Consider the following 115,343-nt stretch of genomic DNA (forward strand, 5'->3'; position numbering starts at 1 on the left):
CTCCATGTCGGTGACCTTCTTCCGGCGGAGCGGACCCTCTCGGAACAGCTACAGGTCAGCAGGGCGGCCGTCCGTGAGGCAATCAGGGTTCTCGAAGGGCAGGGGGTGCTGGAGTCCAACGTCGGTTCCGGCCACAAGGCGGGGACATTCATCGCGGCGATGCCTTCAGAGGCGCTGTCCAGGTTCCTTCGACTGCATGTCGCACTGTCCAACTTCGGACTGGCGGAGGTGGTGCAGACGCGCACCATCCTGGAGGTCGAGAGTGCACGTCTTGCTGCCACGGAGCAGGATGCTGATGCTCTGGACGGCATGCGGACGGCGATCGGTGACATGGACCGACACGGGGTCTCGCGTGAGGAGTTCAATGACGCTGACACCCGGTTCCACATTGCGCTCGCACACGGGGCAGGCAACCGGCTGTTCGCCGATATGACCCAGGCGATCCGGGAGTCCCTGCGGTTGCCGATCCTGAAGGGATTCCGGGACCAGGAGAACTGGGAGTCGGTGGCGGACACCTTGCGCGAACAACATAAAGCGATCCTTACGGCTGTGGAGCGTGGTGACGCTGAGGGTGCTGGAGCGCTGATGGCCGAGCACATCTCGACGGCGTACCACTCACTGTTGGAGTAACTGCGCGGTGATGTCGGGGAGGTTCGGTGGGGTGGGGAACCTTTCCGGCGCCCGGTGAGTCTCTCTACGGTGACGTCTCCGGCATAGGCCCCGGGGAGCGGCATACAGAGTCAAGAGACTACGACAGGGGAGGGACCCATGAGCTTCAGAACAACAACCGAGGTCATGCAGGCCACGGCAGGCAAAGTCGACACGGTCAATGACCAGGTGCAGTCCGAGCTGACCCGACTACAGGGCACCGTCGACGGTGTGGCAGGGGCGTGGAAAGGGGACGCCCAGGTCGCATTCGCCAATCTCATGATCCGGTGGCACGAGTCTGCGCGTGAGCTACGACAGGCACTCGACGGGATCTCGGAGAATATCCGCAGTAACGCCCGGGCTTTCCAACAGGTCGAGGACGACAACATCGCGGCATTCCGCTGACCACCCCACCACCGTCGACACACTTCTGAAGGAATGACACCGTGATCCAGTACGACTTCGGCCACATCGCCCAGGCGTCCGCCGACATCCACGCCACCAACCGCAACATCAACGGCATGCTCGACCAACTCAAGGGAGACATCGCCCCGATGGTGGCGGAATGGGAGGGGGAGAGCGCCTCGGCATACCAGACGGCACAGAAGCGGTGGGACGCTGCTGCCGAGGAACTCAACCAGGTGTTGCAGACCATCGCCAGAGCCGTGGACAACGCCAATTCCCGTATGAGCCAGATCAACACCAGCGCAGCGAACAGCTGGGCCTGACACGGGGCCGTCCGGCCTGCGTCGTGCGTGTGCCGTCGCCGTTCCCTCCGGGGGAGGGCGGCGGCATCGTTGTCGGTTGACTTGGTTCAGGAGATGCACATCCGGTAATCTCCATCAGGTTGCGATTATCCATGCCCGTGTCACGGCGCATCGATGGTCGGCCCGCAGGTCCCCACCGGCCGCTGCGGGCACCTCTCCCGGGGTTTCCCGGGATCGAGGGGTCTTCCGGCTGGCAGTTCCATGAAGACCAAGGAGTCATACATGACTACTTTCCACCCGAAGAGCGGTGACCTGACCCGTAAGTGGTACGTCATCGACGCCAATGACGTGGTCCTGGGTCGTCTCGCCACCCACGCGGCAGACCTGCTGCGCGGCAAGGGCAAGCCGATCTACGCCCCCAACGTCGACTGTGGTGACAACGTCATCATCATCAACGCGGACAAGGTTCACATCTCGTCCAACAAGCGGGACCGTGAGTTCCGTTACCGCCACTCCGGTTACCCGGGCGGCCTCAAGACGATGTCCCTGGGTCGCTCCATGGAGCTGCACCCGGAGCGCGTCGTCGCCGACGCCATCGTCGGCATGATGCCGCACAACAGGCTCAACCGCGAGTCCGCCAAGAAGCTCCGCGTCTTCGCCGGCTCCGAGCACCCCTTTGCGGCTCAGAAGCCCGAGTCCTACGAGATCAAGAAGGTGGAACAGTGACCGATAACGAGAACTACGAGGCCGAGTCCGTGGACGAAGAGGTCTTGGCTGCCACCGACGCCGTGAACGAGGAGTTCGTGGCCAGCATCGGTGACTCCATCGCCGAGGTGTCCGAGGAAGCGGAGGGTGACGACTTCGTCGCCGCCCCCACCGTCTTCGACGGCCCGATCCAGACCGTCGGTCGCCGTAAGGAAGCCGTCGTCCGTATCCGCATGGTGCAGGGCTCCGGCCAGTTCACCTGCAACGGTCGCACCCTGGAGGAGTACTTCCCCAACAAGCTGCACCAGCAGCTGATCAAGGCTCCGCTCGTCCTGCTCGAGCGCGAGAACCAGTTCGACTTCCAGGTCAACCTCAAGGGCGGTGGCCCGTCCGGTCAGGCCGGTGCGATGCGTCTCGCCATCTCCCGGGCCCTGAACAAGTACAACCCGGAGGAGCGTTCCGAGCTGAAGAAGGCTGGCTTCCTCACCCGTGACGCCCGTGCCGTGGAGCGCAAGAAGGCTGGTCTGCACAAGGCCCGTCGCGCACCGCAGTACTCCAAGCGCTGACTCATACGAGCCTTCGCTCGACTGCCGTGCGGCCTCGCAGCCGCACACGACAACGCCGCCCCGTCCCGCACTCTGTGTGGGCGGGGCGGCGTTGCCTGTCGTTTGGGGGAGTTGGGGGCATGACGGTCTAGACTGGCACTCCATGAGCAGACTTTTCGGTACGGACGGGGTTAGGGGCCTCGCCAACAGGTCGCTGACGGCACCACTGGCACTGCGGCTGGGGGCGGCTGCCGCGCGTGTCCTCACGACGACGGGCCAGGGATCGCAGCGTCGACCCACGGCGGTCATCGGTCGTGACCCGCGGGTGTCGGGTGAGATGCTGGCAGGCGCTCTGTCCGCTGGAATGGCGTCTCAGGGCGTGGACGTGCTGAATGTCGGTGTTCTTCCGACACCGGCGGTCGCGTTCCTCACCGATGACTACGGGGCGGACATGGGCGTGATGATCTCCGCATCACACAATCCGATGCCCGACAACGGCATCAAATTCTTCGCTGCGGGTGGGCGAAAACTCGATGACTCCGTGGAAGACGAGATCGAGTCGGCGATGCTCGAACTGGAGGAACGTGGTCCCACCGGAGCTGCGATCGGCCGGGTCATCGAGGAGTCCGGGGACGCTCTGGAACGGTACCTGTTCCATCTGCAGGATGCCGCGCCACGGCCGTTGGACGGCATCCGGGTGGTTGTCGACTGCGCCAATGGCGCCGCAAGCCTCGCTGCTCCCATGGCCTACGAGGCCGCTGGCGCGGAGGTGGTGGCGATCCACAACTCTCCGAACTCCTTCAACATCAACGACAACTGCGGATCGACCCATATCGAGGTCATTCAGCAGGCCGTCCTCGACCATCATGCGGACCTGGGACTGTCCCATGACGGCGACGCGGACCGGTGCCTCGCGGTGGACTCCGAAGGCCGGGTGATTGACGGTGACCAGATCATGGCCATCCTCGCGGTGGACATGAAGGAGTCGGGGGAGTTGCGGAAGAACACTCTCGTGGCAACGGTGATGTCCAACCTCGGTTTGACCCTGGCGATGAAAGAGCACGACATCACACTGCGCCGCACCAAGGTCGGTGACCGGTATGTGCTGGCGGACCTCATGGCCAATGATTTTTCGCTGGGAGGGGAACAGTCCGGCCATATCGTGATTCCGTCGCATGCGACGACAGGCGACGGTACGCTCACCGGACTGAGGCTGATGGCGAGGATGGCGGACACCGGACAGTCGCTGCGTGAACTGGCCGACGTGATGACGGTGCTCCCCCAGACCCTCGTCAATGTGCCGGTCGAAGAGAAGGAGCGTATTCACACCTCCGAGGTTGTCCGTCAGGCTATCGAGGAGGCTGAGGCCGAACTCGGTGACACCGGTCGTGTGCTGCTGCGCCCCAGCGGTACTGAGCAGGTCTACCGGGTGATGGTGGAGGCTCCAACGTCCGCGGAGGCCAAACGGGTCGCAGGACGGCTCGCGGCGATCGTCGTCGCCGAAGGGTAGGGGCAGCCGCGCCTGGTTCCCCGGGGGAGGGAACCTTTCGGCACTCCAGTGAGTCTCTCTTGTCACGGGCCAACGAATGGGTCGTTGGCTGGTGGCCCACGTGACGGCTACGGCTGTGCTGTGTCACCGGAGAGATGAAGGGGGTGTGCCCGTGGCACCGGATAACAGCAGCCTCGGGGTGGACGTCGCCGCTGCACAGTCGGCATTGTCAGAGGCGTTCACCGCCGTGGAGGGGCGGCAGGAGAAGATCCAGGCCGATGCCCCGCGACGGGTGGCAGAGAGTTACGGGCGTGGTCTCGGCGAACAGGCAGCTCGGCTGGTGGAGCTGCGTCGGCGCGCACATGAGGTGCGGCTGGCACACATCGACCGGTTGCGCCGCGGGCTGGAGAATGCGGCCGGTACGTTGACCGCGGTCTCGGACACGGAGGAAGAGTCGCAGCGCGCACTGAGCGCGGGGGAGGGGCGGTGATGTCGGTACAAGGTGATCAAGCGAGGCTCATTGCCTCAGTGAGCAAGCTCGACCAGGCGGGCAGCACGGTGACCAGGGCTCTTCCCGCCGCCGTGCCCTGGATCATCACCGGAGTCACTACGCTGGTGGAGTTTGCCGACGGCATGTCGCTTGGGGGTGGTGACGACAGCAACGGGGACGGCAAGGAATCGAAAGAGTCATCCGGTGGAGAACCCGGGAAGGGAGGCGGGAAGAAAGGCTTTGTCGGTGAGGTGTTGTCGACATTGAGGGACTACGTGGTCGGAATCAGCGGAGGCGTGCTGGCCAACAAATTGGGAGTCGGCAGCGATGACCACGAAGAGCATGAGGAGACCGTGGATCATGCGGATGCGGCGCTGCTGAGCTGTGACCGCGTCTTGGAATCCATCCAGTCCCTGTGCACCGGGGAAGTCGAATCATGCGTGGACGGTGCCGTTGCTACGGCAATGGGGCTGTACCGAGCGTCGAAGGCTCTGCAACCCACCGACCCGGTCGCGGCGCAGACCATGCTCGAGACGGCTGCGCAGCTTCTCTGCTCTGCCGCAGACGGCGTCGGAAGCATAGTGGAGGGACGAAACACGCAGATGGGTGAATGTATGGAACTCACTATCGCCGAGTGTCTCCCGGCGGCCGAGGAGGGGCAGTGCCGTACCCCGTTGGCCGCGGATCCGGCACCGGGAGCTGTGGCGTCCGACTGTGACGTCGCACCCGTACCACAGGACGTGGCTGCGGTTGGGGCCTCGTCCGTGGCGTCGGTGGAATCCTGTCCTCCACTGTCCGGACAACTGCCCACGACGGGGACTACGTCAGGTGTTGCCGCGACTGCCGCGACCGCCGTCGCATCCGCAGGACTGGGCTCCTCGGTGACACCATCGCTGTCCTTGCCCTGTCCCCCTGTGGTGAATACGCCTGATCTCGTCGGGGAAATCAGTGGCTGGGTCAAAGGGGCAGTCGAGGGTGCAGTGAACGTCGCTGTAGAGAACTCCGGGTCGCTGATCGACGTAGGCGATATCGCCGTGAACCTGTGCCCGCCCGAGACGCCTGTGGAGGAAGGTGGCAGCGACTGCGCCGACCAGCGCGTCGAGCCGGAACCATGTCTGCCGGAACCCGCTGAGCCGGAGCCGTGCGAGCCGGAGCCATGTGAACCGGAGGAACAGGATGAGCCCGATGCCCCGGCTCCGTCGACCGTTGACCCCGAGAAAGGGTTCGACAAGAGTACGTACGTGCCGGAAACAGCCACCGCGGGAGGCGGGGCGGACCAACCTGCATCCCCTGTCGAGGCAGATTTTCCGCCGGCGGTGGATCCTGCTGCCGTGGATGACTCGTTGGAATCTCCACACGCCCCCGATGGTCCCGACACCCCGGATCCTCCGGAGAACGCCTCTGCCTACGACGGGTGGACACCGGACGTATGGCTGACAGGTGAAAAATCCGGCGATGCACCGTCGGTGGCAAGGAGCGGACAGTGGTGAACACCAGAAGTCCCATAGAGGCTGCGTTGGACACCTACGTCCAGGTTGTCGGCACTGCGACGGAGAAGTTCCAGAGACAGATGGATGAAGCGACCCGCCTGCTGAAGGAGGCCGGGGTGGCGGAACCCACCGAGCCCGGTGAGCCCCGTCCGGAGACAGGCCGCGGCGGCACCGAACGCACGCCGGGGCGCCGAAGCCCCGGTATCTTCGACTGACCGGCAGCGATCAGGCCCGGAGTGCCTCATTCACGGCGTCGAGCGGATCAGCGAATTCCGGCAGATTCTCGAACAGGTCGCCCCGGTTCTTGACCTCGGAATTCTTGATCTTCGCCTCGGGGTCCCGGAAGCCTGCATAGTGCTTGTCGTCCTCTGCAAGGATAAACCCGGTCGACAGAGAACGGATGAAATCCTGCGCAGCGAACTCGAACCCGCTGTTCGTCGTCAGGAACTTACGGGTCAACTTCTCGTGGAACCCGGAGGCCGATGCCTTGGTGATCCTGCGGAACACCACGGGGCCTCCCCACAGCGCAGCGACGCGCTCCGGCTCACCGGCCTCGATACCCAACGTGCGTCCCGGAGCAAGAACCAGGCCGGGGGCCTGGACATGCCGAGCAGCCTGGTAGCAACTCGGCGAGGTGTCTGACGGGTGGATAGCGATCACGCCGGCGACCGTCGGCCGGTCACGGTAGTGCTTCTTGGCAGGTTCGGCAGGAGCCCGTCCCGTCGCGGCCAGAACGGCGGCTCCGGCGCCCATGCCGTGCCCGGCGAAGAACAGCTTGTTCGGGTCCACCGTAATGTTTCCGACTCCCAGCCGGACCCCGGAGAGGATCTGCATGCAGGACTCCAGGTCCGAGGCGAAACCACGGTGATTCGGCAAGATGCCCCGCTCCGTGTCCGGTGCAGCCACGGCGATACCCCAACTGGCCAGGTGGCGCAGAGTGGCATGATAGCCGTCCACGCCGACCCGCCAGTCGTGGCCGAATGCCACGCCGGCGATCGCCTTGCCTTCAGCAGGCGTGTAGATACGGCCGGGGATTCCGGCGAAGTCGAGTTCGCCGACCAGGACCCTGTGCGGGCCCCGCTTCTCCAACCGGGGGACCAGGTTCTTCACGTTGTCTGCCACGGATCTCAGCCTAGTAGATAGAACCGTGCCGCGGGGCGGGGGTCTTCGCAGCACGTGCCGCGCGGTGACCCGGGGGCCGCGCCGCAGCCATCTCACGACGGGGAACACACACAGGGAAGTCATTGCGCGGATCATGGTCAGGGGTGCCTAGCGGGACGCGCTTCACGGGCGGAAAAGCAGACCAGTATTGTTGTCGAGTATGTGTGGCATCGTTGGATACATCGGAAGCGCCCGGAGCTCCGCCAAGGCACTTGACATCGGCCTGGAGGCCCTGGCCAGGATGGAGTACCGGGGGTACGACTCCGCCGGCATCGCTGTCATCTCGGACGGTGACATCGAGGTCGAGAAAAAGGCAGGGAAGCTGGCGAACCTGCAGCAGCAGATCGCGGAAACAGGTCGCGACAGATTCAACGGGAAAGCCTGTATCGGCCACACCCGGTGGGCCACGCACGGGCGTCCCAATGACGTCAATGCGCACCCGCACGTCTCCTTCGACGGCAAAGCCGTGATCGTGCACAACGGCATCATCGAGAACTTCGCCCCCCTGCGCGCCGAGATCGAGGCGGCAGGCGTCGAACTGACCAGCGAGACCGACTCCGAGGTCGCCGCCCACCTGCTCGCCCTGGCATACGCCGCTGGGCCGACGGCGGGTGACCTGGAGGCGTCCGCGCTGTCGGTGCTGCGTCGCCTGGAAGGTGCGTTCACCGTCCTGTTCGCCCATGCGGACGAGCCCGGGAAGATCGTCGCCGGACGCCGCTCCACCCCGCTGATTGTGGGTGTCGGCGAGGACGGCATGTTCCTCGGCTCCGATGTCGCAGGATTCATCGCACACACCCGCGAAGCGGTCGAACTCGACGAGAACAACGCTGTCGTCATCACCGCGGACGGGTACCGCGTCATGGACTTCGACGGAACCCCGACCGAAGGGCGCCCCTTCACCATTGACTGGGATCTCGCGGCCGCAGAGAAGGGGGGCTTCGATTCCTTCATGATGAAGGAGATCTTCGAGCAGCCCGCCGCAGTGCGGGATACGCTGGCAGGTCACTACGTCGACGGACGGGTCGTACTCGACGAACAGCGACTGTCCGATGATGATCTGCGGCAGGTCGAGAAGGTCTTCGTGGTGGCTTGTGGTTCTGCCTACCACTCCGGCCTGTTGGCGAAGTACGCCATCGAGCACTGGGTGCGACTGCCTGTGGAGATCGAGGTCGCCAGCGAATTCCGTTACCGTGATCCGGTCCTTGACCGACAGACGCTCGTGGTGGCAGTCTCGCAGTCCGGTGAGACCGCAGACACCCTGGAAGCGGTCCGGCACGCCAAGAAACAGGGTGCCCGGGTACTGGCGGTCTGCAACACCAACGGTTCGCAGATTCCGCGCGAGGCCGATGCTGTGCTCTACACCCATGCAGGCCCCGAGATCGGTGTCGCCTCCACCAAGGCATTCCTGGCACAGGTCGCGGCAAACTACATCGTGGGCCTGGCGCTGGCCCAGGCCCGGGGGACAAAGTTCTCCGACGAGATCGAGACGACCTACCGCCAGCTCGAGGAGATCCCGGGCAAGATCGAGAAGGTCCTGGAACTCAAAGACACGGTTCTGGAACTGGCGGCGGAGCTCGGCCCGATCCCGACCATGCTGTTCCTCGGCCGTCATGTCGGCTACCCGGTGGCTCTCGAAGGAGCCCTGAAGCTTAAGGAACTGGCCTACATCCATGCTGAGGGGTTCCCCGCCGGTGAGCTCAAGCACGGTCCGATCGCCCTGATCGAGGACGATCTGCCGGTGGTTGTGGTCGTGCCGTCCCCGCAGGGCAGGGAGATCCTGCACTCGAAGATTGTCACCAACATCCAGGAGATCCGCGCCCGCGGTGCCCGGACCATCGTCATCGCCGAGGAGGGCGATGAGGCGGTGCGACCGTTCGCCAATGATCTGCTGGAGATCCCGCAGTGCCCGACCCTGCTGCAGCCGCTTCTCTCCACCGTGCCGTTGCAGTTCCTGTCGGCCGAGATCGCCCGCCAGTGCGGTAACACCGACATCGACAAGCCGCGGAACCTGGCCAAGTCCGTGACTGTGGAGTAGGCACGGGGAGCAGCGGTGATGAGTGAACGATCCGGCCGCGACCTCTGCGACCACCACGACCCTCGCGACCACGCCCTCGCCGAGCTCGTCGTTGATCTCGGCGCCATCGACCACAATGTGCGGACCCTGGTCCGTATCGCCGCACCCGCAGGTGTGATGGCGATCGTCAAGGCTGACGGGTACAACCATGGCATGGTCGACGTCGCCCGGACGGCACTCGACGCAGGGGCCGTCGCCCTCGGGGTTGCGACGCTCGGCGAGGCGCTGGCGTTGCGGGACGCCGGGGTGACGGCACCTGTGACCGCGTGGATGTGGCTGCCGGATCCTGACCAGGAGGACATCGCCGCGGCGTGCACTGCCGGCGTCACCCTGGGTGTGCCGTCGGTCGAGCATCTGCATGCTGCCGTCGCGGCGTCACGGTCAGCGGTGGCCGGGGGTTCGTCGCCGCTGACGGTCGGACTGATGGCAGACACCGGCCTGTCCCGGTCCGGCATTGAGGCGGCACGGTGGGACGAGGCGGTGTCCCTGGCAGTGGCGGCGGTCCGCGACGGTGTCCTCACGGTCTCCGGCGTACTGTCACATCTCGCGAGCGCGGATGACCCCGCCTCGCCGGTGACCGACCTGCAGGCGCGACGGTTTGTCGCGGCCGTCGAGACCTGCCGTGCGATGGGCCTCGACGTACCGGTGAATCACATCGCCAATACTCCGGCAACGTTGTCACGTCCTGATCTACGCCACGAGATGGTGCGGCCCGGGGTCAGCGTGTACGGCGTGTACGCCGTCGACCCGACCGTGATTCCGGTGGGGGAGAGTGGGCCGGTCCGGTTACGTGAGGCGATGACGGTCAGGGCACGCGTTGTGACCACCCGGGTCGTTCCTGCTGGGGAAGGTGTCAGTTACGGACACCTCTGGCGTGCCGAGCGGGACACCCGTACCGCCGTCGTGGCGATCGGTTATGCCGACGGCGTGCCGAGGAACATGTCGGGACGGTTCGGGGTGACCGTCAACGGTGTGTGGTTCCCGCAGATCGGACGGGTGTGCATGGATCAGATCGTCATCGACCTGGGAGCAGCCGGCGAGGACGGCCCCGGGGCATCGGTGCGGCCCGGTGACTGGGCCGTGATCTTCGGTACCGGGGGACGCTCCGTCGAGGAGATCGCCACCGCTGCCGGCACCATCGCCTACGAGGTACTTACCCTGCCCCGTGGGAGGGTGCGCCGCCGCGTCCTGCCCACCACTCCTGCTGCCGACGAGGGCCCTTTCACCGGGGTATTCGACGCAGCATCGGGCACCGTGGAGGTCAGCTCCGCCGAGTCGATGCGCGCGCTCGGGCGGGAGCTCGGCAGGCAGCTCCGGGCCGGGGACGTCGTGGTGCTCACCGGTGCGCTCGGGGCGGGGAAGACAACCGTCACACAGGGCATCGCCACCGGCCTGGGGGTGAAGGGTCGGGTCCAGTCGCCGACGTTCACGATCATCCGGGAACACCGGCCCGGGACCGACGGGACGGGACGCCCCGGGATGTTGCACATGGATGCCTACCGGTTGCTCGGCGAGGGTGCCCATGGCAGCGGGCCTGACAGCGGCCCGACGCGCGGTGCGGTGCTCGACGCCCTGGAGTCCCTGGACATCGATGCCGACCTGGAGGACCGTGTACTCGTCGCAGAATGGGGTCGCGGGGTGGTGGAGTCGCTGGCGCCGGCGCGGTGGATCGACATCGAGATCGACCGGTCCGGAGGCGACGGTTCTGACGGTGACTCTGACGGTGACTCTGATGTCGGCTACGAGGACGAGTCACCTCGCCAATTTCATTGGCGCTGGTCACAGGGGTAGCACTTCTGAATCCCCCCGATAATATCCCCCATAAGCAGGATTGATTGGCGAGAATCTGCATGTGGTGCCAAAATGGATGTCGGATCACCGTGAGGGGTGTATCCAGAGGCCCCGTCGCAATTGGAGAGTGCGACGGGGCTTCGCCTATTCCGTACCGGACCACCGGGGTAGGATCGCATCCCATGCATGTTCTCTCGGTCGACACCTCCACCTCGTACGTCGTCGCAGGAGTGGTGGACTGTCCCGTCGACTCCACGGTCGGTTCTGAATCACGGCCACGCCTGCTTGCCGAGCGGGTGGAGCTCAATCCCCGGGGGCATATGGAGGTGCTCACGCCGAACATCCTCGCATCACTCGAGGAAGCCGGAATCACGCCCGAGGACCTGGATGCGGTCGTCGTGGGTGTCGGTCCCGGGCCGTTCACCGGACTGCGCGTCGGGATGGCGACCGCTGCGGCCTTCGGTGACGCCCTCGGCATTCCGGTTCACGGCGTCCCGGGCCATCTTGCGACCGCCACCACAGTCGGCTCGCGTCGTCTGGTTGTCAGTGACGCGCGACGGCGTGAGTGGTACTGGAGCCTTGTCGACGGTGCCACCGGGTCGGTGCTCGACGGCCCGTCGGTCGCCGCGCCGGACGACGTCATCGCGGCGGTTCCGGAGGCAGAGGTTCTGGCCTCCCGGGAGGTCGCCGAGCGTGCCGACGCAGTGGCGGGGTGGACGGTGACGGACGCTGACGCACGTCCCACGCCGGTCGGTCTCGTTACCGCGGCGGTGCAGATCCTCGGGGGGGCCGAGGGACTGCGGCATCCTGCAGCGCCGCTGCGGGCGTTGTACCTGCGCCGTCCCGATGCAGTGGAACCGAAGGCGGTACAGGTTTCCGCGGCCCTCGACTTCAGCAGTGTGGAGGAGGTCGATGACGTCGACGGGGCAGGTAAGGCGGCGTCGCCGGACGATGTGACGGGTGCGGAGCGACCGAGCGTGGGGCCTCTCTCCCCTCAGGCCGCGGCCCGGTGCGCCGAGATCGAGGCGGAGCTCTTCCGCGGGGACTCGCCGTGGCCGGAGGCGGGGTTCGCCAGTGAGATCACCGCGCCGAACACGGTCTATCTGGGCATGGTCACCGGGCAAGGAACATCGCAGGAGCGGTTGGTCGGCTATGCCGGTCTGGCGAAGAACGGTCCGGCTGACGATCCGGAGTTCGAGATCCATACGATCGGCCTGGAGCCTGCCGTGCAGGGGCGCGGGTGGTCGCGCACGCTGATGGATCCGTTGATGGACCTCGCAGACAGGGACGATGGTCCGGTCTACCTGGAGGTCCGGACCGACAACGATCCGGCGATCCGTCTGTACCGCAGCTACGGTTTCGACATTACCGGCACCCGCCGGAACTACTACCGGCCTTCCGGTGCGGACGCCTACACGATGTGCCGCCCGGCGCGGTCACAGCGCATCTCGGAGGCGCCCCGCCTGATCATGGGAATCGAGAGCTCCTGTGACGAGACCGGCGTGGGAGTCGTCGAACTGCATTCCGACGGGCGGGTCCGGCAGGTGTCGAACCGGGTGGCCTCATCGATGGAGCAGCATGCCCGTTTCGGTGGGGTGGTCCCGGAGATCGCCTCCCGTGCACACCTGGAATCGATGGGCCCGACGATGACGGCGGCCCTCGACGATCTTGAACGGGCCACGGCGGCCACCGGGAGGCGTCGCCGTCCGGACGCGGTTGCGGCGACGGTGGGACCCGGTCTCGCCGGGGCACTGTTGGTCGGGGCGGCGGCAGCCAAGGCGTACGCGGCAGCGTGGGGTGTGCCGTTCTACGGTGTCAATCACCTCGGGGGCCACGTTGCCGTCGGCACGCTCGAGGCGGGCGGTGACTCTGGCGCGGTCGGCGATCTCGATCGCGCGGTCGCACTGCTGGTCAGCGGTGGGCACACGCAGATCCTCCGGGTCAACGGGGTCGGCAGTCCGATGGCGGAGTTGGGTTCCACGCTGGACGACGCCGCCGGTGAGGCCTACGACAAGGTTGCCCGGTTGCTCGGCCTCGGGTACCCGGGAGGGCCCGTGATCGACCGGCTCGCTGCGCGGGGGGACTCCGCGGCGATCGCCTTCCCCCGGGGGATGAGCCGCCCCGGGGACGCCGCCTACGACTTCTCCTTCTCCGGGCTCAAGACGGCGGTCGCCCGATTCGTAGAGAAGGCCACTACGGAGGGCCGCAGCATCCCGGTTGAAGACGTCTGTGCCTCCTTCCAGGAGGCGGTCGTGGACGTGTTGACCGCGAAAGCGGTCCGGGCCTGTGTGGACACCGGCGCCACGGTGATGCTGCTGGGTGGGGGAGTGTCGGCCAACCGCCGTCTGCGGGCGCTCGCCGCCGAGCGGTGTGCGGAGGCAGGTGTGCGTCTGGTCGTCCCGGCCCTGCCCCTGTGCACGGACAACGGTGTGATGATCGCGACGCTGGCGGCACGGTTGATCGAGGCCGGTGCCCCGGCCAGTTCACTGGATGCCGCGACGGATCCGTCGATGGATGTCGAGGTGCCGGTCTTAGCACCCACCCTTGTTGAGGGCTAGCACTTGGCAGGGTAGAGTGCCAAGTGGTTGTGTGACACACAGTTGTTCACCCGCGACGACGGCTGTGCAGGATATACCAACCGGAACACAAGACAATTCCGATCACTGCATGTACGCAAACACGGAGGTATTCAACGTGGCTAACGTCAACATCAAGCCGCTCGAGGACCGCGTCCTCGTCCAGATCGTCGAGGCCGAGACCACCACCGCATCCGGTCTGGTCATCCCGGACTCTGCCAAGGAGAAGCCGCAGGAGGCCACCGTCGTGGCCGTCGGCCCGGGCCGCTGGCACGACGATGACGACCGCATCCCGATGGACGTCGAGGTCGGCGACACGGTCGTGTTCTCCCGCTACGGCGGCACCGAGCTCAAGTACGACGGGGAAGAGTACCTGCTGCTCAACCAGCGCGACATCCTCGCCGTCGTCAACTCCGCGAAGTAGGTCATGACGCATGGCTAAACTCATCGCATTCGACGAGGAGGCCCGCAAGGGGCTCCAGCGCGGTGTGGACACGCTGGCTGACACGGTGCGCGTCACCCTCGGCCCCAAGGGCCGTAACGTGGTTCTCGACAAGGCTTTCGGCGGTCCGACCGTGACCAACGACGGCGTGACCATCGCCCGCGACATCGATCTCGAGGATCCCTTCGAGAATCTCGGTGCGCAGCTGGTCAAGTCCGTCGCCGTGAAGACCAACGACATTGCCGGTGACGGCACCACGACCGCCACCCTGCTCGCACAGGCTCTGATCAACGAGGGCATGCGCATCGTCGCTGCCGGCGGAAACCCGATCGCCGTCAACGAGGGCATCTCCGTGGCCGCCGACAAGGTCATCGAGGCGCTGCAGGAGCGTGCGGAGCCGGTCGCCGACTCCGCCGCGATCGCTAACGTCGCCACGGTGTCCTCGCGTGACGAAGGCATCGGCGCCAAGGTCGCCGAGGCCATGGACAAGGTCGGTAAGGACGGCGTTCTCACTGTCGAGGAGTCCCAGTCCCTGGTGGACGAGCTCGTCGTCACCGAGGGCGTCTCCTTCGACAAGGGCTACCTGTCGCCGTACTTCGTCACCGAGGAGGAGTCGGCCCAGGCGATCCTGGAGAATCCGGCCATCCTGCTGGTGCGCGACAAGATCAGTTCCCTGCCCGACTTCCTTCCCGTGCTGGAACAGATCGCCAAGGCAGGCAAGGAACTGTTCATCGTCGCCGAGGACGTCGACGGTGAGCCGCTGCAGATGCTCGTGGTCAACTCCATCCGCAAGTCCATCAAGGCCGTCGCCGTGAAGTCCCCGTACTTCGGTGACCGCCGCAAGGCGTTCATGGACGACCTCGCTGTCGTCACCGGCGCTACGGTCGTGGACAAGGAGGTCGGCCAGTCGCTCTCCGAGACGACCTTGGAGCAGCTGGGTACCGCCCGCCGGATCACCGTAACCAAGGACGAGACCGTCATCGTTGACGGTGCCGGTACCGCCGAGGACCTGGAGGCACGACGCACCCAGATCCGCTCCGACATCGAGCGTACCGACTCCACCTGGGACCGCGAGAAGCTCGAGGAACGTCTGGCGAAGTTGTCTGGTGGTGTCGCTGTCATCCGTGCCGGTGGCGCTACCGAGACCGAAGTCAACGAGCGCAAGCTGCGTGTCGAGGACGCCATCAACGCCGCCCGTGCCGCCGCGCAGGAAGGCGTGATCGCCGGTGGCGGATCCGTCCTTGTGCAGATCGCCGCTGAACTCGACGAGTTCGCCTCCGGGTTCGAGGGCGACAAGGCTGTCGGCGTAAAGGCGCTGGCGCGCGCCCTGCGTCGCCCGGCCTACTGGATCGCCGACAATGCCGGCCTCGACGGTGCCGTCGTCGTCTCCAAGATCGCCGAGCTGGGTAACGGTGAGGGCTACAACGCCGCCACCGGTGTCTACGGCAACCTGCTGGAGCAGGGGATCATCGACCCGGTCAAGGTCACCCACTCCGCCGTCGTCAACGCAACCTCCGTGGCACGCATGGTGCTCACCACGGAAACCGCCATCGTCGACAAGCCCGCCGAAGCGGCAGCAGCCGCCGGCCACGGACACCACCACTAGGAGTTCCGGGCACGTCTGAGGCCCCCACACCGGTCATTTCCAGACCGGGTGGGGGCCTTGTCGTCGTCGTGTCGTCGTCGTGTCGTCGCGGTCTGTCTCGCCGGTTGCCGGTGGCACGGAGGCTCCAGGGTGGCTGTGCGGGGTTATTCCACCCCTGGGTCTTCGTCCGGGGTTTGGCCCTGGGATTAGTCCTGTGGTTGCCCCTTCGGCTGTCCCAGGGCCTGGGGGTCAGGACGCCAGGCGGCGGCTTTCCCGGGCGGGCCGGAGACGCCGGGCGCGTCCGTTCTGGGCGGCGGCCCGTTCGGATTCGCCCATCCCGCCCCAGATCCCGTAGACCTCCCCGACGCTGAGGGCATGCTCCTTGCACTGGGCCAGTACCGGGCATTCGTTGCAGATGGCCTTGGCGCGGTGTTCCCGCAATGAGCGTGCCCGCCCTCGTTCTCCGTCAGGGTGGAAAAAGACGGCGGACTCTGCTCCACGGCAGGAACCGTGGAGTTGCCAGTCCCAGAAGGTGGTGGCGGGGCCGGGGAGGTCGCTCGTCTGTGGCATGGCTGTTCTCCTGTACGTCAGTATTTCTGAGTTCTGAGTTCGGCGGATCTGCGTTTTTCCACCGGCCCCCAGGGTCGTCCCCGTGTGTGAACAACAGGTGTCCGGCAGCTGTTCAGGATGTGACATTTTCCGTGCCCGGCATCCTGCGGTTCCCGCCGGGTATTACCGGGTGAGTCCCGGGCGCGCGGTTTGCTGTGGTAATTTCACCCCACAGGCAGGCGAGCTTGACCGGCGAACCGACAGCCTGCCCTGACCGTGGTTTCACGAGGACTATGACAGCGACTGACGACATCGACGAGGCTCTGCCCCGTCTCGTGCCCTCCGCAGTGGAGGGGGACGGGCGGGCGCTCCAGCGCATCATCGATCTCATCCATCCGCCGGTCGTGCGGTACTGCCGGGCCCGTGTCCCGTCCACGAAGTACCCCACCCCGGAGGATCTGGCACAGGAGATCTGTCTTGCCGTCGCACGCGCGATACCCGGGTATGAGGACCAGGGCAAACCGTTTATGGCGTTCGTCTACCGGATCGCCGCAAACAAGATCGTGGACGCCCGTCGTTCGCAGTCGCGTGACCTGTCTGTTCCTACCGACGAGGTACCGGATCAGGAGGTGGTCACGAGCACCCCTGAATCGGTGGCTGTCGACCTGAGTTCCTGTAACGAAGTCGCGCAGTTGCTCGATACGCTCAGTGACAAGGCACGACAGATCGTGACTCTCAGGGTCTTCGGTGGTTACTCCGCCGAGGAGACGGCGGAGATCGTCGGGTCGACTGCCGGCGCGGTGCGGGTTGCACAGTTCAGGGCGTTGGCCAAGATGCGGGAGACCCTGGAATCCCGTGAGACTTCGAGGACGGAATGATGGACGAGCACAGGTGGGGCCCGCAGGGTTTCGACGACGACGCCATGAATGGTGTCGACGTCGATGCCGTGCGCGCAGCCGACCAGATGCTGGACGCCATTGCCGCCGGTGAGAAGGTCGACGGCGCTGACCCGCTCTTCCGTCTTCTCGCGGATGCCCGTGCCGAGAGCGCACGGGACATTCCGGCCGCCCCCGTCGTCGGCCCTACTGAAGCGCCGGACGGCGCGGGCTCTGTGACACCTCTGGCCGGTCGCCGACGGCGCCGTGCGATGCGCCGTGCCGGTGGGGTCGCGGCCCTGGGCGGGGTCTCGTTGACGTCCCTGGTGGTGGGCAGCGGTGTCGCAGCTGCTCTTGTCGTCGGTGGATTCACTGTCGGAGCCTTGACGACGGGTAACTCCGGGAACTCCGGACAGTCTGACTCCGTCGTCGCCGGATCGGGCCAGCAGGGTGGAGGGGACGACACAGACACGGATACGCCGCGGCGTTCCGGCGACACACAACCGGATTCGTCTGCTCCTGCCTCGGAGGGTCATGACGACCCCTCCGCGCCTACCACAGACGACGGTGCGGTTGACCGGGGTGCCGATGCGGGCGGCATGGTGCTGGCGGAGCCGGAACCGGGTGCGGAGGCTCAGCCCGTCGATCCGACCGATACCACCGGTGACGGTGGTGCGGGCACTGACGGGGGAGAGTCGGCCGGTGATGCCGACGCGTCCGAGGTTCCTGCCGAGACCCCCGGACCAGGCGGCCCGATGGTCATGGCGGAGCCGCAGCGTGGTGCCGCGGCGGCCCCGTCGAAGACGACGTCCTCGACGACGTCATCCACCCCGAGCAGCGCACCGAAGTCTCAGCGCGAGCCGAATGAGCCGGAGCCCGGGGCAGAGCCCTCCTCCTGACGAGGACGGTCCCTTCCTGGGACGAGGCGTGGTCTCTAGCGGCCCCACTTACGGAATGTCCGCGGTCCACGGCTCAGCCAGTCGGCGGCGTCGGCGTACCCGGCGCAGTAGTCCCAGGGCACGTAGAAGTCGGGGTCGGGGTCGGCGCCGGGCTCGTGAACCGGCACCGGCCCGTCATTGAGCATGGTCGACAGGTTGGACACCAGGATCGGCCAGTCGTAGTAGTGCAGCTCCTGGCAGTCGTCACAGGTCATTGCCACACCCAGAACCCCACGGGGTTCCAGCAGCTCGCGAAAGCGGCGGACGTTGGCCAGGTCCTCACGCAGGGCGTTGCGCTCGTCGTCGGACAGCGGCTCGTCCACCTCGTCATCGAACAGGGCCGCCGGATCCTCCGGATCATCGGCGAAGGGGTCCGGGGGCATCAGAGAGTCGTCGAAGTCCACGGACACGAGACTACCTGCTGTGTACGGCAAGGGGAACAGCGCCGTACGTCCTGTATGCGTCCTGTCCGCGGATGCCGGGTGCTGATGGCGGATAACCGTGCCCGACGGGTTATCCTGTCTGGTAAACACCCGACGACAGTTCCGGCTGATTCCGGTACGGACGTGTAAAGGATGCAGGAGGCCTGACCGGCATGACCGATGCCCAGCTTGTGACCACTGGTGGCGACGACCCGAGGAAGGTGGAGCTGGTCGGTCTGACGTTCGACGATGTCCTTCTGCTGCCTGCGGCGTCAGACATCATCCCCAACGAAGTGGTGACGACGACCCAGCTCACCCGCAACATCACGTTGAATGTCCCGGTGATCTCCGCGGCGATGGACACCGTTACCGAGGCGCGGATGGCGATCGGTATGGCTCGCCAGGGCGGTATGGGTGTGCTGCACCGTAACCTGTCGATCGAGGAGCAGGCCGAGCAGGTCGAGATCGTCAAGCGCAGCGAAGCCGGTATGGTCACGGACCCGGTGACCTGTTCGCCGGAGATGACCATCGGTGAGGTCGACGAGATGTGTGCACGCTACCGCATCTCCGGCCTTCCGGTTGTGGACGCTTCCGGCCGACTGGTAGGAATCTGCACCAACCGCGACATGCGTTTCGAGGAGGACTTCTCGGCGAAGGTCGCCGACGTCATGACGCCGATGCCACTGGTCGTCGCGGAGAAGGGCGTCTCAGCCGATGCTGCACTGCGGTTGCTGCGTGAGAACAAGGTCGAGAAGCTCCCCATCGTCGACGGTGAGGGCGTGCTCACCGGTCTGATCACGGTCAAGGACTTCGCCAAGCGGGAGAAGTTCCCGAATGCTGCGAAGGACGCGTCCGGACGCCTGCTCGCCGGTGCCTCCATCGGCACCGGGGAGGACTCCTGGCGTCGTGCCGGGGCATTGGTCGACGCGGGGGTGGACGCTCTGGTCGTCGACACCGCGCACGCCCACAACACCGGGGTGCTGGAGATGGTCTCACGGGTCAAGAAGGAGTTCGGCGACCGTGTCGACGTCATCGGCGGTAACCTCGCCACCCGTGGTGCTGCCGAAGCCATGATCGACGCCGGAGCGGACGCCATCAAGGTCGGTATCGGCCCCGGCTCGATCTGCACGACCCGCGTTGTCGCGGGCGTCGGTGCCCCGCAGATCACCGCAATCCTCGAGGCGGCCGTCCCCGCACGCAAGGCCGGTGTGCCGATTATCGCCGACGGCGGCATGCAGTACTCCGGCGACATCGCCAAGGCCCTGGCCGCCGGTGCGTCGTCGGTGATGCTCGGCTCCCTGCTCGCAGGCACCAGTGAGGCCCCCGGCGAGATCACCGTGATCAACGGCAAGCAGTACAAGATGTACCGCGGCATGGGCTCGCTCGGCGCCATGAAGGGCCGTGGGCTGCATGGTGAACAGCGTTCCTACTCCAAGGACCGTTACTTCCAGGCCGACGTCACCAGCGAGGAGAAGCTGGTCCCCGAAGGTATCGAGGGCCGGATCCCGTTCCGTGGCAACGTGGAGACCATCATCTACCAGATGGTCGGAGGGCTTCGTGCAGCCATGGGCTACACCGGTTCACGGACGGTCGCGGACCTCAACGACGCACACTTCGTCCGGATCACCGGTGCGGGCCTGCGTGAGTCGCACCCGCACGACATCCAGATGACCGTCGAAGCCCCGAACTACTACCAGCGTTAGGAACCAGGTACCCATGCAGGAACAGGTGAACATCGGGATGGGGCGGTCGGCGCGCCGCGTCGTCGGATTCGACCAGATCAACATCGTGCCGTCACGGCGTACCCGGTCGTCCCACGATGTCGACACGACCTGGCGCATCGACGCCTACCGTTTCGACATTCCTTTCATGGCGCATCCGTCGGATGCCGTGGTGACCCCGGAGTTCGCCGTGGAGTTCGGCCGTCTCGGCGGCCTGCCGGTCATCAACGCGGAAGGCCTGTGGGGACGCCACCGTGACCTCGAGGGTGCCCTCGGGAAGGTCCGCGCGGCTGCCGGTGACTCCGATCCTCTGGGGCTTCCGGCACCGGACAACGCCGCACAACGCGTGCTCCAGGAGCTGCACGCTGCACCGGTGGACCACGGTCTGCTGGCGGAACGACTTGCTGAGGTCCGGGACTCCGGCGTGACGTTCGGTGTGCGGGTCTCCCCGCAGAATGCCCGTGACTTCGCCCCGGCGTTGATCAAGGCGGGTATCGACCTGCTGGTGATTCAGGGCACGCTGGTCTCCGCAGAGCACGTGTACTCCAACGGCGAACCGCTGAACCTCAAGGAGTTCATCGGATCTGTGGACGTCCCCGTCATCGCCGGCGGGGTGGTGGACTACACCACCGCGATGCACCTCATGCGGACCGGGGCGGCCGGGGTCATCGTAGGCTCGGGCACGACGACGAACAGTCAAGCGTTGGGGATCGACGTCCCTATGGCCTCCGCGGTCGCCGACGCCGCCGCTGCCCGACTGGACTACCTGGACGAGACGGGGGGCCGGTACGTCCACGTCATCGCCGACTCGCATATGGAGGTCGCCGGTGACATCGCCAAGGCGATCGCCTGTGGTGCGGATGCCGTTTCTCTCGGGGCACCGTTGGCCATGGCGGACACCTCCGGCGGGCGTGGCCATTTCTGGCCCTCGGTGGCCGCACACCCCAGCCTCCCTCGTGGCGAGGCGGAAGCAGTGTACGGCACCTTCGGTTCCCGTGAGACTCTGCCACTGGAGAAGCTGCTGTTCGGTCCCACAGACAACCCCTACGGCGAGGAGAACCTCGTCGGTGGGCTGCGACGGTCGATGGCCAAGTGCGGTTACACCGACCTGAAGAGCTTCCAGAAGGTCCCGTTGGCGGTCCGCTGACGCCGCTCCCTTCGCTCGCGCGGCAGAGGTAACGGTCTCTGCCGGTCAGCCGGCGTCTCTGCCGTCCCCGTCCGAGGCAGTGTCTTCGGCCTGACGGTTCGCGCGGAGTTCCTCCCGCAGTTCGTCGAAGAACAGTCGGGCGTTGCTCCACTTCTCCGATGATGCGTTGAGCAGGTGGGGGAGTTGTTCGACGGCGTCATGCTGTTCCCGTAGCCGACGGTGTTCGGCAAGTTCCTCACGTAGAGCCTGCAGGGCGTCTTCAGCGTCGATGAGAATGCGTTCGAGCTGGTTTTCGGCGGGGTCGGGGGTTGTCACAGAAGCACCGTCAGCAGAATGAGGGTGGCGGGCAGGACGAGGAAGACCCCGATGACCCAGACGGCCACGTACATCTTGTTCCTGGAGCCGAGACGGGCGAGGGTCGAGGCGCCGGCCGGGGGAAGACACCGCAGGAAGGGCAGTCCGTAGATCACCAGCAGTGCGAAGACGTTGTACAGGACGTGCACCAGCGCCGCCTGTAATGCGAACTGTGCTTCCGGGCCGCTGAAGGCGAAGGCGGCGATCAGCGCGGTAAGAGTGGTGCCGACGTTCGCGACGAGGGTGAACGGATAGACCTGGCGGAGGGAGAAGGTGCCGGAACCGGCGAGGGGGACGATCAACGATGTGGTGGTGGAGGAGGACTGGACCATCACGGTGATCAGGGTGCCTGAGGCGATTCCGGAGACCGGTCCACGTCCGATGGCAGTGTGCAGGATCTGCTTGGCGCGTCCGACCATCACCACCTTCAACAGCGTGCCGATGATGCTGATGACCGCCAGGATCATGGCGATTCCCAGGAGGATCAGGATGATTCCGTCCCAGGGGCCGGGGACGGGGGCGAAGGCCGCGGCGATGACGTTGCCCAGGGGATCGGTGACACCGGTCACCGCGTTGCCCAGGCTGCCGAAGACTGCGGCGAGGATGCCACCGTCACTGCCTGCCATCTGCGTGGACAGCCAGTGTGAGCTTTTCTCGAGGATGCCGAAGGCCAGCTCCAGCGGGAGAAAGATCACCACGGCGAGCAGATTGTAGAAGTCGTGGATGGAGGCGGCGGCGAATGCCCGGCGGAAGGACTCGCGGTCGCGGACCATGCCGAGGCTCACCAGTGTGCTGGTGAGCGTGGTCCCGACATTGGCGCCCATGAGCATGGGGATTGCGGTGGCCATGGGAAGACCACCTGCGCAGAGACCGACGATGATCGCGGTCACGGTGGTGGAGGACTGGATCAGCGCAGTGGCCAGCAGTCCGATCATGAGTGCGACCAGGGGGTTGGAGGCGAAGGAGAAGAGTTCCTCGGCCTGGCCGCCGGTAGCGGCTTTGAACCCGCCACCCACCACGGAGACTGCGGTGATCAGGAGGTAGATTCCCAGGGCCACGCAGAACCAGTTTGCCCAGGCGAGGGGACGTCCGCGGAGTCCAAGGCGGGTGAGTGGGCTGCGCACCGGTTCGGGTGGGGCGGTGCTGGTGACCTCGCCTGCCTCCGTGTCGTTGGTAACGGTGGAGGCGGGTGAGCGGTCGGTGACCTCTGCCGGCACGTGGGGCTCCATTCATGGTCGACGACGTGTCGTGGGGTACTCCCCTGAGAGTGTATGGGGTTCACCCCGGTTCGTGAAGTCCTGAAGTGAACGGCGGATGAACTCTGGACGACAGGGGTTGTCAGCCACCGACGCTAACGGCAGGTGGGGCGTTCGGTAGAGTAAGCGTCGTGACACATCAGCAGCAGTCCGGCACATCCGCCGGCAGTCCCCGTCCTGAACCCCGGCCCGTTCCACGTCCTGTGTTGGTCGTCGACTTCGGTGCCCAGTACGCGCAGCTCATCGCACGTCGTGTGCGTGAGGCACGGCTGTACTCCGAGGTCATTCCCCACTCCATGCCTGTCGAGGAGGTGGCCGCGAAGAACCCGGCGGCCCTGATCCTCTCCGGCGGGCCGTCGTCCGTCTACGCCGATGGCGCCCCGGCGCTGCAGAAGGAACTGCTGGAGCTCGGTGTTCCGGTTCTCGGCATCTGCTACGGCTTCCAGGCGATGACACATGCCCTCGGTGGCACCGTCTCGCACACCGGCGACCGTGAGTACGGCCGTACCGAGATCTCGGTCGACGGTGGTTCGCTGCACACCGGTTTCGAATCCACGCACCAGGCGTGGATGAGCCACGGTGACGCGGTGAGTGAGGCTCCTGAGGGATTCACCGTCACTGCGCACTCCGACGGTGCACCGGTGGCGGCTTTCGAATGCCTGGACAAGCGCATGGCAGGCGTCCAGTACCACCCGGAGGTCCAGCATTCACCGCACGGCCAGGAGGTGCTGACCCGCTTCCTCTACGACGTCGCGGGTCTGGAGCCTACCTGGACCGCAGGTAACATCGCCGAGCAGCTCGTCGAGGCCGTCCGAGAGCAGGTCGGCCCCGACGGGCGCGCCATCTGTGGATTGTCCGGCGGGGTGGACTCCGCGGTGGCTGCGGCGATCGTGCAGGAGGCCATCGGTGATCGACTGACCTGTGTCTTCGTCGACCACGGTCTGCTGCGCGCGGGCGAGCGTGAGCAGGTCGAGCATGATTTCGTTGCCGCTACGGGTGCGAAGCTGGTTACCCTGGATGAGCGGGCGGCGTTCCTGGACAAGCTCTCCGGGCTCACCGACCCGGAGGCGAAGCGTAAGGCGATCGGTGCGGAGTTCATTCGTTCCTTTGAGCGCGCTGTCGCCGGGGTGCTGGAGGATGCGCCGGAGGGGTCATCGGTGGACTTCCTCGTCCAGGGGACCCTGTACCCCGATGTGGTGGAGTCCGGTGGAGGATCGGGTACCGCCAACATCAAGAGCCACCACAATGTCGGTGGCCTGCCGGACGACGTGGAATTCACCCTTGTCGAGCCGCTGCGACTGCTGTTCAAGGACGAGGTCCGTGCCGTGGGACGTGAGCTGGGGCTGCCCGAGGTCATTGTCGGACGTCAGCCGTTCCCCGGACCGGGGCTGGGTATCCGCATCATCGGTGAAGTCACCGAGGACCGCCTGGAGACCCTGCGTGCCGCGGACGCCATTGCGCGTGCCGAGCTGACTGCCGCCGGTCTGGACAATACGATCTGGCAGTGCCCGGTCGTTCTACTCGCCGACGTGCGTTCGGTGGGTGTGCAGGGAGACGGCCGCACCTACGGTCATCCTGTCGTCCTGCGCCCGGTGACCAGTGAGGACGCCATGACGGCGGACTGGACGCGGGTGCCCTACGAGACGCTGGAGCGGATCTCGACCCGGATCACCAACGAGGTGGCAGAGGTCAACCGTGTGGTGCTCGACGTCACGAGCAAGCCGCCGGGAACCATCGAGTGGGAGTGACCTGACACAGGTGACCCCCTTTCCCTGGACGGTGTGTCCGGGGAAAGGGGGTTCTGTGTTTGTCCGTCGGGCTGCGGCTCAGCTGGCTCAGGCGTCGCGGGCGTCGACGGCGGCGAGGTCCTCGAGTTCCCGGGTGCCGTCGATCCGGGGGACGACCTGCCAGGCGTATACGCCGGCGACCGCCCAGGCGATGACGGCGATGGCCCAGTTGCCGAATTCGAAGGCGGGGACGAGCATCAGTGCGAGCCAGATCGGGAACAGTGGGACGACCTGCTTGATGCGGGTGGTGTAACGGTCCCCACGTGCTTCGACGGCAGCGCGGACGTCGCGACGGTAAGGGTGGCTGAAGAGCCAGAGAAGGCCGGCAGCGAGGAAGGCCAGCATCAGGACCACGCGGAACCCCGTGGACAGTGGAGTTGCCAGTGCCCCCACACCGGCACCGATGAGGATCGCGACGCCGGCACGCAGGGGGCGTGGGGTGACGGGGGTGGGGTTGACGGGGTGCTTGCCGGAGGGCTTCGTGCTGCGTGCCATGGCTGTCCATCGTAGTCGGAGGGTGGCGTTTGACGGTCACCCGAGGGAGGAATAGTCTGACACCACTAGAACGGGTGTTCTAATAGTTCCAGTCGTCGGACGGTGCGTGTCGGAACGTCCTCGTATCGTGGCCGTGGCTGGAATGGTCGTGGATCACTGGCAGGACAAGGAGGTGAGGTTCGTGGAGCAGGTCGTGGAGGATGCCCAGGGAACGGGTGTGCGAGACCGTGGAGCGATCGTCGCTGAGCTCCGGAGCCGGATCGCGACGATCGGCGACGGCGGCGGGGACACCACTGCCGACCTGCAGGAGGCTGAACATGTCTCGCGTGTCCCGGTGCCAGGGTGGCTGTCGGGCGTGCTGGTGGCAGGAGGTCTCCCACGGGGCGCGGTGACTGCCGTGGACGACTGCCCTGCAGCACTCGTGGATCTGTTGACCACCCTGACTGCGGACGGTGGGTGTGCGGCGGTCGTCGGGTATCCGCGTCTGGCGTTGGCGGCGGTGGCCGCCGGTGGCGGGGATCTGGAGCGGTTGATTCTCGTCCCGGATCCGACGCCGCATGCGACAGCTGTCGTGGGCACCCTGGTCGAGGGGGTGGACATGGTCGTGTACGCGGCGCCGTCGGCAGTGGCCCCGTCTGTGGCCCGTCCGGTGGAGGCGCGTCTGCGCAGGAGTCGGTGTGCTCTGGTCGTCTGTGCCGGTGTCAGGTCGTGGCCGGGGGCACGTCTCCATCTGTCCTGGAGTACCGAGGGGGTCACCGGGCTCGGTGTGGGGTCAGGCCGGGTGCGCGGCATATCGGTGGTCGGCAAGGCGTGGGGGCAGGGCCAGCCCCCGCAGACGTTCCGTGGCTCTGTGGGGGCGGATGATGCGGCAGTCGACCTGCGGCAGACCCAGCTTCTGAAGGAGAAGGTGTTGTGAGTACGCATCGTGTCGTGGTCCTGTGGTTCCCCGACTGGCCGGTGTACACCGTGGCTCTGCGCCGGGGGTGGGACCTGCTTGCGCCTGCTGCGGTGGTGGACAATCACCGGGTGCATGCGGCGAATGCCGCGGCGCGCCGGGCCGGGGTGCGTCAGGGCATGAAAGAGAGACATGCGGTGGGCACGTGCCCGGCTCTGCAGGTCGGTGAGGTGGAGGAGTCGTCGGAGGCTGAGGCACACGAGGAGGTTCTCCTCGCTCTGGAAGCCGTTGCCGCCGGGGTGGAGACGCTACGGCCGGGGTTGCTGGCGTTCTCCGCCTCCTCCCTGGTGCGCTACTACGGCGACGAGGCAACGGCCGTGGAGTTGCTGGTGGACGCCGCGGCCCGGGTCGGGGCGGACTGTCTGGCCGGCGCGGCCGACGAGGTTGTCACCGCGGTGTGGGCTGCCAGGGAGGGACGGCAGGTGTCCACGGGGGGCTCCCGGGACTATCTGGCGGGCCTCCCGTTGCAGGTGCTGGTCGCCGAAAGATCATTGGGTGCCCCACGGGAGATGGTGTCGGTCCTGGCACAGTTGGGTATCCGCACGCTGGGTGATTTCACGGCGTTGCCGGTCTCCGATGTCGCCGGACGGTTCGGTGAGGAAGGGGTGCGTTGGCACCGGATCGCCTCCGGTGAGCCGGAACGTCCGGTCTCCCCGGAACGCACCGCTGTCCCGGTGGAGGTGCGGATTGAGCCAGAGGAGCCGGTTGCAGACACCGGGACGGCAGCGTTCCTTGCACGCCAGGCGGCCGTCCGTCTGCATGAGCGTCTGGCGGAGACGGGGCAGGTCTGCCTACGCCTGGCGGTCCGCGCTCATCTGGACCCGCCTGCGGGATACGACGGACCAGTGGTGGTCGAACGGTTGTGGAGGTGCCGGGAACCTTTGGCGGAAGAGGATACCGCCCAACGGGTGCGCTGGCAGTTGGACGGGTGGCTCACCAGGGTGCGCGCCCACCTCCCGGACACACCGGACGGCGTCGGAGGGATCAGTGCGATCGACCTGGTTCCGGTGGAGTGCGTGCCCGCCGGTGAGGTGGCTGAGGCTCTCTGGGGAGGTCCGGATGTGGGCATCCGTGCAGCGCGGGCCGCCGCAGCGCGTGCCCAGGCGTTGATCGGTACCCGTGGGGTGCTGCGCCCGGTCCACCGTGGTGGCCGGGCCGTGGCGGGACGTGTGGTGTCGGTGCCGTACGGTGAGCAGGACCCTGAGGAGGTCACCGCCGTGCGCGACCGGGCCTGGGACGGGGAGCTCCCTGCACCATTGCCTGCCCTCGTAGGGGCACCGGTGGGGTTGCCGGTATCGCAGGAGTCGTCGACCACAGACCGACTCCGGGCGCCCGGGCCACGGCATCCCGCCTCTTCTGTCCAGCTTCTGGACGACACTGGTGAACCGGTGTGGGTCACCGGCCGCGGGGTGATGAGCAGCCCGCCGGTGGCGTTGCGGTGGGGCGGCACGGTCCACCGCCTGACGGGATGGGCCGGCCCCTGGCCGGTCGACGAGATGTGGTGGTCGGAGAGTGGTGCGGCACGCAGGTACGCCAGGCTTCAGGTCGCCACCGATGAACCGTCGGCGTTCCTGCTGGTGTGCCGGGGCAGGGCGTGGCGGATCGAAGCCACGTATTAGTGGCGACGTACTAGAATCAGTGCCATGCCCACCACACGGAACCCCCGGTCGGGACTGTGTTCCGACATCACCCGGGAGCCCCTACCCGGAACAGTGAAGACGGGGCGGTTGATCGTTGCTGTCGAGTACCCGCACGGGTGGGGGAGGGACATTCTCGACGGAGATGCGCTGGGGAAAGACCTTGCCGGCCAGGTGAAACGCTGGCTCAAGAAGTACCGTGCGCAACTGCAGTTCATCCGACGCCCCGGTCGGGCAGGACAAGTCAGTGCCGGTGAGGACAGCGCGGCAGTGGCCTTCATCGCCGATGCTGGAGCTACCCCGCCGACACTCGAACGTCTCGAACTCCCCGGCGGGGTGCGTGACCTGTTGGAGGTGGACCTCTCGGCGCCCGGGGCTGTTCCCGGTGCCATGCGGGTGGACCATCCCCTCCTGCTGGTCTGTACCCATGGAAAACGTGACCAGTGCTGTGCGGTGAAAGGGCGTCCCATGGCAGCGGCTCTGGCTGAGCGGTACGGCGGGGACACCGGTGAGAATGTCTGGGAGTCGTCACACACCAAGGGTCACCGGTTTGCTCCGTCGATGATTCTCCTGCCACACAACTATTCTTTCGGAGACCTCGACGTCCCCGGTGCCTCGGCGATGATGGAAGCCGTCGCCGACGGTCGGCTGCCTGTTACGGGAAACCGGGGGAGAGGAACCTTCGACTCGCCGGGCCAGGTCGCCGAGCTGGCCGTGGCCGCGCTACTTGAATCACAGGGGGAGCCTCCTGCGTTGGGTGAGCTGACCGTGGAGAAGTACACGGCTCCGGAGGAGACCGCCGCGCTCTCCCGGAATGCAGGGGGAGCCGGAGTCTCCTCGGCTGAGGCCTATGCTGCATTCTCTGACGCGGTGGATCCTGCGCTCCGCCGTCGTGCCGGTGAGCTGATGACCCAACGGATCGAGATGAAGGCGACCGGGCGGTACTCCGAACTCAAGGAGCTGCACCGCAGCGGGCATTTCGATGCGGTACGTGACTATGAACGCGCGGTGAAGGACGCGGCGACGGCTCACGGACTCGGCCGCCGGAAAGACAAGAAAGACAAGCATGCGCGACGCAATCCCATGGTCCGGGTTTGGCGGGCCGGGGAATCCTGGATCGTCACGTTGGAGTCGCAGACCTGTCATCCCGTCGTCTCGTCCTGCGGCGACCGTCCCAAGGACGGAAGGTCATGGGTTGCGGTCGACGTCCGTGCGGAGGTCAGTTCCGCCGCGTGACATCCACCACGATGCGGGTCGGAGAGTCCAACAGGGTGACATTGTAGGTGGGGTTGTCATCAGCGAGGCCGATGACGATACGCTGCATCCCCTCGAAAACACCCTGGACATCCGCTGAACGGACGACGCCTTCGGCGACGTTGTGGACCGGGGCAGGATCACCCGTGGCGTTGCTGGGCATCTGCACGCCGCGGACGTCGATCACCAGTGCGGTATCGCCCTCGTAACTGATCGGGAGGCCGGAGCCGTCAGCGGTGGGAGCCTTGTCGGTGGAGACGTACCAGCCCGGGGCCCCCTTACCGTCGAGCTCGATGACGATCCGGTCGAAGCTCTCGTGACTCCCCGTACGGACCTCCGAGACAGTTACCTCGGTGTCTTCCTCAGGGAGGACATCCAGTGGTTGTGATCCGGTCAGTGGGCCGGATTCATTCGACGCGCGGGGGACCGGGGAGCTGAGCTCTGCCCCGGGGGCATCGAGCTCTGCCGTGTGCTGGGCAGTTCCGGTGGCGGCGCTGACCGCCGTGACCTCCTCGTCCCGAGGAGACTGGTCGGTGCCGGAGCACGAGACCAGCGATACGCAGAGGCACCCGCCGACCAGTGCGGCGCCGACGGTGGCGACGCGACGTCTGGTGGGACGGGTGTCTGCGGTTGTACTCACGAGGTCAGAGAATACCCGGCAGTACAGTGAAAAACACTGCTAATGACCGGGAGATCCCATATTGTGACCGGATTGTTACCGGCGCATGATCCGGCGGGCCAGCCAGTTACCGAGCAGCTGTGCGGCCTGCACGATCACGATGATCGTGATCAGTGCAACGTAGGTGACGTTGTTGTCGAAGGCGCGGTAACCGTACTGGATCGCGAAGTCACCCAGACCACCGGCACCGATGTAACCCGCCATGGCGGACATGTCGATGATCGCGATGAACATGAATGTCGCACCCAGGATCAACGGTCCGAGAGCTTCGGGGATGATGACGGTGAAGATGATCCGGAACGGACCAGCTCCCATCGACCGGGCGGCCTCGATGACACCAGGGTCGATCGACACGAGGTTCTGTTCCACGATGCGGGCGGCACCGAAGGAAGCGGCGATGATGATCGCGAAGGTCGCGGCGTTGATGCCCAGAATCGACCCGGTCACGATCTTCGTCAGTGGCCCCAGAGCGGTCAGCAGGATGATGAACGGGATCGGTCGGACGATGTTGACCAGGATGTTCAGGACCCAGAACACCGGACGGTTGGCCAGCACTCCACCACCTCGGGTGGTGTACAGCAGGATGCCGAGGACCAGTCCGACGACGCCACCGATGACCAGTCCCCAGATCGCCATGTAGAGCGTCTCGACAATGGCGTCCTGGTAGATGGGTGTCAGGAAGTCCCAGTTGGTGTCCTTGGCGAGAAGGAGGGTGTCAGTGCTGGTGGAGCTCATCGGATCTCCTCAATCTCGGTCGTGGCGGACAGCGTGCGGTAGAACGTCTCGACGGCTTCTTCGCCCTCAGGGGTGGTGGCGGTCATACGCACCGTGAGTCGGCCGAAGGAATGGCTCTGCAATGTGGTCACACCGCCGTGGACGATATTCACGCTCACACCGGCCCGTTCCACCTCGGAGATCGCGTGGAAGAACCCCGCACCCTCCTTCATGGTGACGGTGAAGAGCCGTCCGCTCTGGTGCTGCAGCGCTTCGGATTCCACCATGTCAGGAGTGTTACGCAGGGAGGTGGCCACGAAGTTCGCCGCGGTCTCGGTCTGGGGCTGAGAGAAGACCTCGTACACGGAGCCTTGTTCGACGACGTGTCCGTTCTCCATGACGACCACCCGGTCACCGATGGTGCGCACGACTTCCATCTCGTGTGTGATCACCACGATGGTGATGCCGAGGTCCTCGTTGACCTTACGCAGCAGTTCCAGGACCTCGCGGGTGGTGGTGGGGTCCAGCGCGGACGTCGCTTCGTCGGCCAGTAGCAGGGAGGGGTTGGTCGCCAGTGCGCGGGCGATGCCCACGCGCTGCTTCTGACCTCCCGAAAGCTGCTCAGGATAGGACCGGCCCTTATCGGAGAGTCCGACGAAGTCCAGCAGTTCCTTCACCCGTGCCTCACGCTCGGCTTTGCCCATACCCTGCAGTTTCAATGGGTAGGCGATGTTGCCGGCGACGGTGCGGGAGCTCAACAGGTTGAACTGCTGGAAGATCATGCCGATGTTGCGGCGGATTCCCCGCAGTTCCCGTTCGTTGAGCGGGACGATGTCCTGCCCGTCGAGCAGGACCTGGCCACTGGTGGGTTTGTCCAGTCCATTGATCTGCCGGACCAGTGTGGACTTGCCGGCACCGGAGTAGCCGATGATGCCCACGATAGAGCCGGACGGAACGGTGATCGACACGTCCTCCAGCGCGGTGACGGACTTCTTCCCCTGGGAGAAGACCTTCCCGACGTTGCGGAACTCGACGGCGGTGCCGCTGGTCCCACTACTCATCCGAGCTCTCCTGCTCGCGGATCTTCTGCTCGGTGTCGGCGAGGATGTCCTCGAGTTCTTCAGGGGTGTTCTCAGCCTTGACGGCCGTTCCTGCGGTGTCGTTGGCAACAGCCTCCTGGACCTCGTCAGAGTGCCAGATCTCGACGAGCTTCTGGTAGTCCTCGTTGTCCTTGTTTTCCTCGGTGGTCACCCAGACATTGATGTACGGCTGGGAGGCGGGATCGTCCGGATTGTCCTTGAACACTGCATCGTTGGCGCTGACGCCAGCTGATTCCAGGAAGTTATTGTTGATTACTGCAGCCTGCCCGTCGTTGTAGGCGACGGCGGTCTGTGAGGCGTCGACCGGGGTGACCGTGACATCAGAGTCCTCGGTGACGATGTCGGCCGGGGTCGGAGTGAGCAGCTCGTCGTCACGCAACGTCACCAGTCCGGCGGAGGCGAGTACCTTGATGGCGCGACCCTGGTTGGTGGAATCGTTCGGGATGACGACGTCTCCGGCGTCGGCGATTTCTTCCACGCTCGAGAAGTCTTTCGCGTAAACGCCCATGGGGAAGGTCTGAGAGGCGCCGAAGGGCACGAGATTGTTGCCGGAGGCGACGTTGGACTCTGCAAGGAACTGGATGTGCTGGAACTGGTTGACGTCCAGATCACCTTCAGTGAGAGCCTGGTTCGGCACGTTGTAGTCGGTGAAGGAGACGACCTCGACGTCTACACCTTCCTCTTCTGCCTTCTGCTCGAAGACCTGCCACTGGCTCTTGTCAGCCTCGGTGGAGCCGATACGGATGGTGTCGCTGTTCTCGTCGTTGCCGTCGCTCATGCAGGCGGTCAGGCCGGCCGCAGAGAGAGTGGCGACGGCGCCAACGACGGCGGCCTTCTTCAGACGCGTGATCAAGGGGTCCTCCTGGGGACGTCATGGGGGTAGCGGGGTTTCGCGCAATGGTAGTAGTACTACAGGAGGATGGACCGCTCTGTCTAGTTGGTTTTCGGTGTCAGGTGCACTTTTTCTCCGCCGGGGCTGCTGAGCCCGAGATACTCGACGGCGGTGTCGCCACCGGCACCGAACCAGTGGGGGACCGTGCACTCGAACTCCGCGACCTCACCGGGGTTGATCAGGTACTCCTGGCCATCGAGGACCAGTCGCAGGGTTCCAGCCAGGACGAATACCCATTCTCTGCCGGGGTGGCTGTGCTGACGGGGTGCTTTTTCGGGCCGTCGGTCGGCGGCGACGCCTGGGATCACGTGTTTGAATGCGATCACCCCTTGCTCCCCGTCTCCGCCGAGACGCAGGTGTACCGCGCCGCCGCGGTACAACGGGCGGATGTCGATCCGGGGATCCCCGGTCTGTGGGGCGCCGACCAGGTCGTCGAGTGCCACGCGGTACAGCCGGGCGAGGGGCATGAGTAGCTCCAGGGTGGGGCGCCGGCCGCCGTTCTCCAGCCGCGACAGGGTGCTGCGGGAGATGCCTGTGGCCTCGGCGGCGTCGGCGATGGTCATTGCGAGCTGCTGTCTCGTGGCGCGCAGGCGTGCGCCGACCTGGTCGAGATCGTCCACGTTGCTGTCCATGTCTACAGAGTGTGCCATGTCCGGCACGTGCGCTAGTATCGAACATATGTTCAGTAACGGTCGAGCGCTTAGCTGGTCGCGCCTGGAACGCATCCTCTCTGGTATCGACGTCGGGCCACTGCGGATCGTCGGGGAAAGCTCCGGTACATCCGTCGGTGCCGCTGTTCCGGGTGTCCGGTCCGCCACCGCTTTCGCCGAATTGCATGCTGCCGGGTCCTACAACTTCCTCCACGGTGCCAGCGATCCCGAGGACTACGTGGCGGCAGCGGTGGACCTGGGACTCACAGCTCTCGCCGTGGTCGACCGGGATGGTCTCTACGGGGCGGCCCGGCTGGCCACTGCCGCTGCAGAGGCCGCTTTGCCCACGGTCTTCGGCGCGGAGCTCTCCGTCTTCGGCACTGATTCGGCGCCCTTGACCGTTCTCTGCCGTGGTCAGGAGGGGTACAGGCGACTCTCACGCACGATCACCGATGCCCGTATGGCCCGTCGAGACAAGGACGCAGCGGACTATCCGTCGCTGCGGGAGCTCGCAGACTCCGCTGACGGACGCTGGTACGTCCTTATCGATCACCAGCATCTGCCCCGGGCAACGGAGATCATCAAGGCGTTTGGCGTGCATGCCTGCCTGGTGGAACTGGGGCAGACCATGAGGCCGGCGGATGTCGACCGGAACCAGGCACTACACGACCTTGCCCTGGCTCACGGGGTGACCGAGATCATCTCCACTGCCGCGACCTGTGCCACCCCACCTCAGGCACGCCTCGCCGGAGCGAAAGCCGCCCTGTACGCACGGGAGGACGTCTACGCCGCCACACCCCGGACCCACCCCCTCGGCGGAACCTGGCTGCGCTCTGGCGATGAGATGGTCTCCCTGGCCGGGGACTGTGACTGGATTGTCGCAGCTGTCGACGCCAGTGTGCGTGTCGCCGAGGAATGCGCCTTCACTCTCAACCTCATCGCACCTCAGCTGCCGCATTTCCCGGTGGGGGGCGGGCACACCGAAATGAGCTGGCTGCGTACGTTGACGACCAAGGGCGCGGAGAAACGCTACGGCACCAGGGATGAAAACCCGAAAGCCTGGACGACCATTGACCATGAACTGGGAATCATCGAGTCGCTGGGGTTCCCCGGTTATTTCCTCATCGTCCATGAGATCGTCAGCTTCTGCCATAAGAGCAACATCTTCTGCCAGGGGCGGGGCTCGGCGGCGAACTCCGCAGTCTGTTTCGCTCTGGGTATCACCAATGTCGATGCCGTCGGGCAGGACCTGCTCTTCGAACGCTTCCTGTCGCCGGAACGGGACGGACCACCGGACATCGACCTCGACATCGAGTCCGGCCGCCGCGAGGAGGCGATCCAGCATGTCTACGCCCGGTACGGTCGTGACAATGCGGCCCAGGTCGCCAATGTCATCAGTTACCGGCGGAAAGGAGCACTGCGCGACGCCGCCCGGGCCCTCGGATACGATCCGGGCCGTGTCGACGCGTGGTCCCGTCGGTTGGAGGAACCACCGGAGCCGGTGACGTCCCTGGCGGATTCATTGAAAGGCCAGCCCCGTCACCTGGGGATCCACTCCGGCGGGATGGTTATCTGTGACCGGGCCATTGCCGACGTTGTCCCCACCGAATGGGCACGCATGGCGGACCGTTCCGTCCTGCAGTGGGACAAGGACGACTGTGAGGCCGTCGGACTGGTGAAGTTCGACCTTCTCGGCCTCGGCATGCTCGAGGCGCTGCATCACATCGTTGACCTCATCAAGGAGACCACGGGCGAATATATCGAGCTGTGGAAACTCCAGCCCACCGACCCGGACGTTTTTGCCATGCTCGCCCGTGCCGACGCCGTGGGGGTCTTCCAGGTGGAGTCCCGCGCGCAGCTCACCACCCTGCCGCGGCTGAAGCCTGAGGAGTTCTATGACCTGGTCGTCGAGGTCGCGTTGATCCGGCCGGGACCGATCCAGGGTGGTTCGGTGCACCCCTACATCCGCCGACGCAACAAGGTGGAGGAGGTCGTCTACGACCCGCCGGAACTCGAAGACGTCCTGAAGCCGGTTCTGGGGCGCACCTACGGCATTCCGCTGTTCCAGGAGCAGCTGATGCAGATGGCTGTCGCCGTCGCAGGGTTCACCCCCGCCGAGGCCGACAATCTGCGCCGCTCCATGGGATCAAAACGGTCCCCGGAGAAGATGGAGCAGATGCGTGGCCGTTTCATCGGTGGTGCCTGCGACCTGCACGGTATTGACCTGAAGGAGGCAGAGAAGCTCTGGCACAAGATCATCGCCTTCGCGTCCTACGGATTCCCGGAGTCACATGCACAGTCCTTCGCCTCCCTGGTGTACTTCTCCGCCTGGTTCAAGTACCACTATCCCGCCGAGTTCTGTGTGGGCCTGCTGCGTTCCCAGCCGATGGGATTCTATTCGCCGCAGTCACTGGTCGCCGATGCCCGGCGACACGGTGTCGGCGTACGACCGGTGGACATCAACGCCTCGCTGGTCGAGGCCACCGTGGAAGACGGTGACATTCGCCTCGGTCTGGGCTCGGTGAAAGGGATCGGGAAGGAGGCCGCGGATCGGCTGGTGAATGCACGCTTGGACCGCGGATCCGACTTCACCGAGATCGCCGACCTGTCACGCGAAGCCGGCCTCACCGTGGACGAGGTGTCTGCTCTGGCGCGGGCAGGAGCCTGCGACAGTCTGGGGCTCACCCGTCGGCAGGCGCTGTGGGCTGCCGGGATCGCAGCCACTGAGCGCGCCGGGATGCTGCCTGGAACCTCCACGGTCTCCACCCCCGCGTTGCCCGGGATGAGTGCCTTCGAACTGGCCGCGGCGGACGTCTCCGCCACCGGGGTTACCGCTGACGGTCACCCGGTCCGACTGCTGCGGGCTCGTCTGGACGCCTGGCCGGGAAACTTCCCGGTGGTGCCGGCGTCCTCATTGCTGTCGGTGGAGAACGGACGACGCATCCTCGTCGCGGGGGTGGTGACCCACCGTCAACGTCCGATGACCGCCGGTGGGGTGACCTTTCTGGGGATGGAGGATGAGACCGGCCTGGTCAACGTGATGGTGTCCCCAGGGCTGTGGCGGGCGCAGCGGAAGGTGGCGACCACGGCGCGCATGCTCATGGTCAGGGGCATCGCCCAGAACGCCGGCGGTGCGGTGACCATCGCCGCCGATGCACTCGAACCCCTGGAAATGGCCGATGTCCTGGCATCCTCATCCCGGGATTTCCGGTGACGGTCGGTACCGCCACCACAGGAAGTGTTACCACTTTCCGGTGGTAACACTTCCGGAGGTCGCATGGTCTACCGCTGGCTGCGTCGTTGTTCGCACAGACGAATCCCGTCCAGCACCGTTGTCTGGAGCAACTCACGGTCCTTCAGATGTCCCCATGTGAGCCTCAGGACATGCCAATCCAGGTTGCCGAGCTCCGTGTTGACACGGGAGTCACGGTCACGCGTGCTCACCGCCAGATGTCCGGAGCCGTCGTACTGGAACGCCAGTTTCAGGTTCGTACAGCCGAGGTCAAGCCGTGCCACGATACGTTCCGGTCCGGTCGGCCCACCGTGGACCGGGTCGGACACTGAGCCGTCGGCGTGGACGACGAGCTGACTCGTGAACTCCTCCGTCGTCACCGTTGCGGCAGTCGACCGGACCATGAGCCGCATCAGCGTTTCCGGTGGGGAATCGGCACCCCGGTCACAGAATCCGACGACAGTGCGCAGAAAATCCTGGTTGATGTGGTGGGCGCAGGCTGCGGGGAGGTCCTCCGGGTCGATCCTGAACGTCCTGCACAGACTGTCGATGAGCTGTACCGCGCGGACGCCGTTGTCGCTCAGCCCGGTGCCGCGGAGCACCTGCCAGCTGTGGCCCTCGCCGAGAACGGACTGCAGACAGTGGATGAGCGTGAGAATCGGCGGTGTGACCTGAAGATGCGGAAAATGCGGGTCAGTCTGCACAGCAGGTATCGCGAGGAGCTGGCGGGTCCGTCGACGCCGTGACACATCCTCCGGCCCGAGGGCGTGACGGGTCACACCAGAGGTCAGAGCGCAGGTGTCTGCATTGTCGACGAAGTACTCCAGACCCCACTGTGCCGCGGCGCTCCACTCCGCGAGCGTCCACGACGGCCGACGGATGTGCAGCAGGCGCGAACGGGTCAGTGCATCCAGGTCGTAGCGGGTATGGCGGGGATGGGTGGAGGCGCCGAGAGCCACGTCGCGGTCCTCCCGCAGACAGGAGCGGGGGACATGGAGTCCCTGTAGTGTCACCCATTCGCCGTCCTCCTGTCCCGGCGGCCTCTTGTCTGCGGTGACTGGTACCGGACGCCATGTCATCTGCTCCGGTGGTGTCCAGTTCCGTCGAATATGTTCATCCAGTGCCGTGCCCTGGTACGCCACGTCCCCGCGCCCTCTCCCCGTTTTTTCGTGAAATCACGTGAAATCACGTGAAATCCCCTCCGACAGCGAAGACTACCAGTTACCCTCGTTGCCAGGACCGGGACGACAAGGGGGTCCGGCCTGAACACCACACAGGGGGATTTTCATCTATGACCGTACCTGCACACGCACCGGCACAGATCGACGGACTCGACGCATCCGCCATGGTCGGCGCGGTATCTGCCGCCCTTCCGTCGGGGTGGCGCCGCCTGGTCCACCGGGTTTCCGGTGGACGGGTGAATCCGGGGGAGTCGACTGGTCAGGCCGCCGAGCGGGAGGTGCTGGAACGTATCCGCACACCGTTGCGCGGCGACTACCGGATCGCGGTCCTCAGTCTCAAGGGTGGTGTGGGGAAGACGACCACCACCGTCGCCCTCGGCGGGACGTTCGCCTCGTTACGCGGTGACCGGGTGATCGCCGTGGACGCCAACCCTGATCTCGGAACGTTGGCACGGCGGGTCGTGGACGACTCCTCCGCTGCCGCTCCGACTGTCCGGGATCTGCTGGAGCTCCCCGACGCGTCGCGGTACCCACAGGTCAGGTCGTGCACGAGTCAGGCGCAGAGCAGACTGGAGGTCATCGGCTCGGACCGGGACCCGGCTGTCTCGGAGGCGTTCAGTGAATCCGACTACCGTCGTGCCGTGGATATCCTGCAACACCACTACAACATCATTCTCACGGACTGCGGCACCGGCCTGATGCACTCGGCCATGACCGGGGTGCTGGACCTGGCGCACATGCTGGTCCTGGTCACGTCCCCGGCACTGGACGGCGCGAGATCGGCGGAAGCGACGTTGGACTGGCTCGACCACCACGGTCACGGGGATCTGGTGGCTAACGCTGTGGTCGTGGTGTCCGGCGCGCATCCGGGGCAGGCTGCCGTAGACCCGGAGGTCCTCGTCTCCCATTTCTCGGCGAGGACGCGGGCGGTCCGGGGTGTCCCGTTCGACCGGCACCTGTCGGAGGGCGGCGTGGTCGACCTGGACCGGTTGGCCCCGGCGACCTTCCGTGCCTACCGGGAACTTGCGGCGACGGTGGCGGAGGATTTCGCCAGCTGGCACCGGCATGCTGCGGTGTAGGCTCCGGGCCGGTGCGTCGGCCCCGGGGGTCGTCGAAGTGTTACCGGTTTGTCGTGGTAACACTTTTCGTGACCTGCAGTTTTCCCGCGACAGCTCTCGCCGACACGGTAACACTTCCGGGGGAGCCGTCCCCGGACCCCACCTGCACCTAGAACCGCCCGCAGTTACTGGGCGCGGGCCGATCATTGAAGCGGTCCACCATGTAGCTCATCGCAGGCCCGGCGTTGGTGAGCATCGGCACCGCGTGGTTGATCGCGGACTTCGGGAGGATCGACGGCAACGGATCGGTGACGAACTGGACGGTGCCGCCAGCCTCGCAGTACCGTGCGGCGGTCTCGCGGGCCTGACCCCAGGGGATGGTGTCGTCGTTCTTACCGTTGGCGATCATGAGGGGGGCGTTGAGATCGGTGTAGGCGGAAGCCAGTTTGTAGCTCTCCAGGACGCTGCGCAGACGTTCGTCGTCGCGGGCGATCTCGCCGAAGGAACGGCCGTCCTTCGTCATCGTGCGGGTGTCGGTCAACCCCCAGCGGACGACAGAGTCACCGATGCAGCGGTCCTTGGTGTCCGCGAGGAATTCTTTGCCGCGGTCGTTGAAGTACTCGTCCTGCAGAGACGCCAGTTCCGGGTGCCGTTCCATGGCTCCGTTCAGGGCGTAGCCGAGAACCCCGGTGATGGCGTGACGGTCGACAGCGTCGACGACCTCCAGCAGGTCAGCAGGCGGCGCGCCGGCGAACGTCCCCTTGACGTTGAGTTCCGGGGCGTAGCTCGACGCCATCTCGGCGGCGGACGCCGCCGACCCGCCGCCCTGTGAGTAGCCGAAGAAGCCGACAGGGGAGTCCGACGGCAGGCCGAGCTGCGACAGCCCGGCCCGGGCGGCGTCGAGAGTGGCCTGCCCCTGCTCCGGGTTGTTGACGTAGGTGTGCTGACCGGGGGTGCCGAGTCCGATGAGGTCGACGACGACCACGTTCATGCCCAGCGCACTGGCTGCGGCGTGGAACGGGTATTCGTAGTTGAGGTTGACCGCACCGTTGCCGGTGTCGACCCCGAAAAGCTGGTACGAACTCCTCGACGGTGCACAGATGTCGCCTGAGCCGCGGGTGCCGGGTGAATAGACCAGGGTGGGGGCGGGCCCTTTGCCGTGCCACGTGCCGGACGCCTTGAGTACGACTCCGCTGGCCGCGACCCGGTCCCCGTCCTCGGTGGTGGAGGTGTACAGGATCTTCTCCGCGCTACCGGGCCCGTCGGTGCCGGCCAGGTCGAGCAGTTGGGGAGCGTCCTGGGTGCGGATGACCTCGCCCGGCGTGTCGGGCAGGCTGTCCGGCGGGAGGTAGAAAGGGTCGGAGTCGGTGGTGGCGGGCGCGCCGGCGGGTGGGGGCCAGGAGATGCCCGGAATGCTGTCGGAGCCCTGGGCGGCGGCGCCGGTGATGCCCGCTGCGAGGGTGATGACCGTTGCCGTGGAGAGTGCGGTGGCCCGTGTCAGGAGCCGTCTCGTGAAGTACGTCATATCGGTCAGCTTATAGGCGCCGACCATCGCTGTTGTCATGTTCAATACAATTCGACAAAAGAACATGGGGACGCGCGTGGTGTGGTTGCTTCTGAGTGTCCTGACCAGTAGAAATGGGAGGGTGCAACAGTCCAATCCGCAAGATCTCCGAGACCTGCCCCCGGTCCGGCGGACGTCGGGTCCGGTCCCCGATCCCCGCCCGGCTGAGAGCGACGACGGTGGCCGCAGTCAGAGCCCCGTCCGCCGTCGGATCGGCAGGTCGTTGGCCGTCCTCACCGCCACGGTGATGGTCGGTGCCCTGGTGTGGGTGGGGCATTCGCCGGCGGGTGAGAATGAGGCGGCTCTCGAGGAGTACCGGGAGCAGACGGTCCGGGAGAACGCGGTCGCCGCGTCGGAGAGCATCGTTCCCACGGCTGCGGAGGCGGAGCTGGGCAACGGCCCGAAGCTGGACGGTCCCGCGCCGGGAAGTTCGAAGAAGATCTCCCTGAGCAGCGGTGACCGTACCCGCGAAGGCGTGTTGTCTGTGCCGGAGGGGTATGACCCGGCGAAGCCGTACCCGGTGCTGCTGACCTACCACGGCTACCGTGAGAGCGCCCAGGGGTTCCACGACTACGCAGGTTTCGATGAGAAGCCCGCCATTACCGTGTCCATGCAGGGCATCGGGGATTCCTGGGAGGGGGCACCGTACGCGAAGACGAAGGACGGTGAGGACGTCCGCTTCACCCGCGACATGCTCGCAGCCCTGAACACGACGTACAACATCGACCGGTCCCGGATCTACGCTGCGGGGATGTCCAACGGTGGCGGCATGGTCGCCAAGCTGGCCTGCCGCGAACCCCGCCTGTTCGCCGCAGTCGCCTCCGTCGCAGGCGCCTACTACAGCGGGACGCGCACCAACTGCGTGGAGGACGCCGGCCGTGCCCCGTCCTTCCTGGAGATCCACGGGACCAAGGATGAGACCATCAACTACCAGGGCGGGTCGCGCCACGGCGGTACCTACATGGCTGTCCGGGACCTGGTCGAGGACGTTGCCAGCAGGAACCACTGCCAGAGCACCCCGGTGACCACCGCCCTGGCAGGAGACGTCCGTCGTCAGCAGTGGCCGATGTGCTCGCCGGGTACCTCGGTGGTGCACCTGCGGGTCGGCGACGGCGGACACACGTGGCCGGGTGACGCCTCCGGGGCGTCAGGAGCGGCCTCGGACTCTGCCGAGGCGACGTCCTATTCGTTGGACGCCACCACGGAGGTATGGTCCTTCCTTTCGGGCCACCAGCTCACCTGACACCGGGCCCGGATCTGACTACCGTGCCAGGGCACCCATCGGGTCCCAGGCAGGCAGGACGTTCGGGCTGGTGGACAGGGCCTTGTGGTACTGCTGCGGCAGCCGGTCACGGTGCACTGCGATCTCGAAGACGTACTGGTCGAACCAGTTGTCGTTCATCGTCCAGAAACCCTTGTCCGCAGCCTTCGGACCCCAGGAGTTCTCCACACGCCAGCGCAGAGGACGCCCGTTGTCATCGATGTCGACGCCGGTAAACACCATCGCATGGGTCATCTGCGATTCGCCGGTGAGGAGCCGCTGTTCCTTGGACAGGTCCAGGTCCACGCCGTAGAAGCCTTCGTAGTCGTGGAGTCGGGCGTCCCAGACGCCGCGGTCACGGTGCGACTGTGCGGCGGTGTCGCACCCGAACCACACGGGGCGGCCGTCCTGCAGGGACTCCAGCACCGCAGCCTTGATGACCTCGATCGGGGCGTTGAGGTAGGTCACCGGTGCGCCGCCGACGACATTGCCGAGGTGCTCCACGGTGAACAGTTCCCCCTTGGGGGACGACGTCCGGGGGTCGTCGACGACGCAGACGTAGTCGTCCAGGTCGCGGGGAAGGTACTCGGCGGCGAAGTCGAGCGGGGTCATCTCTCCGATGCGGTGGAATTCGTCGTTCTTGTCCCGGTACTGCCAGACGAAGCGCTCCGGTGGCGTACCGAGGTGCGCGGTGAGGATGCGGTGGACGTCGGCGAGGGTATCGCGGTGGACGGCACCCACAGCGCTGCCGGCGGCGTCGGTGCCGTCGGTACCGGCGGTCTCCCACGCCTCACGCATGCGTGCCGTCCCGGCGCGCAGGGAGGTCGACAGGTCCCGGTTCATCGCCCGGGTGTCCGAGGAGGAACGGGTTTCGGGCATGGCGTACTTCGGCACGGCGCCGTACTTGTCCACGAGGGCGACGAACATGTTCCACTGCCCACCGTCCTCCACCGGGTCGGCGAGCAGGTGCTGGACGGTGCGGTCGGTGATGTCACGGTCGACAAGACCGGCCATGGCACCGAGGAAGTGGTTGGCCTTCTCCAGTTTGTCCCAGTAGTGCAGGTAGGTCTGGGACAGCTCGAGGTCCTTGACGCCGGTGGTGTCGATGACACCGCCGGTGCCGCCGCGTAGGGCGTTGAGTCCGGCGAAGATCCAGCAGCGGCCGGACTTCTTCTGGTCGGCGACGGACCAGGAGTCCAGCTTCACCGAGGTGGAGCTGTCGGTCGTGGCCAGGACGTCGCGGTCGAGGGTGACGGTCTCGACATTGGCGGCGGTCGCCGCGTTGCGGGCCATGCGGAAGGACGGGTCGGCCCGCAGATCGTCACCGAGGGTGGTGAGGTGTGCCGGGTCGAGCCCGGTGTGTGTCGTTGTGGTCGTTGCTGTAGTCATCAGGCCATCGCATCCCAGATCGGAAGGTCAGTGGTGTCGCCGCGGTCGAGGGCGTCCAGTGCCTCTTCGAGGTCACTGGTGGTGTCGGTCAGGCGTCGTCGGGGGACCACGACCTGGAAGACGTTGTCGGCGAACCAGTTGTCGGCCATGGTGCCGTAGCCGCCGCCGGCCAGCTCGGTGTGCTGCGCGTGGCTCTTGGTGCCCCAGGAGTTCTCCACGCGCCACCGCAGTTCCCCGGAGGGGGAGCGGTCGTAGCCGGTGAAGACCATGCCGTGGGTCAGCCGGGATTCAGCGGTCTCCATCTGTTCGGCTTTGGTGGTGGCGGAGTCGGTGCCGTAGAGCGCGTCGAGTTCGAGCAGGTTGGCGTCCCACACCCCGGAGGTGGCCACGAACTGCCGGTTGACGTCGCAGGCGAACCATACCGGTTCGCCGGCGTCGAGACTGTCGGTGACAAGGCGGCGCAGGGTGTCGATCCCGGCGGTGAGGTAGCTGAAGTCAGGTGTGCCCCACACGTTGTTCTCGTGGGTGATGCTGAACGCCTGCCCTTCGGCGTGGCGGGGGTCGTGGACGACGCTGACGTAGCTGTCGATACCGTCGGGCCCGGTCGGGAGCATCTCGGCGGCGAACTGCTGCGGGGTGTAGGTGCCGCCCCGGTGGAAACCGTTGTCGGAGTCGCGGTACTGCCAGGTGAACTCCGTCGGCGGCAGGCCAAGGTGGACGGCGGTGACGCGGTGGGCGTCGGCGAGGGTGTCGGAGATGATGCGCTCTGTCTCGTCGATGTCCGAGTTCTCGCCTGCGAGCACCGCCTCACGCAGGCGCAGTGCCCCACGGCGCAGGACGGTGCGCAGCCGGCCGTCCAGCTGCGGGGTCCGTCCTGAACCGAAGGTCTCCGGCATGGCGTAGGACGGCACGACGCCGTACTTCGCCACGAGGTTGGTGAAGTAGTTCCACTGGCCCCCGTCAGACGCCGCGCCCTGCAGCAGGGCGGCGACGGTGCGGTCGTCCAGGTCGGTGACACCGGCGCGGAACAGCTGCTCCAGTGATCGCAGGACATGGTTCGACTTCTCGACCTTGTCGAAGAACTGCAGGTATGTGTGGGAGAACTCGAACTCCTTGACGCCGAGCTTCTCCGCCACGCGGTGACGGAAGACATTGTAGGCGGCGAACATCCAGCACCGGCCCGACTGCTTCTGGTCGCTGACTCCGAGGGAGTCGAGCTTCACCTCGGTGGTGGGGTCCAGGGCCACCACCGCATCACGGTTGAGGGCGACGGCGTTGACGTCCGCCGCAGTCACGGCGTTCCGGGCGATGCGGAGCGCCCGGTCACCGGCGGCGGTTCCACGCAGCTCGACGAGAAGATCAGGGGTGAGTTCCGGGGGAAGGCCCCGGAGCTGTTCCGGGGACAATGGGGGTGAAGTGCTCATGCACCCGTTATACCCTTCGACTAGCGTGGCCCCATGGGCACCACCGTGAGAGTGGAAGAGGACCTGTACATCGTCGACCAAGCCGTTCGCGCACCTGCCCCGTGCGCGGACGAGATCGTGGCGCGGCTGGGGGACCTGGCGCGGTTCTCTGCGCTACGCGACGCTGACCGTCTGATCTCCCGGACGTCACCGCACCCCGGTCTGACAGGTCTACTCGCTGAACTCCGCCGGAACAGGAGTCTGGTGGCACAGGCGGCCGGCCAGGTGGACGGTGACTGTGCGCCGTTGGCCGCCGGTGTCGTCCCCTGGGCTCGCCGGGGCGTGCATTCTACCGGCGGGCTCCGGGTCACCGTGCAATGCAGTGACGGCAGCAGTGACGGGGGCGGCGACGTTCTGGCGGTCTGCCGTGGGGTGTCCCGGCACCTGCCTGCGCTTCTGGCGATCAGTGCGTCCTCCCCGCTGGACGACGAGGGCGTGGATACCGGGTACGCCAGTTCCCGGGCGCTGCAGGCGCCGCGGTGGCCGGCGTCCGGCGCCTACCCTGAGGCCGCGACCATGGACGACTACCGCAGGGACGTGGAGTTTCTGCAGCACACCAGGGTGATTACCGGGCCTGAGATGATGCATTATGACGTCCGGCCTGCCCGGCAGGTGACAGACGGGGATGCGACAGACGGGGTCGAGATCCGGCTGTGCGACGCCTGTTCGTCGTCGGCGACGGTGGGGGTGATCGTCGCGCTGTGCCGGGCACTGGTCTCCCGGGAGAACACGCTGGTGCAGAGGGGCACTCCCACGCCGCCGTTACCGGTGCTCCAGCAGCGTACCGCGACCTGGCGGGCGGCCCGGTCCGGTATGGAGGGCGAGCTGCTCGACCCGTCGGACCTGGAACTGAAGCCGGCGGAGGACGTCATCGTCGCGCTGGTCGAGCTCCTCGCCGATGAACTCGGGGACGATGGCGGGTGGGTCAGGGACACTGTCGGACACCTGCTGCGTGCCGGATCGGGTGCCTACCGGCAGCGTCGGACACTTCGCCGTCGGGGCAGGACCGATGATGTCGTGGGCCTGCTGATCGCCGAGACCCTCGACACCGTCGGGCTGGAGGACGCGACCCCGCGCACACCGCTGGGCCTGTCGGCCTACGAGCCCAGCGTCGTCGACGATCTCGGGGAAGCATTCTGGGACGAGGCCGTTGACGCCACCGGAACTCCCCGGCCCGTCTCCGCCCCGGCCCTGTCGACGATGGTGCAGACCGGCGCGCTGCGACTGCGGTCCAGGTTGCGGGCGTCCGAAGAGGAACTCACCGGCAGGGGAATCACCTTCCGTGCCAGCGGCACGGACCGTCACCTGGTCTTCCCGATTGACCCGGTGCCGAGGATCATCACGGAATCGACGTGGGACACTCTCTCTGCGGGCGTGGAACAACGGATGCGGGCGATCAACGCCTTCCTCGACGACATCTACGGTGACCGGGAGATCGTCCGCGCCGGGGTGGTGGATCTGGCCACCCTGGAACGCGCGCCGGGATTCCGCAGGGTCGGGCGCCACACGCCCCCAGGGCGGGTCCGTAACCACATCAACGGCGCTGACCTGGTGTGCTCCGACGACGGGCGCTGGCAGGTTCTCGAGGACAATGTACGCATGCCGTCGGGCCTGACGTTCGCCCTGGCGGCACGGGACGTCACCTGCCACCATTTCCCGGAGATGCTCGACGCCACCGAGCGCGAGTTCGGTGAGGTCATCGATCCGGCTGGTTCGCTGGAGACGATGTGCACCACACTGCGCGCGGCAGCACCGCCCGGGGTGGACCCGGAGCACGCACATGTCATCGTGGCCTCGGCAGGGGAGGAGGACAGCACCTTCGCCGAGCAGTCGCTCATTGCCGGGGTGGGCGGATTTTCCGTGTGCACCACCGACCAGATCCTGGTGGACGCCGACGATGACGGGACGCCCACCCTGTGGGACGTCTCCCGCACACGGCGGCGACGGGTGGACGTGGTCTACATGCGGATGGAGGAGGAGATGTTCCTGTCCTCCACCGGGGCCGACGGGACGGTGCTGCGTGAACCTTTCCAGGCCGTGCTCGCCGCAGGCACGGTCGCAGTGGCGAACGCCCTGGGCAACGGGGTCGCCGACGACAAGGCGATCTACGCCCACGTTCCGGCGATGATCGACTTCTACCTGGGCGAACGCCCCGCACTGGACCAGGTCACGACGTACCTCTGCTCGGTGCGGGAACAGCGTGACAAGGTCCTCGACCGTCTCGGGGAACTGGTCGTCAAACCGATCGACGGGTACGGCGGGGCCGGCATCACCGTCGGACCGGAGTGCACCGAGGCACAGTTGGCGGCACGGCGCCGGGAACTGTTGACCCACCCGGACCAGTTCATCGCCCAGGAGGTCGTGCGGCTGTCGACGCTGCCGACGTTCGACGGTCTCGGAATCCAGCGTCGCCACGTGGACCTGCGGATGTTCTCCCACCTGCGGCAGCCCGGCGGTCCCGGCACCGAGGTGGACGCCCTGACTGTCCCGGCAGGCCTGACCCGTGTCGCTCCGGCGGGGTCGATGATCGTGAACTCCTCGCGCGGTGGTGGCGGCAAGGACACGTGGATCCTGCGGGGCAGGCAGCGCAGCGGGTAGGATCACGGGTCTGTGAGACATACCTACGCCCCCAGCCTCGCCCCCGACGGGTCTGCCATCGCCTACGTCATGCATGACGGCGTGTCTCCGCGTGCGATGCAGTCGCGGCTCACCGGGGGTGAACGCCCGGTGGTCATCCCTACGGAGGGGCCGGCAGTGGCGGTGCGTTACTCGCCGGACGGTCGTTGGCTGGCGGTGGAGGTCTCGCCGCAGGGCACCGAGCGCAACGAGATCTGGCTGGTGTCCAGCGACCCGGACGACCCGTCCGCGGTGCTGGTCCGGGACAGCGGCGATGCGAAGACGTCGGTCGTGGAGTGGGACAATGATCTGCTCGCCGTGGATGCGGTCGGTTCCGACGGGGTGGCCGAGGGGCGTCGGTTCGACCCGGAGACCGGCCGTACCGAAGTGGTGGACCGCAGGGCCGACGGGCAACTCGTCGCCGCCGAGAGCGGTTATGCACTGATGCGGGTCGGTCCGCGGGGGAACCGGGAACTGCTGGTGATCCGTCCTGACGGTTCCTGGCGGCCTGTCCTGCCGCCGCAGCCGGGCTCCACCACCGATGACGGCCATATTCTGCCACCGGTGGGGGATGAACCACCGGTGCTCTTGGTCATCGGTGACCATGGCGCGGACCGTCGACGGGTGATGAGGATCCGGGAGCGGGACGGGGTGATGTCGGTCCGTGAACTGATCGGTCACGCCAACGCCGACGTCGACGAGTTCATCGTCAGCGAGGACCGTGGTACCGCTGCGGTGCTCTGGAACCAGGACGGGGTCTCCTCCCTCGAGGTGTTTCTCCTGGACGCCCACGAACGGGTGACGGTGCGGCGTTCCGTCCGCCTGCCCGGCATGGTCGGCCGTGGGCTGACCCTCACCGGGGACGGCCGTCGGCTCGCGTTGGCCGTGGAGAGCCCCGACATCCCGCCGGCGGTGCACCTGGTGGACTGCCGTAGCGGCGTGGTCACATCCCTGAACACCGCCCCCGTCAGTCCAGACCGGCCGCTGCTGGCGGAGGTGCAGCAACCCCAGCTACTGCACTTCACCGCCCGGGACGGGGTCGAGTTGTCGGGCTGGCTGTACCGCGGGGCGAATCCCGAGTTCGAGCCGGCACGGGGGACACGTCCGGTCCTGCTGCACTTTCACGGCGGGCCGGAGGGGCAGTCGCGCCCGGAACACCACGACGTCCTGCGGGAGGTCATTGACGCAGGGATCACGGTGTTCACCCCGAATGTGCGTGGCTCCTTCGGCGGCGGGCGGACGTTCATGCACGCCGACAACCGGTACGGCCGCTTCGCCGGCATCGACGACCTGGAGGACTGTGTCCGGTTCCTGGTGTCGATGGGGGTGGCGGACCCGGACCGCATGGCGATCAGTGGCCGGTCCTACGGCGGCTACCTCACGAACATCGGCGTCACCTGGTTCCCCTCCCTGTTCCGCGCGGCGGTGAGTGCCTGCGGTATGAGTGACCTCGAGACGTTCTACCGTGACACCGAGCCCTGGATCGCCAGTGCGGCCTACCCGAAGTACGGGTATCCGATTCAGGACGGGGAACTGCTGCGGGAGGTGTCGCCGCTGCACCGGGTGGACCGTGTGCAGACCCCGGTGCTGTTCATCCACGGTGCCAACGACACCAATGTGCCGCCGAGTGAGTACCGGCAGATGAAGTCCGCGATGGACGCACGAGGTGTGCCCACCAGCGAACTGGTGATGCAGGACGAGGGCCATGAGTTCGTCAAGGCGGTGAACCGGCAGCGGATCGCCGAACGGATGGTCTCCTTCCTCCGGGAGCACGGGGTCGCCCCCGCCTCCTGACTACTCCTGGGACGGACACTCAGGGGTGGCGTAGTGCCGGAAAAACAACCGGAGGTGTCCGTCCCAGACGCGGTCCGGGTGCGACCGGGTGGTTTACTGGTCCCCATGACTGATTCCACCGGTCCCGCCGACTTCATCGACTTCATCGACGCGTCCCCCAGCAGCTACCACGCCGCCGCGGAGGTCGCGTCACGGTTGGATGCCGCCGGGTTCGCCCGGCAGGACGAGAAGGCACCGTGGGACGCCAGCCCCGGCGGACATTACATCGTGCGCGGTGGAGCGGTGTTGGCCTGGCGGATCCCGGAGCCTGCCGGAGAGAGGGAACGGCCGCAGGGGTTCCGCATCGTCGGGTCCCACACCGATTCACCCGGCCTGAAGCTGAAACCGGTCGGCGACATCACCGGACCGGGCGGATGGCGACAGGCGGCCGTGGAGGTCTACGGCGGTGCGATCCTGCCGGCGTGGCTGGACCGCGAGCTGAGGCTCGCCGGGCGGGTCGTCCTGGCCGACGGCACTGAGCACCTGGTGTGTACAGGCCCGGTACTACGGGTCCCGCACCTGGCGATCCACCTGGACCGTGCCGTCAACAACGGGCTCACCCTGGACCGGCAGCAGCACATGCAGCCGGTGTTCGCCGTCGGAGAGGGCGCACCGACGATCGGCGAGGTCATCGCGGACGCCCTCAGCGTCGAGGGAGTGACACCCGGGGACATTCTCGCCCATGACCTGATCACCGTCGACGCTCAGCGCGGCGAGGTGTTCGGTGCGCAGGACGATTTCATCGCCGCGGGGCGCATGGACAACCTCAGCAGCGTCTTCACCTCCCTGCAGGCGTTCCTGGCTGCCGGAACCGACGACGCCACCGGTGGCATCATCCCCGTGCTCGCAGCCTTTGACCATGAGGAGGTAGGAAGCGCGACAACCAGCGGGGCGGCCGGTCCTGTGCTCGAGGATGTACTGACCCGTACCGCCGCTGCACTGGGTGCCGGTGCAGAGGAGACCCGGGCGATGTTCGCCCGGTCATCCTGCGTCTCCGCCGACGCCGCGCATTCCATCCACCCGAACTACGCCGGTAAACATGATCCGGTGCATCGTCCGGTGATCAACGGCGGACCGGTGCTGAAGGTCAACGCCAACCAGCGGTACGCCTCGGACGCCACCACGTCGGCGGCATGGCGGGCGGCATGCCGTAGCGTCGGGGCTCCCGACCAGGTTTTCGCGGGGAACAACGACGTCCCCTGTGGGTCCACCATCGGACCGATCACCGCGACCCGGCTCGGTATTCCGACGGTGGACGTGGGTATACCGCTGTTGTCGATGCACTCCGCCCGGGAGATGGCCGGCGTCCACGACCTCGCTTGGTTCACCGACACGCTGCGGGCATGGTGGGAACAGTGACTGACACGAACCCCTACTGCCACATCCTTTTCGAGCACCCTGTCATTCCCGGCAATACCGGCAGTGCCATCCGCCTGTGCGCCGGTACCGGTGCCTCCCTGCATCTGGCGGAGCCCCTGGGGTTCAACTTCGACGACAAACACCTCAAGCGCGCCGGGCTGGACTACCACGACCTTGCGGACGTGCACGTTCATCCGTCGCTGGACGCCGCGCTTACCGATCTGGCCGACCTGGCGGGGGCGCGGGTCATCGCCTTCACCGCCCACGCCGAAACCTGGCACACCGACATCACCTATGAACCGGGCGATGTCCTGCTTTTCGGTACCGAACCCACCGGGCTGACGGAGGACGCGCTCGCCGACCCACGGATCACCCGGCAGGTGCGCATTCCGATGCTGCCCGGCAGACGCAGCATGAACCTCTCCAACGCCGCCGCAGTGGCAGCGTACGAGGCCTGGCGGCAGGCGGGGTTCCCGGGCGGACGCTGAGGGTGCCATACTGGTGCCGTGACTGAGATCGCTGAGACCGCTGAGACCGCTGAGACTGCCACCACACTGGATGGAAAACTCTACCGCGACGAGATCGTCGAGGACCTCACCCGCCGGGTGGCGGCGCTGAAGGAGAAGGGAGTCACGCCGGGACTGGCCACCGTCCTGGTCGGCGACGACCCCGCTAGCCATTCCTACGTGAAGATGAAGCACCGCGACTGCGAGCAGATCGGTGTGAACAGTATCCGGCGTGACCTCCCTGCGGACGTCAGCCAGGAGGAGCTCAATGCCGTGATCGACGAGCTCAACGCCGATCCGGAGTGCACCGGCTACATCGTCCAGCTGCCGTTGCCGAAACATCTTGACGAGAACGCGGTCCTCGAACGTATCGACCCGGCCAAGGACGCTGACGGGCTGCACCCGGTGAACCTCGGCAAGCTCGTGCTGATGGAGCCTGCTCCGCTGCCCTGCACCCCCAACGGGGCGATCTCCCTGCTGCGCCGCTACGGCGTGGAACTCGACGGGGCGAAAGCGGTCGTCATCGGTCGCGGTGTGACTGTGGGGCGCCCCATCGGTCTGATGCTCACCCGCCGGTCGGAGAACTCCACCGTGGTGCTGTGTCACACCGGCACCAGGGACCTGGTCAAGGAGACCCGCGACGCCGACATCATCATCGCCGCTGCGGGTAAGCCGCACATGCTCACCGCCGACATGGTCAAGCCCGGTGCTGCGGTCCTCGACGTCGGAGTCTCGCGCGTGGATGGCAAACTCGCTGGTGACGTGCACCCCGATGTGTGGGACGTTGCCGGTGCGGTGTCGCCGAACCCCGGTGGTGTGGGGCCGCTGACGCGCGCTTTCCTGATCCACAATGTCGTGGAACGTGCGGAGCGGCTGGTGTGAGTGAGGAGGGGGCCGGCAGTACCGCCGGGGCAGACAAGGCCGATCTTGTTGAACTGACACCGGCGGAGCGCAGGACGCTGCTGCGTAACCCGCATGATGCGGACGTGCCGCATTCGCGGTTGAACCAGACGCTGCAGATGCTGCTGGTCATCGGCTTCGTCCTGGTGATGGTCGTGGGGCTGGTGTTCCTGGTGGCGGACCGGTGGCGTCGGGGGACGGTCACCGTGGGCACCGGCATGCTTGTCCTCGGCGCCCTGCGGTGGGTGGTCGACGGGGAGATTCTGGGGGTCCTCTCGGTCCGGTCGCGGAGGTTCGATTCGTTGTTCTGTCTCGCGATCGGGGCATCGATGCTGCTGGTGGCGGTGTCGGTCGATTCACTGGGGAGCTGACGGTGGGCACCGTGGGGACAGTCGCCGGTCTGCCGGGGATGCGCAGGGCCTTCGCGGAGGGCGAGCTGACCCTGGGCCTGAGTCTGCCGATCGGGCCGGGCGAAAGCACGGATAACGCTGACGACGGAGGGGATGTCACACGCCAGGTGGAACTGGTCAGGGCGGCGGAAGCGGCCGGGGTCGCGGTGGTGTGGGCACGCGACATCCCGTTGCGGGTCGACACCTTCGGGGATGTCGGGCAGGTCCACGACCCCTTCATGTTCCTCACGTGGCTGGCGGCGCACACGGAGACGATCGCGTTGGGCACGGCGGCTGTTGTGCTGCCGTTGGCGCACCCCCTGCTGCTGGCGAAACGGTCCGCGGGTCTGGACCGGCTCAGTGGGGGACGTTTCCTCATGGGGGTGGCCAGCGGCGACCGTCCTGAGGAGTTCCCGGCCTTCGGCATGGAGAAAGGAGACCGTGCCGCGGTGTTCCGTGAGCACCTGGAGGTGCTGCAGGCCGGGTGGTCATCCACCGGCCGTCCGGTGCGGTGGGCGCGGGGCCGCATGGGCGGAGCGGACGTCGTCCCGAAACCGACGGTCGGGCGCGTGCCGGTGCTGCCGACGGGGTCGTGCCAGCAGAACATGGATTACAACGCGGCCCACGGCGACGGGTGGATCACCTACCACCGCTCCCTGCCCCAGCAGAAGGTGATGGCCGACCGGTGGCGGGCATCCTGCGGTGAGATGTTCGCGCCGTTCGCTGAGTCGATGTGGATCGATCTGGCGGAGGACGCCGACCTGCCGGTCGAGGGGCGTGACTTCGGGTACCGGACGGGGCGGCACGGGCTGTTGAGGATCCTGTCCTCGCAGCGTGACATGGGCGTCAACCATGTGTCACTGCACCTCAGGAGCAGGACGAGGCCTGTCGACGAGATGCTGGCGGAGTTGGCGGAGTACGTGCTGCCGGAGTTTCCTGCGCTCAGCGACTAATTGAGCACCTGATTCCATTCGGTGTGAATCGAACTCTGCGGAGTGTGCCGGGTGGCCGGATAGTGTCTCCTGCGTAGTAGACAGAGCAGTCTGTGCGGAGGAGAGGGAATCGTCGTGGCGTTCAAACCCAGCCTGGGAGCGGTGCTTGTCGGCGTCGGCCTGGTGGCCGTCGCCGGGGTAGCCGTGCTGCCCGGCGGAACTGTCGACGATCCTGATGTGGTGGACGTGTCGTCAGGCGACCAGAGACTGAACCTCGTCGCCTACGCCGTCCCGAAGCCGGGATTCGAGGCCGTCATCCGCGGGTTCCGGAGCACGCCCGAGGGGCAGGACACCGGCTTCGCGGAGAGTTACGGTGCCTCGGGTGACCAGTCCCGTAAAGTCGCCCGGCACCTGCCGACCGACATCGTGAACTTCTCCGTCGAACCCGACGTGACCCGGCTCGTCGACGGTGGCCAGGTGGCAGAGGAGTGGCGGGACAACGTGCCCGACGACGAGTCCGCGCGTTCCGTCCCCTTCGGCTCGGTCGTCGCCTTCGTCACCCGCGAGGGCAACCCGCACGGCGTCCAGAGCTGGGATGATCTGCTGGAGCCCGGGATCGAGGTCATCAGTCCGAATCCCGCGAGCTCGGGGTCGGCGAAGTGGAATCTGCTCGCCCCGTACGCCAGCTGGTTCTTCCAGGCGCTCAACTCCGGTGCCGGCATACAGACCGCCCACAGTGAGGCGCTCGACAAGCTCACCCGGCTCGTCGGCGAACACTTCACCGTCCGACCGAAGTCGGGGCGCGAGGCGACGTCCGCGTTCGAGGGAGGGCAGGGCGACGTTCTCCTGTCCTACGAGAACGAGGCCATCGAACTCGACCGCAATGGTGGACGCATTGACTACACCGTCCCGGACGACACCTTCCGCATCGAGAATCCGGTGGCCGTGGTCGACACGACCGACGACCCCGACGGGAACATCGAGAAAGCCACGCAGTTCCGTGACTACCTGTTCACCCCGGATGCGGAGAAGCTGTGGGCGGCCGAAGGATTCCGGCCCGGCCCGGACCTGTTCTCCGACTCCACCGACGTGATCGACGGTCTCCCCACTGCGCAGCGTGAGGCATTCCGGCCGCTGAGTACCGTGCACACCATCGACGAACTCGCCGACGCGTTCCGCGACCTTGACCCGTCCCTGGACCCCGACCAGGATACGGCGGACTGGGACGTGGTGGACGCGGTGCTGTTCAAGCGTGCCAAGCCTGGCAGCGGTGACACCAACGGCGCCATCACGACGATCTACCAGGCAGTCTGAGAAGGGCGACATGAGAACGAAACTCAGTATGGGCACCGCCACCCTGTGGCTGTCCGTTATCGTCCTGCTGCCACTGGTGGCCCTGACCACGGAGGCCTTCTCCGGCGGGCTCGGCGGTTTCTGGGACGCCGTGACCGCACCAGGCGCACGGGACACACTGTGGGTGACTGCGAAAGTCTCCCTCGCCGTCGCGTTGATCAACATGGTGACCGGCACGCTGATCGCCTGGGTGCTGGTGCGTGACGACTTCCCCGGGAGACGCATCGTGGACGCGGTCATCGACCTGCCCTTCGCCCTGCCCACCATCGTCGCCTCCCTTGTGCTGCTCAGTCTGTACGGGCCGGACAGTCCGATGAACATCACCCTCAACGCCACCCAGCCTGCACTGGTCATCGCGCTGGCGTTCGTCACTCTGCCGTTCGTCGTGCGCTCGGTGCAGCCCGTGCTCATCGAGCTCGACCACGACGTCGAAGAAGCCGCAGCGTCGCTTGGAGCATCCAATGCCACGATCTTTCGGCGCATCATCCTGCCGGCACTGTGGCCGGCGGTGCTGTCAGGAACGGGCCTCGCGTTCGCCCGGGCGATCGGTGAGTACGGATCGGTGGTGCTCATCGGCGGGAACATCCCCGGGGAGACGCAGGTCGCGTCGCAGTACATCCAGGAACAGATCGAGTCGGACGTCCCGTCCGCCGCCGCGGCGGTGTCCGTCGCGCTGCTGGCCATCACCTTCATTGTCCTCCTCGTCCTCCGCCTCGTCGGAGACCACAGCTCCCGGAAGGAACAGGACGCATGAACCAGTCCAGAATCAGTGTCCTGACACTGCGCACCCTCGCCCTGGTCTACCTGGCCATCCTCGTCGCGCTGCCGGTCGGCACCATCCTGTGGCGCACCGTGGAACCCGGCCTCGGGCAGTTCTGGGAGTGGATCACCACCCCGGCGGCCGTCTCGGCACTGCAGACCTCACTGCTGATCGTCGCCATCACGGTGCCGCTGAACGTGATCTTCGGTATCGTCGTCGCGCTCGGGCTGGTCCGGGGTCGGTTCCCCGGCAAGGCTCTGGTCCAGGCGGTGGTGGACCTGCCTTTCGCGGTCTCTCCGGTGATTGTCGGTGTCGCGTTGATCATGCTGTGGGGCACCGACGGATGGTTCGGGGGAGTCGAGGACCTCGGCTTCCGCGTGATCTTCGGCCTGCCCGGCATGGTGTTGGCCACGGTGTTCGTCACCCTGCCGTTCATCGTGCGGGAGGTGGAGCCCGTCCTGCGTGAGATCGGTACCGAACAGGAGCAGGCGGCGTCCACCCTGGGCGCCTCATCCTGGCAGACGTTCCGGCGCATCACCCTGCCGTCGATCCGCTGGGGCCTGTCCTACGGCATCGTGCTGACCGTCGCCCGGTCCCTCGGGGAGTTCGGCGCGGTGATCATGGTCGCCTCCGGGTTCGCCGGAGGAGGTCAGACCCTGACTCTGCTGGTGCACTCCCGCTACCTCGACGACAACAACGTCTACGGCGCCTACGCCGCGGCGACCCTGCTGATGATCGTCTCGGTGATCGTCCTGGTCGTCATGACCCTGCTGCAGAAGAAGAAGGTTTCCTAAGATGGCTATCTCCGTCTCCCACGCCGTGAAAACCTACGGCTCCTCGCCGGTGTTCACAGCCCTCGACGACGTCTCCCTCGACATCCCCGAGGGATCCCTCACCGCCCTGCTGGGGCCGTCCGGATCCGGCAAGTCCACACTGCTGCGCACCATCGCCGGCCTGGAACGGCCCGACTCCGGAGCAGTGGTCATCGACGGTACCGACGTGACACGGCTGGCGCCCCAGGACCGGGGCATCGGTTTCGTCTTCCAGCACTACGCCGCCTTCAAACACATGACCGTGCGCGACAACGTGGCCTTCGGTCTGTCGGTGCGGAAACGTCCGAGGAAAGAGATCGACCAGCGGGTCGATGAGCTGCTGGAGATCGTCGGTCTCGCCGGGTACCACACCCGGTACCCGTCACAGCTCTCCGGCGGACAGCGGCAACGGATGGCGTTGGCGCGTGCGCTGGCCCCGAACCCGGGCGTCCTGCTGCTCGACGAGCCTTTCGGGGCGCTGGACGCCAAGGTCCGCGAGGACTTGCGCACCTGGCTGCGGCATATGCACGAGGAATTCACCGTCACCACCGTCCTGGTCACCCATGACCAGGAGGAGGCCCTCGACGTCGCCGACCGTATTGCGGTGATGGGTGACGGACGGATCGAACAGGTCGGAACTCCCACCGAGCTCTACGACGCCCCGGAGACGCCGTTCGTCCGGTCCTTCCTGGGGCATGTCACCGAACTCGCCGGGCAGACCGTTCGTCCGCATGACATCAGGCTCGGCCGTAATGCCGACCCGGAGGTTCCGGGCAATGAAGTCGCCGCCACCGACGTGCGCGAGGCAGTGGTCGAGCGGGTCGCGGTGCTGGGATTTGAGGTCCGGGTAGAACTCACGGACGTGGAGAACGGCGGGCGGTTCACTGCACAGATCACCCGTGGCGACGCCCGGACGTTGGGCCTGGGGGCCGGCAGTGTGGGTGAGACCGTGTACGCGCGGGCGACGGAGGCGGCGTCCGCCTGACCTGACCAAAAAAGCACCGTCCTGTGCACGCTCCGGAAGTTGAATGCGTGCACAGGACGGTGCCCTTTTCGATGCGTCGAGACCCTACCGCTGCGCCAGCAACGCCGCCTTGGTGAGGAACTTGTCGAGGATGATCGTCATCTGACGCGTCTCGGTCAGGAAGCCGTCATGGCCGGTGGGGGAGGTGATCTTCGACAGGCCGATGAAGTCCCCGAGGTTGCGGGAGAGGTGCTCCTGCTGGTGGTACGGGTAGAGGATGTCCGTGTCGATGCCGGCGACCATGGTCGGGACCTGGGAGGAGCCCAGTACGGCGTTCATGCCGCCGCGGCCGCGTCCGACGTCATGGCGGTTCAGCGCGTCAGTGAGGGTCACATAGCTGCCGGCGTCGAATCTGGCCTCCAGTTTCTCGGCCTGGCGGTCGAGATAGCTCTCGACGGCGAAACGCTCGGTGGGGGAGTGGTAGGGACCGTAGGGATTCTCCCCCGGCTGGGGATCGGTGGAGAACCGCTCGTCGAGTTCCAGCTCACCGCGGTAGGTCAGGTGGGCGATCCGTCGGGCCTGGCCGAGTCCGTGGGACGGGATGTTCCCGGAGCCGTGGTAGTCGCCGTTCTGCCAGCAGGGGTCGGCGGTGATGAAGCGGATCTGAGCGGACTGGATCCCGATCTGCCAGGCCGAGGCACGGGCGGAGACGGCGACCGGTAGCGCGGCCTCCACCACCTCGGGGTACATGAACGTCCACTCCAGGACACGTGCGCCACCCATGGATGCACCGACCACACCGCGGATCCGGCGGATCCCCAGTACGTCGATGAGCAGTGTCTTCTCTGCGGTGACGAGGTCACGGATCGAGAGGGCGGGAAAACGGGACCCCCAGTGGCCGCCGTCCGGATGTGCAGAGGACGGGCCCGTCGAGCCCTGACAGCCGCCCAGACAGTTCGCGCAGAGCACCAGGTAGCGTTCGGTGTCGAGAGCGAGCCCGGGGCCGATCATGCCGGCCCACCAGTCGTCGGCGTTGCCGTCGGCGGTCAGAGCGTGCTCGATGACGATCACGGGTCGTGCCACCGCCTCCTCGGCGCTGCCCTCGTACCAGGCGAAGAGACGTAGCTCTGTGCCCGGGATGTCCACCCCCGCCTCGGTGGTGAAGGTGCCGATGGGGACGGAGACGGACGAGTGGGACGCGGGCAGGGACCGGGGGTCGATGGTCATGGACGGTGGCCTCAGTTGATCGCGTCGAAGCCGAGCTGGAGGTCGGCGAGGATGTCCTCGATGTCCTCGATGCCGACGGACAGGCGGACGGTGGCGAGGTTCACGCCGGCCCGCGCCAGACCCTTCTGGTCGGACTGCGAGTGGGTGGTGGTTGCCGGGTGGACGACGAGAGAGCGGACGTCACCGACATTGGCCAGGTTGGAGTGCAGCTTGAGCGCGTCGATGAAGGCCCAGGCCTTCTCGCGTGCCTCATCGGACCAGACGTCGTCGACGGCGAGGTCGAAGGAGAGCACGGAGCCGGTGTATTCCAGGCCGAGCTTCTCCTTGGTGGCGTACCAGGGGGAGTCCGGAAGGCCCGCGTAGTTCACCGTCGCCACGGCCGGGTTCTCGGCGAGGGAGCCGGCGACGATCTCGGCGTTCTCGTTGTGTTTGCGCACCCGCAGGGCGAGCGTGTCCAGTCCCTGAATGGTCACCCAGGCGTTGAACGCCGAGAGAGCGGCACCGGTGTCACGCAGCAGGCCGACGCGGGCCTTCAGACCGAAGGCAGCGGCACCGAGGTCGGCGTACTTGAGACCATGGTAAGCGGGGTCGGGGGTGACGAAGGAGGGGAAGACCGGTTCGCCGTCGCGCTCGACGGTCCAGTCGAAGGAACCACCGTCGACGAGGATGCCGCCGAGCCCGGAACCGTTGCCGGTGTAGAACTTCGTCAGCGAGGCGACGACGATATCCGCGCCGAGCTCCAGCGGACGCACCAGGGCAGCCGTGGCGATGGTGTTGTCCACGATGAGCGGGACATTGTTGCGGTGCGCGACCTCTGCCAGTGCCGGGATGTCCAGGACGTCGGCCTGCGGGTTGGCGAAGGTCTCGCCGTAGAAGGCTTTCGTGTTCGGCTGGACGGCGGCCTGCCAGGAGTCGAGGTTATCGGGCTCCTCGACGAAGGTGACCTCGATGCCGAGGCGGGCGAGTGTGATCCCGAACAGGGTCTCCGTGCCGCCGTAGAGACGGGGCGAGGTGACGATGTGGTCGCCGGCGCCGGCGAGGTTGAAGATCGCGGCGGTCTCGGCGGCCTGTCCGGAGGCGAAGGCCACGGCGTGCACGCCGCCCTCCAGGGAGCCGATGCGGTTCTCGAGGGCTTCCTGGGTGGGGTTGGTCAGCCGGCTGTACACCGGGCCGAGGTCTTCGAGAGCGAAGCGCTGCTTGGCGTGCTCGGCGGAATCGAAGACATAGGAGGTGGTGAGATAGATCGGCTGGTTGCGGGCGCCGGTGTCGGAGTCCACGGTCTGTCCCGCGTGGACAGCGCGGGAGGCGAATCCCCAGGAGGCGGAGTCGGAGTTGTCGTACCTGGTGCTCATGTGTGGTGGTCCCTTCGGGAGGTTGGGTGTCGTTTCGCTGGGAACACGATAACCCACCGGAGGGGTACCGGCAAACAGCTCGGTCTACTTTTATTCAAAGGCGCAGGTAGGCGCCTTATGTCAAGTAGACCGAGCTGTACGTTGGCGGAAGGGGGTCAGGAGTTCCGCGCGGTGAGGCCGTCGATCACGGCGTTGAAGGTAGCGGACGGGCGCATGACCTTCGTCGTCTTCTCCTCGTCCAACCAGTAGTAGCCGCCGAGGTCGGCGGAGGAGCCCTGACCTCCGCGCATCTCCTTCTTGACGGTCTCGTACTTCTCCTCCAGCTCCTGAGCGACCGGGGCGAAGATCTCGGCGAGCTCAGGATCTTCGGTCTGCCTGGAGAGGTTCAACGCCCAGTAACGGGCGAGCCAGTAGTGGCTGCCGCGGTTGTCGATCTCGCCGACGACGCGGGCAGGGGAGAGGTCCTCGTTGAGGATTCGCTCGGTCGCGGCATCCAGAGCGTCGGCCAGGATCGGGGTCCGGGGATTGTTGTCGGTCTCGGCGAGCTTACGCAGCGACTCCGCCAGTGCCAGGAACTCGCCCAGGGAGTCCCAGCGCAGGTAATCCTCCTCGATGAGCTGCTGGACGTGCTTCGGTGCGGATCCGCCGGCGCCGGTTTCGAACAGTCCGCCACCGGCGATCAACGGCACGATGGACAGCATCTTGGCACTGGTGCCCAGCTCCATGATGGGGAAGAGGTCGGTGAGGTAGTCACGCAACACGTTGCCGGACACCGAGATGGTGTCCTCGCCGGCGCGGATGCGGTCGACGGAGAGCTGGCACGCCTCGACGGGAGAGAGGATGCGAAGGTCCAGGCCCTCGGTGTCACCGACGAGCTCGGAGTCCTTGAGGTACTCCTCGACCTTCGCGGTCATGTTGCGGTCATGGGCACGCTCCGGGTCGAGCCAGAACACGGCCGGGGCGCCGGTGGCACGGGCACGACTGACGGCCAGCTTCACCCAGTCACGGATCGGCACGTCCTTGGCCTGGCAGGCACGCCAGATGTCGCCGGGGGCGACGGTGTGGGACATCAGGACCTTGCCCGAGGAGTCGACGACCTCGACAGTGCCCTCGGACTCGATCTTGAAGGTCTTGTCGTGGGAGCCGTACTCCTCGGCCTTCTGCGCCATCAGGCCGACGTTCGGGACGGTGCCCATGGTCGTCGGGTCAAAGGCACCGTTCTTTCGGCAGTCTTCGATGACCGTCTGGAAGACGCCGGCGTAGGAGGAGTCGGGGATGACCGCGAGGGCGTCCTGCTCCTGGTCGTTCTTGTTCCACATGTGGCCGCCGCTACGGATCATGGCGGGCATGGAGGCGTCCACGATGATGTCGGACGGGATATGCAGGCCGGTAATGCCCTTGTGGGAGTTGACCATGGCCAGGTCGGGGCCGTCCTCCAGCCCCTTGTCGAAGGCCGCACGGATCTCGGAGGCCAGGTCGGCACCGATTTCGTCGGCGTAGTCCTCGAGTCCGGAGTAAATGGCGGCGAGGCCGTTCTCCCCGTTGAGTCCCTTGGAGAACAGGGTGTCGCCGTACTTCTCGAAAACCTCGGAGAAGTAGGCACGCACCACGTGGCCGAAGATGATGGGGTCGGAGACCTTCATCATCGTGGCTTTCAGGTGTGCGGAGAAGAGGACCCCGTCTTCCTGCGCGCGGATGACCTGGTCCTTCAGGAAAGCGTCGAGGTCCCGGGCACGCAGGACGGTTGCGTCGACGATCTCCTTGTCCAGGACCTTCAGCCCGTCCTTCAGGACCGTGGTCTCCCCGTCGGAGCCGACGAGACGGATGGTGAGGGTGTCGTCGCCGTCGATGATCACGGACTGCTCGTTGTGACGGAAGTCGCCGTCGGACATGGTGGCGACGTTGGTCTTCGAGTCGGCACTCCACTCACCCATGCGGTGCGGGTGCTTCCGGGCGAAGTTCTTGACGGCCTTCGGAGCACGACGGTCGGAGTTGCCCTCGCGCAGTACCGGGTTCACGGCGGACCCCTTGACGGAGTCGTAACGGGCGCGGGCGTCCTTCTCCTCGTCCGTGGACGGCTCGTCCGGGTAGTCCGGCAGGTCGTAACCGTGCTCCTGCAGCTCGCGGACCGCAGCCTTGAGCTGAGGGACCGACGCGGAGATATTCGGGAGCTTGATGATGTTCGCGTCCGGCTTCTTGGTCAGCTCGCCGAGTTCTGCGAGTGCGTCGTGGACACGTTGTCCTTCGGGCAGGACATCGTTGAACGCGGAAAGGATACGCGCTGCCAGGGAGATGTCGCGGGTTTCGACGGCGACGCCGGTGGTGGAGGCGAATGCCTCGATAACGGGCTTCAACGAGTATGTCGCGAGTAGCGGGGCTTCGTCAGTTCGGGTGTAGATGATCTTGGCCATGGGCCGGTGTCTCCCTCTTCAATAGTCAGTGCAGCGTCGCGTCGGTTGTCCCCTCGTGAGGGACACAGACGGGCGCACCTGCGATTATTCGTCTCGTTCTGTGGTGATGCCTTCGTGTGGAAGGGTGCCGCTCGGGCATCTACTATCGCGATAATACGGCAATGCCGATTGCCCTGACGGTCGCGGGGCGGCGGATACCCTACACCCGGGGAGAGACCGTTATCTGGATATCAGTGAAATCTTCCGGAGGAAATCACGTCAGAACCGGGAATAGATCTGAATCGATACCGGTTGCCCTCTCCTGTGGCACCCGCCGAGTGACACCAGACCGACCCGAGCGCGCCGACTCCCGAGGAGCATTTCGTGACTGAACGACCGACAGCACCGCCGACAGCACCACCGACCGACGCCACGACCCGGAGAACAACCGGGAGACCTACCCAGAGAACCACGAGGCTGCAACGTCTGGCCGACCTGCCACGTCCGTCCGTCCGGCCCAGCCGGCGCCCCCTGCCCCGGCAGACGGAGATGGGCCGTCGTCGGCGACCGATCGCCATCCTCATGCTCGCCCTCGGCGGCTTCGGTATCGGGACGACCGAGTTCGTGGCGATGGGACTGCTCAACTACATCGCCGACGACTTCTCTATCAGTGAGGCCACCGCCGGACACGTGATCACCGCCTACGCCCTCGGCGTGGTGGTGGGTGCCCCGGTGATCACGGCGTTCACCGGGTCGATGCCCCGACGGCGGCTCGTCCTGATCCTCATGGGCGCCTTCACGGTGGGGAACGCGCTCAGTGTGCTGGCGGGGTCGTACGGGCTGCTGATGCTGTCCCGGTTCATCGCCGGGATCCCCCATGGCGCCTACTTCGCCGCTGCCGCGCTGATCGCCGCATCCATGGCGGACGCCGGACAGCGCGGACGTGCCGTCGCGCAGGTCTCCATGGGACTGTCGGTGGCGACGGTGGCCGGCGTGCCGGCTGCCCAGTGGGTCGGTCAGACACTCGGGTGGAATGCAGCTTTCGCCGTGGTCGCCCTGATTGGCCTGGTCACGCTGATTGGCCTGTGGTACTCGCTGCCGCACATGACGCAGATGCCTGCGACACGACCGAGGACCGAGCTCAGCGCCCTGGTCAACCCCCAGGTGATGCTCACGTTGCTACTCGGCACCGTGGGCTTCGGCGGTATGTTCTGTGTCTACACCTATATCTCCTGGACAATGACCGAGCGCGCTGGTTTCCCGGAGGGCCTCATGTGGCTGGTGCTGATGGTCTACGGCATCGGCATGGTGGCGGGTACTTTCGTCGGCGGACGGCTTGCCGACATCAACGTGGAGGGGTCGATCTTCGGCGCCCTGGTCGCCATGGTCCTGATGCTCGGGGCGTTCTACTTCACCAGTACGATCGCGCCGCTGGCGATCGTGAACTTCGGTCTGGTCGCGATGTCGGGCTCGGTGATGACGATCAACCTGCAGACCCGGCTGATGGACGTCGCCGGCAAGGCACAGAACCTGGCTGCCTCGATGAACCACTCGGCGCTGAATCTGGCGAATGCCGCCGGTGCTGCGGTCGGCGGAGCGGTGATCAGCGCCGGTTACTCGTACTCTGCGCCCGCGTTGGCGGGTGTGGGCATGGCACTCTGCGGCATTGCGGTCTTCGTCCCGACCTACCTGCTGCGGCGCCGCAGCGAGGCCCGCCGCTAGTCTGGACCGCATGACTGTCACTGTCGCCACCGTCAACGTCAACGGCATCCGTGCCGCAGCCAAGGTCCGCAACGAGGACAACCACGGGATCCTGCCGTGGTTGGAGAGCACCCCGGCGGACGTGGTGCTGTTGCAGGAGGTGCGTGCCACCCCCGACCAGACCGAGAAGGCACTGGCCCCGGCCCTGGAATCCGGGTGGAGCCTGGTGCAGGCCGAGGCTGCGGCCAAGGGGCGTGCGGGTGTGGCGATCCTGTCCCGTCACGGTATCGACGACGTTCAGGTCGGTTTCGGTGAGGGTTTCAGCACTGAGTTCGACGATGCGGGACGCTACATCGAGGCCACCACTGCCGGGCTCCGGGTCGCCAGCGTCTACCTGCCGTCCGGGGCCGAGGGCACGGCCAAGCAGGACGAGAAGTTCCGCTTCCTCGATATCTTCGGTCCGTACCTTGAACAGCAGGCCGGAGCACATGAGCAGATGGTCGTCGGCGGGGACTGGAACATCTGCCACCGGCGCCAGGACCTGAAGAACTGGCGTCCGAACCGGAAGAAGTCGGGGTATCTTCCGGCGGAGCGCGCGTTCATGGATTCGGTGTTCGGCACGTTCCCTGACGAGTCCACGCAGATCGGTGACCCGACGGACGCAGGACGCACCGGCAACCCCGCCGGCGCCCCGTCGGACTTCTTCGGTGCGGTGGACTACACCCCCGGTGACGTAGCTGCCCAGCGGCTGGAGAACGGGGCGACGGGAGAGCCCCGGTGGTTCGACGCCCTGCGCCGACTGCACCCGGACGAGGACGGCCCCTACTCCTGGTGGACGTGGCGTGGCAAGGCCTTCGACACGGGAGCCGGGTGGCGTATCGACTACCAAGCGGCGACGTCGGCGTTGATGCAACGCGTGGAGTCCGCGTGGGTGGACCGGGCCGAGCACTACGACCTGCGCTGGAGTGACCATTCGCCGGTCCTGGTCACGTACCGCTGACAGAGCGCCACGGCGAGTCCCGCTGCAGCCAGGGTGACGTGCAGGACCAGCAGGAAGAGGAGCACTACGCTGACCCCGTCCAACCACCCGACACCGGTACTGAGCGAGAGCTGGTGAGCGCCCAGGCTGCAGGTGCCGACGGGGAAGGTGGCGGACCACCACGCAGGACTGTAGGCGGCTGCCGACGCCGCGGGAGACGTCCGCAGCAGGGTTCCCCAGTGGTTCCAGAGCGCCCACGCTGCGGCCGGGACACCGACAGTGAGCATGACACCGGCGTAAATTCGGCCGACGTCGGCGAGGGACGACCCGTCGGAGAGCAACAGGGCTGCCGCGCTGCTCTGGCCGACGATGCCGAGCGGGATCCACGTCGTGGCGGCGGTAGGGGGCGCCGGGCGTCGTCCTGAGCCGAGGTAGATAAGGAGGAAGGCGGGGACGCCGGTCAGCAGCGACGCCGCGAAGCAGAGGATTCCAGGGAGCGGGTGCCCGAGTTGGGCGGCGTTGGTCGCCGCCACCATCGGGGTAACCAGGGGAAGAGCCGCGGGAAACGTGCGTGGCAGTGTGCCTCGTACGAGCTTCACTGCCTGAGGCGTGAAGACGATGACGGAGGCGACCGTCCCGACCACCCAGGTGACCTGGTGGACGCTGACGAATCCCAGGGTGCTGTCGGCAGCGGAGCCGAGAGCGAGAATCCCCATGGTGACCATCGACCACGGGGGGAGATCCGTGGTCAGCCAGCTCCGCCCGCCGGTAGCCAGGACCAGCAGGACCATGGCTGCCAGCACGGTCACGATGCCACCGGTGGGCGTCCCGACATGAACTCCTGTCATGGACGCGGTGATGGCGATTCCCATCAGCGCGCCGGCCCAGGCGGGGCCGGGTGGCGGAAGCTCGGTCGTGGTGTCCATGGGTCCTGACCGTAGACGGTCGCCCGGGCGTCCAGGGATAACAGGCCAGGTGGAAAGGGGTACAGTGAATGTATGTACCCTCATGTCCCGCAGATCGGCCAACTCGCCACACTCGTGGCCGTCGATGAGCGTCGCAGCATCGCCGCGGCGGCACGTGACCTGGGGCTGAGTCAGCAGACGGTGAGCGCGCGGGTGGCGGCTGCAGAGAAGACCCTCGGTGTCGCGGTTTTCCGGAGAGGAGTGGGGGGATCAGAGCCGACCGAGCGAGGGAGGGTCGTGTTGACGGCGGCCCGGGAGCTGCTCAGCGCTGCGGGAGAGTTCTCCCGCGCTGTCTCTGCGACGACGCAGCCGGATGCGGTCCGGTCGCTGCCCGTCGCCGTCTCCAATACGATCGCGGAACTGTATTTCCCCTCGTGGGCGGCGCGGTTCCACCGGGAGAACCCGACCGTCCGTCTGCAACTGCGTTCCCGCAACAGCACAGAGGTGTGTGACGCGGTGGCGGGCGGGGAGTGTGTGCTGGGGTTCGTCGAAGGGGCGGAGGTATCGCATGGCCTGGCCTCGGACGTGGTGGGGGTCGATGACTTGATTCTGGTGGTCCCGCCGACGCACTCCTGGGCAGGTTCGGAGGTGGACGCGGGACAGCTACGACGGACACCGCTGGTCACCCGGGAGCGAGGGTCCGGGAGCCGGGAGATCGTGGAGGCGGTCCTCGGCACGATCGCTGAACCCGCGGGCGAGTTTGGGTCGTTGTCGGCCCAGCGGGCGGCGGTGACCGGGATGGGGGAGCCGACAGTCATTGCGGCACGTGCCGTGGAGTCGCAGGTGTCGTCCGGCGAACTGGTCCGGGTGCCGGTGAAAGGGGTGACGTTCCGCCGTCTGTTACGTGCCGTCTACCCCCGGGGACGGCCGCTGGGGGTGAGTGACCCGGATGCCGAGGCACTGCTGCGGATCGCTAAAGTGCCCGGGTAACATGACTGCCCATGAGTGATGAAGCACAGATCAAGCGCGTCCTGTCCGGCATTCAGCCCACGGCGGACTCCTACCACCTCGGGAACTACCTGGGTGCAGTCAAGCAGTGGATTGACCTGCAGGACGGGTACGACGCTTTCTACTTCATCCCCAACCTGCACGCCATCACCGTGGACCAGGATCCGACGGAGCTGAAGGAGCGGACGCTGGCCGGCGTCGCGCAGCTGTTGGCGTTGGGCATCGACCCGGAGAAGTCCACGATCTTCGTTCAGTCCCAGGTCCCGCAGCATGCTGAGCTGGCGTGGGTGCTGACCTGCCTCACCGGCTTCGGTGAGGCGTCACGGATGACGCAGTTCAAGGACAAGTCCGCCAAGCGCGGTGCCGAACGGACCTCTGCGGGCCTGTTCATGTACCCGATGCTCATGGCGGCGGACATCCTGCTCTACCGTCCGCAGCTGGTGCCGGTGGGGGAGGACCAGCGCCAGCACCTGGAGCTGACCCGCAACTTGGCCGAACGCTTCAACGCCCGCTTCGGTGAGACGTTCGTGGTGCCCGACGGGTTCATCCCGCAGGGTGCGGCGAAAATCTACGACCTGCAGGATCCGACGTCGAAGATGAGCAAGTCCGGGGACAACCCGAAGGGGATCGTGAACCTGTTGGACGAGCCGAAGACGTCGGCGAAGCGCATCAAGTCGGCGGTGACGGACAACGACGGTGAGATCCGGTACGACCGGGAGGAGAAGCCGGGTGTGTCGAACCTGCTGGTGATCCAGTCTGCTCTGACCGGACGCAGCGTCGACGAGATCGTGGCCGACTACCAGGCGGCCGGGGCGCAGTACGGCGCGCTCAAGGTGGACACCGCCGACGCACTGCAGGCCTTCACCACCCCGCTGAAGGCCCGGTACGACGAGTACATGGCCGATCCGGCGGAGCTGAAGCGGATCCTGGACCGCGGTGCCGAGAAAGCGTCGGTCGTTGCGGAGTCTGTGGTCGCCGACGTGTACGAGAAGATGGGGCTGTTGCGGTAGGGAGGGAGAATCCCGCGGCGCATAGCCGAAATGAACTAGGGTAGGGCCCCACGGTCCCATCGTGCGCGGTGGGGCATTGACTATGAAGAGACACACAAGAGGAGTCCTCTGATGGCTCGCACGATCACCGCCTCCGACCGGGACAAGTTGGACGACCACGGCATCGAACGGTCCACGGACGACTCACCGGGGGCGATTGACCGGTACCGTGACAAATGGCCCTGGTTCGACCACGTGATGCGCATGAACGAGCGCTACACGGATCAGGGCGGCAACAACTTCGCTGCCGGCATCACCTACTTCTCCGTCCTCTCGATCTTCCCGCTGATCATGCTGTGCTTCGCCACCGTCGCCATGGTGGTCGCCGGAAACCAGGAACTGATCGATAAGATCACGGAGACCGTCACCGACTCCGCCGGCGGTGAACTCGGGGACACCCTCAACGACATCATCATGCAGGCGATCGACCAGCGCGGCAGCGTCTTCGGTATCGGTCTTGTGCTGGCGCTGTGGACCGGCCTGGGGTGGATGGGCAATCTCCGCATCGGGGTGTCCAACATGTGGAAGACCCCGGGACAGGCCGACAACTTCATCAAGGGAAAGATCAGCGACCTGATCGGTCTGATCGGCCTTCTGCTGGCTCTTGTCGTCGCGTTCGCCGTGACCGCCTTCGGTGGCGGTGGTTTCACCAGCAGTGTCCTCGAGACCATCGGGCTGGGCGACATTCCCGGTATCCGGATTCTCACCTGGTTGGTCGCCCTGGTCGTCGCCCTCATCGCAAACTGGATCGTCTTCTTCTGGTTGATGCTCTATCTGCCGCGCACCCGCGTGCCGCGTCCGGCGGCGGCACGGGCCGCCGTGATCGGTGCACTGGCCTTCGAGGTAATCAAGCAGATCGCCACCGTCGTCTTCTCCAACGCGTTGTCGAATCCGGCGGGTGCGGCCTTCGGTCCCGTCATCGGTGTGATGGTCGTGCTCTACCTCGTGTGGCGCGTCACGCTCTACCTCGCGGCATGGACCGCTACGACGCCGGAAGCGCTTGCATCCATGATTCCCGAGGCGCCGCCTGCCGCAGTGATCCGCGTGCGCCAGGAGGTGCGCCCCGGTGCCCGCAACATCAGCACCGCAGGGCTGGTTGGCCTCGGAACCGCTGTCGGTGCGACTGCGGTTGGTCTGCTCGGTAAGGCTTTCCGCCGGAAGTAGGCGACGCCCGGCCTACCGGCGACGGAAGCGCGCAGCCCCCGCCGCAAGGCCGAGGAGGAGCAGGACGGCGATACCCGCGCCGACGATGGCACGCATGTCGATGACGTCTGCGTCAGAGGCGTCCCCGTCGACGACGTCGGACGTCCGGGGCTGCGCTGCACCGTCGTCGCCGGCCTCCGCCGGAGCGTCGTCGGCCGGGGTATCGAGCGTGCCGATGCTCGCGCCAGCGGGGGCGTCGAATGCTGCGTCAAGAACAGCTCTGGCCTGTTCCGCGGGGCGCCCCGCGGCAATCGTGGAATTCAACAGCACCATGCCCAACTTCCGGCCGTCGCGTTCAGCGGCGACAGAGAATGTGTGCCGGGCGTTATCGGTGAAGCCGGTTTTGCCGCCGATGGTGCCGGGATAGTTGAACAGCATCTCGTTGTCACTGGAGAGCTCGAAACCCTCCATGTCCCCGTAGCCGGGGAAATCCGTCGTCTCCTCACCGAGAAGCTCCCGGACGTCCCCGCGCTGGAACGCCGCCCGGTAGATCAACGCCATGTCGTAGGCGGTCGTCTGCACGCCGGCGCTGTCGAGACCGTGCACAGTCATCACCCGGGTCGCCTGTGTGCCCAGGGAGTCCGCCAGGTCCTGCATACGCTTCACGGTCTCGTCCTGCCCGCCCATGGCCTCGGAGAGCGCGATGGCGGCGTCGTTACCGGAGCGCATGACGAGCCCGAGCAGCAGTTCGCGCGCTGTGTAACGTCCACCCGGCCCGACGCCGACCTGTGAACCGTCGATCGCGACGGCTTCGTCACTGACGGGGACGACCTGATCGAGGTCGAGTTCATCCAGTGCGGTCATCACCAGCAGTGCCTTGATGATGGAGGCCGGGCGGTAGAGCCCGTAGGGGTCCTTCGCCGCCAGGATGTCCCCTGAGTCGACGTCGTACACGAGATAGCTGCCGAGGCTGAGGCGATCGGGAACCTCCATGCCGGGCACGGAGACCGGGGCGCAGGTGTCGAGCGCTTCACCGGCCGGCCCCGGATGCTCCACGGTGAGGGGTGCAGGAGCGTCCTCACCGTCGGACGGCAGGGCGTCCTCGTCGAAAGCCGGTGGCAGGTCATCGGCGAAAGGGCAGTCGTCGGTGTCGAGGAACGGGTCGTCCGGCAATGGTGCCCCCGGGTCGACCGTTAGGGGGAGCCAGTCGTCCTTCTCGATGTTGTTGAGGCCGGTCTCCGCGACGGCTGGTGCGGTGAGGGGGCCGGTGAGGCTGATCGTCAACGTCGCCGCGAGGGCAGTGGCCAGTGTCGTGGCTCGGAGCGTCCGGCGCCGGGGGAGAGTGTGTGCAGTCATCAGTTGTCAGAGTCTATCGGTAGCAGGGTCCGCCACGGACAGGAACCGGGAGCAGCGGTATCGTGGGGCACCATGAGCGACAGCGAATTCAGTGAGACCGAAGCTACCTCCACCGTCGACCCGGACGTTGTCCGGCGTCTCCCCAAGGTGGAACTCCACGACCACCTGGACGGCGGTCTCCGACCGCAGACCATCATCGACATCGCAGCTGAGACCGGGTATGACGGCCTGCCGACGACCGACGCCGCGGAGCTGGAGAAGTGGTTCTTCGACGCCGCGAACTCCGGCGACCTGCCCACCTACCTCACCACCTTCGACCACACCACTGCCGTCATGCAGACACGGGACTCACTGGTGCGCGTGACCCGTGAGGCTGTCGAAGACCTCGCCGCTGACGGCGTGTGCTACGCCGAACTGCGCTTCGCTCCCGAGCAGCACCAGGCCAAGGGGCTGAGCCTGCAGGAGGTCGTTGATGCGACCGTGCAGGGCGTCAAGGAGGGGGAGCGCGTTGTCTCTGCACGCGGCGGACGGATCCACGTCCGGCTGCTGATGTGCGCGATGCGACATGCCGACCGCGCCGCGGAGATCGCCCAGTTGACCGTCGACAACCACGGTGAGCACACCCCGGGCGAGGGGTACGTCGTCGGTTTCGACATCGCCGGCGCGGAGGACGGCTTCCCCCCGTCGAATCATGTCGAGGCGTTCCGGATCCTGCGCGAGAACCTGGTTCCCGTCACCGTCCACGCCGGTGAGGCGGCCGGCGTGGAGTCCATCGCCGACGGACTCCGTCAGGGTGCGGTGCGCATCGGGCACGGTGTGCGCATCTACGAAGACCTCGACGCCACCATGAACGGCATTGAGCTCGGTGAGGTCGCCAAATTCATCCGGGACCGTCGTATCCCCTTGGAGATCTGCCCGACGTCCAACACCCAGACCGGGGTCTGCGACACCGTCGCCGACCACCCGTTCAACCTTCTCTACGAGCTGGGTTTCACCTGCACGGTGAACACGGACAACCGCCTGGTCTCCGGATGCACGATGACCGGCGAGATGCTGGCTCTGGCGGAGAACTTCGACCTGGAGTACTGGCAGTTCCTGGAGTTGACCACGAACGCCCTGGACAACGCTTTCTGCGATCAGCCGCTGCGCGAATCCCTGGAGCGCGAGGTCATCTACCCGGCCTACGCGGAACTGGGCGGAACCCTGAGCTCGGGTGAGGGGGATTCCGAAGGACTCGGCGAACTCCATGGGGACCACGGACATGTGCACGGTGCCGGTGTCGAGGAAGTGCAGTTGTCGATGGAGAACCTGCGGGCCGAGCTTGCGGAGCTGGGTTTGAGTCTTGATGACGAGGACGACGAGGACAGCGAAGATTCCGAGGAGACGGAAGAGAAGTAGTAGGTCTAGCCGGAGAGCCAGTCCCACCAGCTCTTCTTCAGGGGGACGCCCGGTTCGGCGACGGTGATCTTCACATCGCCGAACGTCGTGTGGCCGGTGAGGACGACGACAGGAGCGCCGGGGCTGAGGCGGGGCCCCTGGTCGGCTTTGACGTCGCCGAAGACGAGCGACATCCGGTTCTCTACCCGGATTCCGGGCGGGACGGTGATCTTCACGTCCCCGAAGATCGAGGCGATGTTCAGCGTGGTTGTCGGCGCGGACAGTGAGGCCTCACGGAGGTCGAGGTGTACGTCTCCGAACAGCAGGAAGAAGCTTTCCCGCGTGGCCAGCTGCATGTCCCCGCCGCGCTTGAGGTCGCCGAACCAGAGGTTCTGAGACGGCGAACTGACCTGGGGAACCGTCTGGGGACGTGAGAACTCCGGCACCGGAGTAGCTGCCTTGGCTGCGAGCTCCTCGACATCCCGGCGACCGTTGTTCCCCATGACAAGGGTCTCGAGGCGCTCGAACCGGGCCACGTCGGTGGTGGACCAGACCTCATCACTGAGTTCGGAGAATTCCGTGAGATCAATGCGTCCTTGTCCGACGGCAAGTGTCAAGGCGTCGCTGAGTCGGTGTCGGCGCTCGTCAGGGATGCGGTCGGGGTGGTGGGGGCCGTCGGGGATGAGGTCCATGGGGTTCAGGATAGCGGCTACCATCACGGTCATGAGTTCCTTCCCCCGGCTCACCTATTTCCCTGACCCATCCGAATCCTTCCGGGAGACCATCGAAAAGTGTTCCTGCTGTGGGCAGATGAGGGGCTGGGAGTACAAGCAGAACGTCTACTGCGTGGGTGAGAACCCGAAGCACCTCTGTCCCTGGTGCATCGCTGAAGGGAGCATGTCCGCGCCGCAGACGGCGTGATCACTGGCCTGTACCCGGACTTCCTGCCGGGGTGTATCGTTCCCGCCGATCTGCAGCCTGGGGTCGCGTACCGCACTCCGGCTTTCCTCACGTGGCAAGACCCGCAGTGGTTGGCGTGTTGCTCCGTGCCTGCGCAGTACCTTGGTCAGCCGACCGGTAGCGAGCTGAAGAAATGAGTGGGGGCTGAAAGTCTAGTAGATGTCGGGGAATGCCTGGTTGCTACGTCGAACTGGGATCCGCAGACTGTGCAGGAGCAGTTGGTGTCTGCAGGGCCACGAGAGGAAGAGGCCGTTTACCTGTTCTTCTGCAAGAACTGTGAGCGGTACACCGCTTACTCGGACACGGCGTGGGGCACTAGACGGCGGAGACGCTCCTAACTGAGGCGTGCACGTCGGTTTCACTGATCTCTGAACTGGTCGGCCTCCCCGCAGGTAGGACCACCTGAACCGATCAACTGTATCGGTAAAGTCGCAGGTCAGCCGGTTTGACTTAACCGCTTCAGACGCATTGACTTTCGGTTTGTGACTTTCAAGATGCGCTTCCGCACCGTCCTGACCGCCGCCGTGACGGCAGTCGGACTGACCACCGCCCTCGCGGCCGCCGGGTGCTCCGCCACCGGCGGTGCGCCCCGCGCTTCCGACGGGGACGGGGGCGGTGGCACCGTCGACACCCCGCGCTACGTGGTCTCCATGATCAGCCACGGTGCTCCCGGAGACACTTTCTGGGATCTGGTGCGTAAGGGAGCCGAGGATGCGGCCAAGAAGGACAACATCGAGCTGCGCTACAGCTCCGATCCGCAGGCGCCCAACCAGGCCAGCCTGGTCCAGTCTGCTGTCGATTCCGACGTCGACGGCATCGCTGTCACCATGCCGAACGCCAACGCTATCGGGCCAGCTGCCCAGCGCGCCGTCGACGCGGACATTCCCGTCGTCGGTCTGAACGCCGGCATGGAGGACTACGAGGACTACGGACTCACCGGATTCTTCGGCCAGGAGGAAGGCGTCGCCGGGGAGAAGGCCGGTGAGCGACTCCAGGAAGAGGGGGCGAAGAAAGCCCTCTGCGTGATCCACGAACAGGGCAACTCCTCACAGGAGGCGCGGTGCGCCGGCATCCGCAAGGGGCTGACCGGCGGCTCCGTGGAGATCCTCTACGTCAACGGCCAGGACCTCACCTCGGTGAAGTCCACCGTGCAGTCCAAACTCGCCCAGGACAGCTCCATCGACTGGGTCATGGGACTGGTCACCCCCGTTTCCCTCGTCGCGGCAGATGCCGCCGAGTCGACCGGTGCCGACGTGAACATCGGGACCTTCGACACCAATGCCGAACTGGTCCCGGCGATCCAGAACGGACGGATCAGCTTCGCCGTCGACCAGCAGCCCTACCTGCAGGGGTACATGGCTGTGGATGCACTGTGGCTCGCCAAACGCAACGGGACAACGGTCGGTGGCGGACGTCCCGTCTACACCGGACCGAGCTTCGTTGACGAGAGCAACATCGACACCATCGCCGACGCCGCGAAGGAGGGCCTGCGATGAGGTCCGCGGCACTCCTGCGACGCCCGGAGTTCGCCAGCCTCATCGGGGCGGTCGCGATCTTCATCCTGTTCATGATCGTCGCGCCCAGTTTTCGCTCGATGGACGCTGTCGCCACCGTTCTCTACACCTCGTCGACGCTCGGCATCGTGGCCTTGGCCGTCGGGCTGTTGATGATCGGCGACGAGTTCGACCTCTCCACCGGTGTCGCGGTGACCACGACAGCCCTGGCGGCGACGATGATCGCCTACAACTTCCACCTGCAGACCTGGGTCGGCTCGCTGCTGGCTCTGGCCATCGCCCTGGCCATCGGGTTCTTCAACGGTTGGATGGTCACCCGTACCGGCATCCCCAGCTTCCTGATTACTCTGGCGACCTTCCTCATGCTCCAGGGGCTCAATCTGGCGGTCACCAAACTCGTCAACGATCAGGTCGCCACCCCCGTCATCTCCGACATGCAGGGCTACGAGTTCTGCCGTCGACTCTTCGCCGGCTCGTTGACGGTCTTCGGCGTGACCATCCAGGTCACGGTCTTCTGGTGGATCCTCTTTGTTGCCGTCGCCAGCTGGGTGCTGTTCAAGACCCGCTTCGGCAACTGGATCTTCGCCGTCGGAGGAGACAAAGACGCCGCCCGTGCCGTCGGTGTGCCAGTGGACCGGGTGAAGATCATCCTGTTCATGACCGTCGCCGCATCCTGCTGGTTCGTCGGGCAGCACAACCTGTACCAGTTCGACTCCATCCAGGCCGGCCAGGGTGTGGGCAACGAGTTCCTCTACATCATCGCCGCGGTCGTCGGGGGTTGCGCGATGACCGGCGGCAAGGGCACGGCGGTGGGCACCGCCATTGGTGCGTTGATCTTCGGTATGACCAACCAGGGCATCGTCTACGCCGGTTGGAACCCCGACTGGTTCAAGTTCTTCCTCGGCGGTGTCCTGCTTCTCGCGGTCCTCGCCAACAACTCCTTCTCGAAGTACTCGGAGGCCCGACAGTGACTACTCGCGAGACCACTCCTGAGACCACCCCCGTGATCGAGCTCCGCGGCGTCGGCAAGAGCTACGGCAGCTTCCGCGCACTGGAGGACATCAGCCTGTCCGTGCAGGAGGGCCACGTTACCTGCGTCCTCGGCGACAACGGTGCCGGAAAATCGACTCTGATCAAGACGCTGGCGGGGCTGCATCCCCCGACGGACGGTGAGATCCTCGTCGACGGCGAACCCGTCACCTTCGCCAACCCCCGCGACGCCCTGAACCACGGCATCGCCACCGTCTACCAGGACCTCGCCGTGGTCGGGCAGATGCCCGTGTGGCGGAACTTCTTCCTTGGCCAGGAGATGACCGGGCGGTTCGGCATGCTCCGGGAGGCGGAGATGCGTGACATCACTGCCGATCGTCTGCAGTGCATGGGGGTGGACCTGAAGGACGTCTCGGTACCCATCGCCTCCCTGTCCGGTGGGCAACGCCAGGTGGTGGCCATCGCCCGCGCCGTCTACTTCGGCGCCCGGGTGCTGATCCTCGATGAACCCACCGCCGCTCTCGGGGTCAAGCAGTCCGGTATGGTGCTGCGGTTCATCGCCGCGGCCCGCGACGAGGGGATCGGGGTCATTCTGATCACCCATAACCCGCATCACGCCCACCTGGTGGGCGACCATTTCGTCCTGCTCAACCTCGGTCGCCGGGTGCTCGACGCAGCACGGGAGGACGTGACACTGGAGCAACTGACCCTGGAGATGGCCGGGGGCGGGGAACTCGATTCTCTGGCGCACGAGCTCGAACGCTAGGAAGATGTCGGGTATGACGTTCCCCCGCCTGTTCCCCGGCCAGGTCCTCATCGACGACCAGATCGGCCACCGTGTTGCGCTCAGTCCCGGCCAGTCACTCACCCTCGGGCGCGCGGCGGATTTCCCCCTGGGGTTGGACGACGAATTCATGCACCGGCAGTTCCTGCAGGTCTGGGACTCTGACGGCACCTGGATGATCACGAACCGGGGTGGCCGACTGAGCGCCAACATTCAGCCGCGTGCGGAGAACTCGTTCAGCCAGAGTCGGTTGGGGCCTGGTGCCAGCCTGCCGTTGCCCTTGGGGGAGTCCGCGGTGGTGTTCGCTACCTCAGTGACGACCTACGAACTCGACTTCACTGTCGCTGCGACGCTACGTCCACCGACGGGGAGCTGCGCCGTCGAGCGCATTGACGGTGCGCCAATGACCGTCGGAGAACTCATCCTCAATGATGAGCAGGTCGATCTGCTGCGTGCACTGGCTGCACCCCTGGTCCGCCGCCCGGGGACCGACCTGTCCGAGGTGCCGACCGTCCGGGACCTCGAACAGACACTGGGCTGGTCACAGAAGAAAGTGAACACCAAGATCGACTACCTCTCCAAAGCTCTCGAGGGGAGCGGGGTGACGGGTTTTTCGGCGCGTAACGGCAATGCCCCCACCCGACGACTTGCCCTTGCCCGGTATGCTCAGGAAAACTACTGGTCCCTGAGAAAACAGCCATAGGGGACGTAGACGGAGGACACGACATGGGGAACAACGACTGGGGATCGCCGGGGCCCACAGGCCCGGCCGGGAACCCGTGGCGGCAGGACGACCCGGCCCCCTCGAAGGCCGGCGGTCTCGCCACCGGGATCATCGTGGCCGCGGTCGCCGTCGTGGTGCTCGTCATCGGACTGGTCGCCGCCGGTGTCTGGATGTGGAGCAGTCAGGGGGACGGGGACGAGTCTGCCTCCCCGGCGTTCACCGCCGTGCCCGACGACACCACCTCCGCCGCCGCGGGGGCTGAATCAGAGACTGAGACGCCGTCTTCCGTGCAGTCCTCGACGCCGCCGCGGTCGCCCTCACCGTCACGTTCGCCGTCCGCGTCTCCGTCTGAACCGTCCGCGACGTCCGGAACACCGTCCAACCTGACCAGCCAGGGATGGCGCGGGGTCAGCGCGGCAACCTGCAACGCGTCCGACCGGTGGGTCTTCGCCGGCACCAACGGTGAGGACCACGCGGTGGTTTGCCGCGTCGGGGAGCGAGGTGACCTGTACTACCGCGGGTACTACAACAACCGCGCCGCCGAGTATGACATCGACATGCAGCGCGCCGGGTCGGGACGCTGGGTCACCCGGTCCCTCGACAGCAACGGGTCACGCGTGGAGATCAGCGGCTCCGGGGTCCGTGTCGTCGACGGTGACGGCGATTCCGTCTCGTCGCGCGACTTCACCTGGAGCTCTGAGGACGCCGACAGGTGAGTGACAGCGGTAACTGGTCCGGTGACCCGGACGTCGCCCAGCTGGCGGCTGAGCTGGAGGCCCGGCGTAACCTCACCGATCTCACACTGATCGGTCAGGGTGGGATGGGGCATGTCTACCGTGCCTACGACCAGGGGCTGCGACGGTGGGTGGCGGTGAAGGCCGTCCGTCCGGACGTGGTCGGGAGCGGCGGTGAAGGATACCGGCGCTTCCTCGCGGAGATGCGGACCCTGGCCACCATCCGGCACACCTCGGTCGTCAACATCCACTACGCCGACGCCCTGTCGTCCACCGGGACCGCAGCCTACTTCGTCATGGACTACGTCGACGGTGGCGACCTTGAGGACGCCCTCGCCGAGCGGAGGCGAACCGGGCAGCGGTTCACTGTCGGAGAAGTAGACCGTATCCTCAGGCCTGTCGCCGAAGCGCTGGACCATATCCACCACCGGAATCCTCCGGTGGTCCACCGGGACCTGAAGCCGGCGAATATCCTGTTGCCGCGTGACCCGCACAGCGCGGTGGGCACCACGGCCGTTCTCACGGACTTCGGCATCAGCATCGCCGGGGACGACACCCGTGTGACGTCCACGGGGCTGGTCATCGGCACCGAGAAGTACATGGCGCCGGAGATCTTCACCGTCGCAAGCACCTACGGCGCCCACCTCGTCGACTACAGTCCCGGCACCGACCGGTACGCCCTCGCCCTGATCGCCCTGGAGATGCTGACCCTCACCGCATTCCGCGACACGATGTCGACGGCAGCGTGGCGGGGTGAGCGCACACTGCCGAGGCTTACCGCAGACGTCCTGGCGGAGCCGGACGGGCCGGTCGCACCACAGGTTGCGCGCGTTCTCCGTCGGGCGCTGGACAATGACCCGTCCCGACGGTTCCCGACTGCCGTCGCGTTCCTCGACGCCGTGCGGGATGCCGGACGGGGACAGGTGGGGCAGACCCGCGAGGTTCCGGTGGCCTGGGCCGGAGCGCCAGCGTCTCCGTCACATCCGGCGCATGCGGCGCCGCCAGCGCCGTCCAGTGCGAGGCGGTGGAAGACGCCCGTCGTGCTGCTCGCCGTCGTGGCGGTGGTGGGAGCACTGGGTGTCCTGGGGTTCGCGGGATACCGGCAGTTCATGACTCCCGGGTGGGAACCCTCCGACGCCCGGATCGTCAGCGCTTTTCCTGATCTGCTGCCGAAGCGGCAGGGGCAGGAGGGATGGCGCGATATGACCTGCGACGGTGCTGAACCCCGTGGTGAGGAAGAAGCGCGGGTGACCTGTCATGGTGGCAGTCTGACTATGGCCGTCGTCGACTTCGGCAGTGAAGAGACACGGTCAGCGTACGTCCCCACCAGTGGCGCCGAACAGTTCGAGGCGGACGGCTGCCGGATCCGGGTTGCTGCGCCTACGGAGACGGGTGGCGCGATGAGCGTCTTTCCGGAAACCGGTGACCGTACGCGCTACGCGATGCTGCTGACCGGCGCGACGGTCGACTCGGCGTCCTCTGCCACCGACGTCGTGGGGAATATTCCCGTCTGCTGACCCGTGGGAGAGCGCAGTGTGCCACGATGAGTGCCGCAACATTCGATGAACGGGAAGTGAGACAGGCATGAGCGACCACGGGTGGGGTCGACCGGCCGGACCGTCGGACATCACACCAGGCACGGTGGAGACCGCGGGGACGGCGCCGGGGTGGGGCGACCAGGACGCCTGGTCAGTACCGCAGTCACCACAGCAACCGGAACCACCGCGGACGCGTCGCCGGACCGGGCGCAAACGGGGTTCGAAGTCCACCGTCGTCGCTGTCGTCGCGGTCGCGGTGGTCGTTGTACTGGCCTTGGTCGTCGGCGTGGTGGCGTATCTCTTCGTCCTGCGACCTGCATGGGGAGGAGGCGAGGGGGAGCTGGCTGCCCGGTATCCGGAGGTCGTCTCGGACCGGGAGAACGGGGACGGGTGGCGCGGACTGTCCTGTGAGGGGCGCGACCCCGGGAACGGTCAGGAGGCACGCATCGTCTGCGCTGACGGCTCCCTGTCACTCGTCGTGGCCGAGTTCGTTGATGAAGAAACCCGCGAGACACAGGTACCGTCGGAGGGGCGTGAGACTCTCAGCAACGGTGACTGCACCGTGCAGACGGTGGACGTCCCCGGTAACGAGAACCCCACCTACGCGATGATCCCGGTGGACGGCGGAGCAGATGCGCTGCTGCTGTCGGGTCAGGGCGCCGCGGACCTCATCACTTCCGTGCCGGTGTGCTGAGTTGCAGGTGTTCCCGCGCCCGCCTGATGTATTAAGGTGCCCCCTGAACGCTCCTCAATGCTTCAGCGAGGCTCCAGAGAGACGGCTCCCGAGAAACAAGGACGAACAAGGACTCCCATGGCGAACTACGATCTGTACACCGAACTCCAGCTCGACAAGGACATGCCGCCGTACGAGATAGCCGAGGTCCTCGGGGCCCGGGCCTCCGACCTGCGGAACCAGGGGTACGGCAGTGACTCCCCGGAGCTCGATCAGGTGGACACCGCCCGCGCGATTCTGGGTGACCCCTACAAGCGCGACATCTACGAGGCGGCGCTGTACGGCCCTGAAGATGACGTGGTGAACATCCGGTGGTTGCACGACCTCGCGGACTCCCAGTCACCCAGCTTCCCGGCCGGGACGGCCGCCGCGCCGACCGGATACCCGTCCTACGATGCATATGAGTCCCAGCCCACCAGCGATGACCAGGAGGCGGGCGGCCTGAGCGGAATCGGCGGACCGTCCGCTGAAGCCGCTCGTGAGCACCACGTCGACGACGCGTCCGGTTCCTCATCCGACCTGGAGGCCACTCGGGTGACAGCCGCTGTACCGGAACCCGACTCTGATTACGGGACCTCTGGGGCGCACGGGGCGTACGGGCGGGAATCGGCCGAGGTGAGCGGATCCGACGAACCCGCCACGGATGCTGAGGCGGGTACTGACCTCTCCGCCGGTGACGGCCCCACCTTCCAGGCTCCGACGCAGAATGCCTGGCAGCAGCCTGCCCCGTCTGCCCCGTCCAGCGGGTTCGGCGGCGGCCAGCACGCGGCACAGCCCGGCCAGTTCGCGCAGCCGCAGCAGCGTCCCGGTTCCCAGCTGGACATGAGCAACTGGGGGGTCGGCGACCGTAGGCGGAGCGAGTCGAAGATCTACCTGGCCATCCTCGCGATCATTGCCGTGGGCATGATCTACCCGCTCATTGTCCTGTTGACCGCTGGCCCGGACGACCTGGACGCCGGCCTGTCGGTGATGAAGGCGACGCTGTTCACCCTCGCCCACGTCGCGGCCTGGGTCAGCATCAACGAGATCATCTGGGGCGTCCGCAAGATCGTGGCGCCGAATCGACCGACGGAGAAATAGCTTGACGGAAACGCACAGTCAGGAACCTGGAACTCCCGGTAACCCGGAGGCGCCCGCCGCGCCTGCCACCGGCGGGGCCGGCGGCATGACGAAACTGCAGTACCTTCATGCCCTGGTGACCCATCCGTTGATTGCCGCAGTAGTCACGGCGCTGCTTGCCCTGGTGGCGGTCGTCGGGCTGTCGCTTCCGTGGGCCAGGACCGTGGTCAGCGCGGGTCAGGCGGGAGCTGAGGACGCCGACATGATCCTCACGATGTCGGGCTTCGGCATGGTGAAGAGCACATTCGAGGCCATTGGTCTGCAGGAAACGTGGATTGAGGCGACATTCCTCTCGGTTGCTGTCGTCCTACTGTTCCTGGTCCTGGCGAGCGCGGTACTGGTCGCATTCACCCCACTGCGGCGGGTCGCAGCTGTGATTGTGGCAGGTACGGGTGCAGGCTTCACGGCGTACGCAATCTACGGCTTGGTGACTGGGCTGGGACTCGACGAGAAGCTCTTCACTGACGACACGTCCGGGTTGGGGGACCAGGAGGCGGCGATCCTTCAGTCCCTCCTTGACTCACTCACGACCTCTACCGGTCCGGGGGAGTACGTTGTGTTGGTCGCTGGGATTCTTCTCCTCATGCTCGGTGGTTACGTCGCTGTCCGGTCCGGCTATCCGTGGCTGCCGTCGTCGGGCGACCGTGCTGAAGGGGTCGTTGGCGGAGCGAACGTCGTCGGCGACGTGCGACCGTGACGGATGGGCGTCCCTCCGGGAGGGGCGGGACGCCGTGGTCCTGGCTGTGGTTGCGGCAGTGATCACTCAGTCGGACGTGGATGGTGCCATTGCCGCGCCCCCGGTGCGGTCCTGCCGGAACCGGGGTACTGCCCCTCGTTGAGAGCGAATGTGGACGGCACCACAGTTCGCCCGGTGGTTGTGGATTACGACGACAGGGCGGCGTTGTGTGGCGCCGTGGCGTCGACACAGGGCAGTAATCCTTGCTTGTTGAACGATGACACCTCCTATTCCAGTCCGTGTTGAGCCCCTCTGGCCGACCCCGCTGCTGACGCCTGATCCGGGGGGTCACGGCGGGTCCTCTGCTTCCCTGAACCGCCGACGTCGGACGTCGCCGGGATGACGTCGGGTTGTGGGGTGGTCGTTGTGGACGGGGCGACGTTTCGGGTCCACGCTGACCGGGGGAATCCAGTGGACGCGCCGTCCGCTACCCGAAGGAGCTGGAGTAGTCCACCACCGGTCCGGATGCTGGCGGGTGTCGTCCACGCGAGCGTGCATGCCTGGGGACACGAGCGTCAGATTGTCCAGATCAGTGGCGCCACCGGCGCTCCACCCGTCGATGTGGTGCACATGGCAGTGTGCAGGCGCGGAGTCGGTGCCCGGTGCTGAACTGATGCCTTCTTCGCCGACGAGGGCGAGGTACTGGCTGAGGTTGCCGAGGCGCCGGGTGCGTCCGAATCTCAGAGTCCGCCCTTCAACATCGAGAACCTGCAGATATGTTTCCAGGTCGTGCCGATCGTCGAGCAGCGTTGTGGCGGGGACGTGAATGCCGACATCGGTCAGCGCGGTGCCAGTCGGGTTGTTGAACTGTTCGACGGACATGACGGCGACGATGGTAGTTGCACCGCGGCCCGGGGTGAGTGCGCGACCACGCCCGTACCCGGCGTGGACGACCGCGGCGAGTGCATCGTGTCGACGTTGTTCGGGCGTACGGTCATCGGCCGCGAGATCAGTGTCCTCGATCAAGTCGCCGGTCTTGGCATAGTCAGCCATCACGCGTTGCAGTGACGCGGCGAGCTCAGGGGTGAGGGTGCCCCGGACGGGAGTCATGCCGTCGCAGCGCTGTCTCCCGAGGGTCAGGGAACGCATCCGGTCATGGTCTTTCTCCGTGTACGGTTCCTCTGCTCCGACGAGGTCGAGCAAGAACGAGCGCAGGGAGTCGAGCACATCGGGCCCCTGCTTCCTGGCAAGGTCGGCGATCGGACGGTCTGCGATGCGGGTGATCTCCGCCTGGACGTTCTGGGGCAGCGCGCGGATCTGTTTGTCCGCCTTCTCCACGCCGGCGGCATCGAGGTGCCCTTCGGCGACGAGAGCCGCCAGCTCAGGCATGTGGTCCTCGTGCGGAGCAGTAGGGTCAGCTCCCCAGGGGTCCGGTCGCTCGGCCACGCGCGACCATGACGCCAGACGACTGCGGGCATCACGCGTGGTCGTCGTGAATATCCTGCTCACCGCCCGCGCCTGCCGCTGGGTGCCAGCCGGAAGCTCCGATTGATGACTCGACAGGAATGCGGCGTCAGCGACGGTCAGTTTCTTACGGGAGCGTTCCATGCACGCCGCCGCCTGCAGCCTGTCGGCGTCGGAGAGCCGGGACCAGGTGTCCGGACCATGTGCGATGATGTCTTCCACTGCAGCGTCCAGGGCAGAAAGTGCTTCCAACAGGTCGGTCGTGGAACCGACCGGCGGTACCGGAGGTTGCTGTTGTGGCATACGGTGTCCCCCCCCTGAAACTCGAACATGAGTTCCTGCTGTCCCGACCAACATGCTTCATCTTCTGCTGAATGACATTATCATTCGAATGTTTGTTCGTCAACATATTTTCTGTACGGTCAGTACATGGCACCCGATGACGAGGTCCTTGCTGAACAGGAACTATCGTGCATCTTGACGAGACGAGGACGAGAAACGCGAACTGTGCCGGACGGCACCGGAGAGTGACGGAGAATGGACAGAGACACCTGGGGCCGTGGAGGCGGACAACAGTCCCCGTCCGAATATCAGCCACCGAACCCGTACCACCGACCACACGAGTCGGTCCCGTCATCAGGTACTGCTGAGCCGCGGAGCGGACTGGTCGTGTCCGTCGTCATCGCGGTCCTTGCCGTACTCATCGCCGTGGGGACGGCAGGCCTGTGGCTCCTCAACCGGGACACAGAGGCCCCGAGAGCAGAGGCTCCCGGCGCTTCCTCGGCGGAGACGCTCGACGACTATCTGGTCGATGGACAGGACGGTCCCGCCGCTGAGGACGTCGCTCCCGACGATGGACTGCCGCCGGGCCTCGGTTACACCGGGTACTTCGACAATGAGAATGCGGTATGCGACGGCTTCGACACCTGGGTCTACGCCGGCGAGGGTGGGGGAGCGGCAGTGGTCGTGTGCGTCTCGGACGTTGACGACACGCTGTACATGCGGGGAGACTTCACCACCGGCGTCGCACGGGGAGACGTCGCGATGGACGACGAAGTGGACGTCGTCGACGGGATCTACACCGTCGGAGTAGACGGTGGAATCGTCGAATTCTTCGGAACCGAGCTGTGGTTCACCGACGGCGACGGAGCGGATCCTCTCGCCCAGTTCGACGACTTCTGGTACGACGACACCGTCTGGGGCCCCTGAAGCCGGTCCTCAGAACTTGGTGAAACGGTTCGTCAGGTTCTCTTCGAGTTGCGTCCAGCCGTTCGCCTCTTCGTCGAAGGGAGCGGTCGGCGTTGCCGCAGACGGTGAACCGAGCATGTACGCGATGTAGTCCTGGAGACGGGGGTATGCTAGCAGGACCTTGTTCACTCCGTCGTCCTGTGCCCAGTCTGCGGCATCGGCGAGCAGCTCGTAGGCTCGTCCCAGCTGGTCGGTGTCCACAGCGTCGACGCCGTCGGCGATGTCGCTGCGCAGTCCCGTAAAACCGTAGACGTTCGACGGATGTACCTCGACCTCGAGTTCCCCGGCATTGGCCAGTGTCACCAGGTCTCCCCAGGTCTCCATGCCGGCGAGGTCATGGTCTTTCGCATCGATCATCCACCGCACCAGCGAGCGGGAAGACGGGAACGTATTGATCTCGCCGCGGTGGCCCAGGAAGACCGGAGACCGGTTCCCGACATAGCACCGCAGGGTGTATACGGTGGTGCCGTCCACGGTGATACGGATCGGATCGATCCCTGCGCTGCCCCACGGCGTCGCGTCGTACGGGTCTGCAGCGTGCTCCGTGTCCTCATCGTCGGTATCGGGGCCGTTTCCGTCTGTATCGTCGGCGTTGGTGCCTGTGGAGGTTGCGGTTGCCCCGGCGGCATCATCCTGCGCCGATGCCGCGTCGTCGATCCGCTTCTGTGCTGCAGCGACGAGACTGGCTGCATTGTCGCCGAGGTCCGGCGTGACCAGCGCCTCGTCGACGGCATCGAGGAGTTCCACCCAGTTGTCCCGCACCGTGAAACCCACACTCGACCATTCGGCGAGACCGTTCTCTCCGGCGTAGTGGTCCTGGCCACGGCTCACGTTGGACAGGACGGAGTAGGACCGGAACCACCGGTTGATCCGGTCGATGCCGCAGACCGTCCCGAGCGAACGCAGCACCTGGAAGGCATTGGAGACTGTCCGGGTGTTCTCGAAGGACGGGCGCCCCGCGAGGTTGTTGGGCAGCTCGACGAAGCTGATGCTGCCTCCCCGGCGGGGCGTCACCTTGGTCTCGGCACCGTCCATGAATGCCGGCCAGTCGGGATGTTCGGCGAGATCATGGGCCGAGGAGGCGGTGATCCCGGCGAGCAACGCCGCCGGTGACTCGAACGCGAAGACCCCGGAGTCGTCACCGAGGAAAGCCTGCCACTGCTCGCCACGGGACACCCAGCCTGGGGCCCACAGGGTGTAGTACGTGCCGGCGGTTGTCTCGAGCTCGAGCGTCACGATTCCGTTGTCTGCCATGACGACAGATTTTAGCTGGAAGGACGACCGCGGTCGATGACCGGACCACCGTGTACACCCGCAGTGGAGAAGAGGTCGGCTTTCAGTACCGCCGGGACCGTAGGTGGGGGCTCTCCGAGAAACTGCTGGACGTTGTATTCCGGCACCCGGGGTGTCGTGGTGATGCGGGCCAGGCCGCGGTTCGTGGGCATCAGTGTCTCCTCTCAGGCAGTGGGGCGGTAGAAACCGAGAAACCCCATGCCGATGTTCTCTGTTCTCACCGGATTGATCTGGACGGGATCACCGGCCTCGATCATCTGGCCGTCGCCGGTGACCATCGCGACGTGGCCGTCCCACACCACCAGGTCACCGGGTGCAAGTTGGTCGGCACTGACCTGAGCTCCGACGGCCTGTTGGTCGGCGGTGCGGGGAAGATCGACCCCTGCCTGGCCGTACGCCCACTGCGTCAACCCACTGCAGTCCACGCCTGTCGACGGTGAGGTGCCACCCCACACATACGGTGTTCCCAGCGCGGACGTCGCCGCCTCCACCGCAGCCGCCGCCTGTGGGGTCGGAGCACCTGGAACGGCGACGTCGCCGACCGGTTCCACCGTCCCGGTCGCTGGGGGTGCTGTCTGCGAAGGCCCTGGACCCGACAGCCCCGACAGCCCCGACAGTCCCGACGGCCCCGCCGGCCCTGCCGGTGTCGGGGGTGGCGTGGGTGCTGCAGGTGCGTCCGGCAGCCCTGCTTCTGCCGCAGCCACCCGGCTGATGAGAGTCTCGAGCTCCGTCCCCAGTGCAGTAAGACGTGCCTGCGCCCGTGCCAGGTGTGTGCAGGCGATCTGCAACGCCGCCGCCGGGGTGGCCGGTGACAGTGGGGCGGTGACGACCGTGCCGATGATCTGCTGCAGACACTGTTCCGCGATCTCCAGGATGTCGACAGTGGCACGGTCGACCGCGGCGGCCCCGTCGTGAGCCACGGCGTCCACCTCGGCGGAAACCTCGAGGAGCTCGACCGTGTCGACACCGGCCGCCGTCAGACGCTGGACAACTGCCGTGCCCGCTGCACCGCGCAGGACGGCGTCCACATCGGACGGGATGTGCCGGGTCAGGTCGGCGACGAGGTCAGCTGGAGGGCCCGTTCCGGCATCTGTCAGAGGTGAGAGTGGGTGCAGTCCGGGTACAGCAGTACTGGGCGCGAGCCGACGGATGGGCTCGACCAGGGCGAGAAGGTCGGTCATGCAAGCCGCCCGGTGCGCAACGTCCTGAAGGAAGTGGCGGCCTCGTCCTCTGCCTCGTCCAGGCCGTCGGCGACGGAGGTGAGTGAGGTGACGCCTGCACGGTAGAAGCTGACGAAGTCCGCGAGGAGACCGACCTGCCGTTCACGTGCCTGTTGCAGGACCGCCGCCAGGCGCGCCGCCTGGGGGACACCGGCGAGCAGGACCGTCGGCTGACTGGGCCCCGTCGAGGACAGTCTGTCGGCGAGAGTGCCGATACGGGTCGCCACGGTGCTGAGGACGTCGGTGTCGGCGGCGAGCACCGCCGCGGAGCCGTTCGGGGACGCATTTACGATTGCCATGGTGAGAGAGACTCACCCGGGCGCCCGGAGGTTCCCCGCATCCATGGGTTATTTTGGACGGTATGACAGACTCACAGCGGTCACAGCGAACCAGTATGGAAGTTATCGAGGTCGACCACCCACTCGCCGCCGCGCGGCTGACGATCATGCGGGACGCCCGCACCGACAACGTCGCTTTCCGTGGCGCGCTGGCCGACCTCGGGGCGATGCTGGTCTATGAGGCGGCGCGGGATCTGGAGACCGAGGAGTTCGCTGTGGAGACCCCGGTTGCGACGGCGACGGGACGGCGGCTGGCGGACCCGCCGATCATCGTTCCGATCATCCGCGCGGGCCTGGGGATGATCGACCCCGCCCTGTCGATGATCCCTGACGCCCAGGTGGGCTTCCTGGGAATGGCGCGTGACGAGGAAACCCACGAGCCTGTGCCGTACCTCGAGGCGCTGCCGGACGATCTGTCGGGCCGCACCGTCTTCCTCGTTGACCCGATGCTGGCCACCGGGGGGTCACTGCTGCACGGTCTACGACTCGTTGCGGAGCGTGGTGCGACGGAGATCGTCGTGGTCTGCATGGTGTCCGCGGTACCGGGCGTCGAGGCGGTACGCAACTCCGGGTATCCGGTGAAGCGACTGGTCACAGCCACGATTGACCCGGAACTCGACGAGAACGCCTACATCGTCCCGGGTCTGGGCGATGCCGGCGACCGCCTTTACGGGCCACGCAACATCGACCTCACCGACCCCCGCTAGCTGCGGTAGTTGTTCGGATTGCGCAGGGTGATGTCCGCCGTCCCCTCGGCGGTCTTCCCGTCCTCGGGCTCCACGGTCACCCGGACCGTGAGGGGGATTTCGCTGCCCTGGGAGGGCAGGGGGCTCCGGTCCAACCACTCGTAGTCCTTCGACGAGGACCCTTCCGGAGACGAGTGGGAGCAGTCGGTGGTGCGGTACTGCGCGATTTCAGTGTCGCCAGCGAGATAGCTGACCACCGTCGAGCAGTCCCTTGCATCGGAGCCGGGTTTCCAGCTCACCGCGGGGAGGGCGGTGGCCGATTCCTGGGAGGTGTAGTCAGAGGTCATTTCATAGGTCGTCTGACCGGTCTTGATAATGTTCTGCCAGCCGGAGTCAGGTGCGGTCACGGAAACCTCGACTTCTCCACTGCTGCGGTTTCGTCCGTCTTCTGCAGAATCCGTCAACGAGGGCTCCTCTGACGCACCAGAGGTCTCGGAGGCGGCAGAGGTTTCCGCGGGTCCGGAGGATGACGTTGCCGACGAGGACTCCGAAGACTCCGAAGACTCCGAAGACCCCGAGGGATCTGACGACTGTGTGGTGAAGGCCGGGTCGTTGTCGGTGTCCTCCCCGGACTCGTCGCTACAGGCGGTGAGTGCCAGGGTGGTGGTCGCGGCAACGGCAATGGCGGTGATTCGCAGAGCTGAACGCATGGGTGGGGTACCTCTCGGGGTGACGTCAGTGAATCTTCAGCCGGAATTCTATCTGACCACGGGTACGGCACGGGGCCGGACGGGAACAATTCCCCACGACTCACCCCTGGACGGCGGCGGCGAGACTCTCCAGCACCGTCACGACGTCACCCACAGCGATGCCGGGGGCCCCGGCAACCTGGAGGTAGAACTTCGCCTTCGGTTCCGTCCCCGACGCGCGGGCGATCACGCGGCAGGCCAGCTCCGGAGCAGTAGAGCTGTCACCGGCCGTCCAGGTCAACCGCACCCCGGAGGTCGGATCCTCCCCGTCGAGCGGCGTGGCGGTCACCGGCCGCCCGGAGGTGAGCGCCGTCGGGGGCGACTGGGCCCAGTCGGCCACCAGCTGCGCAGCCGCGGTGGCCGAGTCGCAGCGCACCGAGATCTGGGTGGTGCGCACCGGACCGAACTCCTCGTCCAAGCGGTCGAGTTCGTCTTGCAGGGAGGAACCGTCCGCCTTGAGCTCCGCGGCCCAGGTGGCTGCGAGCAACGCGGTCGCGAAACCGTCCTTGTCCGCCACGATCTGCGGGAAGGGGCAGGTGCCGATCGCCTCCTCGTAGGCGTAGGTGAGCTCGCCCGGTGCGTCGTCCGCGGCGCGGGCGAGGTTCTTGAAGCCGGTCATTGTCTCCCGGAAGTCCCACCCGCGGGACGCGGCGATCCGTCCCAACAGGCTGGAGGACACCACGGTCGTGGCGACGACGGACGCTGGTCCGTCGCCGTGGGAACGGAGAGCGACGGCGCGCTGGGCGAGCAGTGGCCCGGTCTCATCGCCCCGCAGCATCCGGAATCCGGAGTCCGCGTCGGCGTCGGGGATGCCGATCATGCACCGGTCGGCGTCCGGGTCCAGGGCGATGAGCAGGTCAGGGCGGTCCCCGGGCGCCGCAGCCCCGGCCTGGGACAGCAGAAGGTCACAGGTTCCGGGTTCCTCGGGGTTCGGGAAACCGACCGTGGGGAACTCCGGGTCGGGCCAGCGTTGGGGGACGACGGTGTCAGGGCGGTGGAAGCCAGCTCTCCGAAACGCCTCTTCCAGGGTGCTGCCGCCGACGCCGTGCAGCGCGGTGTAGAGCACGGTGAGATCACGCCGGGCCGCCAGCACCTGGCCGTCCCCGGAGGACAGGGGTGCGGCGACGGCGGAGACATACCCGTCCACCGCACCGAGATCGAGGGATACGGTGGTGGAACGCGGGATGTCCGGCGCCCCCGGCTGCTGGTCGATCAGTTCCTCGATCTCGCGGTCAGCCGGACTGACGAGCTGTGATCCTCCGGCAAGGAAGAGTTTGTAGCCGTTGTCGTCCTTCGGGTTGTGGCTGGCGGTGATCTGGACGCCGGCGTCCAGCCCCCGGTGCTTGACCACCCAAGCGATGACGGGTGTAGGTGCCGGATGGGCGATCAGCGTCACGTCGAATCCCGCACCCGCGAACGTCTCGGCCGCCGCACGTGCCATGGCGTGCGAACCGTACCGCGAGTCGTACCCGACGGCGACACTCAGCGGTGCGTCACCGGTGTGGCGGGACAGCAACCATGCGGCGACGCCGCCGGTCGCCCGGGTGACCGTCGACACGTTCATCCGGTCTGGTCCCGACCCCACGGGAGCGCGCAGGCCGGCGGTACCGAACCTCAGTTGTGCAGTCACTGGCCGACCTCCGCCCGTCGGTCGGTGTCGCCGAGCTTCTCCAGCAATGTCCTCAGCAGCGAGCCCACCTCGGTGGCGGATGCGGCGCCCGCCGCCAGTACCTCCTCGTGGTTCAGCGCCTCGCCGGTGATCCCGGCCGCCAGATTGGTCACCAGCGACAGCCCCAGCACCTCGACACCTTCGGCACGAGCGGCGATGGTCTCGTACACCGTGGACATGCCGACCAACCCGGCGCCGAGGGCGCGCAGCATCCTGATCTCCGCCGGTGTCTCATACTGTGGCCCCGGCATCATCGCGTACACCGCCTCTCGCATGCCTGGACGCAGTTCCTGGACTAGCAACCGCAGGTTGGGTGAGTAGGCGTCCACCAGGTTGACGAAGTCGGCGCCGACGAGGGGCGTACGTCCGGTCATGTTGAGGTGGTCGCTGATCAGCACGGGCTCGCCGACCCTCATGCCGTCAGCGAGGCCGCCGGCGGCGTTCGTGAGGACGAGCTGCCGCACGCCGGCGGCCGCCGCGGTCCGTACCGCGTGCGCCGTCCGCCATACCGGATGACCCTCGTAACTGTGGGTTCGTCCCAGCAGGACGAGAACCCGGAGTCCGCTGATCTCCAGGCTGCGGACCGTGCCGCCGTGCCCCTCCGCCGTCGGGGGAAGGAACCCGGGGAGCTCCGACATGGGGAACTCCGTCATGCCGGAGGCAGCTTCACCGGTACCGTCCGCGCCGCACAACACATCCGCCGCAGGACGCCACCCGGAACCGAGGACGACGGCGACGTCGTGGGCGTCGCGACCGGTCCGTCTGGCGAGCTCAGCTGCGGCGCTGGCGGCAGCGGCGGTGGTCTCGGAGGGGGACATGTCTGAAGGAGCCACGGAATCAACCATGGGACCAGCATAGGACGGGACGCTCTGGAGGGGGCCCGGTATGCCCCGCGATAGGCGTACGGGGGTGGCGTGACTAAGATGACCGGGAATGGCTTTTCCCGACCCCACCCTGAGCCCCTCCCGGGCCCCGTCTGATTATCTTCGCTAAGGAGCACCGCTTCAGTGAGCACTCTTGGTTCAGCCGACTCTGTCCCGGTGGTTGACGCCGTCGCCGCCTGGACTGTCGACAACCACGACACGGTGATCGACTGGCGGCGCCACCTGCATTCCCACCCGGAGCTGTCCCACCAGGAGACCGCGACCACGCAGTTCATCGTCGAGAAGCTGACAGAGGCGGGACTTTCGCCACGTCGCCTGCCGGGGACCGGGGTCACTGTCGACATCGGGGGAGGGGCGGATGCGCCGGCCATCGCCTTCCGCGCCGATATCGACGCCCTGCCGCTCACAGAGGTCACCGGCCTGGACTTTGCCTCCCGCACTCCCGGCGTGATGCACGCCTGCGGTCACGACATCCACACCACCGTGGTTCTCGGCCTGGCCTGCGCACTCGCCGAGTACGACCGGGAGCACGGCCTCGACCAGCAGGTGCGGTGCATCTTCCAGCCCGCCGAGGAGGTCCTCGACGGCGGCGCGACCGACGTCATCCGCGCCGGGGCATTGGACGGTGTCAGTCATATCTTCGCCGTGCACGCGGAGCCGAAGCTGCGCGCCGGGCAGATCGGGGTGCGCACCGGTGCGATCACCTCGGCGACCGATGTCGTGGAGCTGATCGTGCGCGGCCCCGGAGGCCACACGAGCCGTCCGCACCTCACCGCCGACGTGATCTACGCCGTCGGGGTGTTGATCACCCAACTGCCGGGGCTGCTCTCGCGGCGGGTCGATCCGCGCACCGGCACGGTGCTGACCTTCGGCGCCGTCAGCGGCGGATCGGCGTTCAACGCCATTCCCCAAGAGGCCACCCTGCTCGGGACCCTGCGGACCGGCAGTCCCACCGTATGGCGGGAACTGGACACCCTGTTCCCGCAGCTCGTTGAGCAGATCCTGGCGCCGACGGGAGCCACCGCGGAAATCCGCTACACCAAGGGCGTCCCGCCGGTCACCAATGACGACGCCTGCACCGCCATCATGGCGCAGGCCGTCAAGGACGTCGATCCGCATGCTCTGCAGGAGGCGCCGCAGTCCTCCGGTGGGGAAGACTTCAGCTGGTACCTCGAGCATGTTCCCGGCGCCATGGCCCGCCTGGGCGCCTGGACGGGCTCCGGGGAGAAGCCGGACCTGCATCAGCCGAATATCGTGCTCGACGAAGCCTGTCTCCCGGTGGGCATCCGGATGTTCGCCGGTGTGGTGGACCAGTTCGACAGGTTCGGGCGCCCCGGCCGGGGCAATTTCACCGACTAGCTGTCGCGGCCCTTCGTGCCGGCCCCACCGTCCCTGCCGCCTCTGCCGTCCTTACCGAATCGTCCGACGGCACCTTTCATTGCGCGCTGGGCGAAATCCACGGCGTCGCCGGTCATCTCGGACGTACGCAGTTTACGTCGGGCCTTCTGCTCCTCCAGCGCGAGCTGCTGGGAATGCTGCTGCTCTTCCAGCGCCAGCTGGTGCTCGCGGCGTAGCCGGCGTACCCGGGCACGCTCCAACGCCTCCGGACTGGGGGTGTGCCAGGACTCCGGTCCGATCTTCAGCACGTAGAGCAGCACCGCCACCGCCGGGATGAGCAGGAGAACGATCGCCGAAGCATTGTTGCCGAGTGCTATCGCCCCGCCGACGGCACCGAGAGTGGTCAGGGCCATGATCCCGGCCCGGGGACGTGATCCCCGTCGATGTTGTTCGGCGAGTTCTCCTGCGGAGTAAACGGAGACATCGGTCCTCGGTGAGACAGAGTGACCGGGCGGGCCGGGCTGGTTGGGCAGCGCCGGCAGATCGTGGAAGAGAACGTCCAGTTCCTGCCGGGTCTGTGCCGCGGCGGCGTCCCGACACCGCTCGTCGTACTCGGTCAGGGTGATACGCCCGTCGGCGAAATGGACGGCGAGGACGGACAACGCGGCTTCGCGGTCGGCGTCGCCGATGCGGACGGCGGGGTCGCGGGGGTCACGAGGAACACGGGACATGTGTACCAGTGTAGAGCAGGGGTCCTACGCCCAGTCGAGGGTCCGTTCGACGGCTTTGTTCCACAGGGCGTAGGCCTCGTCCCGTTCAGTGGCGGAGACGTCCGGGGTGTAGGAGTGCTCCTCCTGCCAGAGTCGTCGGATCTCCTCGACGTCCTCGAAGAAGCCCGTCGCCAGGCCGGCGGCGTAGGCTGCGCCCAAGGCCGTGGTCTCCGTGATCTTCGGCACGGTGACCGGTACCCCGAGCTGGTCGGACTGGAACTGCATCAGCAGGGAGTTCACGACCATGCCACCGTCGGCGCGCAGGTGCGTCAGTGGGACACCGGAGTCCGCGTTCATCGCGTCGACGACCTCCCGGGTCTGGAAGGCGGTCGCCTCGAGGGCGGCACGGGCGATGTGCGCCTTAGTCACGTACCGGGTCAGGCCGGCGATCACGCCACGCGCGTCCGGCGCCCAGCGCGGTGCCAGCAGGCCCGAGAACGCGGGGACGACGACACACCCCCCGTTGTCGTCGACGCTGCGGGCCAGGCACTCGACCTCGGATGAGGACGAGATGAGGCCGAGGTTGTCGCGCAACCACTGGATCAACGAGCCTGTCACCGCGACCGACCCTTCGAGGGCGAACACCGTCGGCTGATTGCCGAGCCGGTAGGCCACGGTGCTGAGCAGACCGTGGGACGAGGTCTCCAGGGTCGTTCCGGTGTTCATCAGCAGGAAGTTACCGGTACCGTAGGTGCACTTCGCCTCACCCGGCTCGGTACATGCCTGGCCGAAGGTGGCGGCCTGCTGGTCGCCGAGGATTCCGGCGATGGTGACGTTGTTCACCGGCCCGGAGCGTTGCACCCGCCCGACCTGTTCAGAGGAGCTGACGATCTCGGGCAGCAACGACATCGGCACCCCCATCGCCTCACAGAGCTCCGGGTCCCATTTCTGGGTCCGCAGGTCCATGAGCATGGTGCGTGAGGCGTTGGTGACGTCCGTGATGTGCCGGACGCGGTGCCGCCGGTTGGTGGAGTTACGCCGTGAACGGCGGGTGAGCTCCCAGATGATCCAGGTGTCCATTGTTCCGAAGGCGAGTTCGCCGCGTTCAGCACGGTCGCGGACCCCCTCCACGTTGTCGAGGATCCAGCGGATCTTCGGCCCGGCGAAATACGTCGACACCGGCAGCCCGGTGCGCTCGCGGAAGAGATCACCGTGCTCCGCATCCAGGCGGGAGCAGAAGTCGCCGGTGCGGTTGTCCTGCCAGACGATGGCGTTGTACACCGGCTCACCGGTCTCCCGGTCCCAGATCACGGTCGTCTCACGCTGATTGGTGATGCCCAGCCCGGCGAGGTCCTCGGTACCGATGTCCGCACGTGCGACCGCGTCCGCGATGACCCTGCGGGCGTTGAGCCGGATCTCCTCCGGGTCGTGCTCGACCCACCCGGGTTTCGGGAAGATCTGCCGGTGCTCCAGCTGACTGACGGTGTGGACCGCCCCCGCCGCGTCGAAGACGATGGCGCGGGTGGATGTCGTTCCCTGGTCCAGCGAAAGTACGTAACCCCGGCGCTGACCGCCGGACTTTCCCGGGCGGCCGGAGCGGAAGAAACTGCTGAACCGGTCGACCATCAGACGATCTTCAGTAGCGGCTGCGACTTGGTGACACCGTCCCCGGCCGCCACGCCGAGTTCGCACACGGTACCGGCCTTGTGTGCCTTCACCGCGTTCTCCATCTTCATCGCCTCGATGACCAGCAGCTGGTCACCTTCGGCGACCTCCGCCCCGTCCTCGACCAGGACGGTGACCACGGTGCCCTGCATCGGCGCGACGGACGTGTCGCCGGAGACCTTGACCTCCCGACGCCCTGAGTTCTTGCGTGCACGGCGGCGGGGGGCTCCGGTGCCGACGAGGTCACCCGGGACGGAGACCTCGACACGACGACCATCGACCTCAACGGTGATTCGGCGGGCGGGGACGGCATCGGCGGTCTCGGCGGCATCCGTGGCATCTGCGGTCTCGGTGGCACCGGCCAACTGGTTGTCCCACTCTTCCTCGATCCACCGGGTGTAGACGTCCAGGGAGTCACCGGTGAAGGCCGGATCGTCCAGCACTGCCCGGTGGAACGGGATGACCGTGGGGAGGCCCTCGACGACGTACTCGTCCAGGGCGCGGCGTGCGCGGCTCAGCGCCTGGTCGCGGTCCTCACCGGTGACGATGAGTTTGGCGAGCATGGAGTCGAACTGGCCACCGATGACGGCACCTTGTTCCACCCCGGAATCCACCCGGACACCCGGGCCCGACGGCTCGCGGTACGAGGTCAGGACGCCGGGGGCAGGCATGAAGTTCGCCGCCGCATCCTCACCGTTGATACGGAACTCGATGGAGTGGCCCCGCAACTCCGGGTCACTGGTCCGGGACAGCTCGTGCCCCTCGGCGATCCGGAACTGCTCACGCACCAGGTCCCAGCCGGCGACTTCCTCGGTGACCGGGTGCTCCACCTGCAGTCGGGTATTGACCTCGAGGAAGGAGATCAGGCCGTCGGAACCGATGAGGAACTCCACTGTCCCGGCACCCTGGTAGCCGGCGGCGCGGAGAATGTCCTTGGCGGAACTGCGCAGGCGCTCGTCCTGCTCCGCGGTGAGGAACGGTGCGGGGGCCTCTTCAACGAGCTTCTGGAAACGGCGCTGCAGCGAGCAGTCACGGGTGGAGGCCACGACGTAGTTGCCGTGCGCGTCGGCCAGAACCTGGCACTCGACATGCCGTGCGCGGTCGAGGTAGCGCTCTACGAAGCATTCGCCGCGTCCGAACGCCTTCTCGGCTTCACGGGTGGCGGAGTCGAAGAGGTCGGGGATCTCCTCGACGGTGTGGGCGACCTTCATTCCGCGACCGCCACCGCCGAACGCGGCCTTGATGGCGACAGGCAGGCCGTGGTCACCGGCGAAGGCGATGATCTCATCGGCATCGGCGACCGGCTCGCTGGTGCCCGGCACCATCGGGGCGTCGACCTTCTGGGCGTAGTGGCGTGCGGTGACCTTGTCCCCGAGCTCCGCGATGGCACTGGGGGACGGGCCGATCCAGGTCAGCCCTGCCTCCAGGACGGCGGCAGCGAAGTCGGCGCGCTCCGAGAGGAACCCGTAGCCGGGGTGGACGGCGTCCGCACCCGAGCGCACGGCGGCGTCGACGACCTTGCCGATGTCGAGGTAGGAGTCTGCCGGGGTGGAGCCACCGAGTGCGAACGCCTCGTCGGCCATGCGTACGAACGGTGCGTCGGCGTCCGGCTCGGCGTACACGGCGACAGAGGTGATGCCCTCATCCTGGGCAGCCCGGATCACCCGGACGGCGATCTCGCCACGGTTGGCGATCAGCACCTTCGACAACTTCCGGGTCTCTACCGGCACGTTCACTCCTCACAACAACGGGTCACACACATGACTCACACAAGACTCTACGACGTTACTACGACAACCAGCGTCGGTCACAGACGGAATGTTTCAGGCACCTGTCGCGGTCGGCATCCGGACCATGTTCCCCCACTCCACCCACGAGCCGTCGTAGGCGCGGACATCGTCCCATCCCAGCAGGTGGTGCAGGACGAACCACAGGTGCGCGGCCCGTTCGCCGGCGTGGCAGTACGGCACGGTAGCGCCGGACGCGTCCAGCGTGGAGAACACCTCGTCGAGTTCCTCACGGGTCCGGAAGCGGTGGTTCGGGTGAAGTGTCGCCCGCTGCGGAATGTTCACGGCACCGGGGATGTGCCCGCTCCGGCAGACCGGAATATGGGTGACTGCGTCGGAGTAGTCGGAGTAGGTGGCCGGGTCATTGCCTTCCGCCGGGCTACCGTGCTCCAGGGTGCCGATACCGATGAAGTCCTCGGGGTCACGCAGGTCGATCAGCTGCAGTGCGTCGTGCCGGGAGCGTACCTCGTCGACGAAGATGCGGTGGGAGACGTCGTCCCGGTCCACCACGGGGTACCCGGTGGTGGGCTCTGGAGGGGCGTCGTACGAGGTCTCCCGCTCATCCTGCATCCATGCCTCACGGCCGCCGTCGAGCAGGCGGACGTCCGGATGGCCGAAGAGCTCGAAGACCCAGAGTGTGTAGCTCGCCCACAGATTCGAGTCGTCGCCGTAGAGCACCACGGTGTCGTCCCGGGTGATCCCCTTGGCGTCCATGAGGCGGGCGAAGGACTCTCCGTCGAGGAAATCGCGGGTGACCGGGTCACCGAGGTCCTCGTGGAGGTCGATGCGGATGGCGGTCGGGAGGTGGCCGATGTTGTAGAGGATGGGGTCGGAGTCCGACTCCACCACCTTCAACCCGGGGCCACCCAGCTTCGCGCCGAGCCAGGAGCTCGTGACGAGCTTGCCCGGGTGGGCGTACTGCCGAAGATTCGGGCTGGGGTCCAGTTCGATTCCCACGGGTGAGGGCACCGCCTTTCATGTCGTCACAAGAAGTCTAGCGTTCACGGGCCGGTGAATCGCGATCGTCGGGCAAACAGCTGTGAAATCGCACAGTACAGGATGGGACGGGGCTGCTGATCGCCAGGTTTGCGGCTTCAGGGCTCAACCGCAGGACCGCCGGTGACGGCTCCGCGTCTACCGGTTCCAGAAGTTCGAGACGTCCAGCCCGAACCCGGCCAGTGTGCGCCGCACCAGTGGGAGCGACAGGCCGATCACACTGGACGGATCCCCTTCGATCCGGTCGATGAACCAGCCGCCCAGCGCCTCAAGCGTGAACGCTCCCGCGCACTGGAGCGGCTCACCGGTGGCGGCGTAGGCCTCGATGTCGCGGTCGGATGCCTCGGCGAAGTGCACGACGGTCTCACTGGAACCTGTGACGGTGGTGCCGCGGTAGGTCACCGCGTGGCCGGTGATCAGTGTCGCTGTCGCTCCGCGCTGCTGCCGCCAGCGTTCGACGGTGCGTTCCACGGTCAGGGGTTTACCCTGCAGTTCGCCGTCGAGCAGGAGCATGGAGTCCGCGGCGATGACGACGGTCCCAGAGTCCAACCCAGAGTCCAACCCAGAGCCCAACCCAGAGTCCAGTCGGTCGCTGTACTGGTCGAGAACGGCCTGCGACTTCGTCTGTGCCAGATGGCAGACGACCTGGGCGGGGGTTGGCTCAGCGATCCGGGAGTGCAGTTCTGCGGTGGCGGCATCTTCGTCCACACCAGGGACGAGGATGCTCGGTTCAACGCCCGCTGAACGCAACACCGACAGTCGTGACGGGGAAGACGACGCCAGGATGATCCGGTGTCGGTGTGCGTCAGACACGGAAGCCCGTCGGGTTGAAGGTCCCGGTGGCGTTCCGGTGTCCGGCCAGCTGCTCGGCGGGCGTGCCCCAGACGCCCCGGGACGTGGTCCGGGCACGCATCCGGTTGATTTCACGGGGATCGGAACCGGCGGACGCGCTGGCCGCGTCGGCTGCCTCAGCGATGACGACGGCGAGCGCGCGTCCGATGGCTTCGGTCTCAGCCTCGTCGGGCCGGCCCCTGAGGACGGTGAAGGGCGTGGTGGTGTCGGGGACAGTCATGGAAGCTCCTCTACAACGGCAGGTTGCCGTGTTTGCGGGCGGGCGAGTCGACGACCTTGCGTTCCAGCAGCCCGAGACCGTCGATCACCTGGGCACGAGTCTGGGACGGGGGAATGACGGCGTCGACATAGCCGCGTTCGGCGGCTGCGTACGGGTTGACGAGGTTCTTCTCGACGTCCTCGGTGAGTTCGACGGTGAGGGCGGCGACGTCCTTCTTCCGACGTTCGGCCTTCGCCAACGTGTCGGCGTGGACGGCAGCGACGGTGTTCTCCGCGTCAGCGTTGGAGATCTGTGCACTCGGCCACGCGAAGACGAGGTCGGCACCGATGTTCTTCGAGCCCAGCGCAATGTAGGACGTCCCGTACGCCTTGCGGGTCACGACGGTGACGATGCCGACGCTCGCCTCCGCCACGGCGTACAGCAGGGCAGCGGAGCGGCGCAGCAGTCCGCCGCGTTCCTCGTCGCCGCCGGGCAGGAAGCCGGGGGAGTCGACGACGAATACGACGGGGAGATTGAAGGCGTCACAGGTGCGGATGAACCGGGCCGCTTTCTGCGCCGCGGCAGCGTCCAGCGCTCCCGCGAGGACCATCGGCTGGTTGGCGACGACACCGACGCTACGGCCGCCGATGCGGGCGAACCCGGTGAGGATATTGCCCGCGTAGTCAGGCTGCAGCTCCAGGAAGGAGTCTGCATCCACGATGCCTGCGAGCACGTCGGTGACGTCATAGCCTGCCAACGGGGAATCAGGGATCACGGCGTCCAGCTGTGCCGTGGCGGCAGAGTCGGTGGAGTCTGCAGAATTACCATCCGTTTCCTCGCTGAACGGCACCGTCGAGCGGTTGTTGGACGGGAGCTGGCCGAGCAGGGTCTGGACGAAGTCCAGTGCAGCGCGGTCATCTGCGGCCGTGTGGTGCGAGGTGCCGGTGACGGCGGCGTGCGTCGCCGCCGAGCCCAGGTCATCGGCGGTGACGTCTTCGCCGACGACCCGCCGGGTGATCTCTGGGTCGGTCAGGTAGAGCGAGGACGTTCCGTCCACCATGACGACGACGTCGGCGAGCACCGGCTGGTGCGCCTCAGTACCGGCCGTCGGTCCGGCGATCACTGAGATCTGCGGGACAACCCCGGACATCCGGGTACGCAGGCGGTACAGGCGTGCGGCCATCCCCAGTGACACCACGCCCTCCTTCACCCGCGCACCGGTGGAGTCGTGTACGCCCACCAATGGCACGCCCGAGCGCAGGGCGAGCTCCATGACCTTCACCAGCTTCTCGGCGTGCACCTCACCCACGGTGCCGTCGAACACGGTGCCGTCCTGGGAGAAGATGCAGACCTGTCGGCCGTCGACCGTGCCGTAGCCGGTGACGACTCCGTCGGACACGGGGCGGGACCGGTCCATGCCGTAGGCGTTGGCGCGGTGGCGTGCCAGCGCGTCGATCTCGACGAACGAGCCGTCGTCGAGGAGGTGCTCTACCCGTTCGCGGGCGGTGAGCCGGCCTGCCCCGTGGACGGCGCTGACAGCTTCCTCGCCGACCGGGGCCGACGTCTCCTCGAGACGGATCCGGAGATCCTCGAGTTTCCCTGCGGTGGTAGACGTGTCGACCTGGCGAGGGGCGGGGGTGGGTGAAGTCATGGCCTACAGTCTAGGAGGAAACGGTGCAGGCGTCGCCATACAGGTCGCCCGTGCGCGTGTGCGCGTTATCCTTGGGGCCATGACCGCCTCCCCGACCGCCTCACGCACCCCCTTCGACGCGTCCCGTCTCTCCGCCCTCATCCAGGACGGGGACAGTCGTGTCGGGCCCGTCACCGTCGTCGGCACGACGGGGTCGACCAACGCCGACCTGGCGGATGCGTTCCGTGCCGACCCGGGACTCGCTGACCGCACCGTGATCGTGGCGGAGGAGCAGGTGACTGCCCGGGGCCGGTTGGGGCGCCGTTGGTCGGCCCCGGCCGGAGCCCAGGTCATCATGAGCGTCCTGCTCCGCCCGTCGGTGCAGGAGGTGCCGGCCGAACGGTTCGGAGAACTTCCGCTGCTGATCGGCGTGGCGATCGCCGAAACCGCCCGTGCGGTCGGGGTGGATGCGCAGCTGAAGTGGCCCAATGACGTCATCGTCAGTGACCGCCGGTCGGGCGACACGCCCCACGGCTACCGGAAGCTGGCCGGCATTCTCGTCGAAGCGGTGAGCCTTGATCCGGTGGCTGTGGTCGTCGGCGTGGGGGTGAACGCGTCGATCACCGCGGGCGAGTTCGCCGACGCTGGTGTGGAGGCGGGGACCTCACTGACCGACCAGGGGGCCGAACTGGGGTCGGTGCAGGCCCGGGAGGCACTGGCCGCGGCCGAACTGTCGTGGATCGCTGACGTCGACGAGGCGTGGCGTCGTGGCGGCGCGGCACTGGAGAAGCTGCGTCGTCGTTACCGGGAGTTGTCGGCGACACTCGGCACACGGGTCCGCGCCGAGCTTCCGGGCGGCGAAGAGCTCACCGGAACCGCCGTCGACCTCGACGGTCAGGGGGGACTGGTCATCGAGACGGTCGGCGGTGAGCGGCGGACGGTCACCGCCGGCGACGTCGTCCACCTGCGACCGGTGCCCACCACCGACCAGAGGAACTAAGGTCTCTGCCGTGCCGAAGATAAATTTCGCCCCGGATGAGGAGGTCCTCGCCGAACTGAGCCCCTCACGACGCAGCACCCTGTTCCCGGTCCTGGAACTCGTGGTCATCACCGGCGTGGTCTGGCTCGCCGTCGGATTGCTCGACTCCTACCTGGGCAGCCTCGCCACGACCTGGGTCGGGTACGTTCCGGACAATATCGCTGACGTACCCCGACTGGTTGGTGAAGCGGACACCGGCACCGCCACCGCGGCACTGTGGGGACGCCGGGTCGTCCTGGTGGCATGGGTGTGGTTGAGCTGGCGCAGATGCCTGCGTCATCTGCTGTTCCGGACCCGGAGCCGGATGATCCTCACGGACACCCGCCTGATCACCGCCACCGGCCACATGCGCAGTCACATCGGCGAAGTGCCGCTGTCGCAGATCGTGGACGTCCGCGTGCATAAGTCTGAGGTCCGGGTGTTCCTGCGCGGTGGTGGACGACCGCTGGTACTGCGGGACGTACCCTACGCCAAGCGTTTCGCCCGTCTGGTACATTCCCGCATCCCGGTACATCTGCCACGGCCGCTATACTGATCCACCGTGACTGACGCGCAGAAGACCCCGGAAGAACCGCTGGACCGATCACATGCCCGTCCCGAGGCGCACTCCCCGGATATGCCGCTGGTTACCGTCATCGGTGACGGGCAGCTGGCCCGGATGATGCAGCAGGCGGGCATCGAGCTCGGCCTCACCGTCCGGCTGCTCGCCGGATCGACCGGCGCCTCTGCGGCCCAGGCGACCGCTGACGTCTGGCTGGGGGAGTACACCGACGAGGGTGTCGTCCGTGAGGTGTCCGCGGGGGCGGACGCGGTGACCTTCGACCACGAACACGTGCCCAACGACTATCTCGAGGGCCTCATCGCCGACGGTGTCAACGTGCAGCCGCAGCCGTCCGCGTTGATCAACGCGCAGGACAAGCTCGTGATGCGCCGACGGATGAGGGAGATCGGTGCACCGGTGCCGCCGTTCCTTGCGGTGGAGACCGTGGAGGACGCCACCGGATTCTGGGACGCCACCGACGGCGCGGTCTGCCTCAAGGCACGGCGGGGCGGCTACGACGGCAAGGGAGTGTGGTTCCCGGAATCGCGGGAGGATCTCGCCACGCTGGTCGAGGACCTCCTCGCCGAGGGTGTTCCGCTGATGGCGGAGAAGAAAGTTCATCTGGTGCGCGAACTGTCCGCCATGGTGGCCAGGACACCGTCCGGGGAGGTCGCATCCTGGCCCGTCGTGGAATCGGTGCAGGCCAACGGAATCTGCTACCTTGCGGTGTCCCCGGCACCGGCGGAGTCGGAGGGGCAGCGGCGTGTCATCGACCAGGCGCATGAGCTGGCCCGCCAGGTGGCTGCCGAGCTGGGCGTCACCGGCGTCCTCGCCGTGGAGCTCTTCGAGACCGTGGATGAGGCGGGGCAGCCGGAGATCATCGTCAACGAACTGGCGATGCGACCGCACAACACCGGTCACTGGACCCAGGACGGGTGCGTGACCAGTCAATTCGAACAGCACCTCCGAGCGGTCCTGGACCGCCCGCTGGGGTCGACGGCTGCGTTGACGGCGGCGACGGTGATGGCCAACGTCCTCGGCGACGATACCGCGGATCCGGGGATGCCGATGTCGCAACGTATGGACGAGGTGTGGCGCCGGTACCCGGAGGCGAAGATCCACCTCTACGGCAAGGACTGGCGTCCGCGCCGCAAGATCGGTCACGTGAACATGTCCCTGCCGTTGGGCCGGGAGGCGACTGCGGAAGCCGTTGAGGCTCTACGCCGCGATGCCCGCCTGGCGTCGGACTTCCTGGTGACGGCGCGCTGGACGGACGCCTGAGTCCCCCGGACAGGTAGAGTTACCTGCGTGACTACCGAGAGCAGCGCAGAGAACAGCACAGGGCAGAACACGGGACAGGATGCGGGGGAGGGGCCGACGCCTCTGGTCGGCATCGTGATGGGCTCGGACTCTGACTGGCCGACCGTGGAACCTGCGGCGCAGGTTCTGGCGGAGTTCGGGATTCCGATGGAGATCGGTGTGGTGTCGGCACACCGCACCCCTGAGCGCATGCTGGACTATGCCCGCGCGGCACACACCACCGGAGTCAAGGTGATCATCGCCTGTGCCGGGGGTGCCGCACATCTGCCGGGCATGGTCGCCGCGGCCACCCCACTGCCGGTCATCGGCATTCCCCGAGCCCTGAAGAACCTGGACGGGCTGGACTCGCTGCTGTCGATCGTGCAGATGCCGGCCGGTGTCCCCACCGCGACGGTCTCCATCGACGGGGCGAAGAACGCCGGGCTGCTCGCCGTCCGGATGCTCGGTGTGGCTGACCCCCGGCTGCTCGAGGGCATGATCGCTTATCAGGAGCGCATGCGTGACGAGGTCCTGGAGAAGGACCACCGTCTGAAACAGCAGTTGATGGGCGAATAGGGACCGGGGAGGAACCTGGGGATGTCGGGGATCCTGCTCGTCACGCTTCTCGTGGCCGTCGCCGTCGCGGCGACGGCGTGGAGTGTGAAGTCACGGTCGCGGTGGCACGGTAACGGACTGATGGTGCTGCTGGTTGCCGAACTCCTGTGGGCGTGGCTCATCGTCGCTGCGCACGGGGGTGGTTTCCCGGTTCCTGTGTGGCTGGCGTGGGGGTTCTCACAACTGGTGGTGGTCGGTGTCGGTTGGGTCGTCGCCCGGTGGATGGGGGACGCGCTGCCCGGTGTCGACGGACGTGGCTGGTTCCACCTGAGCACCGTCGTCGCCGCGGCAATGATGTTGACCCTGGGGTTGGGCAGCGCACTGCTCGCCCTGTCCGCCTGGAACGCGTGGCGGAACTGGGGTGCGGGAGTCAACGACGCCCTCATCGTCCTCACGGTGCTCGGTGCTCTGGGCGTGATCCTGTGGCTCGTCGCGGTAGGGACCATGGTCTTCTTCCTGCTGCAGGTCCGTCGGGGACGCCACCGTCCTGCGCCGCAGGAGGCGGATGCCGTCGTGGTCCTGGGGGCGGGGTTGGCCGCGGACAAGGTCAGTGCTCTGCTCGCGTGCCGTTGCGACCGTGGTGCGGCCGCGTGGCGCACCCTGGAGCGGGCGGCATCGTCGGCGACCGCCCCGCTCATCGTCTCCGGCGGGCGTGGGAATGACGAACCTTGTACCGAAGCGGAGGCGATGCACCATTACATCGCCGGACGCGGCTTCCCGCGGGACGTGGTCCTGGAGGAACGTGAGGCCACCGACACCACGGAGAACCTGCATTTCAGCCTCGATCTGCTCGCTGGACAGGGGATAGAGGACCCGTTCATCGTGGTGTGTACCTCGGATTTCCACGTGATGCGCACCGAGCGCATCGTCGCTATGCTCCGGGAGGAGCGGGGTGCCAACGGTCGCCCTTTCGATGCGGTGGTGCTGGGAGCACCGACGCCGAAGCCGTCCCTGCCTGCGGCGTACCTGCGTGAGTACGTGGCCCTGATGATCCACCGTGTGCTGGGGCGGGCGTGAGCGAGATCAGAAGCGCGCGGATCCGCCTCCTCCGGAGAAACCGCTGCTGAAGGACACGTTCGTCCCGGAGGATGAAGAACTCTGCGCAGCCTGGACATCGGCAGAGTGCCAGGAACTGATGAGGGCGAACGGGATCCAGTTTCCGTACCCGGCTCCGACCCGGTATCCGGTGTCGTAGATCCGGGGTGCGTGACGCTCCTCGGTGTCCATGGAGAGTTCGCTCATCTCCTTTTCCCTGACGAGGGACAGTGCGTGTCCGTAGGCGCGGACCGTGGCGGCATACCGGTCCATGAAATCTGCGGCGTCGAGGTCACCGGACAGGGCGTCGACGTCCGACGCCACGTCGGCCAACATCTCCTGCAGGACGGGAGATGCCGTGGCAGCGCGGGCCGCGGAGACGTCCTCGGACAATGACACGAGTTCCCTGCGACGCACCCGGGCGTCACCGTGTTCCATGGCGAAAATCCGGTCGATGGTGTCTTCGGCCCGGATCGTTCTGTTCATGGCCGTATGTGCTTCGGCGAGTGTCGTGGCGTGGGAACGGAACGCCTTGTCGTCGGCCCCCTGGGACAGACCTGTCGCTGAGAGGAGGGAGTCCACGGAGAGGAAGGAATCGCGGCATTCCGCCCACTGACGGCGGAGTTCGTCGTCGGCGATGGGAGAGGTCAGGGAGTTCGCACGGACGTCGATCTGATCCAGTCGGAGAGCGACATCAGCATAGCGGTCGCTGATCTCGGTGAATTGCCCGCGGGCGGTGGCGGCTTTCTTCCTTCGGGTGGCGGCGACCGCCCACCATGCCCCGCCGCCGCCGACCACGGCGAGAACACCGGCACCCGTGAGTACCTGCGTCTGCGTCGGGCCGGATTCCTCGGCGACCAGGGAAGGGTCGGCGGCGGTGCGGGCACCGTCGAGCATGCCGACCGCCCAGTTTCCCCGTTGCAGACCTGGTTTCATGTCGGCGAGGGTCCGGTCCAGGTGGCTGCCCTCGAAGAGGTCCAGTGCGCTGCAGACATCGTCCCCGCAGTACACGCCGTAGCCCCGTGAGGACACACCCACAGCGATGATGAGGCTTCCTGGTGCCCAGGCGGCACCTTCTCCGGTGCCGTCGGGGACGAGGTGTTCCTCATTGTCACCCACCCAGTCGAGCAGCCCGTCGTTGAACTGTTCGTCGGTGCCCAGGCCGTCCTCCGAGGAGTCCAGGACGATGTAGGTGACGTCCCGGACCTGGTCGGGGAAGTCGATGAGGGGAGTCTCGTTGACGAGCGTGTCCGTTGCCGTGGCGTTGAGTACCCCGTCGGGGTCGGTGATGCCCACGGTGATGTCGGGCGCCTCGGCCCAGGCGGCGGGGGTGGCGACGGTTACTCCGAGACCGGCGAGCAGGGTGGTGGCAGTGCGGCGCAATGGTGTCATGGTGCAGTCCACGCTACCGGGTCGAGTGACTCAGTCGTAGCGGCGCCACTGCCGCCATACGGCCCAGGTGGCGACCAGGAGTGCGGCCAGGAGCAGGGAGGGCCATACCGCGGGATCCTCCTGGAGCACATTCCACACCGCCTGCACGAGTGCCACGACGCTGAAGAACGACAGGAACCCGAGGATCGATTCCAGGACGGTCCGCCGACGGCGGTACTCGGAGTGGTCAGGGGTCTGCCTGATCACTTCACGCCACCGGCGGTCAGCCCGGACACGATGCGCCGCTGGAACACGAGCACCATGATCACCAGCGGGACGGTGACCAGTGCGCCGGCGGCCATCGTCGCCGCGTAGGGGAACTGGAAGGCGCTGGCGCCGGTGAACCGGGCGATGGCCACGGTCACGGGTTCGGTGGAGGTGGTGGAGAGCTGTTTGGCGAGCATGAACTCATTCCACGTGGCAATGAACGCGAGGATCGCGGTGGTGAACAGAGCAGGTGCCGCCAAGGGCAGGATGACCTTCCGGAACGCCAGGCCGCGCGAGGCGCCGTCCACGCGGGCCGCCTCCTCGAGCTTCCAGGGCAGTTCCCGGAAGAAGGAGGTCAGTGTGTAGACCGTCAGCGGCAGGACGAAGGAGATGTTCGGGATGATCAGTGCCTGGTAGGTGCCGATCCATCCGATGTTGCTGAACAGCTGGAACAGCGGTGTCACCAGGGCAATGCCCGGAAACATCGACGCAGCAAGGATGACTCCGGTGACGAACCCCTTGCCGCGGAAGTCGACCCGTGCCAGGGCGTAGGCGGTGAACACACCGACGACCAGGGCGATCGCCGTCGTCGCCACGCCGATAATCAGGCTGTTACCGATGGCGCGGAGGAAGTTGTTGCCGGCGTCGGTGGCCAGCGCGTCCTTGAAATTGTCGAGAGTGAGGTGGCTGGGTACCGGATTCGTGGAGAAAGTGTGGGCCTTGTCGCGGAAGGCGGTCACCACCATCCAGTAGAACGGCGCGAGCGCCCAGATCAGGATGATGATCACGGGCAGGTAGTTGCGGACGACCTTCATCATCGTGGGGCCTCCGGTGTCTTTTCGGCGGGCTGGTCGGTTGTCAGGTCATTACTGGTGGCGCGGAGGTCAGGAGCTGCCCGACGGCCCCACAATCTTCGGGTTCTCGCCGACCGAGGCATGTTCTGTGTCCCGGCGACGTCCGCACCAAGGAACTTCACCATCACGAAGGCGACACCGAATATCAGCAGGAAGATCAGGGTTGATACCGCTGACGCGGAGTTGAAGTTTCCGGACTTCGTGTCGGTGATCACCAGTTGGCTGATCACCGCCGTCGGCGAGTTCGTCGATTCGCTGATCATGATGACCGGGAGGTCGTACATCCGCAGCGCATCAAGTGTGCGGAACAGTACGGCGACCATCAGCGCCGGTTTGATCAACGGCAGGGTGATCCGGGTGAACTGTTGCCACCGGGACGCGCCGTCCACCCGTGCTGCCTCGTAGACACCGCCGGGCACCATCTGCAGTCCGGCGAGGATCAGCAGTGCCATGAACGGCGCTGTTTTCCACACGTCGGCGATGATCACCGCGAACCGGGCTGCCCACGGATCCGTCGTCCAGGCGATGTCGAGGCCGAACAGGGAGTTGACGATCCCGTCCGGGGCGAAGATGAACTGCCACAGTTTCGCGGTCACGGCGGTGGGGATCGCCCAGGGGATGAGGACGGCGGCGCGCAGCAGGCTGCGCCCCCAGAAGCTCTTCGACATGGTGGTCGCCATCCACAGGCCGAGAGCAGTCTCCAAGGCGACGGTGACGACCACGAAGAACAGGGTGATCCACAGCGCGGGCCAGAAGTCGGTGGCCAGATTGCCCGGTGCGCAGGTGGTCGCTTCTCCCGTGGGGGACAGGCAGCGCTGTGTCAGCCAGTACAGGTAGTGGTCGAGTCCGGCGAACCCGCCGTCGACGAACATGCCTGTGTCCGGGTCGAGGTGTCTGTCGGCCTGGAAGGAGAGGTAGATGGCGCGCAGGATCGGGTAGCCGATGACGACGGCGAGCAGGGCGAGGCTGGGGCCGACGAACCACAGGGCGCGTAGATCACGCTTCTTCTGGGAGGTAACGGAAGTCACAGGGTGAACCTTATCGGTAAAACAGGACGCCCGGTATACCGTCGACGGACGACGGCAACCGGGCGTGACTGTTGACGGAGCCGGGCCTAGCTGGTCACGTTCGCGATGGCGGACTCCATGTCGTTGGTGGCGTCCTCGACGCTCTTACCACCGGTGATGGCGGCGTAGGCGTTATCCTGGACGGCCTTGGAGAGGGAGTCGTACGACGGGGAGACCGGGCGTGGTTCGGCGTTCTCCAGTGACTCCTTGAGTGCCGGGAGGTACGGGAACTCCTCGATGAGGGACTCGTCGTCGTAGATGGAGGAGAGCACCGGTGGGAAGGACTCCTCGGCGAAGGACCGTTGGTTCTCTTCACTCGTGATGAACTGCATGAAGTCCAGCGCGGTGGCCTTGTTCTCCGAGTTGACGTTGATGCCGTTGTTGTAGCCACCGAGGGTGGAGACACCGACACCGTCCTTGCCGACGAGCGGCTGCACCTCGACCTTGCCGGCGACAGCGGATCCCTCGGCTTCAGCCTCGCCGTACATGTACGGCCAGTTGATCGCCATGGCGTTCTGTCCCTGGGTGAAGCTGAGGTTGGTCTCCTCTTCAGTCGCGCCGGTGGACGAGCGGGAGATGGTGCCGTCCTCGTAGGCGTCGACCAGTGCCTGGAGACCCTCGCGGGATTCATCTGAGGTCACGGTGACCTCCCCGTTCTCGTCGAGGATGCCGCCTCCCCAACCGCTCATGAAGCCTGCGGTGGAGACCGTCAGCCCCTCGTACTGCTTGAGCTGGGTGATGAGGCAGTCGTTGTTGTCCGCGGTGACGTCCTCGCAGGACTGGACGACGTCATCCCACGTCTCCGGGGCCTCCGACACCATGTCGGTGTTGCGGTACAGCAGCTGTCCGTTCGTGTTCTGCGGCAGAGCGTAGAGGGTGTCGTTGTAGGTCGCCGATTCCACGGTGGCGTCCAGCAGTCCGTCCGTGCTGACCTCGAGATCGTCCTGCAGCGGCGCGAGCCAGCCCTGGGCGGCGAACTGTGCGGTCCAGACGACGTCGAGCGCCATAACGTCGATATCGGACGATCCGGCCTGGAGGGACTGGACCAGCGTGTCACGCTGGGCGTCCGCTTCTCCGGCGAGTTCCTGGAGCGTGACCTCCTCGTCGGGGTTCTCCTCGTTCCACCGGTCGATGATCGGACGGAGTTTGTCGGTGTCGTTCTTGCCCATCGCGAAGGTAATGGGGCCGCGGCCGTCGGAACCGCCGCTACCCCCGTCGCCCCCGTCACCATTGCCGCCATCGTCGGAGGAACACGACACGAGTGCTGCAGTGAGCCCGACGGCCGAGATACCGGCCAGAATCTTCTTTGAGAGGTTGGCCATGGCCCGAACCTTTCTACGTAGGTACGGCTCCGCTGGAAGGCACAGGGAATGCCGCCGACGGAACTCAACAATGAAACGTCACCACGCCGTGACGGACTGGTTGTCGCCGTCCCGCGGGTTATTCGGTTGAGTGTAGTATCTGCGTGCTGGATTCGGGGGAGATCGGGGGTGTCAGCTCACCCGCTGACCGGACACCGCATCGAAGAAATGTACCCGTGCCGAGTCGCTGAGGGTGACGGAGATGCTCCCCCCGATGGTCGGAAGGTCCTGCGCCGCAGCCTGAGATTTCGCTGTGACCTGGCCGGCCGCGGTCTCGGCGTAGACGTTCGAGTCGGCACCGAGTTCCTCGACCAGCGAGACGGTGCCACGCAGACCGGTGTCTGCGTCGTTGACCACCAGATGCTCAGGACGCACCCCCACCAGCAGTGCACCGTTCACGCCGTCCGGACGACGGACCCCCAGGCCCTCGAGGACGTCGGCACCGGCGGGCAGGTCGAGCAGGTTCATTGCCGGGGAACCGATGAACCCCGCCACGAAGGCGTTGACCGGTTCGTTGTAGAGCTTCTGCGGCGTGTCAACCTGCTGAAGCTTCCCGTCCTTGAGGACGGCCACCCGGTCTCCCATGGTCATCGCCTCCACCTGGTCGTGGGTGACGTACACCGTGGTGACCCCGAGGTCGTGCTGCAGTTTCACGATCTGGGCACGGGTCTGCACCCGCAGTTTGGCGTCGAGGTTCGACAGAGGCTCATCCATGAGGAACACCTGCGGCTCGCGGACGATTGCGCGACCCATTGCCACGCGCTGCCGCTGACCACCGGAGAGATCCTTGGGTTTCCGGTCGAGGTAGTCCCCCAGGTCGAGAAGGTCGGCGGCCCGTTGTACCCGCTCGTTGATCTCAGATTTCGGACGTTTGGCGATCGACAGCGCGAAACCCATGTTCTCCCGGACCGACATATGGGGGTACAGGGCGTAGTCCTGGAACACCATGGCGATGTCCCGGTCACCGGGCTCGACACCGGTGACATCGCGCCCACCGATGGTGATCTCACCCGCGCTCGTCGGCTCCAGGCCTGCCAGTGACCGCAGGATGGTCGACTTACCGCAACCGGACGGGCCGACCAGGACGAGGAACTCGCCGTCGCCGATGCTGAGGTTGAGGTCCGGGACGGTGGGGGAGTCGGCACCCGGGTACCGGATGTCCACATGCGAGAATTCGACGTCTGCCATGGTCGGGAATCATACCGCAGGTCGATCCGTCGCAGGTGGCGACTGACGTAGGATCTGTGGCTGTGATGGATACCGTGACCGCACCGCAGGCTCAGCCGGGCCCCTTCTGGAGGGACCGCGGCCTCTGGCTGCAGCTGGTAATCCAGTCGGCCGTGTTCTTCCTCTTCGGTGCCATGGATGCGGGGAACGCCTTCTCCTTCGGTCCGGTCGTCCCGTCCTGGGTTCTTGTCGCCGGGTACACGCTGGTGTTCGCGGGGATGTTGATTCAGCGATGGCGTGCGGAAGTTGGGCTGACCGTCGTCGCCATCGGCCTTGTCACCGCCGCGGGAAGTCTCGCCGGCATCTACATTCTGGCCTACCTCGTCGTCTGCTATGAGGCGTGGTTCATCTCGGCGTTCGTCCGCCGTCGTAGAGGAATGTGGCTGGCGCTGTTGACCGGGGGGTCGGTCGCCGCCGTGGTACTGGTCAGCGTCGTGTCGGGATCCGGGCGGGCGTGGGGTGCCTCGACGACAGCTGTGGATCCTGCCGGAGAAACGTACACTCCTCCGGATGCTCAGCTCGTGATGATGGGTGCGGTCCTGGGGTTGCTCGCCGTGATCTCGATCGGACTGTTCTGGCAGCTGGGGATGACAACACGTCGCCAGTATGAACGGATGGAGTCTCTTGCCGCGCGGGTGGAACTCGCCGCTGTCGCCGAGCGGACCCGGATCGCCCGGGAGATGCACGACATCGTCGCCCATTCGCTGACCGCGGTGATCGCGCAGGCCGACGGTGGACGCTACGCCGGACGTCAGGACCCGTCGAAGGCCATTGAAGCACTCGCCACGATCAGCAGCACCGGACGAGACGCACTCACCCAGATGCGGCAGCTGCTCAGCGTGTTGCGCAGCGACCGTAACGGCGGTGGCACGGCCGATGCGACCCGGGACACCAGTGCACCGCCCGGTGTGTCCGGTGTGGCGGGGTTGGTGGAGGACGCCCGACGGTCCGGAGTGTCCGTCGACTACGAGGTCCTCGGCACGGCCGGCACGGTGGATGTCGCGGTCGGCCTGACCGTGTACCGCACTGTCCAGGAGTGCCTGACGAACATTCTCAAACACGCCGGACCCACCCGCGCCCGTGTCATCCTGGATTGGAACGTGACAGGAAAACTCCGCATCACGGTGGACAACGCCCCTGGCAACGGGTTGATCGACTCTGACGACTCGGACGACGGACGAGGACAGGGGCTGGTCGGACTGCGGGAGCGTGCCCGAATCCACGGAGGCACGGCAGAATGGGGTGCGTCGGAGAGGTACGTTGGCGGCTGGCGTGTGGACGTCGTGCTCAGCGTCTGACAGGACACCGGCACAGAGTGGTATGTACCGGTACACACGGGAGAACAGGGAGAACGGCGAGATCATGGACGACGCACGCTCAACATCGACCATCACGGTCGGGCTGGCTGATGATCAGCAGCTGGTACGCGCCGGTTTCGGCATGGTGCTGGATTCCCAGCCGGACATCACCGTGGTCTGGCAGGCCGTCGACGGCGCGGAGGCAGTCAGTTCAGCCATGTCCCAACCGGTCGACATGATCCTCATGGATGTCCAGATGCCGGAGCTCGACGGTATCGCCGCCACCAGGAAGATCGTCGACGCCGGTGTCACCGGGCCGTCAGGGGAACCGACCCGTGTGGTGGTTCTGACGACCTTTGACAACGATGAATACGTGATGGGATCGATCACTGCCGGTGCCAGTGGTTTCCTGTTGAAGGATGCCGATCCTGAGGAGCTCATCGATGCCGTCCGGACGGTCGGCGAGGCCGAGGCCGTGATCTCCCCGAAAGCCACGGCCCGGTTGCTGCGGCAGGTCAGGGGAGGGGCGGGGAAGGACGAGCCGGTTGCCGCTGTCGCGCCGCAGACATCGTTGCCTCCTGACGCCGGAGCCGACACCGCTGCGGCCGCCGCGGCACTGGATCTTCCCGACCCGTTGACTCCCCGTGAACTGGAGATCCTCGTCCTCGTGGCGCGGGGGTACTCCAACCCGGAGATCGCCCGACGTCTGTTCGTCTCCCTTCCCACCGTGAAGACGCATGTGGGCAGAATCCTGGCGAAAACGGATTCGCGGGACCGGGTCCACGCGGTGCTTTTCGCGTTCAGCAACGGACTTGTCGACCCGGTGCGGGTTCTGGAGGAGTGACAGGCGGTCATACTGCGGTATGACGTCCGGTGCCCTGGGACGTTGCTGGTAGATCAGTCTGTGGGTCGATGTGTGCGGTGGTGGTGGGGGAGAAGACTGGGGGACATGATCACAGTTGAGAAGATGTCGAAGAGGTACGGGCGGTTCCAGGCCGTCGAGGATTTGTCGTTCACGGTGCCGGATGCGGCGGTGACGGGTTTTCTGGGTCCTAATGGGTCGGGGAAGTCGACGACGATGCGGTGTGTGTTGGGGTTGGATCGGCCGTCGCAGGGGCAGGCGCTGTTTGATGGTGAGGGGTTTGCTCAGGTGGCTGATAAGCCGGCGGTGGCCGGGGCGCTGTTGGAGGCGACGTGGTTCACTCCGGGACGTAGCGGACGGTCGCACCTCAAGGTGCTTGCCCGCGGCGCTGGTATCGCCGACTCGCGGGTGGACAAGTGTTTGCAGTTGGTGGGGTTGAGCTCTGCGGGTGATAAGCGGGTCGGGGGGTATTCGTTGGGGATGAAGCAGCGTCTTGGTCTTGCTGGGGCGTTGTTGGGTGATCCGTCGCATTTGATTTTGGATGAGCCGGTCAATGGTTTGGATCCGGAGGGGGTGAGTTGGATGCGTCGGACGATTCGTGCTTTGGCGGGGGAGGGCCGTGCGGTGTTGGTGTCGTCGCATCTGCTGTCGGAGATGCAGCAGACTGCGGATCGTCTCGTGGTCATCGGTAAGGGTCGGATGATCGGTGAGTATTCGATGGAGGAGTTCCTCGCCGGCGGAGTCAGCGTGCTTGTCGAGACTTCGGACATCACGAGTGCCGGAACGCTGGGTTCGGCATTGACGCAGGCAGGTTTGCCTACTGATCGCGCCGAAGGGAGCGCCCTGCGCGTAGAGGTCGTGGACGGCAGTTCGGAGGCGGAGGTTCGACGTGCAGTCGGCGAAATCGCCTTGAACTCCCGCGTTATCCTCACGGGCCTGCGCACACAGAGCGCGGACCTGGAGTCCCGCTTCCTCGCCGCAACATCCGCGGCCCAGGAGTACCGGACATCCTCTGACCTCGTCGACAACAACACCGAAAGGAACTAGAACCATGACCTCACTCATCAATGCCCTGCGGTCGGAGACCACGAAGTTACTGAGCATGCGTTCCACACTGGTCTACGCGATTCTGCTGACGGGAGCGCTGTACGGCCCGGTCGTCCTGGCGACGTTGTTCTCTTCGGAGACACCGACGTTCGAGTGGGCCGATCTGATGAACGGCGCGATGATCTTCATCATGGTGGCCATCGTGTTTGCAGCCTCGACCACCGCCGGTGACATCCGCAACCACATGCACGCCCAGGCCTTTCTTACTCAGCAGGGCCGTACTACCTGGGTGACAGCGAAGTTACTGGTGACCCTCGTCTTTATGCTGGTCACCTATGCGGTCGGTGTAGCGCTGACAGTCGGGGCGGCCGCAGCGTTCGGGGCACGTCTGTCCCTTGACTTCGGTGGTGCGTTCACGCCGGTCTGGGGATACCTGCTGGGAGGTGTCGCGTTCCCGCTCATGGCAGTGGGGCTTGCCTGCGTACTGAGAAGCCCGGTCGTGTCTGTCGCTGTTCCGACAGTCTGGTTCCTGTTGATCGACGGGATGATCGGTGAGACAGCGACACATATCGAGGCCTTCCGCCCCCTCGCGGCCATCGCCCCCGGTGAACGGTTGTCACAGTTGGCCACAGGCTACGACCGCGTCGGCCTCGGTCTCGACAGCGCGGCTTGTGTTGCAATCCTCGTCGGCTGGGTGGTCGTTGTAGCCGGGATCGGACTCTGGCGCAATCAACGCGCTGACGTCCGGTAGCCTGTGGGCCATGGACATCGCAATCGGGGACTCCGGACGCACGCTGAGACTGCCGCCCCACTGGCAGGCGCTCGACACGGTTCCAGAGGATGCACCGGGCACGGTGGCGTTCGGTTACCGTACGGCGGTGAGTTTCGCTGCCGTCACCCTCGCTCCGCTGGACGGCCAGATGATGCCGGTCGACAGGGAGGATGTCATCCGAGGGATCCAGCCCGCGCTGGAGGAGGCTGAGGCGGAGTTGGTGGACGTGGATGCGGGGGAAACCCCGTCCGGGGACCTGCTGGTCTACACGATCGTGAAGACTCCGGAACCTGAGGAGGGCGACGGCGCCGGCGAGGGGGACCAGCTCAACCTCACCCTGCACTTCGCCGTGGAGAACGGTGACTACATGGCCCCGTACATGGTCCAGGGGTTTCTCACCGGAGAGCAGGACGAGACTCTTGACCAGGCCAGAGACCTGGTCACCCGGATCATCACCGCCGAGTAGCGGACACGGTTCCGAGTTCGGTGGCTGCGAGATGCGCCAGCCGTTCGGGGGCATCATCGGTGGAGACGACCACGGACCCCGCCGCGAAGAGGGGAAGGAGCGCGGTCACCAGTCCGTCAGTGTCGGCCCACGGGCCGGTCACAGACCGGATCCCGGGCTCGAAAGCCTCAGAGGCCCGGCGTCGTAGGTCGGCACCGGTCACCGGCTCCCCGTCGACGGTGTGCAGCAGTACAGCCTCCTCCCCGGTCTCTGGACCGGCGTAGCGGTCCCCCTGGACCCGCAGCTCCGGTGACAGATCCGTGACCCCGAATTCCACGTCCCCGCCGGCCTCGGCCACCCCGCGGCCGAAGGGGTCGGTCGACAGTTGGAGAATGTCTCCATCCCAGTCGAGGTGAGCGTCGGGGTCCGTGGTCATCAACGCAGCTGCCGATGCGGCTGCTGGTGACGGCGGCGAGCAGACCGCCACGCCGGCCCTCCAGCAGCCCACGACCAGGGCGGCGGGCATCCAGTCGGTCGGAGCATCGAGAACCACGAC

Annotated in this window: 109 protein-coding genes (2 of these 109 cut by a window edge); 66 read left to right on the forward strand and 43 right to left on the reverse strand. The window is 66.4% G+C overall.

Annotated elements, in window-relative coordinates:
* From CGLY_RS03980 to CGLY_RS04020, 9 genes are all read left to right on the forward strand, one after another.
* A protein-coding gene (locus CGLY_RS03980; protein ID WP_038546476.1) for a FadR/GntR family transcriptional regulator crosses the window boundary here: on the forward strand, positions 1–630 show its 3' portion. It extends 93 nt beyond the left edge of the window; only the last 630 of its 723 coding nucleotides appear in the window; its start codon lies beyond the left edge, outside the window; it ends in the stop codon at positions 628–630.
* A gap of 138 nt (positions 631–768) precedes the next feature.
* Positions 769–1,053, forward strand: a complete 285-nt coding sequence (locus CGLY_RS03985; RefSeq protein ID WP_038546478.1) for a WXG100 family type VII secretion target — start codon at positions 769–771, stop codon at positions 1,051–1,053.
* A 41-nt stretch (positions 1,054–1,094) separates the two neighbouring features.
* Complete coding sequence (locus tag CGLY_RS03990; RefSeq protein WP_038546479.1) at positions 1,095–1,376, forward strand: WXG100 family type VII secretion target; 282 nt, start codon at positions 1,095–1,097, stop codon at positions 1,374–1,376.
* A 261-nt stretch (positions 1,377–1,637) separates the two neighbouring features.
* The gene (gene rplM / locus CGLY_RS03995; RefSeq protein ID WP_038546481.1) at positions 1,638–2,081 is read left to right on the forward strand and encodes a 50S ribosomal protein L13; all 444 of its coding nucleotides are present in this window, start codon (positions 1,638–1,640) and stop codon (positions 2,079–2,081) included.
* Positions 2,078–2,626: a 30S ribosomal protein S9 gene (rpsI, locus tag CGLY_RS04000; RefSeq protein ID WP_038546483.1), complete on the forward strand. Its 549-nt coding sequence runs from the start codon at positions 2,078–2,080 to the stop codon at positions 2,624–2,626. The genes rplM and rpsI overlap by 4 nt, the downstream gene beginning before the upstream one ends.
* 142 nt (positions 2,627–2,768) lie before the next feature.
* A complete protein-coding gene (gene glmM, locus CGLY_RS04005; protein ID WP_038546485.1) occupies positions 2,769–4,115 on the forward strand; it encodes a phosphoglucosamine mutase in 1,347 nt (448 codons plus the stop codon).
* Positions 4,116–4,266: 151 nt separating this feature from the next.
* Complete coding sequence (locus CGLY_RS04010; RefSeq protein ID WP_144313625.1) at positions 4,267–4,584, forward strand: hypothetical protein; 318 nt, start codon at positions 4,267–4,269, stop codon at positions 4,582–4,584.
* 38 nt (positions 4,585–4,622) lie between these two features.
* Positions 4,623–6,074: a hypothetical protein gene (locus tag CGLY_RS04015; protein WP_038546490.1), complete on the forward strand. Its 1,452-nt coding sequence runs from the start codon at positions 4,623–4,625 to the stop codon at positions 6,072–6,074.
* A complete protein-coding gene (locus tag CGLY_RS04020) occupies positions 6,071–6,289 on the forward strand; it encodes a hypothetical protein (protein ID WP_144313626.1) in 219 nt (72 codons plus the stop codon). Before CGLY_RS04015 ends, CGLY_RS04020 begins: the two co-directional genes overlap by 4 nt.
* A gap of 10 nt (positions 6,290–6,299) precedes the next feature.
* Here the strand turns inward: CGLY_RS04020 and CGLY_RS04025 are convergent, their stop codons facing one another.
* Positions 6,300–7,196: a dienelactone hydrolase family protein gene (locus CGLY_RS04025; protein WP_081803762.1), complete on the reverse strand. Its 897-nt coding sequence runs from the start codon at positions 7,194–7,196 to the stop codon at positions 6,300–6,302.
* 199 nt (positions 7,197–7,395) lie between these two features.
* Here CGLY_RS04025 and glmS point away from each other — a divergent pair, with 199 nt between their 5' ends.
* From glmS to groL, 5 genes are all read left to right on the forward strand, one after another.
* Positions 7,396–9,270, forward strand: a complete 1,875-nt coding sequence (gene glmS / locus CGLY_RS04030; protein ID WP_038546493.1) for a glutamine--fructose-6-phosphate transaminase (isomerizing) — start codon at positions 7,396–7,398, stop codon at positions 9,268–9,270.
* An 18-nt stretch (positions 9,271–9,288) separates the two neighbouring features.
* A complete protein-coding gene (gene alr, locus CGLY_RS04035) occupies positions 9,289–11,100 on the forward strand; it encodes an alanine racemase (RefSeq protein WP_081803763.1) in 1,812 nt (603 codons plus the stop codon).
* Positions 11,101–11,282: 182 nt separating this feature from the next.
* Positions 11,283–13,658 carry a tRNA (adenosine(37)-N6)-threonylcarbamoyltransferase complex transferase subunit TsaD gene (tsaD, locus tag CGLY_RS04040; protein WP_038546495.1) on the forward strand — a complete coding sequence of 792 codons (2,376 nt, stop codon included), beginning with the start codon at positions 11,283–11,285 and terminating at the stop codon, positions 13,656–13,658.
* A gap of 136 nt (positions 13,659–13,794) precedes the next feature.
* Positions 13,795–14,100 carry a co-chaperone GroES gene (groES, locus tag CGLY_RS04045; RefSeq protein WP_038551263.1) on the forward strand — a complete coding sequence of 102 codons (306 nt, stop codon included), beginning with the start codon at positions 13,795–13,797 and terminating at the stop codon, positions 14,098–14,100.
* Positions 14,101–14,110: 10 nt separating this feature from the next.
* On the forward strand, positions 14,111–15,724 hold the full coding sequence (groL, locus tag CGLY_RS04050) for a chaperonin GroEL (protein WP_038546497.1): 1,614 nt from the start codon (positions 14,111–14,113) through the stop codon (positions 15,722–15,724).
* Positions 15,725–15,952: 228 nt separating this feature from the next.
* On the opposite strand, the gene CGLY_RS04055 is transcribed toward groL, so the two are convergent.
* Positions 15,953–16,273, reverse strand: a complete 321-nt coding sequence (locus CGLY_RS04055; RefSeq protein WP_038546499.1) for a WhiB family transcriptional regulator — start codon at positions 16,271–16,273, stop codon at positions 15,953–15,955.
* Between the two features lie 272 nt (positions 16,274–16,545).
* On the opposite strand from CGLY_RS04055, the gene CGLY_RS04060 reads away from it, so the two are divergent.
* Both CGLY_RS04060 and CGLY_RS04065 read left to right on the forward strand, forming a co-directional pair.
* Positions 16,546–17,130, forward strand: a complete 585-nt coding sequence (locus CGLY_RS04060) for a sigma-70 family RNA polymerase sigma factor (RefSeq protein ID WP_038546501.1) — start codon at positions 16,546–16,548, stop codon at positions 17,128–17,130.
* Complete coding sequence (locus CGLY_RS04065) at positions 17,130–18,026, forward strand: hypothetical protein (protein ID WP_038546503.1); 897 nt, start codon at positions 17,130–17,132, stop codon at positions 18,024–18,026. Before CGLY_RS04060 ends, CGLY_RS04065 begins: the two co-directional genes overlap by 1 nt.
* Positions 18,027–18,061: 35 nt before the next feature.
* Here the strand turns inward: CGLY_RS04065 and CGLY_RS04070 are convergent, their stop codons facing one another.
* Positions 18,062–18,469 (reverse strand): DUF5319 domain-containing protein, encoded by a 408-nt coding sequence (locus CGLY_RS04070; protein WP_227590369.1) that lies wholly within the window; start codon positions 18,467–18,469, stop codon positions 18,062–18,064.
* Between the two features lie 191 nt (positions 18,470–18,660).
* On the opposite strand from CGLY_RS04070, the gene guaB reads away from it, so the two are divergent.
* Complete coding sequence (guaB, locus tag CGLY_RS04075) at positions 18,661–20,190, forward strand: IMP dehydrogenase (RefSeq protein ID WP_038546505.1); 1,530 nt, start codon at positions 18,661–18,663, stop codon at positions 20,188–20,190.
* A gap of 13 nt (positions 20,191–20,203) precedes the next feature.
* Positions 20,204–21,355 (forward strand): GuaB3 family IMP dehydrogenase-related protein, encoded by a 1,152-nt coding sequence (locus CGLY_RS04080; protein WP_038546508.1) that lies wholly within the window; start codon positions 20,204–20,206, stop codon positions 21,353–21,355.
* Between the two features lie 45 nt (positions 21,356–21,400).
* Here CGLY_RS04080 and CGLY_RS04085 read toward each other — a convergent pair whose 3' ends face one another.
* Together CGLY_RS04085 and CGLY_RS04090 are read right to left on the reverse strand one after the other, a co-directional pair.
* Positions 21,401–21,670, reverse strand: a complete 270-nt coding sequence (locus tag CGLY_RS04085; RefSeq protein ID WP_038546510.1) for a hypothetical protein — start codon at positions 21,668–21,670, stop codon at positions 21,401–21,403.
* Positions 21,667–22,926 (reverse strand): Na/Pi cotransporter family protein, encoded by a 1,260-nt coding sequence (locus CGLY_RS04090; RefSeq protein ID WP_227590370.1) that lies wholly within the window; start codon positions 22,924–22,926, stop codon positions 21,667–21,669. The genes CGLY_RS04085 and CGLY_RS04090 overlap by 4 nt, the downstream gene beginning before the upstream one ends.
* Before the next feature lie 242 nt (positions 22,927–23,168).
* On the opposite strand from CGLY_RS04090, the gene guaA reads away from it, so the two are divergent.
* Positions 23,169–24,713 (forward strand): glutamine-hydrolyzing GMP synthase, encoded by a 1,545-nt coding sequence (guaA, locus tag CGLY_RS04095; protein ID WP_038546512.1) that lies wholly within the window; start codon positions 23,169–23,171, stop codon positions 24,711–24,713.
* Positions 24,714–24,800: 87 nt separating this feature from the next.
* Here guaA and CGLY_RS04100 read toward each other — a convergent pair whose 3' ends face one another.
* A complete protein-coding gene (locus CGLY_RS04100) occupies positions 24,801–25,247 on the reverse strand; it encodes a hypothetical protein (protein WP_052539631.1) in 447 nt (148 codons plus the stop codon).
* A 106-nt stretch (positions 25,248–25,353) separates the two neighbouring features.
* Between CGLY_RS04100 and CGLY_RS04105 the strand changes: the two genes are divergently transcribed.
* The 3 genes from CGLY_RS04105 to CGLY_RS04115 are packed head-to-tail and all read left to right on the forward strand — an operon-like array spanning position 25,354 to position 29,075.
* Positions 25,354–26,163 (forward strand): hypothetical protein, encoded by an 810-nt coding sequence (locus CGLY_RS04105; RefSeq protein WP_227590371.1) that lies wholly within the window; start codon positions 25,354–25,356, stop codon positions 26,161–26,163.
* A complete protein-coding gene (locus CGLY_RS04110; RefSeq protein ID WP_052539633.1) occupies positions 26,160–27,821 on the forward strand; it encodes a Y-family DNA polymerase in 1,662 nt (553 codons plus the stop codon). Before CGLY_RS04105 ends, CGLY_RS04110 begins: the two co-directional genes overlap by 4 nt.
* 24 nt (positions 27,822–27,845) lie before the next feature.
* A complete protein-coding gene (locus CGLY_RS04115) occupies positions 27,846–29,075 on the forward strand; it encodes a sucrase ferredoxin (protein WP_052539634.1) in 1,230 nt (409 codons plus the stop codon).
* Here CGLY_RS04115 and CGLY_RS16645 read toward each other — a convergent pair.
* The 5 genes from CGLY_RS16645 to CGLY_RS04140 all read right to left on the reverse strand — a co-directional run bounded on the left by CGLY_RS16645 (position 29,059) and on the right by CGLY_RS04140 (position 33,110).
* Positions 29,059–29,733, reverse strand: a complete 675-nt coding sequence (locus CGLY_RS16645; RefSeq protein WP_052539636.1) for an AMIN-like domain-containing (lipo)protein — start codon at positions 29,731–29,733, stop codon at positions 29,059–29,061. The two genes, CGLY_RS04115 and CGLY_RS16645, sit on opposite strands and share 17 nt — an antisense overlap.
* A 75-nt stretch (positions 29,734–29,808) precedes the next feature.
* Complete coding sequence (locus tag CGLY_RS04125; protein WP_038546515.1) at positions 29,809–30,507, reverse strand: methionine ABC transporter permease; 699 nt, start codon at positions 30,505–30,507, stop codon at positions 29,809–29,811.
* Positions 30,504–31,547 (reverse strand): methionine ABC transporter ATP-binding protein, encoded by a 1,044-nt coding sequence (locus CGLY_RS04130; protein ID WP_038546516.1) that lies wholly within the window; start codon positions 31,545–31,547, stop codon positions 30,504–30,506. The genes CGLY_RS04125 and CGLY_RS04130 overlap by 4 nt, the downstream gene beginning before the upstream one ends.
* Positions 31,540–32,439 (reverse strand): MetQ/NlpA family ABC transporter substrate-binding protein, encoded by a 900-nt coding sequence (locus CGLY_RS04135; protein ID WP_320406903.1) that lies wholly within the window; start codon positions 32,437–32,439, stop codon positions 31,540–31,542. The genes CGLY_RS04130 and CGLY_RS04135 overlap by 8 nt, the downstream gene beginning before the upstream one ends.
* 80 nt (positions 32,440–32,519) lie before the next feature.
* Positions 32,520–33,110 (reverse strand): helix-turn-helix domain-containing protein, encoded by a 591-nt coding sequence (locus CGLY_RS04140; protein ID WP_038551286.1) that lies wholly within the window; start codon positions 33,108–33,110, stop codon positions 32,520–32,522.
* Positions 33,111–33,156: 46 nt separating this feature from the next.
* Here CGLY_RS04140 and CGLY_RS04145 point away from each other — a divergent pair, with 46 nt between their 5' ends.
* The gene (locus CGLY_RS04145; RefSeq protein WP_038546518.1) at positions 33,157–36,342 is read left to right on the forward strand and encodes an error-prone DNA polymerase; all 3,186 of its coding nucleotides are present in this window, start codon (positions 33,157–33,159) and stop codon (positions 36,340–36,342) included.
* A gap of 68 nt (positions 36,343–36,410) precedes the next feature.
* On the opposite strand, the gene CGLY_RS04150 is transcribed toward CGLY_RS04145, so the two are convergent.
* Positions 36,411–37,502: a hypothetical protein gene (locus CGLY_RS04150; RefSeq protein ID WP_052539639.1), complete on the reverse strand. Its 1,092-nt coding sequence runs from the start codon at positions 37,500–37,502 to the stop codon at positions 36,411–36,413.
* Between the two features lie 149 nt (positions 37,503–37,651).
* Here CGLY_RS04150 and CGLY_RS04155 point away from each other — a divergent pair, with 149 nt between their 5' ends.
* Positions 37,652–38,620: a MinD/ParA family ATP-binding protein gene (locus CGLY_RS04155; protein WP_038546520.1), complete on the forward strand. Its 969-nt coding sequence runs from the start codon at positions 37,652–37,654 to the stop codon at positions 38,618–38,620.
* 148 nt (positions 38,621–38,768) lie between these two features.
* On the opposite strand, the gene CGLY_RS04160 is transcribed toward CGLY_RS04155, so the two are convergent.
* Positions 38,769–40,124: a lipase family protein gene (locus CGLY_RS04160; protein ID WP_038551291.1), complete on the reverse strand. Its 1,356-nt coding sequence runs from the start codon at positions 40,122–40,124 to the stop codon at positions 38,769–38,771.
* 121 nt (positions 40,125–40,245) lie between these two features.
* On the opposite strand from CGLY_RS04160, the gene CGLY_RS04165 reads away from it, so the two are divergent.
* Positions 40,246–41,406 (forward strand): alpha/beta hydrolase family esterase, encoded by a 1,161-nt coding sequence (locus CGLY_RS04165; protein ID WP_227590373.1) that lies wholly within the window; start codon positions 40,246–40,248, stop codon positions 41,404–41,406.
* Positions 41,407–41,424: 18 nt separating this feature from the next.
* Here the strand turns inward: CGLY_RS04165 and CGLY_RS04170 are convergent, their stop codons facing one another.
* Entirely contained in the window at positions 41,425–42,813 is a 1,389-nt protein-coding gene (locus tag CGLY_RS04170) for a C1 family peptidase (protein ID WP_038546522.1), read from the reverse strand.
* Positions 42,813–44,237 carry a C1 family peptidase gene (locus CGLY_RS04175; protein WP_038546524.1) on the reverse strand — a complete coding sequence of 475 codons (1,425 nt, stop codon included), beginning with the start codon at positions 44,235–44,237 and terminating at the stop codon, positions 42,813–42,815. Before CGLY_RS04175 ends, CGLY_RS04170 begins: the two co-directional genes overlap by 1 nt.
* 33 nt (positions 44,238–44,270) lie before the next feature.
* On the opposite strand from CGLY_RS04175, the gene CGLY_RS04180 reads away from it, so the two are divergent.
* The 11 genes from CGLY_RS04180 (at position 44,271) to CGLY_RS04230 (ending at position 56,721) form a co-directional block, all read left to right on the forward strand.
* Positions 44,271–46,874, forward strand: a complete 2,604-nt coding sequence (locus tag CGLY_RS04180) for a carboxylate--amine ligase/circularly permuted type 2 ATP-grasp protein (RefSeq protein ID WP_052539640.1) — start codon at positions 44,271–44,273, stop codon at positions 46,872–46,874.
* Positions 46,875–46,886: 12 nt separating this feature from the next.
* Positions 46,887–48,686, forward strand: coding sequence for a S9 family peptidase (locus tag CGLY_RS04185; protein ID WP_038546526.1), 1,800 nt, complete (start codon positions 46,887–46,889; stop codon positions 48,684–48,686).
* Between the two features lie 105 nt (positions 48,687–48,791).
* Positions 48,792–50,084 carry a M18 family aminopeptidase gene (locus CGLY_RS04190; protein ID WP_038546529.1) on the forward strand — a complete coding sequence of 431 codons (1,293 nt, stop codon included), beginning with the start codon at positions 48,792–48,794 and terminating at the stop codon, positions 50,082–50,084.
* Positions 50,069–50,572, forward strand: coding sequence for a tRNA (cytidine(34)-2'-O)-methyltransferase (locus CGLY_RS04195; protein ID WP_038546532.1), 504 nt, complete (start codon positions 50,069–50,071; stop codon positions 50,570–50,572). The genes CGLY_RS04190 and CGLY_RS04195 overlap by 16 nt, the downstream gene beginning before the upstream one ends.
* Before the next feature lie 27 nt (positions 50,573–50,599).
* Positions 50,600–51,472: a bifunctional methylenetetrahydrofolate dehydrogenase/methenyltetrahydrofolate cyclohydrolase gene (locus tag CGLY_RS04200; protein WP_038551298.1), complete on the forward strand. Its 873-nt coding sequence runs from the start codon at positions 50,600–50,602 to the stop codon at positions 51,470–51,472.
* Positions 51,469–51,861 carry a DUF3017 domain-containing protein gene (locus CGLY_RS17740; RefSeq protein ID WP_052539642.1) on the forward strand — a complete coding sequence of 131 codons (393 nt, stop codon included), beginning with the start codon at positions 51,469–51,471 and terminating at the stop codon, positions 51,859–51,861. Before CGLY_RS04200 ends, CGLY_RS17740 begins: the two co-directional genes overlap by 4 nt.
* Before the next feature lie 38 nt (positions 51,862–51,899).
* The gene (locus tag CGLY_RS04210) at positions 51,900–52,832 is read left to right on the forward strand and encodes a TIGR03571 family LLM class oxidoreductase (RefSeq protein WP_052540639.1); all 933 of its coding nucleotides are present in this window, start codon (positions 51,900–51,902) and stop codon (positions 52,830–52,832) included.
* Positions 52,833–52,946: 114 nt separating this feature from the next.
* Positions 52,947–54,125, forward strand: coding sequence for an extracellular solute-binding protein (locus CGLY_RS04215; RefSeq protein ID WP_038546534.1), 1,179 nt, complete (start codon positions 52,947–52,949; stop codon positions 54,123–54,125).
* A 10-nt stretch (positions 54,126–54,135) separates the two neighbouring features.
* Positions 54,136–54,918, forward strand: a complete 783-nt coding sequence (gene cysT / locus CGLY_RS04220; protein WP_038546537.1) for a sulfate ABC transporter permease subunit CysT — start codon at positions 54,136–54,138, stop codon at positions 54,916–54,918.
* Entirely contained in the window at positions 54,915–55,718 is an 804-nt protein-coding gene (locus CGLY_RS04225) for a sulfate ABC transporter permease (RefSeq protein ID WP_038546540.1), read from the forward strand. Before cysT ends, CGLY_RS04225 begins: the two co-directional genes overlap by 4 nt.
* A 1-nt stretch (position 55,719) precedes the next feature.
* Positions 55,720–56,721, forward strand: coding sequence for a sulfate/molybdate ABC transporter ATP-binding protein (locus CGLY_RS04230; RefSeq protein ID WP_038546542.1), 1,002 nt, complete (start codon positions 55,720–55,722; stop codon positions 56,719–56,721).
* An 84-nt stretch (positions 56,722–56,805) separates the two neighbouring features.
* Here CGLY_RS04230 and metX read toward each other — a convergent pair whose 3' ends face one another.
* From metX to CGLY_RS04245, 3 genes are all read right to left on the reverse strand, one after another.
* Positions 56,806–57,927, reverse strand: a complete 1,122-nt coding sequence (gene metX, locus CGLY_RS04235) for a homoserine O-acetyltransferase MetX (RefSeq protein WP_038546544.1) — start codon at positions 57,925–57,927, stop codon at positions 56,806–56,808.
* A gap of 11 nt (positions 57,928–57,938) precedes the next feature.
* A complete protein-coding gene (locus CGLY_RS04240) occupies positions 57,939–59,279 on the reverse strand; it encodes an O-acetylhomoserine/O-acetylserine sulfhydrylase (protein WP_038546546.1) in 1,341 nt (446 codons plus the stop codon).
* A 155-nt stretch (positions 59,280–59,434) separates the two neighbouring features.
* On the reverse strand, positions 59,435–61,690 hold the full coding sequence (locus tag CGLY_RS04245) for an NADP-dependent isocitrate dehydrogenase (RefSeq protein ID WP_038546548.1): 2,256 nt from the start codon (positions 61,688–61,690) through the stop codon (positions 59,435–59,437).
* A gap of 528 nt (positions 61,691–62,218) precedes the next feature.
* On the opposite strand from CGLY_RS04245, the gene CGLY_RS04250 reads away from it, so the two are divergent.
* On the forward strand, positions 62,219–63,391 hold the full coding sequence (locus tag CGLY_RS04250; protein ID WP_052539645.1) for an MFS transporter: 1,173 nt from the start codon (positions 62,219–62,221) through the stop codon (positions 63,389–63,391).
* A 10-nt stretch (positions 63,392–63,401) separates the two neighbouring features.
* Complete coding sequence (locus CGLY_RS04255; protein ID WP_038546550.1) at positions 63,402–64,370, forward strand: exodeoxyribonuclease III; 969 nt, start codon at positions 63,402–63,404, stop codon at positions 64,368–64,370.
* Here CGLY_RS04255 and CGLY_RS04260 read toward each other — a convergent pair.
* The gene (locus CGLY_RS04260) at positions 64,319–65,275 is read right to left on the reverse strand and encodes an SLAC1 family transporter (protein ID WP_052539647.1); all 957 of its coding nucleotides are present in this window, start codon (positions 65,273–65,275) and stop codon (positions 64,319–64,321) included. The two genes, CGLY_RS04255 and CGLY_RS04260, sit on opposite strands and share 52 nt — an antisense overlap.
* Positions 65,276–65,347: 72 nt before the next feature.
* Between CGLY_RS04260 and CGLY_RS04265 the strand changes: the two genes are divergently transcribed.
* The 3 genes from CGLY_RS04265 (at position 65,348) to yhjD (ending at position 68,475) form a co-directional block, all read left to right on the forward strand.
* Entirely contained in the window at positions 65,348–66,244 is an 897-nt protein-coding gene (locus CGLY_RS04265; protein WP_038546553.1) for a LysR family transcriptional regulator, read from the forward strand.
* A gap of 11 nt (positions 66,245–66,255) precedes the next feature.
* A complete protein-coding gene (trpS, locus tag CGLY_RS04270; RefSeq protein ID WP_038546556.1) occupies positions 66,256–67,272 on the forward strand; it encodes a tryptophan--tRNA ligase in 1,017 nt (338 codons plus the stop codon).
* Positions 67,273–67,383: 111 nt separating this feature from the next.
* A complete protein-coding gene (gene yhjD / locus CGLY_RS04275; RefSeq protein WP_038546559.1) occupies positions 67,384–68,475 on the forward strand; it encodes an inner membrane protein YhjD in 1,092 nt (363 codons plus the stop codon).
* A 12-nt stretch (positions 68,476–68,487) separates the two neighbouring features.
* On the opposite strand, the gene CGLY_RS04280 is transcribed toward yhjD, so the two are convergent.
* Complete coding sequence (locus CGLY_RS04280; protein ID WP_038546560.1) at positions 68,488–69,810, reverse strand: D-alanyl-D-alanine carboxypeptidase family protein; 1,323 nt, start codon at positions 69,808–69,810, stop codon at positions 68,488–68,490.
* Between the two features lie 72 nt (positions 69,811–69,882).
* Between CGLY_RS04280 and CGLY_RS04285 the strand changes: the two genes are divergently transcribed.
* Entirely contained in the window at positions 69,883–71,208 is a 1,326-nt protein-coding gene (locus tag CGLY_RS04285; protein WP_038546563.1) for an adenosine deaminase, read from the forward strand.
* 5 nt (positions 71,209–71,213) lie between these two features.
* Here CGLY_RS04285 and CGLY_RS16650 read toward each other — a convergent pair whose 3' ends face one another.
* Positions 71,214–71,879, reverse strand: a complete 666-nt coding sequence (locus CGLY_RS16650) for a LiaF domain-containing protein (protein ID WP_052539650.1) — start codon at positions 71,877–71,879, stop codon at positions 71,214–71,216.
* A 31-nt stretch (positions 71,880–71,910) separates the two neighbouring features.
* Here CGLY_RS16650 and CGLY_RS17945 point away from each other — a divergent pair, with 31 nt between their 5' ends.
* The 11 genes from CGLY_RS17945 to CGLY_RS04345 all read left to right on the forward strand — a co-directional run bounded on the left by CGLY_RS17945 (position 71,911) and on the right by CGLY_RS04345 (position 80,980).
* Positions 71,911–72,108 carry a CbrC family protein gene (locus tag CGLY_RS17945; protein ID WP_158407370.1) on the forward strand — a complete coding sequence of 66 codons (198 nt, stop codon included), beginning with the start codon at positions 71,911–71,913 and terminating at the stop codon, positions 72,106–72,108.
* A complete protein-coding gene (locus CGLY_RS18075) occupies positions 72,105–72,284 on the forward strand; it encodes a CbrC family protein (RefSeq protein WP_038546569.1) in 180 nt (59 codons plus the stop codon). Before CGLY_RS17945 ends, CGLY_RS18075 begins: the two co-directional genes overlap by 4 nt.
* A 357-nt stretch (positions 72,285–72,641) precedes the next feature.
* Positions 72,642–73,643 carry a substrate-binding domain-containing protein gene (locus CGLY_RS17070; protein WP_038551313.1) on the forward strand — a complete coding sequence of 334 codons (1,002 nt, stop codon included), beginning with the start codon at positions 72,642–72,644 and terminating at the stop codon, positions 73,641–73,643.
* Entirely contained in the window at positions 73,640–74,632 is a 993-nt protein-coding gene (locus tag CGLY_RS04310) for an ABC transporter permease (RefSeq protein WP_081803766.1), read from the forward strand. The genes CGLY_RS17070 and CGLY_RS04310 overlap by 4 nt, the downstream gene beginning before the upstream one ends.
* The gene (locus CGLY_RS04315) at positions 74,629–75,417 is read left to right on the forward strand and encodes an ATP-binding cassette domain-containing protein (protein ID WP_038546572.1); all 789 of its coding nucleotides are present in this window, start codon (positions 74,629–74,631) and stop codon (positions 75,415–75,417) included. Before CGLY_RS04310 ends, CGLY_RS04315 begins: the two co-directional genes overlap by 4 nt.
* A 13-nt stretch (positions 75,418–75,430) precedes the next feature.
* Positions 75,431–76,138, forward strand: a complete 708-nt coding sequence (locus CGLY_RS04320) for a hypothetical protein (protein ID WP_038546574.1) — start codon at positions 75,431–75,433, stop codon at positions 76,136–76,138.
* A 23-nt stretch (positions 76,139–76,161) separates the two neighbouring features.
* A complete protein-coding gene (locus CGLY_RS04325) occupies positions 76,162–76,875 on the forward strand; it encodes a hypothetical protein (protein WP_038546587.1) in 714 nt (237 codons plus the stop codon).
* On the forward strand, positions 76,872–78,410 hold the full coding sequence (locus CGLY_RS16660; RefSeq protein WP_052539654.1) for a serine/threonine-protein kinase: 1,539 nt from the start codon (positions 76,872–76,874) through the stop codon (positions 78,408–78,410). The genes CGLY_RS04325 and CGLY_RS16660 overlap by 4 nt, the downstream gene beginning before the upstream one ends.
* 67 nt (positions 78,411–78,477) lie before the next feature.
* Positions 78,478–79,125 (forward strand): hypothetical protein, encoded by a 648-nt coding sequence (locus CGLY_RS04335; protein ID WP_038546589.1) that lies wholly within the window; start codon positions 78,478–78,480, stop codon positions 79,123–79,125.
* 117 nt (positions 79,126–79,242) lie between these two features.
* Complete coding sequence (locus tag CGLY_RS04340) at positions 79,243–80,244, forward strand: hypothetical protein (protein WP_038546592.1); 1,002 nt, start codon at positions 79,243–79,245, stop codon at positions 80,242–80,244.
* Position 80,245: 1 nt separating this feature from the next.
* Positions 80,246–80,980 carry a hypothetical protein gene (locus CGLY_RS04345; protein WP_038546595.1) on the forward strand — a complete coding sequence of 245 codons (735 nt, stop codon included), beginning with the start codon at positions 80,246–80,248 and terminating at the stop codon, positions 80,978–80,980.
* 327 nt (positions 80,981–81,307) lie between these two features.
* Here the strand turns inward: CGLY_RS04345 and CGLY_RS04350 are convergent, their stop codons facing one another.
* Positions 81,308–82,726 (reverse strand): HNH endonuclease signature motif containing protein, encoded by a 1,419-nt coding sequence (locus tag CGLY_RS04350; RefSeq protein ID WP_038546597.1) that lies wholly within the window; start codon positions 82,724–82,726, stop codon positions 81,308–81,310.
* 366 nt (positions 82,727–83,092) lie between these two features.
* On the opposite strand from CGLY_RS04350, the gene CGLY_RS04355 reads away from it, so the two are divergent.
* On the forward strand, positions 83,093–83,632 hold the full coding sequence (locus tag CGLY_RS04355; RefSeq protein ID WP_038546600.1) for a hypothetical protein: 540 nt from the start codon (positions 83,093–83,095) through the stop codon (positions 83,630–83,632).
* A 9-nt stretch (positions 83,633–83,641) separates the two neighbouring features.
* On the opposite strand, the gene CGLY_RS04360 is transcribed toward CGLY_RS04355, so the two are convergent.
* The 4 genes from CGLY_RS04360 to CGLY_RS04375 are packed head-to-tail and all read right to left on the reverse strand — an operon-like array spanning position 83,642 to position 86,483.
* Positions 83,642–84,925, reverse strand: coding sequence for a hypothetical protein (locus CGLY_RS04360; RefSeq protein WP_038546604.1), 1,284 nt, complete (start codon positions 84,923–84,925; stop codon positions 83,642–83,644).
* Between the two features lie 11 nt (positions 84,926–84,936).
* The gene (locus CGLY_RS04365; RefSeq protein WP_038546607.1) at positions 84,937–85,116 is read right to left on the reverse strand and encodes a hypothetical protein; all 180 of its coding nucleotides are present in this window, start codon (positions 85,114–85,116) and stop codon (positions 84,937–84,939) included.
* 12 nt (positions 85,117–85,128) lie between these two features.
* Positions 85,129–86,145: a C40 family peptidase gene (locus CGLY_RS04370; protein WP_038546610.1), complete on the reverse strand. Its 1,017-nt coding sequence runs from the start codon at positions 86,143–86,145 to the stop codon at positions 85,129–85,131.
* Entirely contained in the window at positions 86,142–86,483 is a 342-nt protein-coding gene (locus tag CGLY_RS04375) for a hypothetical protein (protein WP_052539656.1), read from the reverse strand. The genes CGLY_RS04370 and CGLY_RS04375 overlap by 4 nt, the downstream gene beginning before the upstream one ends.
* A gap of 95 nt (positions 86,484–86,578) precedes the next feature.
* Here CGLY_RS04375 and upp point away from each other — a divergent pair, with 95 nt between their 5' ends.
* Positions 86,579–87,229 carry a uracil phosphoribosyltransferase gene (upp, locus tag CGLY_RS04380; protein WP_038551322.1) on the forward strand — a complete coding sequence of 217 codons (651 nt, stop codon included), beginning with the start codon at positions 86,579–86,581 and terminating at the stop codon, positions 87,227–87,229.
* Here the strand turns inward: upp and CGLY_RS16665 are convergent.
* The 3 genes from CGLY_RS16665 to CGLY_RS04400 form a co-directional block, all read right to left on the reverse strand.
* Entirely contained in the window at positions 87,226–87,918 is a 693-nt protein-coding gene (locus tag CGLY_RS16665) for a hypothetical protein (protein WP_052539659.1), read from the reverse strand. The genes upp and CGLY_RS16665 overlap by 4 nt on opposite strands.
* 100 nt (positions 87,919–88,018) lie before the next feature.
* On the reverse strand, positions 88,019–89,521 hold the full coding sequence (locus tag CGLY_RS04395) for a phospho-sugar mutase (RefSeq protein ID WP_265101964.1): 1,503 nt from the start codon (positions 89,519–89,521) through the stop codon (positions 88,019–88,021).
* A 62-nt stretch (positions 89,522–89,583) separates the two neighbouring features.
* On the reverse strand, positions 89,584–90,471 hold the full coding sequence (locus CGLY_RS04400; protein WP_407080803.1) for a purine-nucleoside phosphorylase: 888 nt from the start codon (positions 90,469–90,471) through the stop codon (positions 89,584–89,586).
* A gap of 162 nt (positions 90,472–90,633) precedes the next feature.
* Here CGLY_RS04400 and CGLY_RS04405 point away from each other — a divergent pair, with 162 nt between their 5' ends.
* Complete coding sequence (locus tag CGLY_RS04405) at positions 90,634–91,869, forward strand: amidohydrolase (protein WP_038546623.1); 1,236 nt, start codon at positions 90,634–90,636, stop codon at positions 91,867–91,869.
* Here CGLY_RS04405 and CGLY_RS04410 read toward each other — a convergent pair.
* From CGLY_RS04410 to CGLY_RS04440, 7 genes are all read right to left on the reverse strand, one after another.
* The gene (locus tag CGLY_RS04410) at positions 91,866–92,579 is read right to left on the reverse strand and encodes a DUF1707 SHOCT-like domain-containing protein (protein WP_081803768.1); all 714 of its coding nucleotides are present in this window, start codon (positions 92,577–92,579) and stop codon (positions 91,866–91,868) included. The genes CGLY_RS04405 and CGLY_RS04410 overlap by 4 nt on opposite strands.
* Before the next feature lie 24 nt (positions 92,580–92,603).
* Complete coding sequence (gene glpK, locus CGLY_RS04415) at positions 92,604–94,184, reverse strand: glycerol kinase GlpK (protein ID WP_038546626.1); 1,581 nt, start codon at positions 94,182–94,184, stop codon at positions 92,604–92,606.
* Entirely contained in the window at positions 94,184–95,953 is a 1,770-nt protein-coding gene (locus tag CGLY_RS04420) for an acetyl/propionyl/methylcrotonyl-CoA carboxylase subunit alpha (protein WP_038546629.1), read from the reverse strand. Before CGLY_RS04420 ends, glpK begins: the two co-directional genes overlap by 1 nt.
* Positions 95,954–96,046: 93 nt before the next feature.
* Complete coding sequence (locus CGLY_RS04425) at positions 96,047–96,967, reverse strand: sulfurtransferase (RefSeq protein WP_038546632.1); 921 nt, start codon at positions 96,965–96,967, stop codon at positions 96,047–96,049.
* A gap of 177 nt (positions 96,968–97,144) precedes the next feature.
* A complete protein-coding gene (locus tag CGLY_RS04430) occupies positions 97,145–97,819 on the reverse strand; it encodes a Maf family protein (protein WP_038546635.1) in 675 nt (224 codons plus the stop codon).
* Complete coding sequence (locus CGLY_RS04435) at positions 97,812–98,078, reverse strand: hypothetical protein (protein ID WP_038546638.1); 267 nt, start codon at positions 98,076–98,078, stop codon at positions 97,812–97,814. Before CGLY_RS04435 ends, CGLY_RS04430 begins: the two co-directional genes overlap by 8 nt.
* A 10-nt stretch (positions 98,079–98,088) precedes the next feature.
* Positions 98,089–99,708 carry an acyl-CoA carboxylase subunit beta gene (locus tag CGLY_RS04440; RefSeq protein WP_038546641.1) on the reverse strand — a complete coding sequence of 540 codons (1,620 nt, stop codon included), beginning with the start codon at positions 99,706–99,708 and terminating at the stop codon, positions 98,089–98,091.
* A 79-nt stretch (positions 99,709–99,787) separates the two neighbouring features.
* Here CGLY_RS04440 and CGLY_RS04445 point away from each other — a divergent pair, with 79 nt between their 5' ends.
* The 5 genes from CGLY_RS04445 to CGLY_RS04465 all read left to right on the forward strand — a co-directional run bounded on the left by CGLY_RS04445 (position 99,788) and on the right by CGLY_RS04465 (position 104,198).
* On the forward strand, positions 99,788–100,687 hold the full coding sequence (locus tag CGLY_RS04445; protein WP_038546644.1) for a biotin--[acetyl-CoA-carboxylase] ligase: 900 nt from the start codon (positions 99,788–99,790) through the stop codon (positions 100,685–100,687).
* 10 nt (positions 100,688–100,697) lie between these two features.
* Complete coding sequence (locus CGLY_RS04450) at positions 100,698–101,261, forward strand: hypothetical protein (protein WP_038546648.1); 564 nt, start codon at positions 100,698–100,700, stop codon at positions 101,259–101,261.
* An 81-nt stretch (positions 101,262–101,342) separates the two neighbouring features.
* Positions 101,343–102,548: a 5-(carboxyamino)imidazole ribonucleotide synthase gene (locus CGLY_RS04455; protein ID WP_052540670.1), complete on the forward strand. Its 1,206-nt coding sequence runs from the start codon at positions 101,343–101,345 to the stop codon at positions 102,546–102,548.
* A gap of 117 nt (positions 102,549–102,665) precedes the next feature.
* The gene (gene purE, locus CGLY_RS04460) at positions 102,666–103,142 is read left to right on the forward strand and encodes a 5-(carboxyamino)imidazole ribonucleotide mutase (protein ID WP_052540674.1); all 477 of its coding nucleotides are present in this window, start codon (positions 102,666–102,668) and stop codon (positions 103,140–103,142) included.
* 21 nt (positions 103,143–103,163) lie between these two features.
* Complete coding sequence (locus CGLY_RS04465; protein WP_038546655.1) at positions 103,164–104,198, forward strand: YdcF family protein; 1,035 nt, start codon at positions 103,164–103,166, stop codon at positions 104,196–104,198.
* Positions 104,199–104,204: 6 nt separating this feature from the next.
* On the opposite strand, the gene CGLY_RS04470 is transcribed toward CGLY_RS04465, so the two are convergent.
* The 6 genes from CGLY_RS04470 to CGLY_RS04495 form a co-directional block, all read right to left on the reverse strand.
* On the reverse strand, positions 104,205–105,608 hold the full coding sequence (locus CGLY_RS04470; protein ID WP_052539661.1) for a DUF5129 domain-containing protein: 1,404 nt from the start codon (positions 105,606–105,608) through the stop codon (positions 104,205–104,207).
* A gap of 30 nt (positions 105,609–105,638) precedes the next feature.
* Positions 105,639–105,854, reverse strand: a complete 216-nt coding sequence (locus CGLY_RS04475) for a hypothetical protein (RefSeq protein ID WP_052539663.1) — start codon at positions 105,852–105,854, stop codon at positions 105,639–105,641.
* Positions 105,851–106,669: a carbohydrate ABC transporter permease gene (locus CGLY_RS04480; protein WP_038551337.1), complete on the reverse strand. Its 819-nt coding sequence runs from the start codon at positions 106,667–106,669 to the stop codon at positions 105,851–105,853. The genes CGLY_RS04475 and CGLY_RS04480 overlap by 4 nt, the downstream gene beginning before the upstream one ends.
* On the reverse strand, positions 106,669–107,694 hold the full coding sequence (locus tag CGLY_RS04485) for a carbohydrate ABC transporter permease (RefSeq protein WP_174411430.1): 1,026 nt from the start codon (positions 107,692–107,694) through the stop codon (positions 106,669–106,671). The genes CGLY_RS04480 and CGLY_RS04485 overlap by 1 nt, the downstream gene beginning before the upstream one ends.
* Before the next feature lie 128 nt (positions 107,695–107,822).
* Positions 107,823–109,097 (reverse strand): ABC transporter substrate-binding protein, encoded by a 1,275-nt coding sequence (locus tag CGLY_RS04490; protein ID WP_038546658.1) that lies wholly within the window; start codon positions 109,095–109,097, stop codon positions 107,823–107,825.
* A 171-nt stretch (positions 109,098–109,268) separates the two neighbouring features.
* Positions 109,269–110,324, reverse strand: a complete 1,056-nt coding sequence (locus CGLY_RS04495) for an ABC transporter ATP-binding protein (RefSeq protein WP_038546661.1) — start codon at positions 110,322–110,324, stop codon at positions 109,269–109,271.
* 65 nt (positions 110,325–110,389) lie between these two features.
* Between CGLY_RS04495 and CGLY_RS04500 the strand changes: the two genes are divergently transcribed.
* The 5 genes from CGLY_RS04500 to CGLY_RS04520 all read left to right on the forward strand — a co-directional run bounded on the left by CGLY_RS04500 (position 110,390) and on the right by CGLY_RS04520 (position 114,808).
* Entirely contained in the window at positions 110,390–111,661 is a 1,272-nt protein-coding gene (locus CGLY_RS04500) for a sensor histidine kinase (RefSeq protein ID WP_038546664.1), read from the forward strand.
* A 64-nt stretch (positions 111,662–111,725) separates the two neighbouring features.
* On the forward strand, positions 111,726–112,505 hold the full coding sequence (locus tag CGLY_RS04505) for a response regulator (protein ID WP_038551342.1): 780 nt from the start codon (positions 111,726–111,728) through the stop codon (positions 112,503–112,505).
* A gap of 105 nt (positions 112,506–112,610) precedes the next feature.
* Complete coding sequence (locus CGLY_RS04510; RefSeq protein WP_052539666.1) at positions 112,611–113,570, forward strand: ABC transporter ATP-binding protein; 960 nt, start codon at positions 112,611–112,613, stop codon at positions 113,568–113,570.
* A 4-nt stretch (positions 113,571–113,574) separates the two neighbouring features.
* On the forward strand, positions 113,575–114,321 hold the full coding sequence (locus CGLY_RS04515; RefSeq protein ID WP_038546666.1) for an ABC transporter permease: 747 nt from the start codon (positions 113,575–113,577) through the stop codon (positions 114,319–114,321).
* A 10-nt stretch (positions 114,322–114,331) separates the two neighbouring features.
* Complete coding sequence (locus CGLY_RS04520; RefSeq protein ID WP_052539668.1) at positions 114,332–114,808, forward strand: hypothetical protein; 477 nt, start codon at positions 114,332–114,334, stop codon at positions 114,806–114,808.
* Here the strand turns inward: CGLY_RS04520 and CGLY_RS04525 are convergent.
* Positions 114,795–115,343 carry the 3' portion of a TIGR03089 family protein gene (locus tag CGLY_RS04525; RefSeq protein ID WP_038546669.1) on the reverse strand. 162 nt of this gene lie beyond the right edge of the window, so only the last 549 of its 711 coding nucleotides appear in the window; the start codon falls outside the window, past its right edge — the gene reads right to left on this strand; the stop codon is at positions 114,795–114,797. The two genes, CGLY_RS04520 and CGLY_RS04525, sit on opposite strands and share 14 nt — an antisense overlap.

Source organism: Corynebacterium glyciniphilum AJ 3170 (assembly GCF_000626675.1).
In the GTDB taxonomy this organism is placed as follows: Bacteria; Actinomycetota; Actinomycetes; order Mycobacteriales; family Mycobacteriaceae; genus Corynebacterium; species Corynebacterium glyciniphilum.

Bases quoted from the DNA above. Each gene is read 5' to 3' on its own strand.
- CGLY_RS03985 (WP_038546478.1), top strand. From the start codon at position 769: ATGAGCTTCAGAACAACAACCGAGGTCATGCAGGCCACGGCAGGCAAA.
- rplM (WP_038546481.1), top strand. From the start codon at position 1,638: ATGACTACTTTCCACCCGAAGAGCGGTGACCTGACCCGTAAGTGGTAC.
- glmM (WP_038546485.1), top strand. From the start codon at position 2,769: ATGAGCAGACTTTTCGGTACGGACGGGGTTAGGGGCCTCGCCAACAGG.
- glmS (WP_038546493.1), top strand. From the start codon at position 7,396: ATGTGTGGCATCGTTGGATACATCGGAAGCGCCCGGAGCTCCGCCAAG.
- alr (WP_081803763.1), top strand. From the start codon at position 9,289: ATGAGTGAACGATCCGGCCGCGACCTCTGCGACCACCACGACCCTCGC.
- tsaD (WP_038546495.1), top strand. From the start codon at position 11,283: ATGCATGTTCTCTCGGTCGACACCTCCACCTCGTACGTCGTCGCAGGA.
- groL (WP_038546497.1), top strand. From the start codon at position 14,111: ATGGCTAAACTCATCGCATTCGACGAGGAGGCCCGCAAGGGGCTCCAG.
- CGLY_RS04055 (WP_038546499.1), bottom strand. From the start codon at position 16,273: ATGCCACAGACGAGCGACCTCCCCGGCCCCGCCACCACCTTCTGGGAC.
- CGLY_RS04060 (WP_038546501.1), top strand. From the start codon at position 16,546: ATGACAGCGACTGACGACATCGACGAGGCTCTGCCCCGTCTCGTGCCC.
- CGLY_RS04065 (WP_038546503.1), top strand. From the start codon at position 17,130: ATGGACGAGCACAGGTGGGGCCCGCAGGGTTTCGACGACGACGCCATG.
- guaB (WP_038546505.1), top strand. From the start codon at position 18,661: ATGACCGATGCCCAGCTTGTGACCACTGGTGGCGACGACCCGAGGAAG.
- CGLY_RS04080 (WP_038546508.1), top strand. From the start codon at position 20,204: ATGCAGGAACAGGTGAACATCGGGATGGGGCGGTCGGCGCGCCGCGTC.
- CGLY_RS04100 (WP_052539631.1), bottom strand. From the start codon at position 25,247: ATGGCACGCAGCACGAAGCCCTCCGGCAAGCACCCCGTCAACCCCACC.
- CGLY_RS04115 (WP_052539634.1), top strand. From the start codon at position 27,846: ATGCCCACCACACGGAACCCCCGGTCGGGACTGTGTTCCGACATCACC.
- CGLY_RS04125 (WP_038546515.1), bottom strand. From the start codon at position 30,507: ATGAGCTCCACCAGCACTGACACCCTCCTTCTCGCCAAGGACACCAAC.
- CGLY_RS04130 (WP_038546516.1), bottom strand. From the start codon at position 31,547: ATGAGTAGTGGGACCAGCGGCACCGCCGTCGAGTTCCGCAACGTCGGG.
- CGLY_RS04140 (WP_038551286.1), bottom strand. From the start codon at position 33,110: ATGGACAGCAACGTGGACGATCTCGACCAGGTCGGCGCACGCCTGCGC.
- CGLY_RS04145 (WP_038546518.1), top strand. From the start codon at position 33,157: ATGTTCAGTAACGGTCGAGCGCTTAGCTGGTCGCGCCTGGAACGCATC.
- CGLY_RS04155 (WP_038546520.1), top strand. From the start codon at position 37,652: ATGACCGTACCTGCACACGCACCGGCACAGATCGACGGACTCGACGCA.
- CGLY_RS04160 (WP_038551291.1), bottom strand. From the start codon at position 40,124: ATGACGTACTTCACGAGACGGCTCCTGACACGGGCCACCGCACTCTCC.
- CGLY_RS04170 (WP_038546522.1), bottom strand. From the start codon at position 42,813: ATGACTACAGCAACGACCACAACGACACACACCGGGCTCGACCCGGCA.
- CGLY_RS04175 (WP_038546524.1), bottom strand. From the start codon at position 44,237: ATGAGCACTTCACCCCCATTGTCCCCGGAACAGCTCCGGGGCCTTCCC.
- CGLY_RS04180 (WP_052539640.1), top strand. From the start codon at position 44,271: ATGGGCACCACCGTGAGAGTGGAAGAGGACCTGTACATCGTCGACCAA.
- CGLY_RS04190 (WP_038546529.1), top strand. From the start codon at position 48,792: ATGACTGATTCCACCGGTCCCGCCGACTTCATCGACTTCATCGACGCG.
- CGLY_RS04195 (WP_038546532.1), top strand. From the start codon at position 50,069: ATGGTGGGAACAGTGACTGACACGAACCCCTACTGCCACATCCTTTTC.
- CGLY_RS04210 (WP_052540639.1), top strand. From the start codon at position 51,900: ATGCGCAGGGCCTTCGCGGAGGGCGAGCTGACCCTGGGCCTGAGTCTG.
- cysT (WP_038546537.1), top strand. From the start codon at position 54,136: ATGAGAACGAAACTCAGTATGGGCACCGCCACCCTGTGGCTGTCCGTT.
- CGLY_RS04225 (WP_038546540.1), top strand. From the start codon at position 54,915: ATGAACCAGTCCAGAATCAGTGTCCTGACACTGCGCACCCTCGCCCTG.
- CGLY_RS04230 (WP_038546542.1), top strand. From the start codon at position 55,720: ATGGCTATCTCCGTCTCCCACGCCGTGAAAACCTACGGCTCCTCGCCG.
- metX (WP_038546544.1), bottom strand. From the start codon at position 57,927: ATGACCATCGACCCCCGGTCCCTGCCCGCGTCCCACTCGTCCGTCTCC.
- CGLY_RS04240 (WP_038546546.1), bottom strand. From the start codon at position 59,279: ATGAGCACCAGGTACGACAACTCCGACTCCGCCTCCTGGGGATTCGCC.
- CGLY_RS04245 (WP_038546548.1), bottom strand. From the start codon at position 61,690: ATGGCCAAGATCATCTACACCCGAACTGACGAAGCCCCGCTACTCGCG.
- CGLY_RS04250 (WP_052539645.1), top strand. From the start codon at position 62,219: ATGGGCCGTCGTCGGCGACCGATCGCCATCCTCATGCTCGCCCTCGGC.
- CGLY_RS04255 (WP_038546550.1), top strand. From the start codon at position 63,402: ATGACTGTCACTGTCGCCACCGTCAACGTCAACGGCATCCGTGCCGCA.
- CGLY_RS04260 (WP_052539647.1), bottom strand. From the start codon at position 65,275: ATGGACACCACGACCGAGCTTCCGCCACCCGGCCCCGCCTGGGCCGGC.
- CGLY_RS04265 (WP_038546553.1), top strand. From the start codon at position 65,348: ATGTACCCTCATGTCCCGCAGATCGGCCAACTCGCCACACTCGTGGCC.
- trpS (WP_038546556.1), top strand. From the start codon at position 66,256: ATGAGTGATGAAGCACAGATCAAGCGCGTCCTGTCCGGCATTCAGCCC.
- yhjD (WP_038546559.1), top strand. From the start codon at position 67,384: ATGGCTCGCACGATCACCGCCTCCGACCGGGACAAGTTGGACGACCAC.
- CGLY_RS04280 (WP_038546560.1), bottom strand. From the start codon at position 69,810: ATGACTGCACACACTCTCCCCCGGCGCCGGACGCTCCGAGCCACGACA.
- CGLY_RS04285 (WP_038546563.1), top strand. From the start codon at position 69,883: ATGAGCGACAGCGAATTCAGTGAGACCGAAGCTACCTCCACCGTCGAC.
- CGLY_RS16650 (WP_052539650.1), bottom strand. From the start codon at position 71,879: ATGGACCTCATCCCCGACGGCCCCCACCACCCCGACCGCATCCCTGAC.
- CGLY_RS17945 (WP_158407370.1), top strand. From the start codon at position 71,911: ATGAGTTCCTTCCCCCGGCTCACCTATTTCCCTGACCCATCCGAATCC.
- CGLY_RS17070 (WP_038551313.1), top strand. From the start codon at position 72,642: ATGCGCTTCCGCACCGTCCTGACCGCCGCCGTGACGGCAGTCGGACTG.
- CGLY_RS04310 (WP_081803766.1), top strand. From the start codon at position 73,640: ATGAGGTCCGCGGCACTCCTGCGACGCCCGGAGTTCGCCAGCCTCATC.
- CGLY_RS04320 (WP_038546574.1), top strand. From the start codon at position 75,431: ATGACGTTCCCCCGCCTGTTCCCCGGCCAGGTCCTCATCGACGACCAG.
- CGLY_RS04325 (WP_038546587.1), top strand. From the start codon at position 76,162: ATGGGGAACAACGACTGGGGATCGCCGGGGCCCACAGGCCCGGCCGGG.
- CGLY_RS04335 (WP_038546589.1), top strand. From the start codon at position 78,478: ATGAGCGACCACGGGTGGGGTCGACCGGCCGGACCGTCGGACATCACA.
- CGLY_RS04340 (WP_038546592.1), top strand. From the start codon at position 79,243: ATGGCGAACTACGATCTGTACACCGAACTCCAGCTCGACAAGGACATG.
- CGLY_RS04350 (WP_038546597.1), bottom strand. From the start codon at position 82,726: ATGCCACAACAGCAACCTCCGGTACCGCCGGTCGGTTCCACGACCGAC.
- CGLY_RS04360 (WP_038546604.1), bottom strand. From the start codon at position 84,925: ATGGCAGACAACGGAATCGTGACGCTCGAGCTCGAGACAACCGCCGGC.
- CGLY_RS04365 (WP_038546607.1), bottom strand. From the start codon at position 85,116: ATGCCCACGAACCGCGGCCTGGCCCGCATCACCACGACACCCCGGGTG.
- CGLY_RS04370 (WP_038546610.1), bottom strand. From the start codon at position 86,145: ATGACCGACCTTCTCGCCCTGGTCGAGCCCATCCGTCGGCTCGCGCCC.
- CGLY_RS04375 (WP_052539656.1), bottom strand. From the start codon at position 86,483: ATGGCAATCGTAAATGCGTCCCCGAACGGCTCCGCGGCGGTGCTCGCC.
- upp (WP_038551322.1), top strand. From the start codon at position 86,579: ATGGAAGTTATCGAGGTCGACCACCCACTCGCCGCCGCGCGGCTGACG.
- CGLY_RS16665 (WP_052539659.1), bottom strand. From the start codon at position 87,918: ATGCGTTCAGCTCTGCGAATCACCGCCATTGCCGTTGCCGCGACCACC.
- CGLY_RS04395 (WP_265101964.1), bottom strand. From the start codon at position 89,521: ATGAACGTGTCGACGGTCACCCGGGCGACCGGCGGCGTCGCCGCATGG.
- CGLY_RS04400 (WP_407080803.1), bottom strand. From the start codon at position 90,471: ATGGTTGATTCCGTGGCTCCTTCAGACATGTCCCCCTCCGAGACCACC.
- CGLY_RS04410 (WP_081803768.1), bottom strand. From the start codon at position 92,579: ATGTCCCGTGTTCCTCGTGACCCCCGCGACCCCGCCGTCCGCATCGGC.
- glpK (WP_038546626.1), bottom strand. From the start codon at position 94,184: ATGGTCGACCGGTTCAGCAGTTTCTTCCGCTCCGGCCGCCCGGGAAAG.
- CGLY_RS04435 (WP_038546638.1), bottom strand. From the start codon at position 98,078: ATGACTGTCCCCGACACCACCACGCCCTTCACCGTCCTCAGGGGCCGG.
- CGLY_RS04440 (WP_038546641.1), bottom strand. From the start codon at position 99,708: ATGACTTCACCCACCCCCGCCCCTCGCCAGGTCGACACGTCTACCACC.
- CGLY_RS04445 (WP_038546644.1), top strand. From the start codon at position 99,788: ATGACCGCCTCCCCGACCGCCTCACGCACCCCCTTCGACGCGTCCCGT.
- CGLY_RS04455 (WP_052540670.1), top strand. From the start codon at position 101,343: ATGCCGCTGGTTACCGTCATCGGTGACGGGCAGCTGGCCCGGATGATG.
- purE (WP_052540674.1), top strand. From the start codon at position 102,666: ATGGGCTCGGACTCTGACTGGCCGACCGTGGAACCTGCGGCGCAGGTT.
- CGLY_RS04465 (WP_038546655.1), top strand. From the start codon at position 103,164: ATGTCGGGGATCCTGCTCGTCACGCTTCTCGTGGCCGTCGCCGTCGCG.
- CGLY_RS04470 (WP_052539661.1), bottom strand. From the start codon at position 105,608: ATGACACCATTGCGCCGCACTGCCACCACCCTGCTCGCCGGTCTCGGA.
- CGLY_RS04480 (WP_038551337.1), bottom strand. From the start codon at position 106,669: ATGAAGGTCGTCCGCAACTACCTGCCCGTGATCATCATCCTGATCTGG.
- CGLY_RS04490 (WP_038546658.1), bottom strand. From the start codon at position 109,097: ATGGCCAACCTCTCAAAGAAGATTCTGGCCGGTATCTCGGCCGTCGGG.
- CGLY_RS04495 (WP_038546661.1), bottom strand. From the start codon at position 110,324: ATGGCAGACGTCGAATTCTCGCATGTGGACATCCGGTACCCGGGTGCC.
- CGLY_RS04500 (WP_038546664.1), top strand. From the start codon at position 110,390: ATGGATACCGTGACCGCACCGCAGGCTCAGCCGGGCCCCTTCTGGAGG.
- CGLY_RS04505 (WP_038551342.1), top strand. From the start codon at position 111,726: ATGGACGACGCACGCTCAACATCGACCATCACGGTCGGGCTGGCTGAT.
- CGLY_RS04510 (WP_052539666.1), top strand. From the start codon at position 112,611: ATGATCACAGTTGAGAAGATGTCGAAGAGGTACGGGCGGTTCCAGGCC.
- CGLY_RS04515 (WP_038546666.1), top strand. From the start codon at position 113,575: ATGACCTCACTCATCAATGCCCTGCGGTCGGAGACCACGAAGTTACTG.
- CGLY_RS04520 (WP_052539668.1), top strand. From the start codon at position 114,332: ATGGACATCGCAATCGGGGACTCCGGACGCACGCTGAGACTGCCGCCC.